96 protein-coding genes and 3 pseudogenes (2 of these 99 cut by a window edge) are annotated in these 112,954 nt (G+C 71.1%); 43 read left to right on the top strand and 56 right to left on the bottom strand.

From position 1 onward, the window contains the following. Both ACNYS0_RS22465 and ACNYS0_RS22460 read right to left on the bottom strand, forming a co-directional pair. On the bottom strand, nucleotides 1-223 hold the 5' portion of the coding sequence (locus ACNYS0_RS22465) for a chaplin (protein ID WP_422408164.1). 17 nt of this gene lie to the left of the window's left edge; the window shows 223 of its 240 coding nt (coding positions 1-223); it begins with the start codon at nucleotides 221-223; its stop codon lies off the left edge, out of view. A gap of 365 nt (nucleotides 224-588) precedes the next feature. Next, on the bottom strand, nucleotides 589-999 hold the full coding sequence (locus ACNYS0_RS22460) for a rodlin (protein ID WP_422408165.1): 411 nt from the start codon (nucleotides 997-999) through the stop codon (nucleotides 589-591). 281 nt (nucleotides 1,000-1,280) lie between these two features. Between ACNYS0_RS22460 and ACNYS0_RS22455 the strand changes: the two genes are divergently transcribed. After that, nucleotides 1,281-1,691, top strand: coding sequence for a rodlin (locus tag ACNYS0_RS22455; RefSeq protein WP_422408166.1), 411 nt, complete (start codon nucleotides 1,281-1,283; stop codon nucleotides 1,689-1,691). 262 nt (nucleotides 1,692-1,953) lie between these two features. Further along, entirely contained in the window at nucleotides 1,954-2,361 is a 408-nt protein-coding gene (locus tag ACNYS0_RS22450; RefSeq protein WP_422476250.1) for a rodlin, read from the top strand. A gap of 130 nt (nucleotides 2,362-2,491) precedes the next feature. On the opposite strand, the gene ACNYS0_RS22445 is transcribed toward ACNYS0_RS22450, so the two are convergent. The 5 genes from ACNYS0_RS22445 to ACNYS0_RS22425 form a co-directional block, all read right to left on the bottom strand. Beyond that, nucleotides 2,492-2,764 (bottom strand): hypothetical protein, encoded by a 273-nt coding sequence (locus ACNYS0_RS22445; protein WP_422476248.1) that lies wholly within the window; start codon nucleotides 2,762-2,764, stop codon nucleotides 2,492-2,494. 202 nt (nucleotides 2,765-2,966) lie between these two features. Beyond that, complete coding sequence (locus ACNYS0_RS22440; RefSeq protein ID WP_422476246.1) at nucleotides 2,967-6,392, bottom strand: ATP-binding protein; 3,426 nt, start codon at nucleotides 6,390-6,392, stop codon at nucleotides 2,967-2,969. 77 nt (nucleotides 6,393-6,469) lie between these two features. After that, nucleotides 6,470-9,367 carry an FG-GAP repeat domain-containing protein gene (locus tag ACNYS0_RS22435; RefSeq protein ID WP_422476244.1) on the bottom strand — a complete coding sequence of 966 codons (2,898 nt, stop codon included), beginning with the start codon at nucleotides 9,365-9,367 and terminating at the stop codon, nucleotides 6,470-6,472. After that, a complete protein-coding gene (locus ACNYS0_RS22430) occupies nucleotides 9,367-11,925 on the bottom strand; it encodes a S8 family serine peptidase (protein ID WP_422476242.1) in 2,559 nt (852 codons plus the stop codon). Before ACNYS0_RS22430 ends, ACNYS0_RS22435 begins: the two co-directional genes overlap by 1 nt. Before the next feature lie 86 nt (nucleotides 11,926-12,011). After that, a complete protein-coding gene (locus tag ACNYS0_RS22425; RefSeq protein ID WP_422476240.1) occupies nucleotides 12,012-13,049 on the bottom strand; it encodes a M23 family metallopeptidase in 1,038 nt (345 codons plus the stop codon). 417 nt (nucleotides 13,050-13,466) lie between these two features. Between ACNYS0_RS22425 and ACNYS0_RS22420 the strand changes: the two genes are divergently transcribed. The 6 genes from ACNYS0_RS22420 (at nucleotide 13,467) to ACNYS0_RS22395 (ending at nucleotide 20,208) form a co-directional block, all read left to right on the top strand. Beyond that, nucleotides 13,467-14,054 (top strand): TMEM165/GDT1 family protein, encoded by a 588-nt coding sequence (locus tag ACNYS0_RS22420; RefSeq protein WP_422476238.1) that lies wholly within the window; start codon nucleotides 13,467-13,469, stop codon nucleotides 14,052-14,054. Nucleotides 14,055-14,142: 88 nt separating this feature from the next. Then, nucleotides 14,143-14,745 carry a TetR/AcrR family transcriptional regulator gene (locus ACNYS0_RS22415; protein WP_422476236.1) on the top strand — a complete coding sequence of 201 codons (603 nt, stop codon included), beginning with the start codon at nucleotides 14,143-14,145 and terminating at the stop codon, nucleotides 14,743-14,745. Next, nucleotides 14,742-16,406, top strand: coding sequence for an FAD-binding dehydrogenase (locus tag ACNYS0_RS22410; RefSeq protein ID WP_422476234.1), 1,665 nt, complete (start codon nucleotides 14,742-14,744; stop codon nucleotides 16,404-16,406). Before ACNYS0_RS22415 ends, ACNYS0_RS22410 begins: the two co-directional genes overlap by 4 nt. Then, entirely contained in the window at nucleotides 16,403-17,203 is an 801-nt protein-coding gene (locus tag ACNYS0_RS22405) for an SDR family oxidoreductase (protein WP_422476232.1), read from the top strand. Before ACNYS0_RS22410 ends, ACNYS0_RS22405 begins: the two co-directional genes overlap by 4 nt. A gap of 317 nt (nucleotides 17,204-17,520) precedes the next feature. Next, nucleotides 17,521-19,332 carry a S9 family peptidase gene (locus ACNYS0_RS22400; protein ID WP_422476230.1) on the top strand — a complete coding sequence of 604 codons (1,812 nt, stop codon included), beginning with the start codon at nucleotides 17,521-17,523 and terminating at the stop codon, nucleotides 19,330-19,332. A 108-nt stretch (nucleotides 19,333-19,440) separates the two neighbouring features. Then, the gene (locus ACNYS0_RS22395; protein WP_422476228.1) at nucleotides 19,441-20,208 is read left to right on the top strand and encodes an SURF1 family protein; all 768 of its coding nucleotides are present in this window, start codon (nucleotides 19,441-19,443) and stop codon (nucleotides 20,206-20,208) included. Nucleotides 20,209-20,253: 45 nt separating this feature from the next. Here the strand turns inward: ACNYS0_RS22395 and ACNYS0_RS22390 are convergent, their stop codons facing one another. The 7 genes from ACNYS0_RS22390 to ACNYS0_RS22360 all read right to left on the bottom strand — a co-directional run bounded on the left by ACNYS0_RS22390 (nucleotide 20,254) and on the right by ACNYS0_RS22360 (nucleotide 26,710). Continuing rightward, complete coding sequence (locus ACNYS0_RS22390) at nucleotides 20,254-21,348, bottom strand: hypothetical protein (RefSeq protein ID WP_422476227.1); 1,095 nt, start codon at nucleotides 21,346-21,348, stop codon at nucleotides 20,254-20,256. Further along, entirely contained in the window at nucleotides 21,345-22,028 is a 684-nt protein-coding gene (locus ACNYS0_RS22385) for a SigE family RNA polymerase sigma factor (RefSeq protein ID WP_422476225.1), read from the bottom strand. The genes ACNYS0_RS22390 and ACNYS0_RS22385 overlap by 4 nt, the downstream gene beginning before the upstream one ends. A gap of 308 nt (nucleotides 22,029-22,336) precedes the next feature. After that, nucleotides 22,337-23,407: an aspartate-semialdehyde dehydrogenase gene (locus tag ACNYS0_RS22380; RefSeq protein ID WP_422476223.1), complete on the bottom strand. Its 1,071-nt coding sequence runs from the start codon at nucleotides 23,405-23,407 to the stop codon at nucleotides 22,337-22,339. Next, the gene (locus ACNYS0_RS22375) at nucleotides 23,407-24,693 is read right to left on the bottom strand and encodes an aspartate kinase (protein ID WP_385763233.1); all 1,287 of its coding nucleotides are present in this window, start codon (nucleotides 24,691-24,693) and stop codon (nucleotides 23,407-23,409) included. The genes ACNYS0_RS22380 and ACNYS0_RS22375 overlap by 1 nt, the downstream gene beginning before the upstream one ends. A 295-nt stretch (nucleotides 24,694-24,988) precedes the next feature. Further along, nucleotides 24,989-25,714 carry a DUF5063 domain-containing protein gene (locus ACNYS0_RS22370; RefSeq protein WP_422476221.1) on the bottom strand — a complete coding sequence of 242 codons (726 nt, stop codon included), beginning with the start codon at nucleotides 25,712-25,714 and terminating at the stop codon, nucleotides 24,989-24,991. Beyond that, nucleotides 25,707-26,306, bottom strand: a complete 600-nt coding sequence (recR, locus tag ACNYS0_RS22365) for a recombination mediator RecR (protein ID WP_306318459.1) — start codon at nucleotides 26,304-26,306, stop codon at nucleotides 25,707-25,709. Before recR ends, ACNYS0_RS22370 begins: the two co-directional genes overlap by 8 nt. 59 nt (nucleotides 26,307-26,365) lie before the next feature. Beyond that, a complete protein-coding gene (locus tag ACNYS0_RS22360) occupies nucleotides 26,366-26,710 on the bottom strand; it encodes a YbaB/EbfC family nucleoid-associated protein (protein WP_422482751.1) in 345 nt (114 codons plus the stop codon). Nucleotides 26,711-27,055: 345 nt separating this feature from the next. Here ACNYS0_RS22360 and ACNYS0_RS22355 point away from each other — a divergent pair, with 345 nt between their 5' ends. After that, a complete protein-coding gene (locus ACNYS0_RS22355) occupies nucleotides 27,056-27,820 on the top strand; it encodes an SLATT domain-containing protein (protein WP_422476219.1) in 765 nt (254 codons plus the stop codon). 112 nt (nucleotides 27,821-27,932) lie between these two features. Here ACNYS0_RS22355 and ACNYS0_RS22350 read toward each other — a convergent pair whose 3' ends face one another. The 3 genes from ACNYS0_RS22350 to ACNYS0_RS22340 all read right to left on the bottom strand — a co-directional run bounded on the left by ACNYS0_RS22350 (nucleotide 27,933) and on the right by ACNYS0_RS22340 (nucleotide 32,649). Beyond that, entirely contained in the window at nucleotides 27,933-28,583 is a 651-nt protein-coding gene (locus ACNYS0_RS22350; RefSeq protein WP_422476217.1) for a hypothetical protein, read from the bottom strand. A gap of 125 nt (nucleotides 28,584-28,708) precedes the next feature. Next, nucleotides 28,709-29,392 carry a GntR family transcriptional regulator gene (locus tag ACNYS0_RS22345; protein WP_422476215.1) on the bottom strand — a complete coding sequence of 228 codons (684 nt, stop codon included), beginning with the start codon at nucleotides 29,390-29,392 and terminating at the stop codon, nucleotides 28,709-28,711. A 1,901-nt stretch (nucleotides 29,393-31,293) separates the two neighbouring features. Continuing rightward, nucleotides 31,294-32,649: an aspartate aminotransferase family protein gene (locus tag ACNYS0_RS22340; RefSeq protein ID WP_422476213.1), complete on the bottom strand. Its 1,356-nt coding sequence runs from the start codon at nucleotides 32,647-32,649 to the stop codon at nucleotides 31,294-31,296. A 177-nt stretch (nucleotides 32,650-32,826) separates the two neighbouring features. On the opposite strand from ACNYS0_RS22340, the gene ACNYS0_RS22335 reads away from it, so the two are divergent. Genes ACNYS0_RS22335 through ACNYS0_RS22325 form a run of 3 tightly spaced genes read left to right on the top strand, consistent with a single transcriptional unit; the run spans nucleotide 32,827 to nucleotide 35,347 of the window. Continuing rightward, nucleotides 32,827-33,324, top strand: a complete 498-nt coding sequence (locus ACNYS0_RS22335) for a hypothetical protein (RefSeq protein WP_422476211.1) — start codon at nucleotides 32,827-32,829, stop codon at nucleotides 33,322-33,324. A 53-nt stretch (nucleotides 33,325-33,377) separates the two neighbouring features. Continuing rightward, nucleotides 33,378-34,076: a response regulator transcription factor gene (locus ACNYS0_RS22330; RefSeq protein ID WP_422476209.1), complete on the top strand. Its 699-nt coding sequence runs from the start codon at nucleotides 33,378-33,380 to the stop codon at nucleotides 34,074-34,076. After that, the gene (locus tag ACNYS0_RS22325) at nucleotides 34,076-35,347 is read left to right on the top strand and encodes a sensor histidine kinase (protein WP_422476207.1); all 1,272 of its coding nucleotides are present in this window, start codon (nucleotides 34,076-34,078) and stop codon (nucleotides 35,345-35,347) included. The genes ACNYS0_RS22330 and ACNYS0_RS22325 overlap by 1 nt, the downstream gene beginning before the upstream one ends. A gap of 47 nt (nucleotides 35,348-35,394) precedes the next feature. On the opposite strand, the gene ACNYS0_RS22320 is transcribed toward ACNYS0_RS22325, so the two are convergent. Continuing rightward, a complete protein-coding gene (locus ACNYS0_RS22320) occupies nucleotides 35,395-36,201 on the bottom strand; it encodes a polyphosphate polymerase domain-containing protein (RefSeq protein WP_422476205.1) in 807 nt (268 codons plus the stop codon). Beyond that, nucleotides 36,198-36,884 carry a DUF4956 domain-containing protein gene (locus tag ACNYS0_RS22315; protein WP_422476203.1) on the bottom strand — a complete coding sequence of 229 codons (687 nt, stop codon included), beginning with the start codon at nucleotides 36,882-36,884 and terminating at the stop codon, nucleotides 36,198-36,200. Before ACNYS0_RS22315 ends, ACNYS0_RS22320 begins: the two co-directional genes overlap by 4 nt. A 211-nt stretch (nucleotides 36,885-37,095) precedes the next feature. Between ACNYS0_RS22315 and ACNYS0_RS22310 the strand changes: the two genes are divergently transcribed. After that, on the top strand, nucleotides 37,096-38,832 hold the full coding sequence (locus tag ACNYS0_RS22310) for a protein kinase domain-containing protein (RefSeq protein ID WP_422482750.1): 1,737 nt from the start codon (nucleotides 37,096-37,098) through the stop codon (nucleotides 38,830-38,832). A 79-nt stretch (nucleotides 38,833-38,911) separates the two neighbouring features. Here ACNYS0_RS22310 and ACNYS0_RS22305 read toward each other — a convergent pair whose 3' ends face one another. After that, nucleotides 38,912-40,195, bottom strand: coding sequence for an adenylosuccinate synthase (locus ACNYS0_RS22305; RefSeq protein ID WP_326023879.1), 1,284 nt, complete (start codon nucleotides 40,193-40,195; stop codon nucleotides 38,912-38,914). A 172-nt stretch (nucleotides 40,196-40,367) separates the two neighbouring features. Here ACNYS0_RS22305 and ACNYS0_RS22300 point away from each other — a divergent pair, with 172 nt between their 5' ends. After that, nucleotides 40,368-41,228: a diacylglycerol kinase gene (locus tag ACNYS0_RS22300; RefSeq protein WP_422476201.1), complete on the top strand. Its 861-nt coding sequence runs from the start codon at nucleotides 40,368-40,370 to the stop codon at nucleotides 41,226-41,228. 117 nt (nucleotides 41,229-41,345) lie between these two features. On the opposite strand, the gene ACNYS0_RS22295 is transcribed toward ACNYS0_RS22300, so the two are convergent. Beyond that, entirely contained in the window at nucleotides 41,346-41,858 is a 513-nt protein-coding gene (locus ACNYS0_RS22295; RefSeq protein ID WP_422476199.1) for a GbsR/MarR family transcriptional regulator, read from the bottom strand. A 92-nt stretch (nucleotides 41,859-41,950) separates the two neighbouring features. Between ACNYS0_RS22295 and ACNYS0_RS22290 the strand changes: the two genes are divergently transcribed. Together ACNYS0_RS22290 and ACNYS0_RS22285 are read left to right on the top strand one after the other, a co-directional pair. After that, nucleotides 41,951-42,910, top strand: coding sequence for an ABC transporter ATP-binding protein (locus tag ACNYS0_RS22290; RefSeq protein ID WP_422476197.1), 960 nt, complete (start codon nucleotides 41,951-41,953; stop codon nucleotides 42,908-42,910). Then, nucleotides 42,907-44,547 carry an ABC transporter permease gene (locus ACNYS0_RS22285; RefSeq protein WP_422476195.1) on the top strand — a complete coding sequence of 547 codons (1,641 nt, stop codon included), beginning with the start codon at nucleotides 42,907-42,909 and terminating at the stop codon, nucleotides 44,545-44,547. Before ACNYS0_RS22290 ends, ACNYS0_RS22285 begins: the two co-directional genes overlap by 4 nt. Nucleotides 44,548-44,578: 31 nt before the next feature. Here the strand turns inward: ACNYS0_RS22285 and ACNYS0_RS22280 are convergent, their stop codons facing one another. From ACNYS0_RS22280 to ACNYS0_RS22265, 4 genes are all read right to left on the bottom strand, one after another. Beyond that, nucleotides 44,579-45,814 carry a cytochrome P450 gene (locus ACNYS0_RS22280; protein WP_422476193.1) on the bottom strand — a complete coding sequence of 412 codons (1,236 nt, stop codon included), beginning with the start codon at nucleotides 45,812-45,814 and terminating at the stop codon, nucleotides 44,579-44,581. Nucleotides 45,815-45,870: 56 nt separating this feature from the next. Continuing rightward, on the bottom strand, nucleotides 45,871-46,536 hold the full coding sequence (locus ACNYS0_RS22275) for a response regulator (protein WP_422476191.1): 666 nt from the start codon (nucleotides 46,534-46,536) through the stop codon (nucleotides 45,871-45,873). Next, nucleotides 46,533-47,867, bottom strand: coding sequence for a sensor histidine kinase (locus tag ACNYS0_RS22270; protein ID WP_422476189.1), 1,335 nt, complete (start codon nucleotides 47,865-47,867; stop codon nucleotides 46,533-46,535). Before ACNYS0_RS22270 ends, ACNYS0_RS22275 begins: the two co-directional genes overlap by 4 nt. 96 nt (nucleotides 47,868-47,963) lie before the next feature. After that, the gene (locus ACNYS0_RS22265; RefSeq protein ID WP_422476188.1) at nucleotides 47,964-48,881 is read right to left on the bottom strand and encodes an alpha/beta hydrolase; all 918 of its coding nucleotides are present in this window, start codon (nucleotides 48,879-48,881) and stop codon (nucleotides 47,964-47,966) included. A 158-nt stretch (nucleotides 48,882-49,039) separates the two neighbouring features. On the opposite strand from ACNYS0_RS22265, the gene ACNYS0_RS22260 reads away from it, so the two are divergent. After that, nucleotides 49,040-49,660, top strand: coding sequence for a TetR/AcrR family transcriptional regulator (locus tag ACNYS0_RS22260; RefSeq protein ID WP_422476186.1), 621 nt, complete (start codon nucleotides 49,040-49,042; stop codon nucleotides 49,658-49,660). Nucleotides 49,661-49,989: 329 nt separating this feature from the next. Here ACNYS0_RS22260 and kynU read toward each other — a convergent pair whose 3' ends face one another. The 3 genes and pseudogenes from kynU to ACNYS0_RS22245 all read right to left on the bottom strand — a co-directional run. After that, nucleotides 49,990-51,192, bottom strand: coding sequence for a kynureninase (gene kynU / locus ACNYS0_RS22255; protein ID WP_422476184.1), 1,203 nt, complete (start codon nucleotides 51,190-51,192; stop codon nucleotides 49,990-49,992). Then, entirely contained in the window at nucleotides 51,185-52,039 is an 855-nt protein-coding gene (locus tag ACNYS0_RS22250) for a tryptophan 2,3-dioxygenase family protein (RefSeq protein WP_422476182.1), read from the bottom strand. The genes kynU and ACNYS0_RS22250 overlap by 8 nt, the downstream gene beginning before the upstream one ends. A 167-nt stretch (nucleotides 52,040-52,206) precedes the next feature. Beyond that, nucleotides 52,207-52,362, bottom strand: a pseudogene (locus ACNYS0_RS22245) (DUF3151 family protein); the annotation flags it as partial. Between the two features lie 45 nt (nucleotides 52,363-52,407). Here ACNYS0_RS22245 and ACNYS0_RS22240 point away from each other — a divergent pair. The 3 genes from ACNYS0_RS22240 (at nucleotide 52,408) to ACNYS0_RS22230 (ending at nucleotide 54,345) form a co-directional block, all read left to right on the top strand. After that, nucleotides 52,408-52,626, top strand: a complete 219-nt coding sequence (locus ACNYS0_RS22240) for a hypothetical protein (protein WP_422482924.1) — start codon at nucleotides 52,408-52,410, stop codon at nucleotides 52,624-52,626. Nucleotides 52,627-53,047: 421 nt separating this feature from the next. Continuing rightward, entirely contained in the window at nucleotides 53,048-53,929 is an 882-nt protein-coding gene (locus ACNYS0_RS22235) for an MEDS domain-containing protein (protein ID WP_422476180.1), read from the top strand. Next, nucleotides 53,926-54,345, top strand: a complete 420-nt coding sequence (locus tag ACNYS0_RS22230; protein WP_422476178.1) for an ATP-binding protein — start codon at nucleotides 53,926-53,928, stop codon at nucleotides 54,343-54,345. Before ACNYS0_RS22235 ends, ACNYS0_RS22230 begins: the two co-directional genes overlap by 4 nt. Nucleotides 54,346-54,375: 30 nt before the next feature. Here ACNYS0_RS22230 and ACNYS0_RS22225 read toward each other — a convergent pair. Beyond that, nucleotides 54,376-54,524, bottom strand: a pseudogene (locus ACNYS0_RS22225) (NF041680 family putative transposase); the annotation flags it as partial. A 183-nt stretch (nucleotides 54,525-54,707) separates the two neighbouring features. Here ACNYS0_RS22225 and ACNYS0_RS22220 point away from each other — a divergent pair. From ACNYS0_RS22220 to ACNYS0_RS22205, 4 genes are all read left to right on the top strand, one after another. Further along, nucleotides 54,708-56,387: a sulfite oxidase gene (locus ACNYS0_RS22220; RefSeq protein ID WP_422476176.1), complete on the top strand. Its 1,680-nt coding sequence runs from the start codon at nucleotides 54,708-54,710 to the stop codon at nucleotides 56,385-56,387. 119 nt (nucleotides 56,388-56,506) lie between these two features. Next, nucleotides 56,507-57,091: a sigma-70 family RNA polymerase sigma factor gene (locus tag ACNYS0_RS22215; RefSeq protein WP_422476174.1), complete on the top strand. Its 585-nt coding sequence runs from the start codon at nucleotides 56,507-56,509 to the stop codon at nucleotides 57,089-57,091. Then, complete coding sequence (locus ACNYS0_RS22210; RefSeq protein ID WP_422476172.1) at nucleotides 57,088-57,837, top strand: anti-sigma factor; 750 nt, start codon at nucleotides 57,088-57,090, stop codon at nucleotides 57,835-57,837. The genes ACNYS0_RS22215 and ACNYS0_RS22210 overlap by 4 nt, the downstream gene beginning before the upstream one ends. Nucleotides 57,838-58,109: 272 nt before the next feature. Beyond that, complete coding sequence (locus ACNYS0_RS22205) at nucleotides 58,110-58,760, top strand: fasciclin domain-containing protein (RefSeq protein ID WP_422476156.1); 651 nt, start codon at nucleotides 58,110-58,112, stop codon at nucleotides 58,758-58,760. A 319-nt stretch (nucleotides 58,761-59,079) separates the two neighbouring features. Here ACNYS0_RS22205 and ACNYS0_RS22200 read toward each other — a convergent pair whose 3' ends face one another. Then, nucleotides 59,080-59,394, bottom strand: coding sequence for a hypothetical protein (locus ACNYS0_RS22200; RefSeq protein WP_422476170.1), 315 nt, complete (start codon nucleotides 59,392-59,394; stop codon nucleotides 59,080-59,082). A gap of 335 nt (nucleotides 59,395-59,729) precedes the next feature. Here ACNYS0_RS22200 and ACNYS0_RS22195 point away from each other — a divergent pair, with 335 nt between their 5' ends. The 4 genes from ACNYS0_RS22195 to ACNYS0_RS22180 all read left to right on the top strand — a co-directional run bounded on the left by ACNYS0_RS22195 (nucleotide 59,730) and on the right by ACNYS0_RS22180 (nucleotide 72,461). Further along, the gene (locus tag ACNYS0_RS22195) at nucleotides 59,730-70,187 is read left to right on the top strand and encodes an amino acid adenylation domain-containing protein (protein WP_422476168.1); all 10,458 of its coding nucleotides are present in this window, start codon (nucleotides 59,730-59,732) and stop codon (nucleotides 70,185-70,187) included. An 89-nt stretch (nucleotides 70,188-70,276) separates the two neighbouring features. Beyond that, complete coding sequence (locus ACNYS0_RS22190) at nucleotides 70,277-70,480, top strand: MbtH family protein (RefSeq protein ID WP_422476166.1); 204 nt, start codon at nucleotides 70,277-70,279, stop codon at nucleotides 70,478-70,480. A gap of 101 nt (nucleotides 70,481-70,581) precedes the next feature. Continuing rightward, nucleotides 70,582-71,643 carry an ATP-binding cassette domain-containing protein gene (locus tag ACNYS0_RS22185; RefSeq protein WP_422476164.1) on the top strand — a complete coding sequence of 354 codons (1,062 nt, stop codon included), beginning with the start codon at nucleotides 70,582-70,584 and terminating at the stop codon, nucleotides 71,641-71,643. Continuing rightward, nucleotides 71,631-72,461, top strand: a complete 831-nt coding sequence (locus ACNYS0_RS22180; protein ID WP_422476162.1) for an ABC transporter permease — start codon at nucleotides 71,631-71,633, stop codon at nucleotides 72,459-72,461. The genes ACNYS0_RS22185 and ACNYS0_RS22180 overlap by 13 nt, the downstream gene beginning before the upstream one ends. A gap of 93 nt (nucleotides 72,462-72,554) precedes the next feature. Here ACNYS0_RS22180 and ACNYS0_RS22175 read toward each other — a convergent pair whose 3' ends face one another. Together ACNYS0_RS22175 and ACNYS0_RS22170 are read right to left on the bottom strand one after the other, a co-directional pair. After that, nucleotides 72,555-73,034: an SRPBCC family protein gene (locus ACNYS0_RS22175; protein WP_422476160.1), complete on the bottom strand. Its 480-nt coding sequence runs from the start codon at nucleotides 73,032-73,034 to the stop codon at nucleotides 72,555-72,557. Nucleotides 73,035-74,050: 1,016 nt separating this feature from the next. Continuing rightward, nucleotides 74,051-74,341: a chaplin gene (locus ACNYS0_RS22170; RefSeq protein ID WP_422476158.1), complete on the bottom strand. Its 291-nt coding sequence runs from the start codon at nucleotides 74,339-74,341 to the stop codon at nucleotides 74,051-74,053. 801 nt (nucleotides 74,342-75,142) lie between these two features. On the opposite strand from ACNYS0_RS22170, the gene ACNYS0_RS22165 reads away from it, so the two are divergent. Continuing rightward, entirely contained in the window at nucleotides 75,143-75,793 is a 651-nt protein-coding gene (locus ACNYS0_RS22165) for a fasciclin domain-containing protein (RefSeq protein ID WP_422476156.1), read from the top strand. Nucleotides 75,794-76,317: 524 nt separating this feature from the next. Continuing rightward, on the top strand, nucleotides 76,318-76,476 hold the full coding sequence (locus ACNYS0_RS22160; RefSeq protein ID WP_422476154.1) for a hypothetical protein: 159 nt from the start codon (nucleotides 76,318-76,320) through the stop codon (nucleotides 76,474-76,476). 17 nt (nucleotides 76,477-76,493) lie between these two features. Here the strand turns inward: ACNYS0_RS22160 and ACNYS0_RS22155 are convergent, their stop codons facing one another. The 4 genes from ACNYS0_RS22155 to ACNYS0_RS22140 all read right to left on the bottom strand — a co-directional run bounded on the left by ACNYS0_RS22155 (nucleotide 76,494) and on the right by ACNYS0_RS22140 (nucleotide 81,479). Next, nucleotides 76,494-78,215, bottom strand: coding sequence for a relaxase/mobilization nuclease domain-containing protein (locus tag ACNYS0_RS22155; protein WP_422476152.1), 1,722 nt, complete (start codon nucleotides 78,213-78,215; stop codon nucleotides 76,494-76,496). Beyond that, a complete protein-coding gene (locus tag ACNYS0_RS22150; RefSeq protein WP_422476150.1) occupies nucleotides 78,212-78,877 on the bottom strand; it encodes a MobC domain-containing protein in 666 nt (221 codons plus the stop codon). Before ACNYS0_RS22150 ends, ACNYS0_RS22155 begins: the two co-directional genes overlap by 4 nt. A gap of 50 nt (nucleotides 78,878-78,927) precedes the next feature. Beyond that, nucleotides 78,928-79,701, bottom strand: a complete 774-nt coding sequence (locus tag ACNYS0_RS22145) for a DUF2637 domain-containing protein (RefSeq protein ID WP_422476148.1) — start codon at nucleotides 79,699-79,701, stop codon at nucleotides 78,928-78,930. A gap of 263 nt (nucleotides 79,702-79,964) precedes the next feature. Continuing rightward, entirely contained in the window at nucleotides 79,965-81,479 is a 1,515-nt protein-coding gene (locus tag ACNYS0_RS22140) for a DnaB-like helicase N-terminal domain-containing protein (protein ID WP_422476146.1), read from the bottom strand. A 242-nt stretch (nucleotides 81,480-81,721) separates the two neighbouring features. On the opposite strand from ACNYS0_RS22140, the gene ACNYS0_RS22135 reads away from it, so the two are divergent. Further along, nucleotides 81,722-82,273, top strand: coding sequence for a helix-turn-helix domain-containing protein (locus ACNYS0_RS22135; RefSeq protein ID WP_422476144.1), 552 nt, complete (start codon nucleotides 81,722-81,724; stop codon nucleotides 82,271-82,273). Nucleotides 82,274-82,705: 432 nt separating this feature from the next. Here ACNYS0_RS22135 and ACNYS0_RS22130 read toward each other — a convergent pair whose 3' ends face one another. Then, nucleotides 82,706-84,154, bottom strand: a complete 1,449-nt coding sequence (locus ACNYS0_RS22130) for a recombinase family protein (RefSeq protein WP_422476142.1) — start codon at nucleotides 84,152-84,154, stop codon at nucleotides 82,706-82,708. A 122-nt stretch (nucleotides 84,155-84,276) separates the two neighbouring features. On the opposite strand from ACNYS0_RS22130, the gene ACNYS0_RS22125 reads away from it, so the two are divergent. Further along, nucleotides 84,277-84,696, top strand: a complete 420-nt coding sequence (locus ACNYS0_RS22125) for a DUF3151 domain-containing protein (RefSeq protein ID WP_422476140.1) — start codon at nucleotides 84,277-84,279, stop codon at nucleotides 84,694-84,696. 108 nt (nucleotides 84,697-84,804) lie between these two features. On the opposite strand, the pseudogene ACNYS0_RS22120 reads toward ACNYS0_RS22125, so the two are convergent. From ACNYS0_RS22120 to ACNYS0_RS22090, 7 genes and pseudogenes are all read right to left on the bottom strand, one after another. Then, nucleotides 84,805-85,077, bottom strand: a pseudogene (locus ACNYS0_RS22120) (DUF3151 domain-containing protein); the annotation flags it as partial. Between the two features lie 116 nt (nucleotides 85,078-85,193). Next, entirely contained in the window at nucleotides 85,194-86,225 is a 1,032-nt protein-coding gene (gene fbaA, locus ACNYS0_RS22115) for a class II fructose-bisphosphate aldolase (RefSeq protein ID WP_422408201.1), read from the bottom strand. Between the two features lie 154 nt (nucleotides 86,226-86,379). Beyond that, nucleotides 86,380-86,940, bottom strand: coding sequence for an orotate phosphoribosyltransferase (gene pyrE / locus ACNYS0_RS22110; protein ID WP_422476138.1), 561 nt, complete (start codon nucleotides 86,938-86,940; stop codon nucleotides 86,380-86,382). A gap of 37 nt (nucleotides 86,941-86,977) precedes the next feature. After that, the gene (locus ACNYS0_RS22105) at nucleotides 86,978-87,772 is read right to left on the bottom strand and encodes an aldose epimerase family protein (protein ID WP_422476136.1); all 795 of its coding nucleotides are present in this window, start codon (nucleotides 87,770-87,772) and stop codon (nucleotides 86,978-86,980) included. A gap of 26 nt (nucleotides 87,773-87,798) precedes the next feature. Beyond that, nucleotides 87,799-88,731, bottom strand: coding sequence for an SRPBCC domain-containing protein (locus ACNYS0_RS22100; protein WP_422476134.1), 933 nt, complete (start codon nucleotides 88,729-88,731; stop codon nucleotides 87,799-87,801). Nucleotides 88,732-89,761: 1,030 nt separating this feature from the next. Continuing rightward, entirely contained in the window at nucleotides 89,762-91,285 is a 1,524-nt protein-coding gene (locus ACNYS0_RS22095; RefSeq protein WP_422476132.1) for a polyamine aminopropyltransferase, read from the bottom strand. 113 nt (nucleotides 91,286-91,398) lie between these two features. Continuing rightward, on the bottom strand, nucleotides 91,399-91,923 hold the full coding sequence (locus ACNYS0_RS22090; RefSeq protein ID WP_422476130.1) for a DUF2617 family protein: 525 nt from the start codon (nucleotides 91,921-91,923) through the stop codon (nucleotides 91,399-91,401). 756 nt (nucleotides 91,924-92,679) lie between these two features. Here ACNYS0_RS22090 and ACNYS0_RS22085 point away from each other — a divergent pair. The 3 genes from ACNYS0_RS22085 (at nucleotide 92,680) to ACNYS0_RS22075 (ending at nucleotide 95,925) form a co-directional block, all read left to right on the top strand. After that, nucleotides 92,680-93,873: a pyridoxal phosphate-dependent aminotransferase gene (locus tag ACNYS0_RS22085; protein ID WP_422476128.1), complete on the top strand. Its 1,194-nt coding sequence runs from the start codon at nucleotides 92,680-92,682 to the stop codon at nucleotides 93,871-93,873. 109 nt (nucleotides 93,874-93,982) lie between these two features. Then, nucleotides 93,983-94,555, top strand: coding sequence for a SigE family RNA polymerase sigma factor (locus tag ACNYS0_RS22080; RefSeq protein WP_422476126.1), 573 nt, complete (start codon nucleotides 93,983-93,985; stop codon nucleotides 94,553-94,555). Continuing rightward, nucleotides 94,552-95,925, top strand: coding sequence for an outer membrane protein assembly factor BamB family protein (locus tag ACNYS0_RS22075; RefSeq protein WP_422476124.1), 1,374 nt, complete (start codon nucleotides 94,552-94,554; stop codon nucleotides 95,923-95,925). Before ACNYS0_RS22080 ends, ACNYS0_RS22075 begins: the two co-directional genes overlap by 4 nt. An 80-nt stretch (nucleotides 95,926-96,005) precedes the next feature. On the opposite strand, the gene ACNYS0_RS22070 is transcribed toward ACNYS0_RS22075, so the two are convergent. The 3 genes from ACNYS0_RS22070 to clpB form a co-directional block, all read right to left on the bottom strand. Then, nucleotides 96,006-96,545, bottom strand: a complete 540-nt coding sequence (locus ACNYS0_RS22070; protein ID WP_422408208.1) for a YbjN domain-containing protein — start codon at nucleotides 96,543-96,545, stop codon at nucleotides 96,006-96,008. 128 nt (nucleotides 96,546-96,673) lie between these two features. After that, nucleotides 96,674-98,470, bottom strand: coding sequence for a recombinase family protein (locus ACNYS0_RS22065; RefSeq protein ID WP_422476122.1), 1,797 nt, complete (start codon nucleotides 98,468-98,470; stop codon nucleotides 96,674-96,676). 82 nt (nucleotides 98,471-98,552) lie between these two features. Continuing rightward, complete coding sequence (gene clpB / locus ACNYS0_RS22060) at nucleotides 98,553-101,150, bottom strand: ATP-dependent chaperone ClpB (protein ID WP_422476120.1); 2,598 nt, start codon at nucleotides 101,148-101,150, stop codon at nucleotides 98,553-98,555. 146 nt (nucleotides 101,151-101,296) lie between these two features. On the opposite strand from clpB, the gene ACNYS0_RS22055 reads away from it, so the two are divergent. Beyond that, on the top strand, nucleotides 101,297-101,719 hold the full coding sequence (locus ACNYS0_RS22055) for a pyridoxamine 5'-phosphate oxidase family protein (protein ID WP_422476118.1): 423 nt from the start codon (nucleotides 101,297-101,299) through the stop codon (nucleotides 101,717-101,719). A gap of 92 nt (nucleotides 101,720-101,811) precedes the next feature. On the opposite strand, the gene ACNYS0_RS22050 is transcribed toward ACNYS0_RS22055, so the two are convergent. Both ACNYS0_RS22050 and ACNYS0_RS22045 read right to left on the bottom strand, forming a co-directional pair. Continuing rightward, nucleotides 101,812-102,156: a hypothetical protein gene (locus ACNYS0_RS22050; protein ID WP_422476116.1), complete on the bottom strand. Its 345-nt coding sequence runs from the start codon at nucleotides 102,154-102,156 to the stop codon at nucleotides 101,812-101,814. Further along, on the bottom strand, nucleotides 102,153-102,281 hold the full coding sequence (locus ACNYS0_RS22045; RefSeq protein ID WP_422476114.1) for a hypothetical protein: 129 nt from the start codon (nucleotides 102,279-102,281) through the stop codon (nucleotides 102,153-102,155). Before ACNYS0_RS22045 ends, ACNYS0_RS22050 begins: the two co-directional genes overlap by 4 nt. Nucleotides 102,282-102,526: 245 nt before the next feature. Here ACNYS0_RS22045 and ACNYS0_RS22040 point away from each other — a divergent pair, with 245 nt between their 5' ends. Next, the gene (locus tag ACNYS0_RS22040; protein WP_422476112.1) at nucleotides 102,527-103,498 is read left to right on the top strand and encodes a helix-turn-helix transcriptional regulator; all 972 of its coding nucleotides are present in this window, start codon (nucleotides 102,527-102,529) and stop codon (nucleotides 103,496-103,498) included. Then, nucleotides 103,495-104,472 carry a helix-turn-helix transcriptional regulator gene (locus tag ACNYS0_RS22035; protein ID WP_422476110.1) on the top strand — a complete coding sequence of 326 codons (978 nt, stop codon included), beginning with the start codon at nucleotides 103,495-103,497 and terminating at the stop codon, nucleotides 104,470-104,472. The genes ACNYS0_RS22040 and ACNYS0_RS22035 overlap by 4 nt, the downstream gene beginning before the upstream one ends. Before the next feature lie 20 nt (nucleotides 104,473-104,492). On the opposite strand, the gene ACNYS0_RS22030 is transcribed toward ACNYS0_RS22035, so the two are convergent. The 3 genes from ACNYS0_RS22030 to ACNYS0_RS22020 all read right to left on the bottom strand — a co-directional run bounded on the left by ACNYS0_RS22030 (nucleotide 104,493) and on the right by ACNYS0_RS22020 (nucleotide 107,061). Further along, nucleotides 104,493-105,617: a sugar ABC transporter substrate-binding protein gene (locus ACNYS0_RS22030; protein WP_422476108.1), complete on the bottom strand. Its 1,125-nt coding sequence runs from the start codon at nucleotides 105,615-105,617 to the stop codon at nucleotides 104,493-104,495. A 201-nt stretch (nucleotides 105,618-105,818) separates the two neighbouring features. Then, nucleotides 105,819-106,238 carry a Uma2 family endonuclease gene (locus tag ACNYS0_RS22025; RefSeq protein ID WP_422476106.1) on the bottom strand — a complete coding sequence of 140 codons (420 nt, stop codon included), beginning with the start codon at nucleotides 106,236-106,238 and terminating at the stop codon, nucleotides 105,819-105,821. Between the two features lie 340 nt (nucleotides 106,239-106,578). Beyond that, entirely contained in the window at nucleotides 106,579-107,061 is a 483-nt protein-coding gene (locus ACNYS0_RS22020) for an ATP-binding protein (protein ID WP_422476104.1), read from the bottom strand. A gap of 167 nt (nucleotides 107,062-107,228) precedes the next feature. On the opposite strand from ACNYS0_RS22020, the gene ACNYS0_RS22015 reads away from it, so the two are divergent. Both ACNYS0_RS22015 and ACNYS0_RS22010 read left to right on the top strand, forming a co-directional pair. Continuing rightward, entirely contained in the window at nucleotides 107,229-108,077 is an 849-nt protein-coding gene (locus ACNYS0_RS22015) for a helix-turn-helix domain-containing protein (protein WP_422476102.1), read from the top strand. Continuing rightward, nucleotides 108,074-108,313 (top strand): DUF397 domain-containing protein, encoded by a 240-nt coding sequence (locus tag ACNYS0_RS22010; protein WP_422476100.1) that lies wholly within the window; start codon nucleotides 108,074-108,076, stop codon nucleotides 108,311-108,313. Before ACNYS0_RS22015 ends, ACNYS0_RS22010 begins: the two co-directional genes overlap by 4 nt. Here the strand turns inward: ACNYS0_RS22010 and ACNYS0_RS22005 are convergent. Beyond that, nucleotides 108,280-108,798, bottom strand: coding sequence for a GNAT family N-acetyltransferase (locus tag ACNYS0_RS22005; protein ID WP_422476098.1), 519 nt, complete (start codon nucleotides 108,796-108,798; stop codon nucleotides 108,280-108,282). The two genes, ACNYS0_RS22010 and ACNYS0_RS22005, sit on opposite strands and share 34 nt — an antisense overlap. A gap of 267 nt (nucleotides 108,799-109,065) precedes the next feature. Then, nucleotides 109,066-109,218 (bottom strand): hypothetical protein, encoded by a 153-nt coding sequence (locus ACNYS0_RS22000; RefSeq protein WP_422476096.1) that lies wholly within the window; start codon nucleotides 109,216-109,218, stop codon nucleotides 109,066-109,068. A gap of 75 nt (nucleotides 109,219-109,293) precedes the next feature. Here ACNYS0_RS22000 and ACNYS0_RS21995 point away from each other — a divergent pair, with 75 nt between their 5' ends. Next, on the top strand, nucleotides 109,294-109,539 hold the full coding sequence (locus ACNYS0_RS21995; protein WP_422476094.1) for a type II toxin-antitoxin system Phd/YefM family antitoxin: 246 nt from the start codon (nucleotides 109,294-109,296) through the stop codon (nucleotides 109,537-109,539). Then, nucleotides 109,536-109,985, top strand: coding sequence for a PIN domain-containing protein (locus ACNYS0_RS21990; RefSeq protein ID WP_422476092.1), 450 nt, complete (start codon nucleotides 109,536-109,538; stop codon nucleotides 109,983-109,985). The genes ACNYS0_RS21995 and ACNYS0_RS21990 overlap by 4 nt, the downstream gene beginning before the upstream one ends. 70 nt (nucleotides 109,986-110,055) lie before the next feature. Here ACNYS0_RS21990 and ACNYS0_RS21985 read toward each other — a convergent pair whose 3' ends face one another. Then, on the bottom strand, nucleotides 110,056-110,619 hold the full coding sequence (locus tag ACNYS0_RS21985; protein ID WP_422476090.1) for a hypothetical protein: 564 nt from the start codon (nucleotides 110,617-110,619) through the stop codon (nucleotides 110,056-110,058). Between the two features lie 149 nt (nucleotides 110,620-110,768). On the opposite strand from ACNYS0_RS21985, the gene ACNYS0_RS21980 reads away from it, so the two are divergent. After that, nucleotides 110,769-112,592: a DUF2207 domain-containing protein gene (locus ACNYS0_RS21980; RefSeq protein ID WP_422476088.1), complete on the top strand. Its 1,824-nt coding sequence runs from the start codon at nucleotides 110,769-110,771 to the stop codon at nucleotides 112,590-112,592. A 61-nt stretch (nucleotides 112,593-112,653) separates the two neighbouring features. Here ACNYS0_RS21980 and ACNYS0_RS21975 read toward each other — a convergent pair whose 3' ends face one another. Next, a protein-coding gene (locus ACNYS0_RS21975) for a hypothetical protein (protein WP_422476086.1) crosses the window boundary here: on the bottom strand, nucleotides 112,654-112,954 show its final stretch. Its footprint extends 569 nt past the window's final position; only the last 301 of its 870 coding nucleotides appear in the window; its start codon lies beyond the right edge, outside the window; it ends in the stop codon at nucleotides 112,654-112,656.

The raw sequence follows: 112,954 nt of genomic DNA, 5'->3' as shown, positions 1-112,954 counted from the left end.
TGTTGCCGAACGCCGGGTTCAGCAGGCCGATGACGTCGACGGTGTTGCCGCAGGCGTTGACCGGCACGTGCACGGGAACCTGCACGTTGTTGCCCGAGATCACGCCGGGGGAGTTGGTGGCAGCGCCCTGCGCGCCGGAGTCGGCGGCGGCGACGCCGGCCGAGCCGGCCAGGGCAGCGGCGGCCATTGCGGAAAAGACGACTGCCTTCGCGGTACGCGACATGAAGCATGCTCCTTGGGGGTCGTTCTGTTCGGCCAGCGCGGGTGCCTGGCACACGGTGCAACGGCACGGCCGCGCGCGGGGTTGCGGCTCCGAACGGGTGACTGGCCGCGCGGCGGCCCCAATGGGGTGACGTCGTGAGCGAACGGGTGAACCGGTTCTTCCGGGGTGCGGGGCCGGTGGTCCACTGGGGGCCGTCATGAGATCGGCCGCGCCGTCTTCCTGCCAGCCGTCGGCTCCACGCCGTTGGGAGGGCGGACCCCGCCCCGGGCGCCCCGTGACTCCTCCGGCCCGGCGCCCCATGACAGAGCTCGGGCCGCCGGCAGATGCGAACGCCGGCGGCCCGAGCCGTGTGTGCGGGAGGCTGATCAGCCGTTCTGCACACCGTTGCCGGCGAGGACCGGGATGTCCTCCAGGACGTGCGAGAGCGGCTCGTCACCCTTGGCCTGGGTGGAGTTCTCGGTGCACTGCTGGTTCTGCGGCGCCGACAGGACCGGGATGTCCTGGACGGAGACCGGCACGAGACCGACCAGCGAGCCGACATTGCCCTTGATGGGCAGGCCGACGCAGGGCTTGTTCAGGGAGCCCTGAACGAGACCGACCTGGGGGCTGAGGTCGCCCTTGGTCGCGGAGTTGCCGTACGTCTGCGACGCGCCGTTACCGCTCGTCGAGGTCGTGCCCTGGTCGTCGCCGATGGCGAGCGCCTGCGGAGCGGCTGCGGCGGAGACGCCGACGACGGAGACGGCGACCGCTGCGGCGGCCATGGCCTTCTTGAGCATGGTTCTGTTTCCTTTTTCTGACGGGCAACGGTTACTGCACTGAGCGCAACTCCGAAACACGGAAATGGTTCCGCATATACACCCGATCGGACAGGGATCGAAAACCACTCGATCACCCGTGCCCAGGCCACACAGTCCGCTCCGGCGAGATTTTCATTTCATCGAACCCGAGGCGTGGGCGGAATCGATCGGGACCCCGTCCGAGTGAACGTGAGCAACCGATGGCGGGCTACGGAGTTGATACAAGTGCTCCCAGACGGAAAAAGAAGGGGAATTTCCTCATGCTGAAGAAGGCCATGGCTGCCGCGGCGGCCACCGCTTCTCTCGTCGGTATCGCGGCCGCCGCCGCCCCGCAGGCCCTGGCCGTCGGCAACGACGGTGGCACCACGTCCGAGAGCGGCAACAACGCCTCGCAGACGTACGGCAACTCCGCCACGTACGGCAACATGAGCCCGCAGATGGCGCTGATCCAGGGCTCCCTGAACAAGCCCTGCATCGGTCTGCCGGCCAAGGCCAACGTCGGCTCGCTCGTCGGTGTCGTGCCGGTCTCCGTCCAGGACATCCCGATCCTGTCGGCCCCGCAGAACCAGCAGTGCACCGAGAACTCCACCCAGGCCAAGGGTGACGAGCCGCTCTCGCACGTCCTGGACGACATCCCGGTCCTCGCCGGTAACGGCGTCGGCAACAACTGAGGACCCGTTGCGTGAATCGGGCCGCCGCACCGGCGGCCCGACCCAATGTTCCGGCCCCGGCCTGAAATTCAGGTAGCTGTACGAGCCTTTTGATCCGCTGCGTCCGGATGTTCGGGAGGTCGCGCACAGTGCCGAATTTCCTGCGATTGGCTCGCGCGGGAATGGTCCGAACGGGTTTCGGCCCGCAACTGCCCGGAATGCAATCCAGTTGACCACACGTAGCTCCGTATCCGGAGCGCGCGTATCGAAAGGGAACCACCCCATGAAGAAGCTCTTCGCAGCCGCCACGATCGCTGCCTCCGTCGCCGGCCTGTCGGCCGTGGCCGCCCCGTCCGCGCTCGCCATCGGCGACGACCAGGGCACCACGTCCACCAGCGGCAACGGTTCGTCGCAGACGTACGGCAACTCCTCCACCGCCGGTGACATGAGCCCGCAGCTCGGTCTCGTCCAGGGCTCCCTCAACAAGCCCTGCATCGGCCTGCCGGCCAAGGCCAACGTCGGCTCGCTCGTCGGTGTCGTGCCGGTCTCCGTCCAGGACATCCCGATCCTGTCGGCCCCGCAGAACCAGCAGTGCACCGAGAACTCCACCCAGGCCAAGGGTGACGAGCCGCTCTCGCACATCCTGAGCGACATCCCGGTCCTCACCGGGAACGGCACCGGCAACCACTGAGCCGGCTGAGTGGCGGCCGCCGGGACGCGCGGCCGCCACTCTCCGTACGGGGATCCCGTACGCCAGGCACGACGAAGGCGGTGGACCTGTTCGGGTCCACCGCCTTCGTCGTGTCTTCCGGCGCTACCGGCTACTGGATCGCGGGGAGCAGGCCGGTGACCGGTGCGACGAGGTCGGTGGCCTGGTGCAGCTCGTTCAGCTTGTTGAGGTCGTTGAGCCCGGAGAGCTGCTCAGCGGTGCTGGGCAGCTGACCCTGCTGGTCCTCCGGGAGCGCCATCGTGGAGAGCGAGTCGATGGTGCCGGTGGGCGAGATGGGTTCCACGGCCTGGGCCGCGGGGGTGGCGGCCGCGGCGGCGCCGACGGCGAAGAGGACAGCGCTGAGGGCACGTCGAGTTGAGATCATGCCGGGTTAACGGTGGGTGGGGGGCGGCGGATACGGGGGTTGCGGGGCGCCCACCCGTGAGGGCCAATCGTTCGAGCGGGCGTCGGGGCTGCGGGGTCGTCGGTGCCTACGTCTCGGGGCTACGGGGTCGTCGGTGCCTACGTCTCGGGGCTACGGGGTCGTCGGTGCCTACGTCTCGGGGCTCCGCCCCGGACCCCGCTGCTCAATCGCCGCAGGGGCTTGATTTTCCGGGCTCGGCCGCGCGCGCGGAGTCGCCGGAGCTTGAATCTCCCGGACCAGCCGCACGCGCGGAGTCGACAGGGCTTGAAGGGTTCGAGAGTGGGCGGAGCTGGTTCGCCATGCGGAGGGCCGCCGGGTACGGGAGGGAACGCGCCAGGTCGGTGGCGTGGGACAGGGCCCGTTCGGCCTCCTCGGGTGAGGCCAGGTGGGACAGGGCCGCCGCGTGGGCCAAGTGGGCCTCCACCTCGGCCAGGCGTTCGCCGGTCCGTTCGGCTCGGGTGGCCTCGGCTGTCGCGAGTTCCAGGGCGAGGCGGGGGCGGCCCGCGTCGAGCTGGGCCCAGGCGGTCAGGGACGGCGCGGCGTCGGGGCAGTCGGCGAGGGCGCGCAGGGCCGCTTCGGGGTCGCCGGTGCGCAGGGCGAGTTCGGCGCGGGCGGTGCCGACCTCGTGGCGGGCCTGGCGGTCGCCCAGGTGGTCGGCGGCGGGGGCGGCGCGGTCGAGGAGGTCCGCGGCCGCCGACGTGTCCCCGGTGCGCAGCCGGACCAGCGCCAGCGTCGCGAGCGCGTACGGCAGGCACCAGGCGCCGTCGCCCTCCGCGAGCGTCACGGATGCCTCGGCGAGGGCGGTGGCCTCGTCGAACTGCTCAAGGAGGAGGTGGAGTTCCGCCAGGTTCAGGCGTTCGAAGGAGGCCGCTGTGGGGTTGCCCGAGCGGTCGGCGAGGTCGAGGGCGCGTTCGCCGCTCGTGACCGCCTCGCGCAGCCGGCCGTGGCGGCGCGCGTTCTCCCGCAGTGTGGACAGGACCGTGCCGAGCAGCGTCGGGTCGCCGTACGCCTCGGCCGGGGCGAGCGCCCGGTCGCCGGCCTCGCGGGCCTCGGTGAGCCGGCCCGAGAGCCCGAGGCTGGTGGCCTGGAGGGCGTAGGAGCGGGCGAGGAGGCCCTGGCCGCGGGCTCCGGGGACCCGGCGCGCGGCGTCCAGGGCCCGGCGGGCGGCCGCGTGCCCGTCGTCGTACTCGCCCCTGACGCTGTGCAGCATGGCGCGCGACAGGTGGTGCACGGCGAGGGGCTCGGGGGCGGTGTCCGGGGCGGCCGGGTGGGCGCGGAGCGCGTCGGCGGCGGCGTCGAGGGCGCCGGTGCGGACGAGGGACTCGGCGAGGCGGGCCGCCGTGAGCACCGCGTCGTCGTGCGCGCCGCGCCGGACGAACTCGGCGAGGGCCTGCCGCAGCGCTTCGGCCGCCTCCTCGAAGTGGCCCATCCTGGCCAGCACTTGGCTGTGGGCGAGGCGGGCGCGGGCCGCGTCGACGTCGAGGCGGGCGACGAGGTCGCGGTAGTAGCGGTCGGCGGTGTCGTTGGCGTAGAGGGCGGCGGCGCGTTCGGCGGCGCGGCGCAGGTACTCGGCGGCGCGCGGGTCGTCGGCGCGGGCGAAGTGCGAGGCGAGGGCGTCGACCGCGTCGGGGCGGCGGGCGAGGACGGCCTGCGCGAACGCGCCGTGCAGCTGCCTGCGGCGGACCGCGGTCAGCCGCTCGTAGCAGGTGAGGCGGACCAGCGGGTGGCGGAAGGCGAGCCCTGGTTCGGGCCGCCCGGCGACCACGACCTGCCGCTCCTCCACCAGCGCGGCGCCGATGGCCCGTTCGACCCCGTCGGCTGCCGCGGCCCCGGTCACCGGCGGGTGCAGGCCGTGTCCGGCGACGTCGAGGAGTTCGGACAGGGCCGCCTCTCCCCCGGCCACGGACAGCGCCTCGACCAGGCGGCGCGCGTCGGGGTCGAGCCGTACGAGCCGGTCCGCCACCAGCTCCCGCACGCCCTGGGGCGCCCCCGCACCGGCCGGGCCCTCGGCCAGGTCGCGGGCGAGTTCGAGGGCGAACAGCGGGTTGCCGAGGGAGAGTTCCCAGACCCGGTGCTCCTGCCCGGGGCGGGGCGCCGCGTCGCGCGCCACGGCGAGGCACGCCTCCCGGTCCAGGAGGCCCAGCTCCTCGCGTACGGCGAGCCGTTGGCGCACCAGGAAGCTGAGGACGGAGCGCCGCGCATCGCCTTCCGGCAGCTCCTCCTCGCGGTACGTCACGAGGAACCGCAGCCGGATCCCCCGGTCCGCGGCCCGCCGGGCCAGATGGCTCATGAGCTGGTACGAACCGGTGTCGGCCGCGTGCAGGTCGTCGAGGACCACGAGCACCGGGCGGGCGGCGGCCAGATCGCCGAGCAGGGCTGCGCCCGCCCGGAACAGCCGGTCCCGCTCCTCCTCGGGGCTGCGCTCCCCCGGCGTGCGCACCTGACCCAACGACGGCAGGAACGCGGCGAGTTCGGGGTACTCGGCGCCGATCCGCGCGCGTTGTGCCGCGTCGTGCTCGGCCAGCCACCCGTCGAGGGCCTCGGCGAACGCGCCGTACGGCGGGTACCCCTCCGCGTCCTGGCCGCCGCCCCACAGGACGGCCGTGCCGGACGCCGCGGCCCGCCGGGCCACCTCGCCCACCAGGCGTGTCTTGCCGACGCCGGCCTCGCCGGTGAGCAGCGTGACCGGCGGTCCCTCGGCGGCGAGGAGCCGGTCGAGCACCGCGTCGCGGCCGTGCAGCGGGGTGGCGGGCGCGGCCCGCAGCAGCGCTGGCAACGTTGTCGTCACGGGAACCGGGGCGGGCGCCGCCGCGAGGGCCGCCCGGTGCAGCCGCTCCGTCTCGGGCCCCGGACGGACGCCGAGTTCCGCGTCGAGCGCCTCGCGGCACACGTGGTACTGGTGCAGGGCGCGCCGCCGCAGGCCCTGGCGCAGGGAGGCGTCCATGAGGACGCGGTGGGCCAGCTCCTCCGCGGGGCTGGTGGCGAGGACCTGTTCCGCCGCGGCGGCCGCGTCCGCCGCCGAGCCTGCCGCCAGGTGCGCCTCGGCGAGGCCGAGCAGCAGCCGCTCCTTCAGCAGGGCGAGCCGTTCGCGGCGCTCCTCGGCCCAGGGCGCGTACCGGTCCTCGGGGAGCAGCTCGCCGGTGAACAGGGCGAGGGCGGCCGCCAGTTCGGGCGCTCCGCCCTCGGTGAGCGCCGCCCGCGCCGCCGTCTCCGCCGCGTCGGCGTCGATCCGCACGGTCGCCGGGTCGAGGAGGAGCATCCCGCCGTCGGACATGAGGTACGAGGACGCGGCGCGCGGGGCGAGTTCGGGTTCCAGGGCGTGCCGGGCGGCGTGCAGCGCGACGCGCAGGCTGCCCGCGGCGGACTGCGGATCGGCGTCGGGCCAGCAGATGTCCATGGCCTGTTCGCGGTGGAGGCGGTGTCCTGGGGTGACGGCGAGCAGCTTCACCAGGGTCCTGGCGCCGGGCCGCGGCCAGCGTTCGGCCGGCTCGGGGCCGGCGTCACGAGTCGCCCGGAAGCCGTCGAAAAGGTGCAGGCGCAGCAGCGGGGCGCCGGAGTCGGGGGCGTCGTCCGTGCGTGCTGCATCCATCAGGGCGACAGCGTAGCCGAGCACGCCGCCGACCCCCTGGGCGTGCGCCCAGGGGGTCGGCGGCCGTGCGGTTCAGGTCAGGACAGCTTGAACGTCGACATCTGGTGGATGCCGTCGTCCAGGGAGAGGACGCCGCCGCCCAGTTGCTCCGCCATCCGGTTGGTGCCGAAGCGGTCGAAGTTGAGTGAGACCATTTCGTCGGTGCCGTCGCCGTCGAGGTCGGCGGCGAGGTAGTTGCGGCCGCCCATCAGGGTGGCGCCGCCGATGCCGGACTGGAAGATCCCGCCGTTGGTCAGCTGCGACGGGTCGTACGCGGCGAGCCCGGACTCGGTGCCTCCCGCGAACAGCTCCCGGCCGCCGGGGCCGTTGATGAACCCGGCCATCCGCAGCGGGGCCGCGACCGAGGCGTACGTGTCTTCCTTGCCGTCGCCCGGGAAGCCGAACATCACGCCGAAGCTCATGTGGTAGAGCACGTTGTTCTGGTCGTCGGTGAAGTAGTTGCCGTGCGACCACGGGCTGCCGCCGAGGATCTGGCGGATCAGCTCACCGGTGCACCCGTCCCGGATCTCGGTCACCACGCGCGGCGAGGCGGTGGAGAGGTCGCCGTCCACCGTCGGGTCGGCCTTGACGATCCAGGTGTAGACGACCGCGTGACCGTCCGCGTACGGGATCTTCGGCGAGGCGAAGACGCCGTTGACCAGGACCGCGCCGTGCAGCTTGCCGTCGGCCGCCTGGCTCGGGGCCTTCGGGTCGGCGGTCCATTTCACGGCGCCCTTGCCGTCGAGGGCGACACCGTTGACGACCGCGTCGGAGGCCTGGATCGCGTTCGGGCTGGAGTACTGCGTGTACACCTGCCCGCCGGAGACCACCGTGTCGGAGAAGATTACGTCTCCCGCGCTCGACGGCGCGGAGTACGACCACAGTTGAGTGCCGCTCGCGTCGTACACGCGCAGTGCGTCGGTCGGGACGAGGATCTCGGCCTTGCCGTCGTCGTCGACGTCGGCGACGGTGACCGAGCGGACGTACGCGCCCTTGCCGTCGATCGTGGAGAGGACCTTGCCGGTCTTCCCGTCGAGCACGGCGGTGGCGCTGTCGGCGGCCACGGCGACATCGGGGGTGCCGTCGCCGTTCACGTCACCGGTCGCGATGTTGTGCACCTCGCCGGGGACGGTGGCCTGCCACAGCTTCTTCGGGGCGCCGTTGACCAGCGACGTACCCGAGTACGCCCACACGCCGTGCGAGGAGCCGCCGACGACGACGTCCTTCTTGCCGTCGCCGTCGAAGTCGGCGGCCTTGCCGGTGTACAGGTCGCCCTGAAGCGGCGTCAGGCTCTTCTGGCTGCCGTTGCCGAGGCTGAACTCGTGGATGTTCTGTTGCTGGTCGACGGTGCGCACGTAGTCGCCGCCGCCCGCGGAGTACATCTGCTGGTAGAAGGGCGATGAGTCGTAGCCGTTCTGACGCCACTTGACCTTGCCGCCGCTGGTGAAAGCGGTCAGCGAGCCGTAGCGCAGGCCGCCCGGGTTGAGCGAGGTGTCCTGGGCCCGGTCGTCGTTCGCGGTGGCGTACAGCGCGCCGCCCTTGGCGGCGAGGGTCCAGGCGCTGGCACCGTTGTGGCTGTTGTCGGCGGAACGCTTGGTGGTGTACGCCCACTTGACCGTCGAGCCGTCCGAGCCGTCGAGGACCCGGATCGTGCTGGAGGTCACGAAGTACGAGGCGTTGTACGCCGACTCGCTGACCGCGATCTCGGCTCCGCCGCCCGACGCCGCGTCACCGACCATCAGCGCGGTGGGCAGGACGTTGGCGCGGGTGTCGAGCGTGGTCCGCTTGCCGTCGGCCAGGTCGTACGAGGCGAGCTGGTACTCGATGGCGTCGGAGGTGTCCGCCTGCTCCAGGGCGACGACCCGGTTGCGGGAAGCGTCCAGGCGCAGCTGACGACCGTACAGGGCGCTGTCCGTCTCCCACTTCACCGAGCCGTCGGCCGTGTCGAGGACGACGGTACGGCCGCGCGCGGCGTTCGTGTCGGTCTTGCGCAGGTCCCAGACCCCGGCGACCTTGCCGTCACCGACGGCCTCAAGGGCGCCCCAGTTCACACCGGCCGTCGACTTGGTGTCGTACGTCCACGTCGACGACGGGGTGAGCTTGCCGTCGGCGGAGGAGAACCGGATGCCGGTGAGGGTGGCCGTCTCCGTCGCGGGCGCGTACCCGTTCAGGCGGGGCGAGTTGGCGATGAGCAGCGTGCCGTCGACGACCTTGACGTTGGTGGCGAACGAATACAGCTTCGACCACACCATTTTGCCGGTCTTGCCGTCGAGGACCGACACGAAGGTGCCGCCCTTCAACGACGAGTCGGGCGTGGTGATCGCCCGGGGGTCGCCGAGGCCGACGGACGCGGAGAACACGATGTCCTTCGTGCCGTCACCGGTCAGGTCGGCGGTGTCGAAACCCTGGTCCGAGTACGGCGAGGACGGGGAGACCGCGTTGTAGCCCATCACGATGCGCGCCGGGTACGGCTCGACGCGCCAGACCTGGGCCGGCTTGGCCTGCCAGTCCGTGTAGAGCGAGGCGTTGGTGCGGGCCCAGGCGGTGGAGCCGTCGGCCTTGTGCAGCTGGACGTTGCCCAGGCTGTGCACGGTGAAGTAGCTGCCGTCGGAGCCGGCCGGGACGGTGGCGGCGGTGCCGCGCGCGCCTTCCAGCGTGGACTTGTTGGTGAAGGTGACCTTGGTGGACGGGTCGACGGTGGCGTCGGTGGTCGAGCCGTCGCCGGAGCCGTCGTCCTTCGCCGCGTACTCGTTGTCGTCCCCGTAGACGTCGACGTTGACGTGGTCGGCGAGGGTCTTGGCCTCGCTCGCGCTCAGCGTCGTCGACCCGGTCGAGGAGTCGGCGGCCGGCGCGGGCGGCGCCGCCGTCAGCGTCAGACCCGCCGCGACGAGGGTGGAGGCGAGCGTCAGCGCCCGCCGTGAGGTGTGGGCTCTCATCACTTGGCTCCCTGCGCGATGCGGATCGCCGAACCGTTCGTCACAACGGCCTGGTCGTAGGAGTACTGGAGGGCGTCGTCGCCGGCCTGGTTCTCGATGCCGACGGTGGCCGAGGCACCCTTGCCCGTGACGGACTGGTACTGGAACGTGATCGCGCCGGTGGCCTCGTCGAAGACGGCCTCGAAGGTGGCGCGGTCAGTGGTCCCGGCGAACAGGACGTTGTTCCAGACGACCGCGAACCTGCGGCTGCCGGTCTCGCCCGTGGTGGCCGTCTGCACGGTCGACTTCTTGTCGAGGGTCAGGTCGTCCCACAGGGGGGCGACGATGCCGTTCGGCTGGGTCTCCGTCGGCAGCGCCTCGTTCTCGTAGTCGCCGATGCGCGAGGAGAGGAAGTTGACCAGGCCGTCGGTGGTGACCGCGGCGCTGGTGTACTTCACGCCGTAGAACGAGACCGGGAACGGCAGCGGGACCGTCTTGGCGTCCTCGTCACCGCTCAGGGCGACCTTGCTGGAGCCGGGGATCCAGGAGTACGCCGCCGGGGCGCAGGAGTTGCCCGAAGCATCGGCCCGTGCCGGGAGCCGGACGGTGCGGGTCACGTCGCCGTCAACCTTCAGCTCGGCCGTGTACTCGCCGTTGCAGAGCAGGGGCGCGGCGGGCGTCACCTTCAGCGGGTACGTGCCCTCGGCGACCTTCGGCAGCGTGAACGTGCCGTCGGAGGCGGAGGTGACGGAGTCGACCGGGGTGCCGGGGACCGCGACGGTCGCCTTGGCCAGCGGCTTGCCGGTGACGTCGAGGACGGTGCCGGTGACGGCGTGCCGCGGGAGGTGGGTGAGCGCGATGTCCTGGGTCAGCGGGGTGTCGGCAATCACCTCGACACCGGAGACCGTCTTGGCCGCGTAGCCGTACTGGTTGATCGTGAAGTCGTACGTGCCCGGGGCCAGCGTCATCTTGTACGTGCCCTGGGGCCCGGTGGTCACCACGTGGTCGCCGTCGGCGCCGGTGGCCTTGACGTTGAAGCCGGCGAGGGGTGCGCCGGTGTCCTTGTCGGTGATCTTGCCGGTGACGTTGACGGCGGTGTGCGGCGCCTTGTCGATGGAGGAGAGGATGTCGAGCTTGCCCTCGCCCCAGACGTTGTTCATGGCGGCGGTGCCGCCGCAGTGGGTGTCGTCGACGTCGAGCGCGCCCTCGCCGAGGAGCTTGCGGGTCTCGTCGATGTTGCCGACCAGCGAGGGGGCCGCCGACCACAGCAGGGCCACGGCGCCCGCGAGGTGCGGGGTCGCCATCGACGTACCGTCCATGGCCGCGTACTTCGAGCCCGGGTACGTCGACGTGATGTTCTTGCCCGGCGCCGCGATGTTCGGCTTGGCGGAGCCGTCGACCGGCGAGGGGCCGAAGCCGGAGAAGTCCGTGATCTTGCCGGCCGCGTCGTAGGCGCCGACCGTGTACGTCGAGACCTGCGCGCCCGGCGGGTGGGCCGTCGAACAGGTCACGCCGTCACCGTCGTTGCCCGCCGCGAACGCCTCGAAGATGCCCGCGGAGTTCCAGGCGTCGATGATGTCCTCGTAGAAGGGGACGGTGGCCTGCTTCTGGCCCCAGGAGTTGTTGACGATGTTCGGGGCGAGGTCCGGGCGCGGGTTCTGCCCGTTGTGGTCGGTCGGCGCGAGGATCCACTGGCCGGCGGCGAGCAGGTTCTCTTCCGAGCACTCGTCGGTCTCGCAGCCCTTGGCGGCTATCCACTTCGCGTTCGGCGCGACACCGATGCCGTTCTTGGCGACCATCGTGCCCATGGTGTGGGTGCCGTGGCCCTGGTTGTCGCACGGGGTGCCGTCGGAGGGGCAGTTGCCCGACGGGTCGTAGAAGTTGTAGTCGTTCGTGAAGGTGCCGTTGCCGTTGTTGCCGCGGTAGTTGGCCACCAGATCCGGGTGGTCGTACTGCACACCGGTGTCGACGTTGGCGATGACGATGCCCTCGCCGCGGTCCTTGTACCGGTCCCAGACCTGGTCGGCCTTGATGTCGGAGACGCCCCACTCGGGGGTGTCCGTGCCGTCGGCGGACGACGCGACGCCGGAACGGGTCCTGGTGACCTCGGCGCCCGGCGTCCTGCTGTCGTCGATCTTGAACTTCCGCGACTTGACGAGTTCCTTGACGTCGGAGCGCCCGGCCAGCCTGTTCACCAGGTCCTCGTCGCCGGTGACCTGGACGGCGTTGGTGATCCAGTAGTCCTTGTGCCCGACCTTCTCCTTGTCGAGGAAGGCGGTCAGCGGCTTCTGGCTCTCGGCAGCCGTGGACTTCAGCGCCTTGTACGCGGCCTCGGCGGCCTTCGCGTGCGTGCGCTGCTTCTTGGCGGCCAACAGGTCGGCCTTGTCCTTGAGGACGACGAAGAAGGTGGCGTCGCCGCCCTGGGAGACGGCCTTCTCCAGAGCGGAGTCGACGGTGGCCGACGTGGGGGCGGGGTCGGCGACGGCGGGTATCGCGCCGGCCAACAGGGCGGCGGCCGCGGTCAGCGACGCCGCCGCCCAGGCGGTTCGTCTGCGCCTCGGCGGTCGGGGCAGGGGCATCGGGCACTCCTCGGGGAGGGTACGGGGTGCCCGAAACCTAGGAAGCGGCCGTTACTGCGCCATTACAGCCCCGGCGACCCGGCCCGTCACAGGTTCAGCCCCCGCGCCCGCAGCCACGGCAGCGGGTCGATGCCCGAGCCGAACCGCGGCGTGACGCGCACCTCGAAGTGCAGATGCGGGCCGCTGACGTTGCCGGTCGCGCCGGAGAGGCCGAGCGGCTCGCCCGCTTCGAGGCGGGAGCCGGCCTTGACGCCGATCCGGGACAGGTGGGCGTACTGCGTGTAGTAGCCGTCGGCGTGCCGCAGGACCACCTGGTTGCCGAAGCCGTCGCCGCAGCCCGTGAAGACGACGGTGCCCGCGCCGACCGCCCGCACCGGCGTCCCGGTGGGCACGGCGAAGTCCTGGCCGGTGTGCGTGTGCGACCACAGGCGGCCGCCCGAGCCGAAGCCCGCCGACAGCGGGGCGGGGCTCACCGGCTTCACCCAGGTCCGGCCCTTGCCCGCCCGGTCGTGCGCGCCGATGTCACCGCGCCCGCACGCCCCGCCTCCGGTCGGCATCGGCGGCCCGGCCGCGAGGGCCCTGGCCCGCGCCTGCCGCACCTCCGCCTCGGCCCGCTCCAGCTTCGCCTCGATGTCGTCGCGGGCGGCCGACCGGCGCTTCTCCTGCGCCCTGAGCCCCTTCACGATGCGGGCGGACTCGGCGCGCCGGTCGGCGACCCGGTTCCTGGACTCGGTGACGCGGTCGGTGAGCTGCCGGGCGGCGCGGTCGCCGCGGCCCGCGCGGACGCCGGCGTCGAGGGCCCGCTGCGGGGAGGACGAGGTGAGCAGCGGAAGCACCGTGCCGAGGCCCGAGGCGCCCTGGTACTCGCTGCGTGCCTGGCGCCCGAGGGTGGCCCTGAGCGCGTCGAGCCTGCGCTGCTCGGCGGCCTGCCTTCTGGTCGCCTCGGCGAGCCGGCGCTCGCCCTTGCGCGCGGCGGCCCGCGCCTTCTCGTGCGCGGCGACGGCCTTCGACGCCTCCTGTATGAGGTGCTCGGCGCGGACCGAGAGGCGTCCGAGGCCGGGGCCGTCGTCCGCGGACGACCGGCCGGTGCCGGAGACGAGGAGCGCGGCGACCGCCGCGGCCACGCATGCTGCCGTCCCCGTACGCCGTGTTCCGTTCCGTCGCACACATCGCATCGACCGAATGTCGCAAAAAGTACAAGCCGGACGGCCGTACGTCGCCGTGTCGCCCGCCCCGGGTCCATCGGACGTACTACACGCGACGATCGTCACAGGGCGGCCCGGGATCGACCACGTGTACCCTTGACGTGCAAGCGAAGGGGAGTAGCCCCGCGAACCGGTCGTCGACACACTGGAACCCCCGGGTTCCCGGTGGCCGGGCTCGGACCGCCTCGGCGGGACGGGTGGGCGAGACCTTCGACCAGGCAGAACACAGCACACGTACGCGACCGTGCCTACGTGTGTCCGCTGCCGGGTCGAGTGGTCCTCCCTACGCAGCGGGACGGGGACCGCGCCGGTCCGGCCCGCACAGAAAGCATCCCCATGGATCTCGATCCCCTGGCGATCGTCACCGCCTTCGGGCTGATCTTCCTCGCCGAACTCCCGGACAAGACCATGTTCGCCTCCCTGGCCATGGGCACCCGGATGAAGCCCCTGTACGTCTGGTTCGGCACGTCCGCCGCGTTCCTCGTGCACGTGGCCATCGCCGTCGGCGCGGGCTCGCTGCTCGGCCTCCTGCCCGGCTGGATCGTGAAGGTCGTCTCCGGCCTGATGTTCCTCTTCGGCGCGTTCATGCTCCTCAAGGGCGGCGACGACGAGGACGACGAGGACTCGGCGGGCCCCAAGACGGTCACCGGTTTCTGGCCGGTCTTCGGCACGGCGTTCATGGCCGTCTTCATCAGCGAGTGGGGCGACCTCACGCAGATCACCACCGCCAACCTGGCCGCCACGAACGGCACCTGGTCGACCGCGATCGGCTCGTGGGCGGCCCTGATGTCCGTGTCCGCGCTCGCCCTGGTCGCCGGGCGCTTCATCGCCAAGCGGGTGCCGCTCAAGACCGTTCAGCGGGTGGGCGGTTTCTGCATGCTCGCGCTGGCCATCTGGTCGTTCGTCGAGGTGTTCACCGGCTGACGCACGGCCCGCGCGCCGGCCTCCGCGGACCCCTTGTGGATACACGAACGTATCGAATACGTTCGCGTATCCAACCGGGGAGGCGAGGATGCCCGTCACCAAGCGGCGTGCGCGGACGCGGCAGCGGCTGCTCGACGCCGCGCTCGACGTGTTCGCCGAGGAGGGCTTCGGGCGCTCCACGGTCGAACAGGTCTGTGAGCGCGCGGGGTTCACCCGCGGCGCTTTCTACTCGAATTTCTCCTCGCTCGACGAGCTGTTTCTCGCCTTGTGGGAGGAGCGGTCCGCGCGGATGCTCGATGATGTGCGGGCTGCCCTCGCCGGTGTCGACCCGGATGATCCCGAGGCCGCCGTGCGGTCCGCGATCGACGCCACCCCCGTCGACGACGCCTGGTTCCGGATCACCGCCGAGTTCACCGCGCACGCGCTGCGCAATCCGGGCCTGCGCCGGGTGATGGCCGCCCGCGAGGAGGCCATCCGCGACGCGATCCTGCCGGTGTTCGTGACCGCGCTCGGCCGGCTCGGCCGCCGGGTCACCGACGAACGGGCCCTGGGCGACGCCCTGGTGGCCGTGCACGACGGAACCACCGTGCAGGTTCTGCTTCAGCCGGACGACGCGGCCGTACGGGCCCGTCGCGAGGCCCTCTTCATGAACGTACTGGACGCCTACAGCACACCGTTGGAGAGCGCATGAGTGACACCACCGCCGATGTCATCGTCGTGGGGGCCGGCCTCGCCGGACTCGTCGCGACGTACGAGCTCACTCGCGCGGGCAAGCGAGTCGTGCTGGTCGACCAGGAGAACGAGGCGAACCTCGGGGGCCAGGCGTTCTGGTCGCTCGGCGGACTCTTCCTCGTCGACAGCCCCGAGCAGCGGCGCATGGGGATCAAGGACTCCTACGAGCTGGCCCTCGCCGACTGGCTCGGCTCCGCGGGCTTCGACCGCGAGGACGAGGACCACTGGCCGCGCAAGTGGGCCGAGGCCTATGTGCGGTTCGCCGCCGAGGAGAAGCGGGACTATCTGGCCGGGCTCGGGCTGAAGGTCACCCCGAACGTCGGGTGGGCCGAGCGCGGGTCCGGAACGGCCACCGGGCACGGGAACTCCGTGCCGCGCTTCCACATCACGTGGGGGACGGGGCCCGAGGTCGTGCGCGTCTTCCGCGAGCCGGTGCTCGCGGCCGCCGAGCGCGGGCTCGTCGACTTCAAGTACCGGCACCAGGTCGACGAGTTGATCGTGGAGGACGGCGCCGCCGTCGGCGTGCGCGGCTCGCTGCTCGAACCCTCCGACGCGGCGCGCGGTGTCGCCTCGTCCCGTGAGACCGTCGGCGACTTCGAACTGCGCGCCAAGGCCGTCGTCGTGACCTCGGGCGGCATCGGCGCCAACCACGAACTGGTCAGGAAGAACTGGCCCGTCGAGCGCATGGGCACCGCCCCCGAGTCCATGGTCACCGGCGTCCCCGCGTACGTCGACGGGCGCATGCTGGAGATCACCGAGGGCGCCGGCGCCTCGCTCGTGAACCGCGACCGCATGTGGCACTACACCGAGGGCCTGAAGAACTGGGACCCGATCTGGCCGGGACACGGCATCCGGATCATCCCCGGCCCGTCCTCGCTGTGGCTGGACGCGGAGGGCAAGCGGCTGCCCGCGCCGCTCTTCCCCGGTCACGACACCCTCGCCACGCTCAAGCACATCACCGGGAGCGGCCACGACCACACGTGGTTCATCCTGACCCGCGCCATCGTGGAGAAGGAGTTCGCGCTCTCCGGATCCGAGCAGAACCCCGACATCACAGGCAAGGACCTGAAGCTGGTCCTCCAGCGCGTGAAGAAGGGCGCGCCCGGACCGATCCAGGCGTTCCTCGACAAGGGCGAGGACTTCGTCGTCCGGCGGAACCTGAAGGACCTCGTCGCCGGGATGAACGAGCTGACGCCGTCGACTCCCGTCTCCTACGAGCAGGTCGAGCGCGAGATCGTCGCGCGGGACCGGGAGGTCGCCAACGGGTACTCCAAGGACCTCCAGATGATGGCGATCCGCAACGCCCGCTCGTACCTCTTCGACCGCCTCACCCGCGTCGCCAAGCCGCACCGCCTCCTCGACCCGGCGCAGGGCCCGCTGATCGCCGTACGCCTGCACGTCCTCACGCGCAAGACGCTCGGCGGTCTGGAGACGAACCTCGACTCGCAGGTCGTGCGGCCCGACAAGTCCGTCTTCGAAGGGCTGTACGCGGCCGGGGAGGTCGCCGGATTCGGCGGCGGCGGCGTGCACGGGTACAACGCGCTGGAGGGGACCTTCCTCGGCGGCTGCATCTTCTCCGGACGCGCCGCCGGGCGCGCGCTCGCGCGGAGCCTCGCATGAGTACGCGGGGCACGGCCCTGGTGACGGGGGCCTCTTCGGGCATCGGGGCGGCGGTCGCGGCGGCGCTGCTCAAGCGCGGCTACAAGGTGTACGGGACCAGCCGGGACCCCCGGAAGGTCGCCTCACCGGTGCCGGGCGTGGAGTATCTGCCGCTCGACCTCTCCGACGAGGAGAGCATCGAGACCCTCGCGCGCTCGGTCGGCGAGGTCGACGTGCTCGTCAACAACGCCGGGGAATCGCAGAGCGGCCCGTTCGAGGAGCTGCCGATGGACGCGGTGCGGCGGCTCTTCCAGCTCAACGTGTTCGGGGCGGTGCGGCTGAGCCAGCTGCTGCTGCCGGGGATGCGGGAGCGGCGGCGCGGCCGGGTGGTGATGGTCGGCTCGATGCTGGCCAGCTTCCCGCTCGCCTACCGGTCCTCCTACGTCGCCTCGAAGGCCGCGATCAAGGGCTTCGCGAGCGCGGCGCGGCGCGAGTACGCCCCGTTCGGCGTCGGCATCACGACGGTCGAGCCGGGCTCCATCGCCACCGGCATCAGCGAGCGGCGCACCCAGTACGTGGCGAAGGACTCGCCCTTCCGTGCCGCCTACGACACGATGCTCGCCGCCCTCAACTCCAATGAGGCGCACGGGATCTCGGCCGAGAAGGTCGCCGCGAAGATCGTCACCGCGATCGAGGCGGGGCGGCCGCGGCCGCTGTACGCGGTGGGCAGCAACGCGCCCCTCGTGTTCGCGCTGCGCCGGGCGCTGCCCCGCGCGGCGGCCGAACGGATGGTGGCCAGGAGGCACGGGCTGAAGTAGGGGCAGGAGATTTCCGGCGGCCGGAGCCCTCGGGCACGGCCGCCGAAACCACTCGCACAGATATGCGCGAAGGCTGTTCCGGGCCGGGGCACTCAGGCGTACATTCGCTTCACCGTCGGCGCACGCACGGTCGCGCGGATGAATTGCGTCGGTGCTCTTCATCCCACGCCCGAGCGCTGTCGAAGACGGCGTGCAGGCGCGACACAGCGGGAGCACCTGCGAAGGCCGGCCCGGCCGCTCCCCTCGGAACGCACCATTCCGGCCGGGCCGCGTCCGCTCCCCCGCGGATTGCCGGTGGGGGCAGGCACTATGGGGGCATGACTGAGAGCAACGCCGTGCCCGCCACCGATTCCATGCCCGACTGGGAGAAGCGGTTCCGGGCACCGCGCGTCTCCCTGCCCGACTGGGCGGAGGACGCGCCGGACCGCTCCCTGTTCGTGTCGAACGCCACGGGGACGTACGAGCTGTACGCCTGGGACCGGGCCACGGGCGAGCAGCGCCGCGCGACGAACCGGGCGAACGGGACGACGGACGGCGTGCTCACGCCCGACGGCGCGTGGATCTGGTGGTTCGACGACACGGACGGGGACGAGTTCGGGACCTGGCTGCGCCAGCCCTTCGCGGGCGGCGAGGACGTCGAGGCGGTCCCCGGCCTCGCGCCTTCCTACTCGGCGGGCCTGGCCCTCGGCCGCGACGGGCACACGGCCGTGATCGGCTGCTCCACCGACGAGGACGGCACGACGATCCACGTGGTGCGCCCCGGCGCCGACTCCCCCGCCGAGATCTACCGGCACCGCGAGTCCGCGGGCGTCGGCGACCTGTCGCACGACGGGACGCTGATCGCGATCGAGCACACGGAGCACGGCGACGCGATGCACGGAGCGCTCCGCGTGCTCCGGCTCGACGGTTCGACGGTCGCGGAGCTCGACGACTCCAAGGGCGGCACCGAGGACCTCGGCCTCGAAGTGCTCGGCTTCGCGCCCGTGGCCGGTGACACCCGGCTGCTCGTCGGGCACCAGCGGCGCGGCCGCTGGGAGCCGATGGTCTGGGACGTCGCCACCGGCGAGGAGACCGACCTGGCGCTCGACCTGCCGGGCGACGTGTCGGCGGAGTGGTACCCGGACGGCTCGGCGCTCCTCGTCGTGCACGAATTCGAGGCCCGCGGCGAGCTGTGGCGCTACGAGTTCGCGACGGGCGCGCTGACGAAGGTCGACACCCCGGTCGGCTCGGTCTCCGGCGCCTCCGCGCGGCCCGACGGCAGCGTCGAATACCTGTGGTCGTCGGCCGCCGAGCCGTCGGTCGTGCGCTCCACCACGGGAGAGGTCGTCCTCGACCCGCCCGGCATGAAGGCCCCGGCCTCCGTCCCCGTCGAGGACGTGTGGGTGGAGGGCCCCGGGGGCCGCATCCACGCCCTCGTGCAGAAGCCGGCGGGCGCGAGCGGCCCGCTGCCCACCGTCTTCGAGATCCACGGCGGGCCGACCTGGCACGACTCCGACGCGTTCGCGGCGGGCCCGGCGGCCTGGGTCGACCACGGGTACGCGGTGGTCCGGGTCAACTACCGGGGCTCGACCGGGTACGGCCGTGAGTGGACGGACGCGCTCAAGCACCGCGTCGGCCTGATCGAGCTGGAGGACATCGCGGCCGTCCGCGAGTGGGCCGTCTCCTCCGGGCTCGCCGACCCGGAGCGCCTCGTCCTCGCGGGCGGCTCCTGGGGCGGCTATCTGACGCTGCTCGGCGTCGGCACGCAGCCGGGCGCGTGGGCCGTGGGGCTCGCCGCGGTGCCGGTCGCCGACTACGTGACGGCGTACGAGGACGAGATGGAGGCGCTCAAGGCCCTGGACCGCACGCTGTTCGGCGGTTCGCCGGAAGAGGTGCCCGAGCGGTACCGGGTGTCGTCCCCGCTCACGTACGTGGACGACGTGAAGGCGCCGGTCTACATCTCGGCGGGGGTCAACGACCCGCGGTGCCCGCTCCAGCAGATCCTCAACTACGTGGACCGGCTCGCGGCACGCGACGCGACCCACGAGGTCTACCGGTACGACGCGGGGCACGGCTCGCTCGTCGTCGAGGAGCGCATCAAGCAGGTCGCGCTCGAACTGGACTTCGCGAAGCGCCACTTGCCGAGCTGAGGCTTACGGGCCCCTGGCCGGTCGCAGCGGCCGACCTGCTTGTCCGGCCGGGGGTCCGGGGGTTGCCCCCGGGAAGGGACAGCATTTCGGACCCCGTACCGTGGGGGTGTGTACCGGTTCCTCCTGACCCCGCGCTGGTGGGGGATCAACATCTTCGTCCTGCTCGCGATCCCCGTGTGCATCTTCATGGGCTCGTGGCAGCTCAGTCGTTTCGAGGGCCGGGTACAGGACCACGAGTCCGCGGCCAAGCAGTCGCAGGTCAACGAGAAGTCGGCGCCGCAGCCGCTCGACTCGCTGCTGCCCGTGGACCAGAAGACCTCCGGGAAGCGGGCCACGGCGACCGGCCACTACGGCAAGCAGCTCCTGGTGCCCCAGCGGGACCTCGGCGAGCGCAGCGGCTTCTACGTCGTGACGCTGCTCAAGGTCGAGGGCACCGGGAAGGCGCTGCCGGTGGTGCGCGGCTGGGTGCCGGGCAAGGCGTCCGCCGCGAAGGCGCCCGCGGCGCCGAAGGGGGAGGTCACGGTCGTCGGGGCGCTCCAGGCCTCGGAGTCGCCGACCTCCAGCGGGGTGACCACCGCGGGTGGGCTGCCCGCCGGGCAGGTCGGCGTGATCAGCGCGGCGTCCCTGGTGAACCTCGTCCCGTACGACGTGTACGACGGGTGGGTCACGCTCGACAAGGCGGACTCCGGGATGACGGCGGTTCCGGCCACGGCGCCGGAGGGCAGCGGGCTCGACCTCAAGGCGTTCCAGAACCTCGGGTACACGGGTGAGTGGTTCGTGTTCGCGGGGTTCGTGGTCTTCATGTGGTTCCGCCTGGTCCGCCGCGAGGCGGAGGCCCTCCGGGACGCGGAACTGGGTATCGCCGAACCGGCGTGACGCCTCGGGGCTCTGCCCCGAGAGCGGCGGATTGCTCACGGTGAACTAGGACGCCGGCAGCAGACCCGTCCGGTAGACCGTGCCCTCGCAGGCGTTCGAGATGGTGGTCGCCGCGGTCGGGGCGCCGGGTTCCGCCGTGTGGGACACCGCGACGCTGCCTTCCGCACCCCCGTCGGAGCCGAGCTGCGTCGTCGTCTGCGTCTCCGTGCCGGTCGTGGCGTCGCCCCCGTTCGACGCGTCGCCGGTCGGCGTCGGCGAGGGGGACGGGTCGCCGCCACCACTGCCCCCGCTGCTCCCACCGGTCGCGGAGCAGGACGCGGACGGCACCCACGCGAACCGCACCTCGTACGCCTTGCCCGGTTCGAGGATCACCTGGCTCGGCTCGGTCGACGGGTCGGGCAGCCCGGAGCCGTCGCCCGGGGTGTGGTCGACGACGCTGACCTTGGCCGGGTCGGCCGCGCCCTGCGCGACGGTGACCACGGAGCCGGCGCTGTCCACCGTGCAGTTGGAGCCCGAGACGTTCGAGACGCGGAACGAGCCGTAGACCTTGCCGGCCCCGTCGGGCGCGCTGACGCTGGCCTGCGGATTGCCCAGCTCGCTCGCCTCACAGGTGGGCGAGGTCGCGGCCGCGGTGGAGGCCGGGTCGGCGCCCGCGGTGGCGCCGCCCGAGGCCTTGCGGCCGTCGCCCTTCTTGTCCTTCTTGGCGCCCTTGCCCTTGTCCTTGGCGTGCGAGGGCTTGCCGGTGTCGCCGTGGCCCGCGCCGCCGGACGCCGTGCCCGAGGTCGCCCCGCCGCGCGTGGCGTCGCTGCTGTTGCCCGCGATGGACGGCCGGTCGCCCGAGGAGTCGGTGCTCGTCACATGCAGCACCGCGGGCACCGCCATCGCCGCGAACACGCCCACGGCGATCGCGCCCACGGCGGCCTGCCGCTTGCGCGCGCGGCGGGCGGGGACGGCCCGGTGCAGCTCGTCGAGCGCCTGCTCCGAGGGCTCGAGGTCCACGACGGCCTGCCGCATCATCCGGCGGACCGCGAGCTCGTCGTCACCGAGCCCTTCGGTGTCGGCGGAGTCCGGGGAGTGCCGGTCTGCCTCACTCACTTCGTCGGCCGCCCGGCCCGGGCCGCCGTCGAGATGGTGGTTCATGCTGGCTCCTCCATGGCGACGCGCAGCGCCGCGATGCCCCTCGATCCGTACGCCTTGACCGAGCCGAGCGATATCCCGAGGGACTCGGCCACCTGCGCCTCCGTCATGTCCGCGAAGTATCGCAGGACGAGGACCTCGCGCTGGCGTCGCTGCAACCCGCGCAGCGCCTTCTTCAGGGCGTCCCGCTCCAGGAGGTCGTACGCACCCTCCTCCGCGCTCGCCATGTCCGGCATCGGCTTGGTGAGCAGCTTCAGGCCGAGGATGCGGCGGCGCAGCGTGGACCGCGACAGGTTGACGACGGTCTGCCGCAGATACGCGAGCGTCTTCTGCGGGTCCCGGACGCGCTTGCGCGCCGAGTGCACGCGGATGAACGCCTCCTGCACGACGTCCTCGCAGGAGGCGGTGTCGTCGAGAAGCAGCGCCGCGAGCCCCAGCAAGGAGCGGTAATGGGCGCGATAGGTCTCGGTGAGATGGTCGACGGAGGTACCGGCCTGCGTCATCGACTCGTCAGCACCCTGTGCTGGAACGCGCGCCGGGCGCGCCGCGGGCATGGGGGCGATCACCGGCATGCCGCCGGCTGCCCGGACACGCCGGGTTCCAAGGGGTGCGAGGGGCACCAGGGGCGGTTGCAGAGCCGCGCCTGTCGCCCGTACCGCTGTGAAGTCCAGTACTTCTGCCACGCCTGTTGGACAAGCTTCCCCCCGTCAAGGTTGTACGCGTCAGGCGCCCCATTTGCGACGGACCTCGTCATCCCCACCGATGACGCCGCCTCGATTGCCGACATGCGCACCACACTCTTCCCTTATGCCCCGTATGCCCGATGCCGGTCGACGCCTCAGGGGGGCGACCGCAAAGACGCTCCCCGCCCTGCGCGCGGTTGCAGGACGGGGAGGGAAAACGCCTTACACAAAACTCACACAGAATCTTATGGGCGGACACACGAATAGGAAGAGGCTGCCCGCATCACGGGCACCGAAAGAGCCGCAGCTCACATCGCGGCGAGCTCGGCCGCCACCAGCTCGGCGATCTGCGCGGTGTTCAAAGCCGCACCTTTGCGCAGATTGTCCCCGCAGACGAAGAGTTCGAGCCCGGTCGGATCGTCGAGCGAACGCCGCACGCGGCCCACCCACGTCGGATCGGTGCCCACCGCGTCGGCCGGCGTGGGGAATTCACCGGCGGCCGGATTGTCGAAGAGCACGACGCCCGGCGCGGTCGCGATGATCTCGCGCGCCCGGTCGACGGTGACCTCGCTCTGGAAGCGGGCGTGCACGGTGAGGGAGTGCGTGGTGACGACGGGCACCTGCACACAGGTGACCGCGACCTTCAGGTCCGGCAGGCCGAGGATCTTGCGGGACTCGTCCCGCACCTTCATCTCCTCCGACGACCAGCCGTCCTCGCACAGCGTGCCCGACCAGGGCACGACATTGAGCGCCACGGGCTCGGGGAAAGGACCCGTCCGGTCGCCGACGGCACGGCGCAGGTCACCCGGGGTGGTCCCGAGTTCGGAACCGGACACGAGGGAGAGCTGCGCGCGCAGCGTCTCGACCCCGGCGCGGCCCGCCCCGCTCACCGCCTGATAGCTGGACGCGACCAGCTCGCGCAGACCGAACTCGGCGTGCAGCGCCCCGATCGCCACGATCATCGAAAGCGTCGTGCAGTTCGGGTTCGCGATGATGCCGCGCGGCCGCACGCGCGCGGCGTGCGGATTCACCTCGGGGACGACGAGCGGTACGTCCGGGTCCATCCGGAAGGCGGGCGAGTTGTCCACCACCACGACGCCCTTGGCGGCGGCGATGGGTGCCCACTGCGCGGCCACGGCGTCGGGTACGTCGAACATCGCGACGTCGACCCCGTCGAAGACGGACTCCGTCAGCGCGACGACCTCGACCTCCTCGCCGCGCAGGGTGAGCTTGCGCCCCGCCGAGCGCTCGGAGGCCACGAGCCGGATCTCGCCCCAGATGTCCGCGTGCTGCGAAAGGATCTGAAGCAGAACGGCGCCGACGCTCCCGGTCGCTCCCACGACCGCGAGCGTCGGACGCCGCACGGGTGCCTCGGCCATCAGCGGCCGGTGCCTCCGTAGACCACGGCCTCGTCGGAGTCCGAGTCGAGCCCGAAGGCGGAGTGCACGGCGCGCACGGCCTCGTTCACGTCGTCCTCGCGCGTGACGACCGAGATACGGATCTCGGAGGTCGAGATCAGCTCGATGTTCACGCCCGCGTCGGTGAGCGCCTCGAAGAAGCCGGCCGTGACGCCCGGGTTCGTCTTCATGCCGGCGCCGACGAGGGAGATCTTGGCGATCTGGTCGTCGTAGCGCAGCGAGTCGAAGCCGACGCTCGCCTTCTGCTTCTCCAGGGCGTCGATGGCCTTGCGGCCCTCGGTCTTGGGAAGCGTGAAGGAGATGTCGGTCAGGCCCGTGGAGGCCGCCGACACGTTCTGCACGATCATGTCGAGGTTGATCTGGGCGTCCGCGACGGCCCGGAAGATCTTCGCGGCCTCGCCCGGCTTGTCCGGTACCCCGACGACGGTGATCTTCGCCTCGGAGGTGTCGTGCGCGACACCGGAGATGATGGCCTGCTCCACGCCCTTTTCCCCTTGCTGGTTCTTCTCGATCGGCTCGTTGCTGACCCACGTGCCCTTCAGCCCACTGAAGCTGGAGCGGACGTGGATCGGGATGTTGTACCGACGGGCGTACTCCACGCAGCGGTGGAGCAGCACCTTCGACCCGGAGCTGGCGAGCTCCAGCATGTCCTCGAAGGAGATCCAGTCGATCTTCCGCGCCTTCTTCACGACGCGCGGGTCGGCGGTGAACACGCCGTCGACGTCCGTGTAGATCTCGCAGACCTCGGCGTCGAGCGCGGCGGCGAGGGCGACAGCGGTGGTGTCGGACCCACCACGACCCAGGGTCGTGATGTTCTTGCCCTCCTGGCTGACGCCCTGGAACCCGGCGACGATGGCGATGTTGCCCTCGTCGATCGAGGTCCGGATGCGCCCCGGAGTGACGTCGATGATCCGTGCTTTGTTGTGGACCGAGTCGGTGATGACACCGGCCTGACTGCCCGTGAACGACTGGGCCTCGTGGCCCAGGTTTTTGATCGCCATCGCCAGCAAGGCCATGGAGATCCGCTCTCCGGCGGTCAGCAGCATGTCGAATTCGCGCCCGGCAGGAATCGGAGATACCTGTCCGGCGAGATCGATCAACTCATCCGTCGTGTCACCCATCGCGGACACCACAACGACAACCTTGTTGCCGTTCTTCTTGGCGTCGACGATCCTCTTGGCGACCCGCTTGATGCCCTCGGCATCTGCAACGGAGGAGCCTCCGTACTTCTGCACGACAAGGCCCACGTGCGCTCCTCGCTCAGTCCGTCTGTCACCGCATGTACGTATGCGCACTGCGGTCGGCTCAGTTTAACGAGCGGCCGAAATCCGCCCCGGCCGTATCACTCCGTGAGATGTCCCGCCCACGACTTGATCACCAGGTTTCCGTTTGCCGATCTCCGGCCGCTCCGGACAGTCGCATGCCCGTCCCTTGCCGGGGTAACCGGGAACGTGGGGCGGGTCACATCGTTGCTGCGGTCGGCCGGGGTCGGCGTGCGCAGTTCCCCGCGCCCCTGTCGGGGCGCTGGTCACTGCGCCATCGCTACTTCACCGGGCGCAGGCCCAAGGGGCCCGCGATCTCCTCGGCCATGACCTGGCCCGCCTCCTCCTCCAGCGTGCCCTCGGCCGCCGAGAGGTCCTCGTCCGTGTCCAGGCCGTCGAGGTCCTCGAGCGGCTGGTTGAGGCGGACATGGGCCACCAGGGACTGAAGGGCGCGGAGCGTGGCCGAGGCCGTCGACCCCCAGTTGGAGAAGTACGAGAACTGCCACCACCACAGCGCCTCGGTGATCCGGCCCGCGCGGTAGTGCGCCATGCCGTGCCGCAGATCGGAGACGACGTCCGCCAGGTCGTCCGAGATCCGCGCGGCGACCGGCGCCTTGCGCGGCTCGTACGGGTCGAAGACCTCGGAGTACACGTCGACCGGGTCGAGCATCACGGCGAGCCGCTCGCGCAGGTCGTCCATGTCCGGCTCGGCGCCCAGGTCCGGCTCGTAGCGCTCGTCGGGGAGGATGTCCTCGTGCGCGCCCAACCGGCCGCCCGCGAGCAGCAGTTGAGAGACCTCGAGCAGCAGGAAGGGCACCGCCGAGTCCGGCTCGTCGCCCTTGGCGATCTCCGTCACGGCCACGATGAACGACTCGACCTGGTCCGAGATCTGGACGGCGAAGTCGTCGGGGTCCTGGGTGGTCGAGTGCAGCGCGACCGCGTCCGGCGTCGACGGCTGCTGGGCCGCCGGCGCCTTCACCGGCGACTTCTGTGGCGTCTTAGACATCTAGGAGTCTTCTCCCCTCGAAGGCGCGGCCGAGGGTCACCTCGTCCGCGTACTCCAGGTCGCCCCCGACGGGGAGGCCGCTGGCCAGGCGGGTGACCTTCAGGCCCATGGGCTTGATCATGCGGGCGAGGTACGTCGCTGTGGCCTCGCCCTCGAGGTTCGGGTCGGTGGCGAGGATGAGCTCGGTGACCGTGCCGTCCGCGAGGCGGGCGAGCAGCTCCCGTATCCGCAGATCGTCGGGTCCCACGCCCTCGATCGGGCTGATCGCGCCGCCGAGCACGTGGTACCGCCCGCGGAACTCACGGGTGCGCTCGATCGCGACGACGTCCTTCGGCTCCTCCACGACACAGATCACGGAACCGTCCCGCCGCTGGTCGCGGCAGATGTTGCACAGCTCCTCCTGCGCGACGTTGCCGCACGTCGCACAGAAGCGGACCTTCGCCTTGACCTCCATCAGCGCCTGCGCGAGCCGCCGTACGTCGGTGGGCTCCGCCTGAAGCACGTGGAAAGCGATCCGCTGCGCGCTCTTGGGACCGACGCCGGGCAGCCTGCCCAACTCGTCGATGAGGTCCTGGACCACGCCTTCGTACACGGATTGCCTTCCTGCTGCTTACGGTTGTCGCTTGGTACGTACGGTAGTTGGCGGCGGGGTCAGAAGGGGAGACCCGGAATGCCGCCACCGCCGCCGAGTCCCTGGGCGAGCGGGCCGAGCTTCTGCTGCTGGAGCGTCTGAGCGTTCTCGTTCGCCGCCGCGACCGCCGCGACCACCAGGTCGGCGAGGGTCTCGGTGTCCTCCGGGTCGACCGCCTTCGGGTCGATCACGAGATTGCGCAGCTCACCGCCCCCGGTCACCGTCGCCTTGACGAGACCGCCGCCCGCCTGGCCCTCGACCTCCGTCTGCGCCAGCTCCTCCTGAGCCTGCGCGAGGTCCTGCTGCATCTTCTGGGCCTGCTGGAGCAGCTGCTGCATATTGGGCTGGCCACCACCGGGGATCACGATCAGCTCCTGTTCCGGTCCGCTTCCGGTCCGTTGCACGTCGTCAGGACGGGGCGTATGTCTGCGGTTGTCCGCCGGTGCCCCTGGATCCGAGCCTACGTGGTCGGGGGGCCGCCCGCCCCGGTGACCTGAAGCCTCCCGGGGCATGCGGGGCCTCATTTCCGGTCTGCACTCTTTCGAGTGAGATGGGTTGCTTTCTATACCTGATGCGGGACCACTTCCGGGCGGAGATCCGGTGAAAACTGGGGTTCAGCCACCCATTGGGCGGTAGGAAGATGCTGCACATCAGGCCCTCACGACCCGTGCGGAGCCTGGCCCAGCCGTGATCTGTCGAGGGAGTTCCGGGTGAGTCAGCCGGAGATGCAGCCCGAAGGTGCACCCCAGGAGGGGGCGGGCGCCGGCGAGGACGGCGACGGGGGCGGCCTCGGCAAGAAGATTCCCCGGCAGGGCGATCTCACCGGCCGCGCGCTCCCGCTCGGCGACTGGAGCGAACCGGCCGAGCGGCTCGACGAGCTGTACCGCTGGGTCGAGAAGGGCGCCCTGGACACGGCGGACTGGTACCTCTCCGACCGGGTGTGGAAGCGGCGGGGCGCGCGGGCGCTGCGCACCGGCACGGTCCTCGGCGCGGTCTGCGGCGGAGTGCTGCCGCTGCTCGACCTGACGGGCGTCCTCGCCGGCGCGGCCCCCTGGGGCTATCTGTCGCTGCTGCTCGCGGTGGCGTGCATCGGGTGCGACCGGTACTTCGGTCTGACGTCCGGCTGGATACGGGACGTGGCCACGGCGCAGGCCGTGCAGCGGCGCCTTCAGGTCCTTCAGTTCGACTGGGCCTCGGAGAACGTACGGGAGGTCCTCGGGCCCACCGAGGGGACGGCCAGCGAGGCGGCCGAGCGGTGCCTCGGGGTGCTGCGGCGGTTCTCGGACGACGTGACGGAGCTGGTGCGGGCCGAGACGGCGGACTGGATGGTGGAGTTCAAGTCCGGCCCGGCCCCGCTGACCATGCAGGCGTCCGTCCCGGCGGCCCGCCCGGCGGACCAGCCGAGCAGCCGCTTTCCGCTGCCGCCGGGGACCCGCCCGAACATGCCACGCCAGCGCCCGCCGGAGCCGCGGTAGCCCCTGGTTCCGGGTTGCGCGGCACCGGTATTTCAAGCCCCTGCGGCGATTGAGCAGCGGGGTCCGGGGCGGAGCCCCGAGGCGTAGGGACGGTCGACCGCAACAGGTCCGGTCAGCTGAAGATGAGCATGGAGCTCTGGGCCAGACTCCGGGTAGCCGCCTGGTGCAGGCCCAGCCACACATGCCGCTCCCGGGCGAACGGATTGTCGTCCAGGGGCACGGCCGCGGCCGGCTCCTCAAGAGACGTCGGCGCAACAGGCGGAGCCGGCGGCTGCGGCGGATTCCCCGGATCGATACCAATCGCGGGCGCCACGAACTCCAGCTCCCGCAGCAACGCGTGCGAGGAGCCCAACGGGCCGCCCCCCGCCAGGAGTTCCTCGTTGGACAGCGGTTCGGCGAAGTCCACGGGGACGTACGCGCCCGCGTGGTCGTAATGCCAGACCAGATGGGAACTCTGGGCCGTCGACTCGAACATCTCCAGCAACTGCTCGTAGTCACCGCCCAGTTCGTCGACCGGCGTCACGGCGAGGCCACAGATCTGCAGGAGGTACGCCCGGCGCAGGAAGTGCAGCGCGTCGTAGTCGAAGCCCGCGATCGGGGCCACGTCCCCGGACAGGCCCGGCATGTACGCGTGGACCGGCACCGGTGGCAGTCCTGCCTCGTTCAACGCTTTGTCGTAGAGCGCGAGTTCCTCGGCGAACGGATTGTCGGGGCTGTGGCACAGCACGTCGACCAGGGGGACGAGCCACAGGTCACAGGCCAAGGGGGCTCCTCAGTGCTCCGGAGTGCTCCGGCGCGGTGGACGGTATCGGCGTCGTCATCAGGGTAGTGGGACGCGGCGCAGGGTTGACCTGTCTTGCGCCTACCCGTTCTCGTCGAAGTACCCGCTCACGCGCCGGTCAGAGCCTCGATCAAGGAGAGCGAGTCGTCGTTGTAGGAGTCGATGAGCGCCTGCGCGGCCTCGGGATCGCGGTTCACGAGCGCGTCGACCAGTTCGCAGTGGCCCGCCCACAGCCGGCCCCTCAGATCGCCCGCGGCGCGCAGGTGCGGGACGGCGCACATCCAGGACTGGACGCGCAGGCGGTGGAAGAAGTCGGAGAGGTACGGATTGCCGAAGAGGGCGGAGAGCTCTCGCCAGAAACGCAGGTCGTAGCCGATGAGGACGTTCAGGTCGCCGCCCCGGGCGGCACGGGCCGCCTCCTCGCCGCGGCGGCGGACGCCGGAGAGGTCGTCGGCGGTCTGCGGGGCGCGGGACGGGTCGGCGGAGAGGCCGCGGAAGATTCCGTCCGCGACGAGGCTGCGGGCCTCGATCATCGCCCGGTAGTCCGGGAGCGAGTACTCGTGGACGCGGAAGCCGCGGTGCTGCGCGGAGTCGAGGAGGCCCTGGGCGGACAGGTCGACGAGGGCCTCGCGGACGGGGGTGGCCGACACCCCGTAGCCCTCGGCGATCTCCTTGACGGTGAATTCCTGGCCGGGGCTGAGGCGTCCCGCCAGGATCTCGTCGCGCAGCGCGTCCGCGATCTGCTGGCGCAGGGTGGAGCGGGTGACGGCGGGGCCGTCTGGAGCGGGCACGGGTCGGGTCCCCCGGTTCGGCTGGCGTGGGCGGTCTGGTCGGGCGGTCAGGTGTGGCGGTCTGGTGTGGCTGGTCAGGTTACGCCTGCGGGTTGGCGGGTCGGGCGGGGGCGGGTCGGCGTCACCGGTGACGGTGGCGCGGGGCCGGGGTTCTGGGGGCTGTGCCGGGGCGGGGGTTGTCGTGACGGTTGCGCGGGGCCGGGGCTCCGGGGCCTGTACCGGGGCGGGGGTCGCCGTGACGGTGACGCGGAGCCGGGGCTCCGGGGCCTGTACCGGGGCGGGGGTCGCCGTGACGGTGACGCGGAGCCGGGGCTCCGGGGCCTGTACCGGGGCAGGGGCCGCCGTGACGGTCGCGCGGGGCCGGGGCTCCACAGGGCCTGTACCGGGGCCGGGCCCGCCATTACCGGTACGCCGCACCGGGATTTCGGGGCTTCTCCGAGGGCGACGCCTGCCGCCACGGGTTCGCGGCGCCGTGCCTTCTCCGGCTGCGCCGGCCCGCTCAACTCCCACCCGCCCGCCCCCTCCGGGGGCTCCGGCCCCGACCGGGGCAGTGCCTATTGCGCCGCACCGGGGTTCCTGAACCGTGCCGGGGGCGGCGCCTGCCGTCTTCCATACGCGGCTCCGGGGTTCCGGGGGCTCGCCGAGGCCGACGCCCGTAGTGATGGTTGCGCGGCAGCGGGGCTCTGGAGCCTTGCCGGGTCCACGCCTACCGGCAACGGTTCGCGGCACCGGGGATCCGAGGTGATGCCGGGGTCGGCGCCTGTGGTGCCGGTTCGCGGCGCCGTGCCGCCTCCGGCTGCGCCGTCCCGCGCTCATCTCCCACCCACCCGCCCCCTCCGGGGGCTCCAGCCCCGGAGGGGGCGGGTGAGCCCGGGAGGGGCGAGTGAGCCCGGAAGGGGCGAGTAAGCCTGGGAGGAGCGGGCGAGCCCGAGAGGAGCAGGTGAGCCCGGAAGGGGCGGGCGGGCCCGGAGAAGGCGAGTAAGCCCGGAGAGGGCGGGTGAGCCCGGAGAAGGCGAGTAAGCCCGGGAGGGGCGGGCGAGCCCGCAAGGAGCGAGTAAGCCCGGAAGGGGCGGGCGAGCCCGAAAGAGGCGAGTAAGCCCGCGAGGAACGAGTAAGCCCGGAAGTCCGGAGGCCCGGTGGGCGTGATCCCGGAAGGGTGCCACGACGTAGGCCCGTGGATGCCGCTTGCGGCCGTGCTCGGCGGCGGGTTGCCTGCCCGGAGCAGAGCGGGACGGGGCCCGCGGGCTGTAGATCTGGCCCGCTCGCGGAAGAGAGGCACGAGCGCGGGGCCCGGAGGCGGCAGGCCGCAGGCCCGCACGCCGCAAGCCCGCACGCCGCACGCCACACGTCCGCACGCCACAGGCCGCAGGCCGCGGGTTGAGGGTTGAGGGCGCAGGCCACAGCCCACAGACCGAGGGGTGAGGGGTGAGAGCGCAGGCCACAGCCCTCAGGCAGAGGGGTGAGGGCGCAGCCCACAGCCCACAGCCCACAGCCCACAGCCCACAGCCCACAGCCGGAGGGTTGAGGGCGCAGCCCTCACGGTTCAAGCCCGGTGCGGGTGGCAGGAGCCAGGGCCCGGGGGCTCCTGACCGGAGCCCCCGGAGGGGGCGGGCGGGTGGGAGAGGGGCGGGGGAACGGGCCGGGCCTCGGGCGGCCGGGCCTCGGGCGGCCGGGCCTCCGGGCGGCCAGCCCCGGTCACACCCGCCCCACCCCGACGCCCGGTCGAGCCCCAGGGCCCGGCCCCGACCACCTGGCCAAACCCCGGCCCACGGCACCAGACCGCCGGCCCAACCCCGGCCACCGGCCGTCGGCCACCGACCCCCGGTCACCCGGCCCCCGGTCGGCCCCCGACCCCCGGTCACCCGCCCCCGGTCGGCCCCCGGCCCCCGGTCACCCGGATGTCACGCCACGTGGGCGTCCGCTGCCGCCAGCGCAGCGTCCAGCGCGGAGAGGCCCTCCTTGGCCTCGGCCTCCGTGATGTTGAGGGCCGGGACCACGTGGGTGCGGTTCATGTTGATGAAGGGCCAGAGACCGGCCCCCTTGGCGGCGGCGCCGAACGCGGCCATCGGGGCGTTCGCCTCACCGGCCGCGTTGTACGGGACCAGCGGCTCGCGCGTGGAGCGGTCACGTACGAGCTCCAGGGCCCAGAACATGCCGACGCCGCGCACCTCGCCCACGGACGGGTGCCGCTCGGCGAGGTCGCGGAGGGCCGGCTCGATGACCTCGGAGCCGAGCTTCGCCGCGTGCTCGACGATGCCCTCCTCCTCCATCACGTTGATGGTGGCGACGGCGGCGGCGCAGGCCAGCGGGTGGCCGGAGTAGGTCAGGCCGCCGGGGTACGGGCGCTTCGCGAACGTCTCGGCGATGGCGGAGGAGATCGCGACGCCGCCCAGCGGGACGTAACCGGAGTTCACGCCCTTCGCGAAGGTCATGAGGTCCGGCGTCACGTCGTACAGGTCGGCGGCGAACCACTTGCCCGTACGGCCGAAGCCCGCCATGACCTCGTCGAGGATGAACACGATGCCGTAGCGGTCGCAGAGTTCGCGGACGCCCGCGAGGTAGCCCTTCGGCGGGAGCATGATGCCGGCCGTGCCCGGGATCGTCTCCAGGATGATCGCGGCGATCGTCGACGGGCCCTCGAACTGGATCGTGGATTCGAGGTGCTCAAGCGCGCGCTCGCACTCCTGCTCCTCCGTCTCCGCGTAGAAGCGGGAGCGGTACAGGAACGGGGCCCAGAAACGGGCCACGCCCGCGGTGCCGGTGTCGTTGGCCCAGCGGCGCGGGTCACCCGTGACGTTGATGGCCTGCTGGGTGCCGCCGTGGTACGAGCGGTACGCGGAGAGCACCTTCGGGCGGCCCGTGTGCAGGCGGGCCATCCGCAGGGCGTGCTCGACGGCGTCGGCGCCCGCGTTGGTGAAGAAGATCTTGTCGAGGTCGCCGGGGGTGCGCTCGGCGATGAGGCGTGCGGCCTCGGAGCGCGACTCGATGGCGAAGGCGGGGGCGAAGGTCGTCATCTTCCCGGCCTGCTCCTGGATCGCCGCGACGACCTTCGGGTGCTGGTACCCGATGTTCGTGTAGACGAGGCCGGAGGTGAAGTCGAGGTAGCGGTTTCCTTCGTAGTCCCAGAAGTAGGAGCCTTCGGCGCCGGCGACGGCCAGCGGGTCGATCAGCTCCTGTGCCGACCAGGAGTGGAAGACGTGCTTGCGGTCCGCGGCCTTCACGGCGGCGCCGACCTGGGGATTCGGCTGAGGGGTCATGGGGCCGAGGGTAAATGCGCGATGCACCGGCACACCATCGGCGTCCTGTCTGTGGGACGCCGCCGAACCCGACAGTCTGTCGCCCCGCCCCGGCCCGCCCCTGTCGCGCCCGTTCCCGGGCACCTCCTGAGCTGCTTTTAGCGTGGCGTTAGGAAACCGTCGGGCAGGCTTGTCCGCATGACCAAGCCGAACGCGCGCCGCTGGCGCAATGTCGCCGTGACCGCGGCCTGGGTCGCCGTGGGCACGACAGCGGGCGCGCTCGGCGCCTGGCAGCTCGCCGGCTCCGACGCGAACGCGGAGACCGGCTCGCACGGCCATCCCCTCGACGACGCCGCGGTTCACCGCGCCCTGGCCTCCGCGCAGGCGTCGACGCCCCGCGCCGACACCTCGTCCGCCGCCCCGGCCCCCGCCGACCAGCGCCGCACGATCCGGTTCACCGGCGGCTCGGCGACCGTCGAGTGCGGGACGGACGGCAGCGTGTACCTGGTGGCGTGGAGCCCGGCCGACGGCTACGAGATCGACGACGACGTCGTACGTGGTCCTGGGCGGGTGGCCCGCCTGGAGGCGGAACCCTCCGACGACGACAGCCCGGACCGGCACTACGAGATCCGGTGTTCGGCCGCCTCGGGCACGCCCCGGGCCGTACTGGTCCCCGACGACGATGACGACGACTGACGTCGGCAGGACCCCGCCGGGGCCCGCGGGCGCCCCACACATACGGTGATCAAATGCCACATCTCCTGGTCGTCGAAGATGATCCCGCCCTGCGGAACGCCCTGGTCCGTGCCCTGCGCGACCGGGGGCACGCCGTCGCCACCGCGGCCACCGGCATGGCCGGTCTCGATGCCGCCGTCACCGACCGGCCCGATCTGGTCGTCCTCGATCTGGGCCTGCCCGATGTGGACGGCGCCCGAATACTCCGGATGCTGCGCGCGGTGAGCGACGTACCGGTGATCGTGGCGACGGCCCGCGACGAGGAGGGCGAGATGGTCGCGGTGCTCGGGGACGGGGCCGACGACTACATCGTGAAACCGTTCGGCGCGGCCCAGTTGGACGCCCGGATCAAGGCGGTGCTGCGCCGTCTCGGGCTGCCCGCCGACGCCGACGAGCCGCTCACGGTCGGCGGCCTCGTGATCACGCCCGCGTCCCGCGAGGTCACGCTCGACGGGCGGCCGCTCGACCTGACGCCGCGCGAGTTCGACCTGCTCGCCCATCTCGCCCAGCGACCGGGACAGGTCGTCTCGCGCCGCGAGCTGCTCGCCGAGGTGTGGCAGCAGCCGCTGGGCGGCGCCGACAAGACCGTCGACGTCCATCTGTCCTGGCTGAGACGGAAGTTGGGCGAGTCGGCCCAGTCGCCGCGCTATCTCCACACCGTACGCACGGTGGGTGTGAAGCTGATGGCCCCCGACGACCGGGCGGCGTCGTAGTGCGCCGCACCCTGCTGCTGCTCACCGCGGCCACCACCGCCCTTGTCCTGACGGCGCTGCTCGTTCCGCTGACCCTGCTCACCCGCAGCCACGCCGCGGACCGTACGACCGCGGAGGCCACCGCCCGCGCCCAGTGGGTGGCCGCCGCGATGGGCCCCACGCTGCACAGTCCGGACGAGCGGGCCGGTGCCGAACAGGCCGTGGAGAGCGTCAACTCCGGGGACCAGCCGGACACTTCGCTGATCTTCGCCGACGGCAAGGTGATCGGCGCCCCGGCCGCCGTCACCGACGCGGTGCGCCTCGCGCGGGCGGGCCGCGCCTTCACGTACGAGCCGCCGAGCGGAGGCCGTCAGGTCTTCGTGCCGGTGCAGGGCGCGCAGGGCGGCACGGCCGTCGTCCGGGTGAGCCTGACCAGCCGGCAGCTGTACGACGGGATGCTCTCGTCGTGGCTGACGCTGGCCGGCATCGGGCTCGGCCTCGTGCTCATCGGGCTGCTGCTCGCGGACCGGCTCGGGGCGCGGCTCGTCGGGGCGACGCGGGCGCTGGCCGGGACGGCGGACCGGCTCGCGGGCGGCGATCTGACCGCCCGCGCCGAGCCCCAGGGGCCGCCGGAGCTGCGCTCGGTGGCCGCCGAGCTGAACCATCTCGCGGCCCGCATCGACGAACTGCTCACCGCCGAGCGGGAGAACGCGGCCGACCTCGCGCACCGGCTGCGCACGCCCGTCGCGGCGCTGCGCCTGGACGCGGAGGGGCTGCGGGACGCGGAGGAGGCGGAGCGGATCGCGGCGGGGGTCGCGGCGCTCGAACTGGGCGTGGACGACGTCATCCGCAAGGCGCGCAAGCCGCTGCGCGGGGTGGCGGGGGCGGACCTCGCGGCGGTCGCCCGGGAACGCGCGGACTTCTGGGAGCCGCTCGCCACGGACCAGGGGCGGGACCTGGAGGTGTCGGTGCCCCGGGCCGCGGTGGCGGTGCCCGTGCCGGAGGACGAGCTGGTCGCGGCGCTCGACGCGCTGATCGGGAACGTTCTGGACCACACGCCGCAGGGGGTCGGCTTCCGGATCTCCGTCCGCACGGAGGGCTCCGCCGTGGAGCTGGTCGTCGCGGACGACGGGCCCGGCATCCCGGCGGAGGCCGAGACCCGTGGCGCCAGCGGGGGCGGCTCCACGGGCCTCGGCCTCTCCATCGTCCGCCGCACGGCCGAGGAGACCGGGGGGACGGTCTCCTTCGGCTCGGGGGAGAGCGGAGCGGTGGTCACGCTTCGGTGGGGTTGACCTGCACCGGCGTTGCGGTCTCGGGGCTCCGCCCCGGACCCCGCTGCTCAATCGCCGCAGAGGCTTGAGTGGGGGAACGCCTCCCGGGTCGCCCGGGCCCAGCGGTTGATGCCCAACTCGGGTCGCAGTGCGGCGAATCCGCCGCAGTACTTCGTGAACTCGGCCGTGCGCACGCCGAAGCGATGGAGCACCCGGTCCGCCTCGGTCAGCTGACCGCGCGTCTTCGTCTCGACGAGGACCAGCCCCCCGTCCGACCGAACCGTCCGCCCGTCGGCGAGATCCCGCACCACGAGCCCCGCGTCGCACGTGATCCGCTGCCCGTCGGCGACGAACGTGGCGCGCTGGTAGTCCGTGACCAGCGAGGGTTCGAGCCCCTCGGGCGCCTCGATGCCGTACGCCCCGCCGAGCACACCGGCGAGGAAGCCCTGTTGCGCGGCGTCGAGCGGCCGCTCCTCGCCCTCCAGGCGGCGGCGGTGCTTGACGGTCTCGCCCCGCCCGTTCTTGAGCTTGATCTCGAACTGCCGCTCCCCCGTGTCCTGGTAGAGCCGCTCGCGGATCTTGTAGCGGAGCCGGCGCCCCTGCCGGTGGTCGTGATAGGTGCGCAGGTCGGCGGTGTCGTAATAGGTGGATCTGTAGGAGAACCAGCGGCGGCCGTTCACGGACAGCGAGCGGAACGGGCCCTCGGGGCGCCGCGGGTCGGTCAGCAGCGCCGCGAAGTCCTCGAAGACCTCCACCGGCACCAGATAGCTGTTGTCGTAGCGGGCCAACAGCTCTGCCCTGTTGTTCAGTTCATCGAGCGACAACGGCTTGGCGGCAAGTGCGGCGCGCCCGATGGCGCGTACGGCGGGGATCACACGGTCTCCTGGTGATAGGCGGCTGCGGTCTTCGTCGTACTGCGAGGCTCATGACGGTCATGAGCACCCCTGTGGGTACGAGAGGTACGTATGGGCGCCTCCGATCGTTCCCGGGCATCCGGCTGCCGGAATCGAACTTCCACGACCATCAGGTCGCGTACGTAGTCGATCTCCTGCACGGTCCAACCATGGGGCCGTCCCACGCGCCTCGCCAGTTCGGCCCGCAGCGCGTCCTCGTCGACGTACACGGCGTCGAGGGTGACGACGGCCCGGCGGTCACGGGCGTACAGGCGCGGGTGGTCGGCCACGTAGACGACCGCGAGGAGCAGCGCGGCGAGCGCGGCGGTGACGCCGAGGCCGAGTGCGCGCAGCCCGCACAGCAGCCCGAGGACCAGCGTCACGAAGTAGTACGCGACTTCCTGGTGCCGCAGCGCGTCCGAGCGCAGCCGCACGATGGACAGCACTCCGAACAGGCCGAACCCGAGGGCGAGTCCGCCGCCCTTGCCGACCTCGCCGAGCGCGGCGACGACCGCGAACAGGGCGACGTTCAGCGCGAGATACGCGGGCACGAGCTCGCGCCTGCGATGCCGCGGATAGAAGATGCCGAAGGTCAGCAGGGTCACGGCGAGCAGATCGAGGCCGAGATGGGCGCCGAGCTCCGCCGCCGGTGGGAGGTTGTCCATGCCCCTGACGCTACGAACGGCCGGGTTAACGCCGCGCTTGGTGACGGTTAACGATCGGCGCCGCGGTGTCCGCGCCGACGTTCGCCGGCGTTCGTCAACGTACGTCGACGAACGGAACCGCTCGGCCCGCGGGGGGCCTCTCTGTCGTATGTCCGCATTATTCTCAGTTCGTTGCACACATACCGGGGGAGGGTGGCGCGACATGGAGGGTATGCAGAGCATCGGCGCGTACCGACTGCTCGGCCGGCTCGGCGCGGGCGGCATGGGTGAGGTGTATCTGGCGCGCTCGGAGCGCGGTCGTACGGTCGCGGTGAAGGTGATCCGCGAAGAGCTCGCGGAGCAGGAGGAGTTCAGGAACCGGTTCCGGCAGGAAGTGGCGGCCGCGCGGCGGGTCGGCGGCGCGTGGACGGCTCCGGTGCTCGACGCGGACACGGACGCGGAGCTCCCCTGGGTGGCGACCGGGTACGTGGCGGGGCCCAGCCTCCAGCAGGTCGTCTCGCACGACTACGGCGCGCTGCCCGAGCGTTCGGTGCGCATCCTCGCGGGCGGCCTCGCGCACGCGCTCAAGGACATCCACGCGGCGGGCATCGTGCACCGCGACCTGAAGCCGTCGAACGTGCTGATCACCATCGACGGCCCGCGCGTGATCGACTTCGGCATAGCGCGCGCCCTGGAGACCGTGACCGACGGCGGGCTGACCCGCACCGGAGCGCTCGTCGGCTCGCCCGGATTCATGGCGCCCGAGCAGGTGCGCGGCGACCGGATCACTCCGGCGTGCGACGTGTTCTGTCTCGGGTCCGTGCTCGCCTTCGCGGCCTCGGGGCGGCTGCCGTTCCGTACGACCGACAGCGGGGTGCACGCCCTGATGTACCGCATCGCGGAGGAGCCGCCGGAGCTGACGGACCTTCCGGAGGGCCTCCAGGATCTCGTCCGCGACTGTCTGCACAAGCGGCCCGGCGACCGTCCCACGCTCGACGAGATACTTGAGCGGACCGGCGTGGACGACGCGCTGGGCGACGGCGGCCGCACCCGTGACCCGTGGCTGCCGGGCGCGCTGGTCGCCCAACTCGCCCGGCACGCCGTGAAGTTGCTCGACACGGAGAACCCGGAGAGCACGGCCGGGACTCCGGCGCCCGCTCCCGAACCGGCCGCGCCCCCACCGCCGGGCACGCCCGGCGGGGCCTCGCTGAACCATCTGCCGACGGTGGTCTCCCACGAAGCACCCGCGACCCCGCCGCCCGCGCCCGCGCCGCAGTACGGCCACCCGCACCCCGCTCAGCCCCAGCCCCGGCCCCAAGCGCCCGCCAACGGCCATCCGCCCGGCGGCTGGGGCCGGACCCCGCCGTACGGCCCGCCGCCTCCCGAGCCGCCGCACCGCAATCGCTCCACTCCGGCGCTCATCGTGGTCGCGCTGGTCGTGGCGCTCGGTGCGGGCGGCTCGGTGTACGCGCTGATGAACGGCGAGGACAAGCCGTCCGGCCGGGCCGACGACCAGGTCTCCCCCACGTCCGCCACCTCGGCCCCGGCCTCCCCGGACCCGAGCCCCGCGACCCGGGAGACGAGCTCCCAGGAGGAGTCCCCGCAGTCCGCCGCGGGCGACATACCGACCACGTTCCTCGGCACGTGGGAGGGCGCGATCGACAACGCAGGCGGCCACCACCCGCGCAGCATCACGCTCCAGCAGGGCGCCTCCGGCGACACGGTCTTCTCCCTGACGGCGGACGGCTACCAGAAGAACGGCGAGCCCTACCACTGCGTCTTCCGGGGCCGGCTGGAGTCGGCGACGTCCTCCACGGTCCGCATCGGCCCCACCGATCCGACCACGGCCCAGCCGGCCTCCGCCTGCACCCCGGGCGAATCCAGCACGCTCACCCTCACGGCGACCGGCGAGCTCGAGCGCGCGATGTCGGGCGGCGAGGCGCCGGTGACGTACGACAGGTCGGGGTGAGGGTCACCGGGCCGGCGCCCCGCGAACGGCGACGCCCCGGCCCGCCGAAGCGGACCGGGGCGCACAAGCCGGTGAGGGCTTACAGGAACGAGTTGACCTGGATCGTCTCGTCGCGGCCCGGGCCGACGCCGATCGCCGAGATCGGGGCGCCGGACATCTCCTCCAGCGCCTTCACGTAGTCCTGCGCGTTCTTCGGGAGGTCCGCGAAGGTCTTGGCCTTCGTGATGTCCTCCGACCAGCCCGGCAGGTACTCGTAGACCGGCTTCGCGTGGTGGAAGTCGGTCTGGGAGTACGGGAGCTCCTCGACGCGCTTGCCGTCGATCTCGTACGCGACGCAGACCGGGATCTGCTCCCAGCCGGTGAGCACGTCGAGCTTCGTCAGGAAGAAGTCGGTGAGGCCGTTGACGCGCGTCGCGTAACGGGCGATCACCGCGTCGAACCAGCCGCAGCGACGGTCGCGGCCGGTGGTGACACCGCGCTCGCCACCGATGCGGCGCAGGTCCTCGCCGTCCTGGTCGAACAGCTCGGTCGGGAACGGGCCCGCGCCGACCCGCGTCGTGTAGGCCTTGAGGATGCCGATGACGCGGCTGATCTTCGTCGGGCCGACGCCCGCACCCGTGCAGGCGCCGCCCGCGGTCGGGTTCGAGGAGGTGACGAAGGGGTACGTGCCGTGGTCGATGTCCAGGAGCGTGCCCTGGCCGCCCTCGAACAGCACGACCTTGTCCTCGTCGAGCGCGTCGTTGATCACCAGGGTGGTGTCGGCGACGTAGCCCTTGATCTTGTCGGCGTAGCCGAGCAGCTCCTCGACGACCTGCTGCGCCTCGATGGCGCGGCGGTTGTAGAGCTTCGTCAGGAGCTGGTTCTTGACCTCGAGCGCCGCTTCGACCTTCTGGGTGAGGATCGACTCGTCGTAGAGGTCCTGGACGCGGATGCCGACGCGGTTGATCTTGTCCGCGTACGTCGGGCCGATGCCGCGGCCCGTGGTGCCGATCTTCCGCTTCCCGAGGAAGCGTTCCGTCACCTTGTCCACCGTCACGTTGTAGGGCGTGATGATGTGCGCGTTACCGCTGAGCAGGAGCTTCGACGTGTCGACGCCGCGCTCGTTCAGACCGCTCAGCTCGGAGAGCAGGACCGACGGGTCGACGACGACACCGTTTCCAATGACCGGCGTGCACTCCGGCGAGAGGATTCCGGAAGGGAGGAGATGCAGCGCGTACTTCTGGTCGCCTACGACAACCGTGTGGCCGGCGTTGTTGCCGCCCTGGTAGCGCACTACATAGTCCACGGATCCACCGAGCAGGTCGGTGGCCTTTCCCTTGCCTTCGTCACCCCACTGAGCACCGAGCAGCACAAGTGCGGGCACAGGCGTACACCCCTTCCGGGCGGGGCATGTCCAAGGTCAGGGGCTGTGGCCGCGGCTTTGCGGCGTGCCTTCGTGAGCCTTGGGGTGCCCCGGAATAGACGAAGCCCCTGGCGCAATAGCGCAAGGGGCTCTTGCACAAAGATGCTACCCGAGGAAGCGAGGCAAGGCCGAGGTGGCGGCTTTGGACCATCCATCTGACCGTACGGACGGCGCGAGCGAGGGGCTGTCGCGGCAGCTCCTGGTGATCGTCGATCCGCTCGCGATGCGCGCCGACGGGGAGTCCGTGCGCATCGCGAAGGACGTGTTGTGCGCGGGTTCGACGGCGAAGGTGTGTCTGCCGGAAGGCCCCGCGGAATTCGCGAAAGCGCTGGCCAAACGGGGTGCGCGGCGCCCCGTCGTGGTCGGCGACGACCGGGCGCTGCTGCGCGCGGTGTCCCTGCTGCACCGGGAGCGGGAGCTGGCGGACGCGGTGTTCTCGATGGTGCCGGTGGGGGCGGCGGTGTCGCTCTCCCGTTCGCTCGGGGTGCCCGGGGGCACGGTCGAGGCCGCGCGGGCCGCCCTGGACGGGGCGCCGCGGCGGCTCGATCTGCTGGTGGACGACAGCGACGGGGTGGTGCTCGGCGGTCTGTGCATCCCGCCGATCGCCGATCCGGCGGGCTCGGGGCAGGGGGGTGGCAGGCCCTGGTGGCGGACGTGCGGCTCGCTGGTCCGGAATCTCGCGGCGCGTTCGCCGCGCGGCGCCGATGCGGGCGAGGCGCACCCCGCGCGGCTGCGGATCGAGGCGGACGGGGCGACGCTCGTCGACCTCGACCAGCCGGTGCGGGGCGTCTCGGTGACGCCCTGTGCGGGGGACGGGTTCGCGCGGGTGGAGGTGCGCAGGGCCGCGGAGGCGCCCGTCTCGGTGCGGGCGCGTACGGTCACGGTGACCGGGGCGGATTTCCGGTACCGGGCGGATCGGGTGACGATCGGGGGGCCGGTGCGCAGGCGGACGTGGTCGGTGCGGGCCGGGGCGTGGTCGCTCGCGCTTCCGTAGCGGGATTGTTGACCGGCACCGTGGCTGAGGTCTCGGGGCTCTGCCCCGGACCCCGCTGCTCAATCGCCGCAGGGGCTTGAATGCCGCGACTCAAGCACCCAGCGCTCTTGAATGCGGTCAGTTGTCCGAGAAGCCCAGGGTCTTGCGGTGGGCGCGCCAGCGTTCCAGGAGGCCCTCGAACTCGACCTGGACGAATTCGAAGAAGGCCAGGGTCTCGCCGATGCGGCGGCCCGCGGGGGTGTCCGCGCCGAGGCTGTCGACGCCCTCGCGCAGCGCGTCCTCCCAGCGCGTCAGGATGCTGTCGCGGTTGGCCAGCGCCTCGTACCACTGGTTGCTGTGCACCCGGAAGAGGTCGCGCCGCGTCCCGGGATCGCGCTCGCGCGTGACCATGTGCTGCTGGGTCAGATAGCGCACCGCCCCGGACACCGCGGCCGGGCTGACCTGGAGCTGCTTGCCCAGTTCTGCGGAGGTGAGGGCGCCGGAGTCGGAGGCGAGCAGGGCCGAGAAGATGCGGGCCGGCATCCGGGTCATGCCGGCCTCGACGAGCTGGGCGGCGAAACGCTCGACGAACCGGGAGCGGGCCTCGTCGGCCGCCCGCGCCTGCGTCCCGTCCATGCCCTGCGTACCCATGTCCCGATCCTCTCCCCTTGCCCGGCCTGCGACGCCAGTTTATACGTTTCCTTAACTTCACAAGTTTGTGAAGTGCGCGTAGCTTCAGAAACATGACGAAGGCAATCACGGTCTCCGGACTGCACAAGTCGTTCGGCAGGACCCACGCGCTGGACGGCCTCGACCTGGATGTCGAGGCCGGAGAAGTGCACGGTTTCCTCGGCCCGAACGGAGCGGGGAAGTCCACCGCCATCCGCGTCCTGCTCGGTCTGCTGCGCGCGGATTCCGGCGCCGTGCAGCTGCTCGGCCGCGACCCCTGGGCCGACGCCGTGGAGCTGCACCGCAAGGTCGCGTACGTACCCGGTGACGTGACGCTGTGGCGCAATCTCAGCGGGGGCGAGGTCATCGACCTCTACGGACGCCTTCGCGGCGGGCTCGACAAGAAGCGCAAGGCCGAGCTCATCGAGCGCTTCGAACTCGACCCGACCAAGAAGGGCCGCACCTACTCCAAGGGCAACCGGCAGAAGGTGGCCCTGGTCGCCGCGTTCGCCGCCGTCGACATCGATGTGCTGATCCTCGACGAGCCGACCTCCGGGCTCGACCCGCTGATGGAGGACGTCTTCCAGTCCTACGTCGAGGAGGCCGCGCGCGAGCACGGGCGCACGGTGCTGCTGTCCTCGCACATCCTCAGCGAGGTCGAGGAGCTCTGCGACCGGGTCAGCATCATCCGCAAGGGCGTGACCGTGGAGAGCGGTTCGCTGGCCGAGCTGCGGCATCTGACCCGCACCAGCGTCACCGCCGAACTCGCGGGTGAGCCGGGCGGGTTGGGCGAGCTTCCCGGGGTGCACGACCTCGACGTCCAGGGCTATGGGGACTCCCCTGCTCGAGCTGGTTCGAGAGCTTGGGGAAGCGTCAAGCTTCAGGTGGACACCGACAAGCTCGACGCCGTGCTCCGCTCGCTCGCCGGGTCCGGTGTGCGCTCGCTGACCAGCACCCCGCCCACCCTGGAAGAGCTGTTCATGCGGCACTACCAGGAGGACGTCCGTACCCCCGAGGCGGCGGTGGCGCGATGACCATCCTCGTGAACGACGGCCCCCGCGGCGGAGCCGCTGATGGACACGGCGCCTCCCGGTCCGGCGGCGCACGGCACCTCGCCGGCACCGGGACGCTGCTCAGGCTCGCGCTGCGGCGCGACCGCGTGATGATGCCCGTATGGATCGCCATCACCACCGTGATGGTCGTGTCGATGCCGAACACGCTGAAGGGCGTCTGGCCCACGGCCGCCGAGCGGGCCGACATCGCGGCCTCCATGAACACCAACGGCTCGATGCGCGCCATGTACGGGCCCGTGTTCGGGGACTCGCTCGGCGCGCTCACGGCCTGGCGCGGGGGCACGTTCGCCGCGGTCTTCGCCGCGATCATGAGCCTGCTCATCGTCGTGCGGCACACCCGGGACGAGGAGGAGAGCGGGCGGCAGGAGCTGGTGTCGTCGGCGATGGTGGGGCGGCGCGCGCCGCTGACCGCCGCACTGCTCACGGCCCTCGTGGCCAACGCCGTGCTCGCGCTGCTGATCGCGGGCGGCCTCGCCTCCCAGGGCGGCGCGGGGGCCCTGGCCCTCGGGCTCGCGATCGGCGGCTGCGGGACGGTGTTCGCGACGATGGCGGCGATCGTCGCCCAGTTCACGGAGAGCGCGCGGCTCGCGCGGGGTGCCACCTCGGCGGTGCTCGGTGTCGCCTTCGTGCTGCGCGCGGCGGGCGACTCCGGCACCAACGACGGCTCGTCCCCGCTGACCTGGATCTCGCCGATCGGCTGGGTCGAGAACACCCGCGCGTTCGCCGACGAGCGGTGGTGGGTGCTCGGTCTCTTCCTCGCGGCCGTCCTGATCCAGGGCGCGGTCGGCTACGAACTGGCCGGGCGGCGCGACATCGGCATGAGCTTCCTGCCGTCCCGGCCGGGCCCCGCGGACGGGCGCCTCGGCACGGCGGGCGCGCTGGCCTGGCGGCTCCAGCGGGGCAGCGTCATCGGCTGGTCGCTCGGGTTCCTCGCGGCCGGTGTCGTCTTCGGCGGAATGACCGAGGGGGCGGCCGACCTCGTCGGCGACAGCGAGAACACCGTGGAGATCATCGAGCGGATGGGCGGCCACTCCGGCATCACCGACGCCTTCCTCGCCACGATGGTCGGCATGCTCGGGATGGTCGCCGCGCTCTACATCGTGCAGGCGGTGCTCCGGCTCAGCGGCGAGGAGACCTCGCAGCGCGCCGAACCGGTCCTCGCGAACGCGGTGGGCCGGATCGCCTGGGCCGGTGGCCACCTGGTGATCGCCTTCGCGGGCGCCGCGCTGATCATGCTGCTCGGCGGGGTGGGGCTCGCGGCCGGCTACGGCAAGGAGTTCGGGCCCGTCATCGGCGCCTGCCTGGTCCAGCTCGCCGCGATCTGGACGCTCGGCGGGGTGGCCGTGCTGCTGTACGGGCTGCTGCCGAGGGCGGCCGTCGCCGCGTGGGCGGCGGCGGGTGCGGCGCTCCTCATCGGCTGGATCGGCCCTGCGCTGAAGCTGCCGCAGGCGGTCATGGACGTCTCGCCGTTCGGGCATCTGCCGAAGCTGCCGGGCGGGGAGATGTCGTGGGGCCCGGTGGTCGTGGAGGCGGTGCTCGCGGCCGTGTTCGTCGCCGTGGGCCTGGTCGGGCTGCGCAGGCGGGACATGTCCAGCTGAGCGCCGGCCGGGGCGCTGCCGCCCCGCCTCCTCACAGCTCGACGCGCAGACCCGCCAGGCCCCGGATGACGAAGTTCGGCTTGCGCTCCGGCTCGGCCGCGAGCCGCAGCGTCGGCGCCTGCGTCAGCAACGCCCGCATGGACGCGGCGAGTTCGATGCGGGCGAGCGGGGCGCCGATGCAGTAGTGGATGCCCGCCGAGAAGGAGATGTGCGGGTTGTCCCGACGGGTCAGGTCCAGGCGGGCCGGGTCGGTGAACACGGCCGGATCGTGATTGGCCGAGCCGAACAGCAGGGCCACCTCCGAACCGGCCGGGATCGTGGTGCCCGCCACCTCGATCTCGTCGAGCACCCAGCGTTCGAAGAGCTGGAGCGGGGTGTCGTAGCGCATCAGCTCCTCGATCGCGGTGGGGACCAGCGAGTGGTCCGCGCGCAGGGCCGCCAGCTGCTCGGGGTGCCGGAACAGGGCCCACCAGCCGTTCACGGTCGCGTTGACCGTGGCCTCGTGTCCCGCGTTGAGGAGCAGGACGCAGGTGGAGATCATCTCCTGCTCGGTGAGGCGGGCGGGTGCGGACCCCGTGCCGTCCTCGTCGTCGTGGGCGGCGATGAGCCCCGAGATCAGGTCGTCGGCGGGGCGCACCCGGCGCCGCGCGATCAACTCCCGCAGATACTCGGTGAATTCGAGGGACGCGGCGACCGCCGCCCGCGCCGTCTCCTGCGAAGGGTTCAGCTCGTACATCCCGCAGATCGCCGCCGACCACGGCCGCAGCGGCGCCCGGTCGGACTCGGGGATGCCGAGCATCTCGGCGATGACGGCCACGGGCAGCGGTTCGGCGACGGCCGTGAGCAGATCGCCGCCGCCTTCGGCGACGAGCCCGGCGACGAGTTCGCCCGCCAACTTCTCTACATATGGCTGGAGTTGGCGCACCGTTCCGGGCGTGAACGCCTTCGACACCAGGCGGCGGATGCGCGTGTGGTCCGGGGGCTCCAGGTCGAGCATGCCGTGGTCGTTGAGGGTGTGGAACGGCTCGTGCTCGGGCGGCGGGGCCGTCCGCCCGAAGTCTTCGTGGGCGTAGCGGTGTTGGTAGGTGCGGCCCAGGCGGCGGTCGCGCAGGAGCGCCGAGACGTCGGCGTGGTGCGGGATCAGGTACTGGTTCGAGGGCTCGAACCAGTGCACCCGGCCGGCCTCGCGCAGGGCCGCGTAGGCGGGGTACGGGTCGGCGACGAAGGCCGGGGACCAGGGGTCGAACGATTCCACGGGCGCGTCCATGCACGGACGCTAGCCCCGCTCACCCCGGCGTGACCAGACGTGCCACCCCGGCCGTCTCACCCCGGCGTGACCAGACGCGCCTCGTACGCGAACACCGCCGCCTGCGTCCGGTCGCGCAGGCCCAGCTTCACCAGGACCCGGCTCACATGCGTCTTGATCGTCGACTCGGCGACCACGAGCCGCTCCGCGATCTCGATGTTCGACAGGCCCTGCGCGATCAGGACGAGCACCTCCGTCTCGCGCTCGGTCAGCTCCCCGTACGCGCCCGGTTGCCGCCCCGCCGGGACCGGCGAGGTCTCGGACAGCTTGGCGAACTCGGTGAGCAGGCGGCGGGTCACGGTCGGCGCGAGGAGGGCCTCGCCGCCCGCCACCACCCGTACGCCGTCGGCGAGTTCGCGCGCGGAGGCGTCCTTGAGGAGGAAGCCGGAGGCCCCGGCCCGCAGCGCCTGGTACACGTACTCGTCCAGGTCGAAGGTGGTCAGGACGAGCACCTTCGTGCCCGCGTCCGCCGCGACGATCTCGCGGGTCGCCTCGATGCCGTTCAGCTCCGGCATCCGGATGTCCATCAGGACGACGTCGGGGCGCAGTTCGCGGACCTTGGCGATGGCCTCCACGCCGTTGACGGCCTCGCCGACGACCTCGAAGTCCGGCATCGCGTTCAGCAGCACGGAGAAGCCCTCGCGGACCATCATCTGGTCGTCGGCGACCAGGACCCGGATCACGCCTCGCCCTCCGTCCCGGTGGCCGAGGCGCGGGCGACGGGGAGGAAGACCGCCACCTCGTACCCGCCGTCGGCCGTCCCCTCCGCCGTCATCTCGCCGTCCAGCATCGACACCCGCTCGCGCATCCCGGTGAGGCCGTGTCCGGCGCCGGGGCTCGGCTTGACCAGACCAGTGGACGGGCCGTTGACGATCCGCAGGCCGAGGCCCCCGAGGACGTACGACACCTCGACGGCGGCCTGCGAGCCCGGGGCGTGCCGCAGCGCGTTGCTCAGCGCCTCCTGCACGATCCGGTACGCCGACAGCTCGACGCCCTGCGGGAGTTCACGGACCGCGCCCGTCACCGTCCGTGTCACGGGCAGGCCCGCCTCCCGCACGTTCTCCAGGAGCCTGTCGAGGTCGGCGAGCGTGGGCTGCGGGGCGTCGGGCGCCTCGTAGTCCTCGGCGCGTACGACACCGAGGACCCGGCGCAGTTCGGTGAGCGCCGCCACCGCGTTCTCCCGGATCGTGACGAAGGCCTGCTCCAGCTCGGGCGGCGGGTTCTCGACGCGGTAGGGGGCGGCCTCGGCCTGGATGGCGACGACCGACATGTGGTGCGCCACCACATCGTGCAGCTCACGTGCGATGTTCGTGCGCTCCTCCAGGAGCGTGCGCCGGTCCCGCTCGACCGCGGTGACCGTGCGCTCCTGGACGACCTCGCGGCGCGCGTTCCGGTTGACCTGGACGAGCGCGACGATGCCGACCCCGATGCCGGAGAGCACCGTCATGGGGACGGCGATGCCGCCGTTCAGGCCGCCGAAGACCGCCGCGGAGACCAGCGAGTACAGCGTAGACAGGGCCCACACCCACGCCGCCGTACGCGGCCGGGTGCGCGCAGCGACCACCATCATCACGACCGTGTGGCCCAGGATGCTGCCGCCCGACCACGGGTAGAGGTCGTCGCTCGTCGCCCACACCAGGATCGGGGCGGCCCCCAGCGAGAGCCAGAAGGCGAGGACCGGGCGGAGCAGGGTGAGCGCCACCGGGACCGACGCCATCAGCCCGGCGACGAGGGCGAAGAAGCCGTCGTCGAGGGCGCCGTAGCTCGCCATGCCCGTGATCAGCGTGAGCCCGGCGAGGCCGAGGACGACGGCGTGCGGCAGGAGCCCCAGGTGCCGGCGGAAACGCTCCGGGAACTGCCGGGCCCACGGCCCGTCCGTGCCCGCCCGCGGCATCGGCCGGTACGCGAGCACCCCCCGGAACAGGTCCTCGCGCAGCCCCCGCAGCGCCGCCTTGGCGAGATTTATCTCAGGGCTGTGCTCGCGCGGGCCCTGGACGATGGTCGTGTCGGTCATGGCATTCACGGTAGGTCGCGGGGCGGCGCCCCGCGTCCGCACGGAGGAGGGTTCGGCGGGGTCCGTCGCAAGGACTATGCGCCCGCCCCCGGAGGGTCACCAGGCCAGTTGCGCGATCTCCTCCGCGACCACCGCGCAGGCGTCCGCGGCCGGGTCGATCACCGGGAAGTGGCCGACCTCCTCCAGGAACGTGACCCCCACGACCTCGCCCGCCTTCGCCGCCGCGTCCGCGTACGCCTCGGCCAGCTCGAACGGCACGGTCGTGTCCGTACGGCCCTGCACCACGGTCGTCGCGACACCGGTCGGCAGCAGCTCCACGGGGTCCGCGTACGGCCGTCGCTCGTCGAACAACTCCCGCATACCACCGAGGAGTTGGATGCACGCTCCGCCGCAGACACCCAGCTCCTCGGCGAGCACGAAGCCCACGAGCGGGGCGATGGCGACGACGCCGCGCAGCGCCGCCGAGTTCGGGGTGCGCCACGGCGCGCCCTCCGGCAGCACGTGCCTGGCCCCCGCCCACAGCGCGAGCTGGCCGCCCGCCGAGTGACCGGTGACGACGGTGCGGCGCGGGTCGGCCGACGGCAGGTGCTCGGCGGCGAGCGCGGGCATCGCGTCGAGCGCGGTCGCCACGTCGTCGAAGGTCTCCGGCCAGCGCCCGGCGACGGGGCCCTCGACACCTTGATGCGGCAGCGCTGTTCCCTGTGGGGGGATGCCCCCCACACTCCCGGACCCCCGCCGGTACTCGACGTTGGCCACGGCGAACCCGCGCCTCGCGAGGAAGTCGCAGAACGGGGTCATGTACTGCCGGTCGTACGGCGCCCGCCACGCGCCGCCGTGCAGGACCACGACGAGCGGGGCCGCCGTCGAACCGTCCCTAGGGGCGTAGAAGTCGACGACCTGATCCGGGTGATCGCCGTACGCGGCGCTGACGTCCGGCGGCACGGCCGGGTGCGAGAAGGCCGACGCCTCCTCCGCCTCCGCGCGGGCGGCGCCGGACTTGTCGGGGTCTGGCATGCTCCAACCTCTCGACATCGTGCGGAACTTGACCAAATACGAACGAACCAGCAGGCAGCCGATGCGTCGCGGTATGCGGACGCTACCAGGCCCGTGACGTGCGTCAACACGTACAGTGACCGCACAAACGGTTCCTTCGTGCCGTTACCCTGGCGGGCATGACCGGTAACCCGACCGAAGCGCACGAACCCGGCACGCTCCGTCCCGGCGGGCGCACGGCCCGTGTCCGCGCCGCGGTGCTCGAGGCGGCGGGCGACATCCTGGCGGAACACGGCTTCGACCGGCTCGACCTGGGCGACATCGCGCGGCGCGCGGACGTCGGCAAGACGACCGTGTACCGGCGCTGGGGCACGCCCACGGGCCTCGTCGCCGACCTCCTCGACCAGATGGCCCAGGAGTCGCTCCCCCGCACCGAGACGGGCACGCTGCACGGCGACCTGACCGCCAACGCCCGCCTCGTGCAACGCACCTTGGCGGACCCCCGGCAGGGCCCCCTGTTCCGCTCGGTGATCGCCGCGGCCGCCTGTGACCCGCGCACGGCCTCGGCCCTCGCCCACTTCTACGAGGTCCGGGTGGCGGAGTGGGCCCCCTGCGTGGAACAAGCGGTGACCCGCGGCGAACTGCCCCCCGGCACGAATCCGCCGGAGGTCGTCCGAGCGGTGTCCGCTCCGCTGTACTACCGGCTGCTGACCTCGGGCACCGCCCCCACGGAGGCGGACGCGGAGCGCGCGGTGGCGGCGGTCGTGGCGGCGGGGGTGGCGGGGGTCTATGCGGGGTGAGCCGTAGGTCAGGCCGCTTGCCCGGTCACCTCCCACCCACCCGCCCCCTCCGGGGCTCAAGCCCCGGTGCCGCGCAACGGGACGACCGGCGCCGCCCCCGACGAAGCGGCCGGGGGCCGGACGACCGGAGCCCCCGGAGGGGGCGGGCGGTGGGAGACGAGCGGGCACCGGCACAGCCCGCGGGACACCGGTGCCGCGCAACCGGCACCGCGGGCGCCAACCCCCGCACCGACGCCCCCGCAGCGGCCGCGGACCCGGTCGGCCGCGGCCGCGACGACGACCGCCGTGCCCCGGCCACCCGCACCCCCGTCCGCCAAAGACGGCTGACGCTAAGAGAGTTCCCGCGCCAGGACCGACGCCGCCCGCTCCACATCCGCGAAGGACAGATACAGCGGCGTGAACCCGAACCGCAGCACGTCCGGGGCCCGGAAGTCACCCACGACCCCGGCCCCGATCAGCCGCCCCATCACGTCCCCCGCATCCGCGCACCGCAACGCCACCTGGCTCCCCCGCTCCCCGTGCCCGACCGGCGTCACGACCTCGACCCGGCCCCCGGGAACGTACGCCTCGACGCACTCCAGGAAGAAGTCCGTAAGCGCGAGGGACTTGGCCCGCACCGCGTCGACCGAGACGTCGGGCCGCGCCCAGACCTCCAGCGCCGCCTCCAACGCCAGCATGGACAGGATGTCCGGCGTCCCGACCCGCCCCCGTACGACCCCGTCCGCGGCCTCGTACTCGGACCGCATCCCGAACGGCTCGGCGTGCGAGTTCCACCCCGGCAGCGGCGAGTCGAAGGCCGCCTGGTGGTCCCTGCGCACGTACAGGTACGCGGGCGACCCCGGCCCCCCGTTCAGGAACTTGTACGTGCAGCCGACGGCGAGATCGACCCCGTGCTCGTCGAGCCCGACCGGCAGCGCGCCCGCGCTGTGGCACAGGTCCCACACCGAGACCGCCCCCGCCGCACGGATCGCCGCCGTAAGCCCCGGCAGATCGTGCAGCCGGCCACTGCGGTAGTCGACGTGGTTCAGCAGCACCGCCGCCGTGCGCGACGACAGCGCGCCCGGCACCTCCCCCGGCTCCACCGCCCGCACCGAACAGCCCGTCATCCGGGCCGCGGAGGCGGCGATGTACCCGTCCGTCGGGAACGTCGCCGCGTCGACGAGGATCTCGTCGCGCCCGGCCCCGGGACCGCCCGCGAGCCGTACCGCGCCCACAAGTGCCTTGAAAACATTGACACTCGTGGAGTCCCCGACCACGACCTGCCCCGCGCCCGCGCCCACGAGCGGAGCGATCACGTCGCCGATCCGCTCCGGCGCCGTCCACCACCCCGACTCGCTCCAGGACCGGATCCGCAGCTCGCCCCATTGCCGCCGCACGACGTCCTCGACCCGTCCCGGAACGTTCGCGGGCAGCGCGCCCAGCGAGTTCCCGTCCAGGTAGACGCCCTCGCCGTCGAGGACGAACTCGCCCCGTACACCGGCGAGTTGATCGGCGGCGTCCAGTTCCTTCGCCCGCTCGTGCAGATCAGACATGGGACCTCGCCGTCCACAGCTCGGGGAACACGTTCTTCCGCGCCCGCTTCTCCAGCCACGCCACACCGGCGGAGCCACCCGTGCCCGCCTTCGCGCCCATCGCGCGCCGCGTGGCCACCAGATGGTCGTTGCGCCAGCGCCACACCAGCTCGGCGACGTCCGTCAACGCCTCGCCCAGACGCGCGAGTTCGTCGTTCTCGTCGCCCGCGTACAGGCGCGTCCACACCGCCTCGACCTCCGGCGACGGCTCGTACTTCTGCGACACGTCGCGGTCGAGGACGGCGCGCGGCACCGGATGGCCGTGCCGGGCCAGCAGCCGCAGCACCTCGTCGTACAGGCTCGGCTCGTGCAGCGCCTTCTCCAGCTCGGCGTGCACCCGGGGCGCGCCGCGGTGCGGCACCAGCATCGACGCCGACTTCTCGCCGAGCAGGAACTCCATGCGCCGGTACATCGCCGACTGGAAGCCGCTGCCCTCGCCGAGCGCGGACCGGTACGAGTTGAACTGGGCCGGGGTGAGCTGGCCGAGCGGCCGCCACGAGGCGTTGAGCGCCTCCAGTTCCCTGACGGACCGTTTCAGCGCCGCGACCGCCGTCGGCACGTCGTCCGTGCCGAGCGCGCGGGCGGCCGTCTCCCACTCGTGCACGATGACCGTGAACCACAGCTCCATCACCTGGGTGGTGACCAGGAAGACCATCTCGCCGGGGTCGTCCGAGCGCAGGTGCTGGAGGTGGGTGAGGACGTCGGCCTGGACGTAGTCCTCGTAGGGCGTGGTGCCCGCGAAGTCGAGATGCGGTGCGTCGGGCGTTTCTCCGCCCTGATCCGCGTGGTGATCCGCGTCGTGGGACATCGCTGTCTCCTGTTTTGTACTCCGGGTAGCGGTCCGCCCTGCCGTTACCGACACGGGGCCCCGGTCCCCGACTGCATCCTCCGCAATCGTCCCCGCAAACGGCAAGGCCCGCCTGGTCACAATGGACCGGCGGGCCTCACCGCACGACGAAAGCTCAGGTCAGCAGCTCAGGTCAGCGTCTGCGCGGCCGACTCCGAGGAGTCCTTCAGGAACTGCGTGCAGCGCTCGTACTCCGCCTGCTCACCGATCTCGCCCGCGGCCCGCGCGAGGGCGTGCAGCGCGCGCAGGAAGCCGCGGTTGGGCTCGTGCTCCCAGGAGATTGGCGGAACTTGTACCCCTGATGCGGGTTGCCCTGGGAGGGTCGGAGCATGACCGAGCAGGAATGGCTGGACAGCGTGGCAGCTCAGTTGCCGGAGCGGGATCTGGAGTGGGTGCTGGACCTCGCCCGGATCTGCTCGACGCAATGGACGGCGGACAAGGCCCCGACAGGCGAGACGGTCGCTGCGCTTGGCGGCTGCTCGGTCTCACCAGACGATACGGAATCGGCAGTGCACCAGGGCACGTCCGCCGCGGCCGACGGCATCTGAAGTCACGGTCTGGCACTCGGCCCACTTCCCGACACTCCTGTGGAGCCCACACCCAAATGCAACGGATTGAAAGTGTCCGCGATCTTGTGCTGGGTGGTCGCGGGCGCTGATTCATTGTCCGGAAACACAGGGCTTCCTGGTAGCGACCAGTGATGACTACCCACCGAAGGACGACGAGGAAGAGAGGCAACTGCTCAGGCTGACGACGTCGATGTGGGCTGACCGTCCCGCACAGGGCACGTCAATGAAGCCGTCTGGGGCAGGCCGCTACGGGACTGTATGTGGCACCACCTGGCCGCCCGGAGGGCGCAACCGGTCATTGTCCGCCCCGTTCAGGGCAATCGGTTCGTTGCCCGACAGGTGTCACTAACGTCGATCCCTCAAGCCGCACCCCGACTGCACGAGATAGAAGAGGGATGCAATGCCCCCGCCGATGCACACGCAAGTTCTCGGCCTCCCCGTGGAGCGGATGCGGCTGGGCGACCACGCGTTCGCCAGCTACGAAGACGACGAGGCGCGCTGGGACATCCTCATCGCCTTCGCGCACCACGGGTTGGTCCGCGGTGAGAAAGTCGTCATGCTCGCCGACCCCGATGTCCCGCGCGACGAAGTGTACGAGCGGATGCACACGCACAGCCCGGTAACCGAAGCAGCCCGCGCGCGTGGGCAGTTGGAGTTCAGCAGCATGCGCGAGCTGATCCTCCCCGACACCCGGTTCACGGCCGAACGACAGGTCGGCAGACTGTGGGAGGAGACCGATCGCGCCTGCGCGCAAGGCTATGCGGGCCTCAGGTCGGTCATCGACATGGCCTGGGTGCAAGACCTGGGCCCTGCCGTTGAAGACGTCATGCACCGTGAGACCCACGCCGACGCGCTGTTCACCGACCACCGCTACGCCGAGATCTGCACCTACGACCGTCGGCGCTTCACCCCCGAGGTTGTCGAGGCCATGCGGGCCGGTCACCCGGTCGCGTTGCTGGAAAGTCTCGGCGCGCTGGAGGCCGCGCATACGGTCAACGGGCTGCGGCTGGCCGGTGATGCCGACGTGGCCACCCGCACGCAGATGCAGACCGAAGTACGTACCGCGCTTGCGCACAGCCAAACGGCCCCCCGCTTCCTGCTGGACCTCACCCACCTGTGCTTCCTGGGGGTGGACAGTGCGGCGCTGCTGCTGCGCCTGGTAGCGGCGGACAGAGGCTGCGGGCGGGTGGAAATCCGTTGCAGGCACACGCAGGCGAAGGTGCTCCGCCTGCTCGGCGCCGACACGCTCGACCGGCTACTCCTGTGCGAGGTGCCGGCATGACGACCAATCACGTGGCCGTGTCGCTCCAAGCGCCCCTGCTCGAAGCTCGCTTCACCGCCGTCGACCTGCCCACATTGCGCTTTCGCGTAGCAGAGTGCGCCGAACGCAGTGGGCTGTGTGAGTCCCGCCGGCACGACTTCGTCCTCGCCGTCCACGAAGTGCTGGCCAATGCGGTCGAACATGGCGGTGGGGAAGGCCACCTGGTGACCTACAACGGCGACGGGATGCTGCGCTGCCGTATCACCGACAAGGGGCCCGGCTTCACCGCGGACAGTATCCCGTCCGAGCTGCCGGAGATCGAGGCAGGCGAAGGTGGCCGGGGTCTGTGGCTAACCCGGCACCTGACCGACCGACTCGACATCGAACTCGGCGATGTGGGAGCCATCGTCACCGTCGCGCTCACCCTGACAACCTGATCCCAGAGGCGAGGGAACCCAGTCCGAGCGAGCCTGCGCGGTGCCGTAGCGGTCGGTGACCTGCACCATCTCGGCGTCGGGCTCGCTCCAGGTATCGGGCCTGGCGAAGCGGAACTCCTTGCCGTGCTTCGGCGGCCGACCGCTCTGGGGGAGGCCGCAGCGTACTCCTTCAGTATGGGCGCCGTGACCGCGGCGGTGTTCGGCCAGCAGCGTCCCATCGACCGGCGAGGTCACCGGCCCGTTCTGGTCTCCGTCTGCGGTGAACCCGTTGCGTCTGCTTGCTGTTGCTGCGGGACAGCGCTCCATGCCCCCAATGGCGTGAACGGACCAATCCGGACGCGCCACCAGAACGGATTCCGGTCATGGACGACGACGCACGACACGAGCCGCTGCGCGGCATCAAACGCTTGTCGCTGGGTGCGCTCAGCGGGCTGCTCGCAGGATATGCGGCCATTGCCGTGGCGGAACTGGTTTCGGCGGCTGTCCGCCCTGAGTCCGGTCCTGTCATCGCGGTCGGTGGTGCGGCGATCGACCGTACCCCGCCCGCGGTGAAGGACTGGGCGATCCGGCAGTTCGGCACCAACGACAAGCTCGTTCTCCAGCTCGGAATTCTCGCCGTGCTGACCGCGCTGGCACTTGTTCTGGGGATGCTGGCCACGCGGTGGCGGCTGATCGGCTCGCTCGGTGTCCTCGCCTTCGGTGTGGTCGGCGCGCTCGCCGCAACCGGCCGGCCCGACTCGAGCGGCGTCAGCGACGCACTGCCTTCCGTCGTAGGTGCCGTGGCTGGTGCCTGCTTGCTGTACTGGCTGATCGGAAGGCTGGGGCGCACCGGTCGGACAGCGCACGGGCCGAGGACAACGAATACGGGTGGCACCGGCGCCGTCGAAGGGGACGCCCGCACAGACGGCGGCGCGACGTCCGCCCACCCCGAGGACGGCCTGGGCGATTCCGGGTGGGACCGGCGTGGCTTCATCCTCGCGGCCACCGCGGCGGCTGCTGCCTCCACCGGCGCCGGCCTAGCCGGGCGCGCGCTCAACGGTTCCCAGGGTCAGAGCGCTGTCGCCTCTCGCAAGGACGTCGTGCTTCCCGCCCCGTCCTCGAAGGCGGCTCCCGTGCCGAAGGGCGCGGCGCTGCGGATCAAGGACATCAGCCCGTTCATGACGTCCAATGGCGACTTCTACCGTGTCGACACCGCCCTCGTGGTGCCCAAGGTCGACGCCACCTCCTGGCGGCTGCGCATCCACGGCAAGGGGGTCGCCCGCGAACGGACTCTGTCCTTCGACGACTTGCTCAAGATGCCGCTCATCGAGCGAAACATCACCCTGACCTGTGTCTCCAACGAGGTCGGAGGGCCCTACGTCGGCAACGCCCGCTGGATCGGCGTCCGCCTGGCCGACCTGCTCCGGGAGTGCGGGGTGCAGCCACCGTCCAAGGGTGGTCCCGCCGACCAGTTGGTGGCCCGCTCGGTGGACGGCATGACCATCGGCAGCCCGGTCGACGACGTCATGGACGGCCGCGACGCCATGCTCGCCGTCGGCATGAACGGCCAGCCGCTGCCCTTCGAGCACGGCTTCCCCGTCCGCATGCTCGTCCCCGGCCTCTACGGCTACGTCTCCGCCTGCAAATGGATCCAGGACATCGAACTGACCACGTTCGACGCCTACGACCCCTACTGGGTCAAGCGGGACTGGGCCCAGCGCGCACCCATCAAGACCCAGTCCCGCATCGACACCCCCAAGCCCTTCGCCCGCCCCAAGTCCGGTGCCGTCATGGTGGGCGGGGTCGCCTGGGCTCAGCACCGCGGCATCGACAAGGTCGAAGTACGGGTCGACGACGGGCCGTGGGAGGAGGCCCGCCTCGCCGCCGAGGACACCCGCGACACCTGGCGCCAGTGGTCCTATGCCTGGGACGCCCCCAAGGGCGGCCACACCCTGACGGTCCGGGCGACCGACCGTACGGGCGAGACGCAGACCGAAAAGCGCGCCCCTACCATCCCCGACGGCGCCTCCGGCTGGCATTCAGTTGTCGTCACAGTCGATTAGAGCCGGACGCAAGGGAACGCACACGGGCGGACCCCGGCCTTCGCCGTCGTCACGGCTATGAGTTACTGGGGGCTTCGACCCCATCAAGCCGCTGCCCAGCGGTAGCCGGAAGGCCGCACATGACGGAAACCATCGACGTCGGAGAAAACCCAGCGAGCAAACCTGACCTCGAAAAACTCATGGCGGCAGTAGGGCAGGGCGACCGAGAAGCCTTCGCCGCTCTGTACGACGACGTAGCTGGGCCCGTGTTCGGCACCGTGCGCAGGGTCCTGCGCGATCACGCGCAGTCCGAGGAGGTGGCCCAGGAAGTCCTCGTCGAGGTGTGGCGCACCGCTGTCGGCTACCGCCCGGAGCGCGGCACGGTCATCAATTGGATTCTCACTCTGGCCCACCGACGCGCCATCGACCGCGTCCGCTCCGTGGAGTCGGCGGCCGCCCGCGACCACAAGGACGCGCTCCTGGCACGCACGCCGGAGTTCGACGAGGTCAGCGAGCAGGTGGAGGCCCGCTTCGAACGGGAGCAGCTGCGGCGTTGTCTGCAGTCGCTCAGCGAGATCCAGCGTCAGTCCGTGACGCTGGCCTACTACGAGGGCCTCACCTACAAGGAAGTCGCCAGCACACTGTCCACGCCATTGGGCACGATCAAGACGCGGCTGCGGGACGGACTCATCCGGCTTCGCGACTGCTTGGGGGTGACCGCATGACCGCCACGTCCGACCTGCACACGCTCACCGGCGCGTACGCGCTGGACGCGCTGGAGGACGATGAACGCCGGGTGTTCGAGAAGCACCTGGCCCAGTGTGATTCCTGCGCCCAAGAGGTGCGCGAGCTCTCCGCGACGGCGGGACGGCTGGGGCTCGCCGCTTCACTGCCGGCGCCGCCTCGCCTGAAAGCTCAGGTCATGAGGCAGATCACCGAGGTTCGGCAGGACCCGCCGGACACCCCGGCGGCTGTGCTGTCCCGTCATGTCCGGCGCGGGCACGCCCTACGCTGGGCGCTCGCTGTCTGCATTGCCGGCGTTGCCGCGCTCGGCGGCACAACGCTGTGGCAGCACCAGCAAGCCGACCAGGCCCGCCAGGAAGCGCGAGCCACGCAGGACCGGTCCGAGCGGATAGCCCGGGTGCTCACCGCACCGGATGCCAAGGTGGCCTCGGTGGCCGTCGGGGGCGGCGCGCGCGGCTCGGTGGTCGTCTCGCACGACAGCGACAAGGCCGTCTTCATCGCCTCGGGTATGGCCGCTCCCCCTAAGGGCAAGGTGTACCAGCTGTGGTTCGCCGACGGTGACCACATGCGCCCGGCCGGCCTGATGAACCCCTCTCGCCCCGATCAGAGCGTCCTGATGTCCGGTGCCGTCGGCGACGCCTCGGGCATGGGCGTCACTCTCGAACCGGCCGGGGGCTCGAAGCAGCCCAGCACGGCGCCGGTGGCCCTGCTGTCCCTCCCGGCCTGAACCGGCACGACCGCGCAAGGACGCGAGACCGCGCCGGAACGTGTCGGGGGTGTGGCCGGTGTCGATGGAGTGGACGGTGGCATTCGAGGTGCCGCGCTCCAGCGTCTGGCGGCCGGCGTCGGCCTGCACGTGATCGCGGCGACCGCGTGCAGGCTGTGGTCGCATGCGAGGTCACTCTTTTTGGGAGGCGACCAATCCGCGGCACGGGGCGCACCGGATTCCCGGTGATGAGGGCGAATGGCCCTCACGGTTCTGATCGTTGAGGAATTGCCATGCAGACTCGCGTCCGTCGTGTCGCCGTTGCCGTTGCTGCCGCCGCCATGCTGCCCGTGGCCCTGACCGCCTGCTCCAACAGCGACTCCAAGGACAAGGCCTCCGACAGTTCCTCCTCGGCCTCCTCGAAGAAGTCGGACACGGCCAGCCCGTCCAGCAACACCGCCGACATGGACAAGCCGTTCGGCTCGGCCTGCTCCTCCGTGCCCAAGGACGGCGCAGGCTCCTTCGACGGCATGGCCAAGGACCCCGTCGCCACCGCCGCCTCCAACAACCCGGCCCTGTCCACCCTCGTCACCGCCGTGAAGAAGGCCGGCCTGGTCGACACCCTCAACAACGCAAAGAACATCACCGTGTTCGCCCCCACCAACGACGCCTTCGCCAAGATCCCCAAGGCCGACCTGAACAAGGTCCTCGCCGACAAGGCCCAGCTCACCAAGATCCTCACCAACCACGTCGTCGGCCAGAAGCTCGCCCCCAAGGACCTCGAGAACGGCTCCTTCGACACCCTGGCCAAGACGAAGCTCACCACCGCCGGCTCCGGCGAGAACTACAAGGTCAACGACACCGCCAACGTCGTCTGCGGCAACGTCAAGACCGCCAACGCCAACGTCTACATCATCGACTCCGTCCTCATGCCCAAGAGCTGAACGCCTCCCCCCGGGCCGGTCCACGCGCCCGGCCTGAACCAGAGCCTGCGACACGATGCTGCGGCCCTGTGCGGCAGTGAGGGTTCCTCACTGCCGCACAGGGCCGCGGCGTCTCAGGCGGCCACCGTGGAAGAACAGCAGGGCAGACACCGCGCCTCCGCGCGGCGCAGTCGATACGCCGGGCACACCCGTAGAACGACTCCTGTCACCGCCAGAGGCGCACGTTGTTGCCCGCGTGCGGGTGGCACCTGAGCAGCCCCAAAGACCCTCGCGACACGTGAGGGTGACGAGCGGGTCGAAGTCGGCCCGCCCCGCCGGTTCAGGGCCTCAGTTCACAGGTGGAGAGCAGGCAGAGATTGCCGCCCTGCACCAGGCCGATGCCGCCTTCGGTGTCCTCGTCGGAGCCGGTCGAACATGTCGAGAGCAGACACAGGTTGAAGCCCTGTGTGCCCCGATAACCGCCTGCCGTTGTCGCCGCATGCCGAGCGGGCGCTTCCTGCCTGGACCGAGCGCTCTCTGCCTTTCCTGACGCGCCGGAAGCCGATGCGACGGTGGCGCCGGTGAGGCACAAGGCCACCGCGCTGCCTGCGACGGCTATGCCGCGAAGCGACTTGGCCCATCCTGGACGGTGCATCTGAAGGTGCTCCTCTGTGCTCGGGTTTGGCGGCGTGTGAACCGCTCACCATGCCTGACCCCATTGATCCGTAGCCCTCCCCCCGCACGGATGGGTCCGCCGATCCCACAGACCAACAGAGGCTCGGAATACCGCTGCCGCCGGCACGAAAGGGACGGACTACGCACCGGTAACAAAGGGTGCCCTGTGTCACACACCAATCCGTAGCCCCATGCGTCGCGGATTAACCACGAAAGACGGTGCAGTGAAGGGTTCGCATCTGCACCGATCGAGGTGAGATCAGGAGGGGTGGTCGACGGTGTCGACACGCATCGCTTTGGTACTGGAGCGGGCACATGACTGAGAAGAACACCGTCGGGCTGCCGCTCACCGCAGCGCAGGAGTCCTTGTGGTTCGCGCATCAGCTGCGCCCTTTGGGGGCCGACTTCACGATTGCCGAATACGTCGACATCGAGGGGGAGTTGGACCTCGCCACACTGCGCCGATCCGTCGCCCTCGCGACGCAGGAGATCGAAGCGCTGCGCGCGACCGTGGTCGACGACCCGAGCGGTACGACGGGGCTTCAGCGGGCCCGTCCTGACATCACCAATGGCGTCTCCTTCGTCGACCTGTCCGCGAATGCGGACGGCGAAACAGACGCACACCGGGCCATGCGAGAGAACCTGTCCATACCCATCGATGTCGCGCGGGGGCCGGTGACCGCCTTCACGCTGTACCGGCTCTCGGCGTCACGCCACCTGCTGTACATGCGCACGCACCACCTCGTGCTGGACGGGTACGGCGCGGCAGTGGCACTGGGGCGGATCGCCGAGACGTACGGCCTCCTCGCCGCCGGAGACGACGTCCCGTTCACACCGCTGCCGCTCGAACCGCTGGTGTCAGAGGCGCGGCAGTACACCCTGTCGCCCCAATACGCCGAGGACGCGGCCTACTGGCGTGGCCAGTTGGACGGCACTCCCTCCGCCGAGCGGCTCACGGAGCACACGGTGTCCCCGGCCTCGAAGGTGCTGCGGCACTCGGTCTCGCTGGACCGGGCACGGTGGCAGCGGCTGCGGGACGGAGCACGACGCGGGCGGGTGGCCTGGCCCGCGCTGTTCGTGGCCGGCACGGCCGCCTATACGCACCGGATACGCGGCGCGCAGGACCTGTTGCTCGGCATGCCGGTGACCGGCCGCCGGAGCCGGACCGCCCGGCAGACGCCGGGCATGATGTCGCAGGTCCTTCCGCTGCGGCTGCGCCTGGACGCCACGGACTCCGCCCGGGACCTGCTGCGGCAGGTGACGACGGCGATGCGGGGCGCGCTGCGGCACCAGCAGTTCCCGGCTGAAGAACTGCGCCGGGAGCGCGGCCTGGTGCGCGGCGAACCTCTGGTGGGGCCGTCGGTGAACGTGCTGGCCTTCGACGAGAACCTGCATTTCGGATCGGCGAGCGGCACTCTGCACAATCTCTCGCTCGGCCCCGTCGAGGACCTCACCCTGGCCGTGCACCCGGTCCCGGGCGGCGCCGGCGCCCGCGTCGACATCCTGGCCGATGCGGCGCTCTACGACGAGGCGTCCGCCGCTGGGCACTTGGAACGCATCCTGCGGCTGACCGAGGGACTCGTCACGGACCTGGACCGGCCACTCAGCGCGCTGGAGCTCACCGATGCGCGGGAGCGGGAGCGGATGCTGTCCCTGGGACGGGGCCCGGTGAACTCCCGGCCGGGCGGGGGCGGTTCCTCCACGCTTGCCGAGGGCGGCGATCCGACGCTGCCCGAGGTGCTGTCGCGGCTGGCGCGGGAGATACCCGACGCGCCGGCTGTCGACGACGGCACACGGAGCCTGACGTTCGCCGAGCTGGACCGGGCGGTCGACTCGGCAGCCACGGCGCTGCAGGCCGACGGCGCCGGCGCGGGCACGACGGTCGCCGTCGCACTGCCCCGCTCGGTCGACACTGTCGTCGCCCCGCTCGCCGTGTTGCGCAGCGGTGCGGTCTACCTGCCGGTGGACGTCGCGTATCCGGCCGAGCGCATCACCCATCTGCTGGCCGATGCCGCCCCGGTGATCCTGCTCTGCGAGCCCGACGGCCCGGTCGCCGGCATGGCCCCTGTCGGCACGGCCGTACGAAGCCTGCCGCAGTTCCGCAACACCGTCTCCGGCTCGCCACTCGCCGCGCCGCGTGCCGACGATGCCGCGTACCTCATCTACACGTCCGGATCCACGGGCCGCCCGAAGGGCGTGCTGGTCGAGCACCGGTCGATCAGCAATCTGCTCGCCCATCACCGGCAGGAGTCGCACGCGAGCGCGGAACTCGCCGGGGGACGGCGCATGCGTGTCGCGCTCACCGCCGCCACCTCGTTCGACGCCTCCTGGGACCCACTGCTTTGGATGCTGGCCGGCCATCAGCTGCACATCGTGGACGACACCACGCGTCGCGACCCGGAGGCCCTGGTCGACTTCCTGCACACCGAGCGCATCGACGTCATCGAGACCACCCCCAGCTTCCTGCAACAGCTACTGGCCGCGGGCCTCACTGCCGCCGCAGACGACGCGGCCGACGCGGCAGCGCACCGACCCAAGGTGATCGCTCTGGGCGGCGAGCCCGTCAACGACGAGCTGTGGCAACGGCTCTCCGCGGACAAGAACCTGCTCGCGTACAACTTCTACGGACCGACGGAGACGACGGTCGACGCCGTCACCACCCGGATCGGCGGTGCGGAGCCGGTCATCGGCCGCCCGGTCCGCGGCGCCCGCGCCTATGTGCTGGACGCGGCCCTGCACCTGCTGCCGTGCGGTGTGACCGGCGAGCTGTACCTGGCGGGCGAAGGGGTGGCTCGCGGCTACACCGGGCAGTCCGGGCTGACCGCCGACCGGTTCCTGGCGGACCCCTTCGGGGAACCGGGGGCGCGCATGTACCGCACCGGCGATCTGGTGCGGTGGCACGGGAACGGCTCACTGGAATTCGTCGGCCGCAGCGACGACCAGATCAAGGTGCGAGGGCACCGGGTGGAGATCGGCGAGATCGAGTCGGCGCTCACCGCGCTGCCGGGGATCGCCCAGGCGGCGGTCACGGTGCGCGGTGACGGGCCGGGTGGAGAGATCCTGGCCGCCTATCTCGTACCGACTCCGGACGCAGCGGGCAGCGAGATGCGCTCCGACCAGCGCCCGGCCCGCGACGCCCTGGCAGCGTCACTGCCCGCACACATGGTGCCCGCGGCGTACGCGGCCACCGACCGGCTGCCGCTGACGCCGAACGGGAAGCTGGACTCGGCCGCTCTGCCCCCGGCCACGGCTGTTTCCGCGGGCCCCACGGTGCAGCCGCGTACTGCCACCGAGGAAGCGGTCTGCGCGGTGATGGCCGACCTGCTCGTGCTGACAGAAGTCGGGCGGGAGGACGACTTCTTCGCGCTCGGCGGCCACTCCCTGCTGGCCACCCGACTGTTGGCCGGCCTGGCCGAACGGACTGGCGTCCGGCTGCCGGTGCGCGCGCTCTTCGGGGCGCCGACCGTCGCCGGCCTGGCCGGATTCGTCGACGCCGAACGGCGCTCCCACCGTGCGGAAGCCGGCGACGGCCCGACTGTCGGGGAGCGTCCCGCGCGGCTGCCGCTCTCGGCGGGCCAGCACCGCCTGTGGCTGCTGGAACAGATGGGCGAGGGCGGTCAGCGCTACCACATACCCGTCGCCGTCCGGCTCGACGGCGACCTCGACGTTCCTGCTCTTCAGGCGGCCTTCTCCGACCTCCTGGCGCGGCACGAGAGTCTGCGGACGGTCTACCGGGAGGACACAGCAGGACCGCACCAGGTCGTGCTGCCGGCCGATGACTGCGGCGTCGAGCTGCACACCGCCCCCGTGCAGCCGAACGGTCGCCCCGGGACCTTTCCGGCGCCCGACTTTGATCTCGCTCAACGGCCGCCTTGGCAGGCCCTGTTGGTCCCGACCGCCGCGCGCAACGGCGACGGCACGGGCTCGTACCTGCTGCTGCTGACGCTCCATCACATCGTGACTGACGGATGGTCGATGGGGCCGCTGGTCCGTGATCTGTGCACGGCGTACCGGGCCCGCGTCGAGGGGCATGGACCGCAGTGGACACCACTGCCCGCGCAGTACGCGGACTGGGCGTTGCGCCAGCACACCTTGCTCGGCGACCGGGACGATGCCGAATCGCTCAGCGCGCGACAGCTGACGGACTGGCGGACGGTACTGGACGGGGCGACGCCTGAGCTTCCCCTGCCGTACGACCGGCCCCGTCCGGAACATGCCACGTTCCGCGGCGGCCGCGTGCCGCTGCGACTGGACGCGGTCGAGCACCGCGCCCTGGTCGCGCTTGCGCGGGAGGCTGGGGTCAGCCCGTTCATGGTCCTGCACGCTGTGCTCGCCACGCTGCTGCAACGCCTGGGCGGCGGGGACGACATCGTCGTCGGCACCCCGGTGGCGGGACGTGACGAGGAGGAGTTCCACGATGTCGTGGGGTTCTTCGTCAACACCCTGGTGCTGCGCGTGGGCACCGGCGGCGATCCGGGTTTCCGGGAGCTGCTGGGCCGGGTGCGGGAGGCGGATCTGAGCGCCTACAGTCGGCAGGATCTGCCGTTCGAGCAACTGGTGGAGGCACTGGCTCCGCCGCGCTCACTCGCGCGACACCCGCTCTTCCAGGTGATGCTCGCCCTGAACAACACCCACACACCCCACCTCGACCTGCCCGGTGTCCGGGCCGAGGTCCTGGGTTCCGGAGGCGAAACGGCGAAGTTCGACCTGACCTGGGACTTCACCGAGCTGCACGGCGCGGACGGACAGCCGACGGGAGTGACCGGCGAAGTGGAGTACAGCGCCGAACTGTTCGACGAGAGCACCGTGCGTCGCTTCGCCGACCACTTCGTCCGGCTGCTGCGGTCGGCGCTCGCCTCGCCCCGCACGCGGCTGAGCGCTCTGGAGATGCTCACGAAGGAACAGGTGCATGCGGCCCTTGACGCGGGAACGCGTGACGACTGCGCGGACCGGGGTCAGGAACTGGTGCACAGCGTCTGTGACGTCCTGGAGACGCAGGCGGCGGTCACCCCGGGCCGCACCGCGGTGAACGACGGTCACCTGTCCATCTCTTTTGGGGAGTTGGCGACGGATCTGTACGACGTCGCTCGGCGTCTGGTGGGCGCCGGCGTCAGCCCCGGCGACCGGGTAGCGGTAGCCGTGCCCCGGTCCACACGGCAGATCGCCGCCGTCTTCGGTGTGCTGCGCGCCGGCGCGGTGTACGTGCCGCTCGACCCATCGCATCCGGCGGAACGCAACGCACAGATCCTGGAGTCCGCACGGCCGGTGGTGCTGCTGACCGAACGGTCCTGCGCCGCGGCCCTGCCCGCATCCCGCACACCCGCGCTCTACCTGGAGGACGCGCCCGGCACGGGCCTTGCTGAAACCCTGCCACCGGACGGCCCCCGGGGAGCAGACCCGGCCTACGTGCTCTACACCTCGGGCTCCACCGGTCGGCCCAAGGGCGTCGTCGTGGAGCACCGTGCACTTGCCAACCTGCTGCGGCATCACGGCCGCCAGCTGATCGAGCCCGCCGAACAGGCCAACAACGGGCGCCCGTTGCGCGTGGCCCTGACGGCCGCAGCGACCTTCGACGCCTCCTGGGACCCGCTGCTGTGGATGACCGCCGGGCACGAACTGCACCTGGTGGACGACCGGAGCCGTCGTGATCCGGAGGCGCTGGTGCACCTGCTGCACGAGCGGCGGATCGACGTGATCGAGACGACGCCGTCCTTCCTCGAACAGCTGCGGGGGTGCGGCCTGTTCGCGCCCGGCAGGCCCTGGCCACGTGTCGTGGCTCTGGGCGGCGAACCGGTGCACGACAAGCTCTGGCGGGAACTGGCCGAGCTGTCCGGCGTGACCGTGTGGAACCTCTACGGGCCGACCGAGACGACCGTGGACAGTGTTGCCGTCCGGGTGACTCCCGGTTCGGGGCCGGCCATCGGCCACGCGGTCACGGGCATGAGGGCCCGGGTCCTCGACTCGCGGCTGGGCCCCACGCCGCCGGGCGTCATGGGCGAGCTGTATCTGGCCGGGGCCGGGGTGGCCCGCGGTTACGACGGAGCGACGGGGGCGACCGCCGACCGGTTCCTCGCCGACCCCTACGGTGCCCCGGGAAGCCGCATGTACCGGACCGGCGACCTCGTGCGCAGGCGGCCGGACCACTCCCTGTCGTTCGTGGGTCGCACGGACTCCCAGGTGAAGGTGCGCGGATTCCGCGTCGAGACCGGCGAGGTGGAGGCCGCACTCACCGCTCACCCGGCTGTGCGGCAGGCCGTGGTGACCGTCCGCGACGCCGCCGGCGGCGGCAGGCTGGTCGCCTGGGCCGTACCGGAGACCGGTACCGAGCCCACGGCCGCCGGACTTCGATCGTTCCTCGGAGACCGGCTCCCGGCGTACATGACTCCCTCGCACCTCGCGCTGGTGCCGGACATCCCGCTCACCGTGCACGGCAAGACGGACTTTGCCGCCCTCCCCGACCCGGGGGCGGCCGTGCAGGAACGGGGTGAGCGGCCACGCACCCCGCAGGAGGAGATCCTGTGCGCGCTGTTCGCCGAGTGCCTCGGCACCGACTCCGTCGGTCGCGACGCGGACTTCTTCGCGCTCGGCGGCCACTCGCTGCTGGCCACCCGGATCGTCAACCGCGTACGGAGTGCGTTCGGTGTCGAGATCCCCGTCCGCGCCCTGTTCGAGGACCCCACCCCGGCCGGACTGGCCCGCCGCCTCGCCGGTGCCGCGCACGGCCGTCCCTCACTCCAGTCCCGAACCGACCGGCCGGCGGACCTGCCGCTGTCCTTCGCGCAGCACCGGCTCTGGTTCCTCAACCGGATGCGCTCCGACGACGCCTCCTACAACCTGCCGATGGCGGTCTCGCTGCGGGGACGGCTGGACGTGTCCGCGCTGCGCGACGCGCTCGGCGACGTGGTGGCCCGGCACGAGAGCCTGCGCACGGTCTTCCGCGACACGGCCGGCCGGCCCGGCACCCCGGCCCAGCGCATCCTGTCCCCCGGCGAGGCCCGCCCGACGCTCACCGTCACGCCCAGCACCCAGGACGGGGCCGCGCAGTTGCTGCGCACAGCGGCCCGCGAGGGGTTCGACCTCGCCCGTGACCTGCCGTTGCGCGCCGAGCTGCTGCAAACCGGCGTCGAGGAGCACGTCCTGCTGCTCACGGTGCATCACATCGCGGCCGACGGATGGTCCATGGGCCCGCTGGCGCAAGATCTGGCGGCCGCGTACGCAGCACGGGCCACCGGCCGCACCCCCGACTGGACGCCGCTGCCGGTGCAGTACGCCGACTACGCTCTCTGGCAGCGCGACCTACTGGGCGGTCCCGACGATCCCGACAGCGTGCACGCACGCCAACTGGCCTACTGGCGAGACGCGTTGGCCGGGGCTCCGACCGAGCTGGCGCTGCCCGCCGACCGGCCGCGCCCGGACGTCGGCTCCGGACGCGGCGGCAGCGTCGCACTACCGCTCACCGACGGCGATGGCCGCCGACTGGCGGAGCTGGCCCGGCGCGAGGGAGCCAGCACCTTCATGGCGCTGCACGCGGTGCTCACCGCTCTGCTGGACCGGTACGGCGCGGGAGAGGACATCGTCGTCGGCAGCCCGGTCGCCGGCCGCACCGACGAGGCACTCGCCGGACTGGTGGGCTTCTTCGTCAACACGCTGACCCTGCGGGTCCGCACCGACGGCGACCCGGACTTCCGCGCCCTGCTCGACCGCGCCCGCGAGACCGACCTCGCCGCCTACGCCCACCAGGACCTGCCGTTCGAGTCACTGGTGGAGCACCTGGCGCCTCCGCGGTCACTCTCCCGGCATCCGTTGTTCCAGGTGATGCTCTCCCTCAACAACGCCGGTCGCCCCGCGCTCGACCTGCCCGGCCTGCACGCCGCGGTGCAAGGCGTGGACACGGCCGCCGCCAAGTTCGACCTGTCGTTCAACTTCTCCGAACAGAGCGGGGGCCAAGAGCTCACGGGCGAGCTGGAGTTCGCCCGCGACCTCTTCGACACCGCGACCGCACAGCACCTGGCCGACTCCTTCGTCACGCTGCTCCGGCTCGCCGTTGCGGATCCGGACGCCCCGTTGTCCCGGCACGATCCGCTCGGCCGGGAACAGCGCGCCGAGCTGCTCGCCCTCGGGAGCGGGCCGCAGACCGCCCCGCGGCACCCGACGGTGATCGCGGGTTTCGAGGCCACCGCGGCGGCGGCACGCAGCAGCGACATCGCGGTGCGCTGCGGGGCGCAGGTTCTCTCCTTCGCCGAACTGTCGCAGGACAGTGCCCGCTTGGCGCATCTGTTGCGGGCACACGGAGTGGGTCCGGACCGCACCGTCGCGGTACTGCTGCCACGCTCCACCGGATCGCTGACCGCGCTGCTCGGTGTGCTGACCGCGGGCGGTGTCTACGCGCCGCTCGACGACGCCCTGCCACCGGCGCGGGTGGCCGCCGTACTGAGTGATGCCCAGCCCGCCGTGGTGCTGGCCGCCACGGCGACCGCCGACCGCATACCCGACGGTCCCTGGCAGGTCATTGTGCTGGACTCCGCCGACACCCTCGCGGCACTGGCCGGGCTCGACGGCGAACCGCCACGGGACCTTGCTGCCGGGCCCCGGGACGTGGCCTACGTACTGCACACCTCCGGCTCCACCGGGCGCCCCAAGGGCGTCGTCGTGGAACACCGGTCGTTGGCCCAGTTGTGGGAGCACCACCGGCAGACGCTGTTCGCACAAACAGCAACCGGCGGACGCAGGATGCGGGTGGCACTGACCGCCTCCCTGTCCTTCGACGCCTCCTGGGACCCCGTTCTGTGGATGCTCGACGGGCACGAACTCCTGATCGTCGACAACGACACCCGCCGCGACCCGGCGGCCCTCGTCCGGGCCGTGCGCGAGGACCGTATCGACGTACTGGAGACCACCCCGAGCCACGCGGCGGCCCTGCTGGACGCCGGGCTGTGCGAGCCGGGGGCGCCCGGCCACCGGCCCGCCGTCCTGGCGCTCGGTGGCGAGGCGGTGCCGCCGGGCCTGTGGCAGCGGCTGCGCGCCGTGCCCGGCCTCACCGTGTGGAACCTGTACGGCCCCACCGAGGCCACCGTGGACACCCTGTGTGCACCTCTGCACCACACCGATTGGCCCGTACTCGGCGACCCGGTGTCCGGGACCCGCTGCTACGTCCTCGACCGGCATCTGCGGCCCGCCGCGCCGAACGCGACCGGCGAGCTGTACCTCGCGGGCACAAGCCTGGCCCGCGGCTACCTCGGCCGGCCCGCCGAGACCTCCGCCCGCTTCGTGCCGGACCCGTTCGGTCCGCCGGGCAATCGGATGTACCGCACCGGGGATCTCGTACGGCGGTCGGCGGACGGCCGACTGGAGTTCCGCGGCCGGGCCGACGGTCAGCTGAAGGTGCGCGGTTTCCGCGTGGAACCCGGTGAGATCGTCGCCGTGCTGGAGCGGCAGCCCGGCATCGGGCGGGCCGCCGTGGTGCTGCGCTCCGTCGGCGCTCAAGACGCCCACAGTACGCAGCAGTTGGTCGCCTATGTGGTGCCCGACAGCGGTAGGACCGCGACGGGCGGACCCGCCGAGCCGGACCGTGACGCCCTGCGCACGGCCGTCGCGGCCGAACTGCCCGGCTACATGGTTCCCGGCGCGTTCGTCGGCCTCGACGCACTGCCGCTCACCGCGAGCGGCAAGCTCGACGCCGCCGCACTACCGGATCCGCGCGACGAGCACCTGGCCCGCGGGACGGGCAGGGGCCCGGCCGGCCCGCGCGAGGACCTGCTGTGCGCCCTGTTCGCGGAGGTCCTGGGCACCGAACAGTGCTGGGCCGACGACGACTTCTTCGCGCTCGGCGGCCATTCACTGCTGGCGGCGCGTCTGCTGGCACATGTACGCGACGCCACCGGGACGGACCTGGGGATCAGGGCGCTGTTCGAGACGCCGACCCCGGCCGGCCTCGCGGCCGCGCTGGCGGCACGCGAGGCGGAGTCGGGCGACCCCCGACCGGGCGCGGACCTCGCCTCCCTGCTGCCGCTGCGCGTCGGCGGCAGTCTGCCGCCGCTGTTCTGCGTACACCCGGCGGGCGGCCTGGCGTGGTCGTACGCGGGGCTGCTCCAGCACGTCGCCGACCGGCCGGTGTACGGGCTCCAGACACCCAATCTGGATGGCACCCGGTCGTTCCCGCAGAGCATCGAGGAAATGGCGGCCCACTACATCGCGCAGCTGCGCACAGTGCAGCCGCACGGCCCCTATCGGCTGCTCGGCTGGTCCTTCGGCGGCAACGTCGTCCAAGAGGTCGCCGTCCAACTCCAGCACGCGGGCGAGGAGGTGGCGCTTCTGACTGTGCTGGACTCCTTCCCCGTGCCACCCGCCGACGGCCTGGAGGACGCCGGACGCGACGTCGTCTTCCGCGCCCTGCTGACCGCCCTCGGCCTCGACCTGTCCGCCTGGGACGCCGACGCCCCACTGGACGCAGCCGCCGTACGCGACGCTCTGCGGGAGACAGGCAGCCCGCTCGGCGCGCTGGAACCGGAGACCATCGAGACCATGGTCGGCAACTTCGCCGCCCAGGCCCGGCTGATGCGCGACTACGTCCCGAGCATCTTCCACGGCGACGTGCTCTTCTTCCGCGCCACGGAAGAAGCCCCCGCGAGCGGCCTCGTCCCCGCCCTGTGGGACCCGTACGTCGACGGCACCGTCCAGGTGCACGACGTGCCGTGCGGCCACGCCCAGATGCTCCGTCCCGATTCCCGGGCCCTCATCGGCCCCGTCCTCGACATGGCCCTCCGGGCCACCTGAGCCCGCTTCGACCGGACAGCCCCTGCTCGGCCAAATGCGCCCGAAAACAGTTCAGTTCACCGAACACGACCCGAGAGAGTGACCGCATCATGACCAACCCCTTCGACGACCCCGCCGTCCAGCACCGTGTCCTGGTGAACGACGAGGGCCAGCACTCCCTGTGGCCCGAGTTCGCCGACGTGCCCGCAGGCTGGCAGCCCGTCCACGGGCCCACCACCCGCGAGGCATGCATCGCCTACGTCGACACCCACTGGACGGACCTCACTCCGCGCAGCGCGCTGGCCTCCCGATGAGCACATCAGGAGCGAATCTGCTCGGCACCCTCAGATCGCCCCTCCCTCAACAGGAGCACGTCGGGCGGCACGTGGCGCCTGCGGGTGAGCAGGACGCGATCGTGGCTGAGGGCCTCACCCGGAGCTTCGGCAACCGCCAGGCACTCGCCGGCATCGACCTGCGGGTCCCGGCGGGCACCGTGCTCGGCCTGCTCGGCCCCAACGGCGCGGGCAAGACCACCATCGTGCGCATCCTCACCACACTGCTGCGTCCGGACGGCGGCCGCGCCACGGTAGCCGGACACGACGTCCGCAACGCGCCGGAGGCTGTGCGCGAACGCATCGGCCTGTCAGGGCAGTACGCCGCCGTCGACGAACGGCTGACCGCACGCGAAAACCTCTACCTCGTCGCGCGGCTGTACGGCATGAACCGCAAGGCAGCCCGGCAGCGTGCCGGTGACCTGCTCGACCGGTTCGCGCTCACCGAGTCCGCCGACCGGCCGAGCGGCAGCTTCTCCGGCGGCATGCGCCGCCGCCTCGACCTGGCCGGTGCCCTCACCACGCGGCCCGCCGTCGTCTTCCTCGACGAGCCCACGACGGGCCTCGACCCACGCGGCCGGGCCGACACCTGGCGGGCCGTGCAGGACCTGGTGGCCGACGGCACCACTGTCCTGCTCACCACCCAGTACTTGGAAGAGGCCGACCAGCTCGCCGACTCCATAGCCGTCATCGACCACGGCCACGTCATCGCCCGCGGCACAGCGACCGAACTGAAGGAGAAGGTCGGCGGAGAACGCATCACGCTCCGCCCGGCCGTGTCGGAGACCATGGCGGCGATCGCTGGAGTGCTGGCAGGACTGGGCCCGTACCAGCCGGAGGTGGACCGGCGTGCCGGACACGTCTCCGTCGCCACCGACCACGGCGCCCCGGCTCTGCGGCGCGCCCTTGCCGCGCTGGAGGAGGCGCAGCTCACCGTGCACGACGTTTCCCTCGCACCGCCCACCCTCGACGACGTGTTCCTGGCACTGACCGGCAGAGCCCGGCATCCCGACACCTCCAGCGCGCAGCAGGACACGGAAGGACCAGAACTGTCCACGGGTCACGGCCGGAAGCCCGGCGACGAGAGTCCCGCCGCCCGACGGCGCAACGGACGCAAGAAGGGAGCCCACGCATGGCGACAGTGAGCCTGACCGCCCAGAAGCCGGCCGGCCCGTTTCGCACCGTGCGTGACGGGCTGCTGATCGCCGAGCGCAACCTCCTCAACCTGCGCCGTACCCCGGGAGCGGTCATCGCCGCGCTCGTCCAGCCCCTGATGTTCGTGCTGCTGCTCGCCTACGTCTTCGGAGGCAGCCTCGGCGGTGCGGAGTACCGCACGTTCCTGATGGGCGGCATCTTCGCGCAGGCCGTCACCTTCAACGCGTCCTTCACAGCCATCGGTCTCGCCGCGGACATGGACAAAGGCATGGTCGACCGCTTCCGCGCACTGCCCATGCCGCGCGGTTCCGTGATCCTTGGCCGCACTCTGTCCGACCTCACCATGAGCGTCGTCACGCTCGTGGTGACCTCATTGTGCGGGCTCCTGGTCGGCTGGCGCGTCGAGGGCTCGGCACTGGACGCCATGGCGGCGTACGGGCTGATTCTGCTCTTCGCCTTCGCCATGTCCTGGGTCGGAGCCACGATCGGACTCATGGCTCGCAGCGTCGAGGTCGCCCAGAGCGCCGGGCTGATCTGGCTCTTTCCCGTCACCTTCATCTCTGGCGCCTTCGTCTCCGTCACCACGATGCCCGGCCCGCTCCGCACGATCGCCGAGTGGAACCCGGTCTCCGCGACCGCCACCGCCGCCCGGTCGCTCTTCGGCAACGAGGCCCCGGCAGCGGTCGTCCCACCGCACTCCTGGCCGGTGCAACACGCCAGTGGTTACGCGCTGCTGTGTTCGTGCGCAATCGTCGCCGTCTTCATGCCCCTGGCCGTCAGCCGATACCGGCGCATCGCACGAGGCTGATCCCAGCCGTGGGACGGAGGGCACTCTGGTGTGGCCCGTGGTGAACGCATTCCGGGCCGCACCCCAAGTCCTGAAGAGAACCGACAGCCGCCGTCACAGGGCGAACGACCCGTTTTCGACCGTACGAGCAAGGATTCCGAGTGTGGCGCGCAGCCCCGCCTCCGGAATGACCGGGAAGACGCCCGCCTCGCGGTACTTGTCGTCGATCTGGCTCCAGTCGTAGTAGGAAGTGACGAGGGTGCCCGTCTCGTTGGGTTCGAGTCGGTACCCGTAGAGATGACGGATGGGAGGCTGGATGGTGCCCGAGATGGTCCACTCCAGGACAACGTCGCGTTCATAGCGCGTGATGATCACTGTTACGTCATAGCGGCCCATGGGCAGATCCCCCAGAGCCTCCCGGTCCATGTGGACAACGAACTCGTCTCCCGCCTTCTCCACGGGAGCACCCTCCGCAGACTGCAGCATTCCAGAACTGTCGATGCTCACGTGGCCCTGCGGCGAACGCAGCACGTCGAAGATCGCGGAGGCGGGCGCGGCAATGTGACGCGTGACTTCAAACCGGTCTGTTGTCATGCATGCACCCTGACACGCCTGTACCGATCCTCCGCTGCGAATATTCGCTCATCGCGCACTATGAAGCGGGCAGTCCCCTCGACAGAGGCCCGCCCGCTGGTTGCATCAGGATGGGTCAGAGGCCGATTCCTAGGCCCAGGCCGAGTCCGAGCCCGATACCTCCACCGTAGTAGTAGCCGTGGTCCCAGTAGCCACCGTGATGGTGCCACCCAGGTCCGTCGTCGGCGGGGAGGGTCTGGGCCGCCTGGGTGGTCGTGGATTGCGCAGGGGTCGCAGCCTGTGCAGCGCCAGCCAGGGGAAGAGCAGCGGCGCAAGTGAGGGCGGCGATGGCCGCCCCTCGGGCGAGTGTGATGCGCATGAGGAACTCCTTTGTCCTACGGCAACAACACTTTCAACGATAGAACGGTCCGGGCCTCGACGCGCGTTGGATCATGACGCGTCGCCGCCGCCATCGATCGCGAGCACCCCAACTGTCAGACCCGAGTTCGGGTCCGCTGCCGCTCAGGCTGCAACACCAGCACACTCTCAGCCGCGACCTGACGGCACATCAAACAAATAGGGGGCAGAACTCTGACACCTCATCAGAACACGCCTCGCTCATGGTCTGCGAAGGGGAGCCACTCACGCTGGACGGCTTACTGACGGGTGACTGGGCCTTGTTCAGAAACCGCGGATGCACCGATTTGCCGACGGTCAGGTCGTCACGCGACGCAACGAGGCCGGCCTCCTCCACAGCCATCGAAGCGAGCAAGTCCATGAACTCACTTCGCTGATCATTCGACAGGTGAGACACCAGAGCGGCGACGCTCTCCAGGACCTTCAACGCGCTATCCGGACCCCTCTACCCGTCCCCGCCCCCTCAAGAACCAGAGGACGTCGACCAGCACATCTGCCAGAGCGCAGACGATCGCCTTTCCCTCAGGCAACGGCGGTGCCGCGACCGGGTGCCGCCTCCCCCAAAAGGCAGCACCCGGCCTCACCAGCTCTCGCCCCGGCAAGTGCGCCAGGACGCGGAACTACTTCGACATGTCCCAGTCACCCATGTCGCCGTGGTGGCCCCAGCCACCGGAGGCATTGGCACAGGTGTTGCCGAACGCCGGGTTGAGCGCGCCGATCACGCTGACGGTATTCCCGCAGACGTTCACCGGAACATGCACCGGCACCTGGACGAGGTTGCCCGACAGCACACCGGGCGAGCCCACCGCGGCGCCCTGCGCCCCGCTGTCGGCCGAGGCGGCGCTCGCACCGGCGAGAACCGCACCGCCCACAGCCACCAGAACCGCCGCGCTCCTGAACACACGAGACATGAAACTCTCCCTGCTGCTCGAACAGCATCACCCTCAGCGGGCGACACAAGGAACTGCTCGCTCCTCACGAGCAATCCGCTACGTCCCGCGGCGCGGATTGGCCGATTCGTCCGGTTTCACTCGTTCGGGTCGGCTGCGCCGGCTCACGGCAAGCTGTCCGTCGCTCCGCCGCCGCTCGGGCGGACCTGGGGCACGTTCCGGATGGTGGCCAACACGGCGACACGCAGCCGAGGCGGCGGCGTCGTCTCGGACGCACCTCCGCCGCCACCGGCCTTCTCGTGCTCCGGCGGCCCGCATCCGGTGGGCCCGACGCCCGCCTCGCCCGTCGGCCGCAACAGCTTCGCGGTGTACCTCCGTAAGGGCCACCATCCTGCCGACCGGAACGGATCTCGTTGCTTCACCGCACTCCCCCAACATCTGGACGAAGCACTCTCCTTGACGGCGAGGGCTGCTCGCGGCACTTGCCGCTGTCGGCAGTAATCCGGTGGCCTCTCGTGCACGGCTTGGTCGGGCCCACCGGTTCTCGCGTCATGACTCGGATGCCCCCTGCGTGGCCGCGCCCCGAGAAGCCCCGACTGTCCCTCATCCGAAGGTACGGGCGTACGCCTTGATGCCGGGGGTGAGACGGGCTCCGGAACACACAGTGGTTGATCGGGCCCGAGCCACTTCCCTCCAGCAGAACCCCGTGCCGCACGCGAGGTCACTCTTTTTGGGAGGCGACCAATCCGCGGCACGGGGCGCACCGGATTCCCGGTGATGAGGGCGAATGGCCCTCACGGTTCTGATCGTTGAGGAATTGCCATGCAGACTCGCGTCCGTCGTGTCGCCGTTGCCGTTGCTGCCGCCGCCATGCTGCCCGTGGCCCTGACCGCCTGCTCCAACAGCGACTCCAAGGACAAGGCCTCCGACAGTTCCTCCTCGGCCTCCTCGAAGAAGTCGGACACGGCCAGCCCGTCCAGCAACACCGCCGACATGGACAAGCCGTTCGGCTCGGCCTGCTCCTCCGTGCCCAAGGACGGCGCAGGCTCCTTCGACGGCATGGCCAAGGACCCCGTCGCCACCGCCGCCTCCAACAACCCGGCCCTGTCCACCCTCGTCACCGCCGTGAAGAAGGCCGGCCTGGTCGACACCCTCAACAACGCAAAGAACATCACCGTGTTCGCCCCCACCAACGACGCCTTCGCCAAGATCCCCAAGGCCGACCTGAACAAGGTCCTCGCCGACAAGGCCCAGCTCACCAAGATCCTCACCAACCACGTCGTCGGCCAGAAGCTCGCCCCCAAGGACCTCGAGAACGGCTCCTTCGACACCCTGGCCAAGACGAAGCTCACCACCGCCGGCTCCGGCGAGAACTACAAGGTCAACGACACCGCCAACGTCGTCTGCGGCAACGTCAAGACCGCCAACGCCAACGTCTACATCATCGACTCCGTCCTCATGCCCAAGAGCTGACCCCCAGGGCACGACCGCCCGCCGCACCTGAAGCAGAGGACCGCACCGCCCCCTCTGCGACAGCTGCGGCGGGGGCGGGCCAGGCGACTCGATCTTCCACGCGCCTTCCGGCTCCGCCTTCCCATCTGAGCCCGCAGGAAGCACCGCGCACGCCACAGCACCGACTGTGCGCACTTTTCCTGGCCGGACCGTGCACGCTTTCGCACACATCCGACTCGGAGAGTTCGCCACGGTCGCTGCCGTCGCCGACGAACTGAGCGCCGAGCGCGCGCCCGGCGCGGCGAAATCTACTTTCGCGCCTGGGCCGACCACCTGCTCGGCCTCACCGCGCTCAGACGGACCGAGCAGGCCGCGGCCCACGTTCGCACCTACCTGAACGGCAGGCTCCGTCTCCACGACAGCTTCGGCACCGCCATGACCCTCGATGCACCCGCCCCGCGGCCACCGCCTCCGGGCATGCCGAGCACGCCCGCCGCCTCAGCGGCGTCGCCGAACAAATCTGGCACGCTCTCGACGCGCCTCAGATGGGTATCCCGGAGCTCGTCACCGCACGTTTGGCATGCCAGGACCAGGCCCGCCACCTCATCGGAGACGACGCCTACGAGCCCCCCTTCCACACCAGCCACGACACCGACCCCGACGCCGCCATCGCCAACACCCTCCACCGTTGCCCCATCGCATGACCGCTGACCGGCGCTGATCAGCGGCGCCGCGGCTGGCGGGCGGGCTCGGTCCCAGGTGTACGGAACAGTGGTGTCGCCGTAGGGCCTGTTGTACCGGGGCTCCTTGGAGAGCTGTGGGTCCGGGCGGCGCGGGCTCGTGAGCTGGGCGCGGGGCGGGCAGCAAGCCGTTCGATACGCCAGGTCAAGACTCGGGCGGGAGAATCCGCGTCGTCCAGCGCACGCTGGTCGGCCGCGTAGCGCAGAAGTTGTGCAGGGTCGTGTCCGGCGCCTTCGGCTTGCGCGAGCGCAGTGGTGAGGGCGTCCAATGCGGGATCGTCGATGACCTGCTGTGCGTGCGCGGGGACGGCCTGCCAGAGGTAGGCACGGTGGCTGTCGGCCACAGTCCGCGGCGGACGTTGGTGAGCAAGCACGGCCAGCGGGGCCGGAGCTGTCTCCTCGTAGAGGGCTTGGAGGCCGGTGAGGGTGTGGTGTGCGGCTGCCACTTGCTGGTTGTGGTGGTGGTGCTGGTGCCAGCGGATGGAGGCGATCACTGCGAGGATCGCGGCGTCCAGGAACATGCCCAGGGTCGCGCCGTCGGCAGGCGCGGGTTCACGCAGGATGGCCCGGACGGTGCTGCGCAGGGCGCGGGCATGATAGTGGTCGGCCTGTGTGCGGGAGCGGACCGCGCGCTCGAAGGCCGTAGAAGCGTCGCGTAGTTGAGCCCGTCGGTGGGCCGGCGCGGTGAGGGAAGCAGCAGTGAGGGCTTCGCCCAGGGCGTTGATGTGGGCCTGGGCTGCCTCCTCGTCCGTGTTGCCTTCGGCGAGGTGGTGTGGAAGGCGTTCAAGGGCAGCGGTGGCCTGGTGCCATGAGTTGGATCGACGCTCGACGGACGGGGTGGTGGACTGCGGGGTGAGACTGTCCAGACTGTTCTTGACCTTCGGGAAGGACAGGTCCGGGGCGAGTTCGGAGCCGGAGAACCAGACCGGCTCGTCGGCCTGGTTGGTGTCGCCGGTGAGGGCGACCGTGTAGCCGCGGACGTCCCCCGAGGGGAAGTACTTGACGTCGACCTGGATGCCGTCGGTATGGGTGAGCAGGTGCAGGAACTCCTCGCTGCTGCGGGAGACGGCCACGGCGTTGCGAACGGTCTTCCGCAACTGTTCGCGTGGGGTCTTCGCATGTCCGTTGCGGCGGGCCTTCTCCTGCTCGGCGCGGGTGGGTCGCCTGGCGGCGGTGCGGTCTCCGCGTACGACCTGGAAGAGGCCGTACTCCTTCTCGATGGCAGCGAGTTCGCGGTCTGCGGTGAGGTAGTCGTTCCAGTGGCGGGCGGGGCGCAGGTCTGCGCGGACGGTGGTGGCGGCGATGTGGATGTGGTCGGGGGCGTGGCGGACGGCGATCCAACGGCAGCCGTCCGGATCGCCGTTCGGTGCGATGCCGGTGGTGGCGACGACGCGGTGGGCGATGTCGGCCCACTCGTCGTCGGTGAGGTGGCGGTCGGCCCGGGCGGCGCGGATCGAGCAGTGCCACACGTGGCGTTCGGGGGCGCGGCCGTGGCGGCGAGCCTGGTTCACGCGCAGGTCGAGGTCCGCCACGAGCTGCTTGCGGACCATGTCGGGGTCCTGGGTGGTGCGGCCCGGGTCGGGGGCGAAGCCGTCCCAGGAGGCGACCAGGTGCGGGTCGGTGTGGTCGGTGGCCTTCTTGGTGTCGAAGAGGTAGCGGATGAGGCCCCCGGTGCTCTTGCCACTGCTGATCTTCGCGATCACCGGGGCGCGGCCCTCTCGGTCTTCCTGCCCACCGCGACGGCCGGGTTGGCGGCCGCCGCGATGTCGGTGACCGTGCTGCCGACCGAGGTGAGGGTGCGCTCGACCTGGGCCAGCAGGGCAGTGTCGCCGGGGCGAGGCGTGCCGCCGGAGTTGAGCTTCTTGGCGATCTGGTTGGCGTTGCGGCCGATCGCGGCGACCTGTTCGCGCAGGGCCGCCAGCTCGTCGATGTAGTCGTCGAGCTGGGTGCGCTGTGCCGGCAGGGCGAGGTCGCCGTGCAGGTGGGCCATGACGACGGCGCCGACGTAGTGCGCGCCGGCGATGTTCAGGGAGCGGGCCTTGGCGAGGATGGCGGTTTTCTCGGTGCTGCTGTAGCGGACGTCGACGCGGTCGGTGCGTTGCACGGGCTCGCGGTGTCGGCGGCGGGCGACGCGGTGGAGTGCGGCTTCGTCAGCGGCACGGGACGGCACGCGCTGCGCTTCTCCTGTGGCTCCGTGGTCGGGTGCCCCCTGGCGCTCGACCGCCGCTTCCGCCACCCCTGGGGCGGAGGCTTGCCCGTTGGACCGGCCCTTGGACGGTCCAACGGGATACCTTGCTCCGTCGTTGGGGTTGGTGGTCGTCTCCTGCTGGGCGGTGTGCGGTTCAGGGCGCGGGACGTTGTGCATGGGCTGGTTCTCCGGGGGTGCGGGGCCGTGGTCGGAGGAGGGGTCGGGCGTCAGGCAGCGTCTGCGTCGTACTGCGGCCGGTCGGCTGCGGCGTCAAGTTCCTTCTGGACGAGGCCCTTCAGTTGGTCCGCCTCGATCCGCCCGATCGTCAGGTTCCGCTCGCGGAAAGTGGCTTCGATGTGGCGGCGCGAGGCACGACCTTGGCGGCCAAGGGGTGCGGAGCGGGCGAGGGCGAGCCGCTCGGGGGAGACATCGGAGGGCAGGTGCTCGTGCGGTGTGGTGGCGGCGCTGTAGACCGTCGCCACATCGGTGGCGTCCGAAGCCACGTCGCCAGGGGTGGGCTCGTACGACGCCACCTCGTCGCGGGCTGTGGGATGACGTCGGATGACGATGTAGAGGTGGACGGCACCGGCCAGCGCGAGCGGGGCGATGGCAGACAGTCCGCCGACGGTGACGTTGTCGAGCCGCAGGCCGCCGCTGTGCCGGCTTTGCTCGTTGAGGCGGACGGCATGCAGGGCGTTGGCCCAGATGCTGGTCATGGTCGCGGCACCGACGAGGGCCCACACGTACGCCCGTGAGTGAGTCGGAGCGGTGCGGAGCATGAGCAGGGCGCCGACGCCGATGGCGATGAACCCGTCGATCACGAGGGGGAATGCGTAGGTGAGGAGCCCGCGGATGTGGGTGGCGACGGCCATCTGCCGCAGGGCGTCGTAGGAGAGGGCGAAGGCGAACGCAGCGAGCAGGGCGATGCCGGTGCGAATGGCTGCGGTGCCTGCTGTCGGGCTGAGGCTTTGGGCGGTGGTGGGGGTGGTGCGGAGGGGCAAGGTTCGGTCTCCGGAGGGTGCTGTGCGGGGTGGTGGTTCGGGGCGTTCACGCGGGGTCACGCGAGGGGGCGTACACGCGGGCCCCCTTCTAAAGGGGGCCCCGCCCGTGAACGCCTGTGTGCGTGTACGGCGTGCACGGTTCCGTGATCGTTTGACCTGCGGTTTTGCCGTGTCCGTGTACGCCGCGAGCGGTTCACGGCGCCGGTTTAGCGTGAGGGGCGCGTGTACGGTCACGTGAACGCTCTGCAGGGGTTGTGGACGGTTCAGCCGACGGCGGTGAGGTGGCGGGCGGAGGCGTAGTACCTGGCTTGCTGCCCGCCTCCGGTTCCTCCGGCGATGCCGTCGGCGCGGGTGGCCAGGCCGGTGTCGACGAGGCGGGTCAGGTGGCGCCTGGCCTTCTCCACGTCCGCACGCTCTGGCTCGCTGCCGCCGGTGAGGATGGCGGCGAGCTCGCGGACGGTCATCCCGCCGGCGGCGTTGCGCAGCAGGACTGCGGGGTCCCGGCTGGGGTCGACGGTGGTGGTGCCGCGCTTGTGGTCGTGGGTGACGTCCAGCGGGCCGACCTCACCGGTGGGGGTTTTCAGGTGGTGCAGGGTGACGGCGGGGTCGCCGGCCCGGCCGGTGACGAAGAGGACGCTGCCCGCGCCGGCGGTGAGCCAGGTGGAGCCGTAGACCTGGTCGAGGGCGGGGCGTTGGCCGCGTGGGGCGTCGGCGGTGGCCTTGCGCTGGTGGTGCAGTTCCAGGATCTCCACGCCGCTGCGCAGGGCGCGCATGCGGGCGTTGTGGAAGGCGACGGCGAGGCTGTCGTCGACCATGGTGCTGACCGCGTCCTTGAGGCTGTCGATCACGATGGTGTCGGCCTGGTGGGCGGCGGCGAGGTCGGCGAGGAGATCGGGCTCCTTGTCGAGGGTGGCGGGCAGCGGGCCCTGCCAGACGACGAGTCCGTCTTGCAGGATCGTCTCGTCGGTGTCGAAGACGCGCCGCGCCATGGCCTTGGCGATCTGCTTGGGCCGGTCCATGGCCAGGTACAGGACCCGCCTGCTGGGGGCGACCGGCAGCTCCAGGACGGTCTCCTGCAGGCCGAGCCGGGCGAAGATCACCTGGTGGGCCAGGGTGGTCTTCCCGACCCCGGGAGCGCCGACGATCATCAGGCTCTCGCCGGTTGCCCAGACAGTCTGTTCCCGGGTGCCCCAAAGGGGCTCGGCGTCCGCTCCGGTCTCCGTGACGAAGGACCATCCGTCCTTGGCGAAGCGGTTGAGGCGTCCCTGCCCGGAGGCCAGCGCCCGCTCGCGTTCGGCGCGCATCTCCGTCTCGACCTCGCTGCGGATCGCCTCGGGGTCGGCGCCCGGCTCCTGGGCGCGCTGGAGGGTACGCACGGCGGAGCTGCGGAGGCGCCGCAGGTCGGCCTTAGCCCGGATTATCTCCGCGTGGTGCCCCGCGCTGGTGGTGGCGTAGAGGGCGTCGGCGAGCTGGTGAAGGTAGCTGCGGTCGCCGACGCGCCGCAGGTCGCCCTGCTGCTGGAGCCGCTCGCTCAGCACGATCGGGTCGGTCGGCCTGTCCTCGCGGTGCTGGGCGAGGAGCGCGCGCCAGATGGTCTCGTGCGCGGGCCAGTGGAAGGCGTCGTCGCCCAGGACGGGGCGGACCGTGTCGATGACGGTGGCGTCGTGCATGCAGGCGCCGAGGACCGCGCGTTCGGCGTCCACGTTGGCGGGAGGCTCCTGTGCCTCCACGGGCGGCAGTGGTGGCAGGGTGGTGCGGTTCGGTTCGGGATCGGCCATACTGGGCTGTAGCTCCTCTGCTCGCGGGCCATATGGGACGGCAATCCCGGCCTCGCGTGTTGATCGCTAGGGATGGCGGTTGAGAGGTTTGCGCCTGAGCCCCCGGCATCGCCGGGGGCTTTTTCGTGCCCTGGCCCCCTGTGAGCGCAGGGGGTGTGGGGCTATCAGCATGCCACACGAATTGCAGATCGCAGTACTGCTCTGCGCGTCGCAGAATTGCTGGTACTATTGGGTCCCTGCGGATGGCAGAGACCCCCTACGAACGGAAGGAGGCGGTCGTGGCCGATGAAGATCCGCCAGAAGGAGTGCTGCTCAGCGGCGAGGGCAACGTCGCGGTGCGCATCAAGCTGGAACGCGAAGCACGCGGCTGGAGCACCAACGCCCTGTCCGACCGCCTGAACGAGGCCGGCTTCGACATGAACCCGTCCGCGGTCTGGCGCATCGAGAACGGCAAACGCCGCATCAACCTCGACGAGGCCATCGGCTTCGCCGACGTCTTCGGCCTCGACCTGCGCAACCTCGTCGGCCCCCCGCAGCTCGCGGCCCAGGCCCGCGCCATGGAACTCATCGACGAGGTCGTCGACGCCTTCCGCGCCACACAGCGCGCCAACGCGACCCTCACCGAGGCGCGCGACGCCCTCGACGCCTACCTCACCGAGCACCCCGACATCAGGGAGGAAGCCGACGTCGCAGTCTCCAATGCCATCGCAACCGAAGCCTCCAAGCACCTGCTGAAGGCGTACGCACCGCCACCCGGCGAACACGACACTGCCGCACCCGACGACGAGGCGTAGGCCCCAGACTCCACGACCGCACCGAGCCCGCAAACACTCGGCACGGTCAGCTCAACCACATCCCTAGCCATCAACCGGTGGGTCGGTGTTGCCGCACTCCCGCCGGGCCCCGAAGAGGATTCGCCCTTGCGTCACACCCTCCCCACCGCACCTCGGCCTCCGCACGAACGCCGCCATCTCCCTCGCCCTGCCCCACCGTCGCTCGCTCAACTACGCAGCGGCCACAGCGGGAACGGTGAGGGAGGTCCGGCCCTTTGACCGAGGACGAGTGGCTTCGCCGTGTAGAGGCCCAGCTCCCCGCCCGTGACGAGGAGTGGGTCGATGACCTGCTCCGGATCTTCGGCATAGAACGAGCGTGAACGAACGGAAGCCGGGCCCCTGCCTCATTCGAGCCGACAGGGCCCGGCTTTCGTTCGTCACCACGCGTTGCCGTTACCTGAGTACCGGTTCGATGTCCGCCGGGTCGAAGACCGGCCCGTTGGACGCCGGTTTGATGACAACCGCACGGAAGACCTTGAGCACGGCTGCCCGCTGCTGCTCGATCGTCAGGTCCTCCCACCGCTCCCGTACGTCGACGGGACCGGCCGCAAAAGTCGCCACCTCGGCCCGGTGGAGAGCACGCTCCCTCTGGAGTTCCGCCATCTGCTTCTCAAGGTCATCGGTGAGAGCGACGTAGCGGGCAGCGGACATCCGCTTCTCCTGCCATGCCTGCTTGAACTCCGCCATATCCCTTTCCAAGGAGGCCAGTTCCTCCTCCTTGGTCCACTCCGGCGCACGCGTCCGGACATCCGTCAGCGCCTTGTCCGAGCTGATGAACACGGCGTTCCTGATGAGACGGTCGACCGGCTCGCCCGTCCTGGCCACTCCCCCGCATCCCCCGTCGTTCTTTCCGGGGCACGCGTACCTGAACTGCGACGACGTCTTCGACTTCCGGTACGACGGGAAGGCCCGCATCTTCGTGCCGCATCGACCGCACCGGGCGATGCCGGAGAGCAGGTACTTGGTGGCGTAATCGCGTACGACCCGTCCCTCCGACTCCTGCCGGACCTTGTCCACAAGGAGATGCCACTCGTCCGGGGTGACGACCGGCTCCCAGTCTCCGGCCACGGGCTCACCGTGCTCGTCGAGGAACAGCTCTCCCTGGTGCATGCGGTAGCCGCAGATCCGGGGGTTCATCAGCATGCGCTTGATCTTGGAGTCGTCGAAGAAGCCACCGCTGTGCGACCTGATTCCGGCATCCCGCCACTCGCGCGCGATCGTCGCCCAGCGGATGCCGCCCAGGAAGTCCCTCACCGCCTTGCGGAGGTTCTCGGCTTCTTCCGGCACTACCGTCCTGCGGTCCTCACGGTTCCATCCGTACGGCGCTCGGCCGCCCGGCAGCTTTCCCTGTGTGGCAAGTTCGAGGTGCTTGCGCTTCGTACGTCGCGAGGTGTCCGCCGAGGACTTGTTGGCGATGGTGACCTTGATCCGCGCGATGAACCGGCCGTTCTCCGTGGACAGGTCGATGTCCGACGCCGACACGGAGTCGAAGACGAGATGACGCTTGCGGCGCTCGGCGTCCTCGTACTCATCGATCCATGCTTCGAGTTCGCGCGGCTGCCGTGTGAAGCGGTCGATGTCCCAGACCACGACGCCGTCGATCCGTCCGGCCTTGAGATCCTCCAGCATCTGCCGGAACTCCGGGCGCACGGTCTTCCGCTTGTAGGCGGACAGGTCGTTGTCCTCGTAGATCTTGGCGACCTCCCACCCCCGCGCGGCACAGTGCAGTCGGCAGTCCTCTTCCTGCCGCACGACGCCCAGGCCCTCGGCCTCGTCGTCCTTGCTGATGCGGGTGTAGATGCCCACCTGGATGCCACCGGAGGGCCCCCGTCGTTCTGCCATGCGCGGGATCGTCGCACACCGCGAACGAATACATCAACCGCCCTTCTCGCCACTATTCGCTCCCTGGCCGAGCTTCGCTGCGCCCATCCCGAACACCAGGCAGCAAGTGGCAGACTGGCGGCATGACGACGCACAAGAACCTGCTGGGTGGACCGGACCCGACGTACCTTCCGGAGAACGAAGAGGCGTACCGCCTCCTGGGCGAGGAGTCCCAGTCGCCGGCCGATGTCGCGGCCAAGTACCCGACCTTCTCGCTCGCCTGGGCCATGCTCGCCGACGACGCCTTCGAGGCGGGGCGTGTGGTCGAGTCGTACGCGTACGCGCGCACCGGTTACCACCGAGGGCTCGACTCCCTGCGCCGGGCGGGATGGAAGGGGCACGGCCCCATCCCTTGGGACCACCAGGCAAATCGCGGGTTCCTGCGCTGCCTCGCCGCTCTCGCCCGCGCCGCCGGCGCGATCGAGGAGAAGGACGAGACCGAGCGGTGCTGGCAGTTCCTTCAGGACAGCAGCGAAGAGGCGTACGCGACGCTGAAGCGCTGACCGGAGCGGCAGTAGCCGCTGCAGTCGTAGCAGTCTTAGCAGCACAAAAAATGCCGCCGCTTCTTACGAAGCGGCGGCACCGAGTGCACGATGACATCTTCCGCCACTCTCCCACGGCACCGGGCCGTGGCCCTTCCAGCCGGCACGGCGCAGCGAGTCGAGGCCGCGGTGGTAGCCGGTGCGGGCGTAGGCGTACGACTCGACGACGCTGCCGCGCTCGAAGGCGTCGTCGGCGAGCTGCGCCCAGGCGAGCGAGGAGGTCGGGTACTTCGCGGCGACGTCCGCGGGGGCCGTGCCGGTCGCGAGCAGCTCGCGCGGCTCCGGGTCGTCCGGGAGCTCGGTCGGGGGCGGGCCGCCGAGGAGGTTCTCGTGAAGGTTCATGGGGTCAAGTGTGCCGCGCCTTCCCCGTTGCCCGTCGAGCGCCCCGGCGACGAGCGGTGACATGCCGCGGGCCCGGCTCCCCCGAGGGGGAACCGGGCCCGTGCACGCGATGCGCCCTACTTGATGCGCGTACCCGTCGAGCGCAGGTTCTCGCAGGCCTGGACGATGCGGGCGGTCATGCTCGCCTCGGCCTTCTTGCCCCACACGCGGGGGTCGTACGTCTTCTTGTTGCCGACCTCGCCGTCGACCTTCAGGACGCCGTCGTAGTTCTCGAACATGTGGCCCGCGATCGGGCGGGTGAAGGCGTACTGGGTGTCGGTGTCGAGGTTCATCTTCACGACGCCGTTCTCCAGCGCGGTCGTGATCTCCTCGACCGTGGAGCCGGAGCCGCCGTGGAAGACGAAGTCGAACGGCTTGGAGCCGGCCGGCTGGCCGTACTTCGCGGCGACGCCCTCGTTCAGCTCCTTGAGGAGGTCGGGGCGGAGCACGACGTTGCCCGGCTTGTAGACGCCGTGCACGTTGCCGAAGGACGCGGCCAGCAGGTAGCGGCCCTTCTCGCCCAGGCCCAGGGCCTCGGCGGTGCGCAGCGCGTCGTCGACCGTGGTGTAGAGGTTGTCGTTGATCTCGTGCGAGACGCCGTCCTCCTCGCCACCGGTCGGCGTGATCTCGATCTCGAGGATGATGTTCGCGGCCTTGGCCTTGGCGAGCAGCTCCTGCGCGATCTCCAGGTTGTCGGAGAGCGTCTCCGCCGAGCCGTCCCACATGTGCGACTGGAACAGCGGCAGGCCGCCGGCCTCGACGCGCTTCTGCGAGATCGCGAGCAGCGGGCGCACGTAGCCGTCCAGCTTGCCCTTGGGGCAGTGGTCGGTGTGCAGCGCGATCTTGTTGTCGTAGCGCGCGGCGGCGACGTGCGCGAACTCGGCCAGCGCCTCGGCGCCCACGACCATGTCCTTGACGCCCTGGCCCGAGAGGTACTCGGCGCCGCCGGTGGAGATCTGGATGATGCCGTCGGACTCGGCCTCGGCGAAGCCCTGGAGCGCGGCGTTCAGGGTCTGCGTCGACGAGACGTTGATGGCCGGGTAGGCGAACTTCCCCGCCTTGGCCCGGTCGAGCATCTCGTTGTACTGGTCCGGGGTTGCGATGGCCATCTGCCGTCTCCTCAGAAAAGCGCGGGTTGCGGGTGTGGGTTGTCGTGGCTCTCAGCGGCTCCGGCTGACCCTCACCAAGCGTCAGGGGGTGACATCGTCGTCGACCCCATCTTTCCAGACTCGTGCGAATGCTCCAGCCCGGCGGCCGAAGGGGTCAGTCCAGGCCGAGCTCGTCCTTCGAGAAGGCGAAGAGGTACGGGACCCCGGCGCCCTCGGTGATCTTCTCCGCGGCGCCGGTGGCCCGGTCCACGATGGTCACGACGGCGACGACCTCGGCCCCGGCCTCGCGCACCGCCTGCACGGCCTCCAGCGGGGAGCCACCGGTCGTGGACGTGTCCTCGACGACGACCACGCGACGGCCCTTGATCTCCGGGCCCTCCACGCGCTTCTGCATGCCGTGCGCCTTGGCGGCCTTGCGGACGACGAACGCGTCGAGGCGCTCGCCGCGCGCGGCCGACGCGTGCAGCATCGCGCCCGCGACCGGGTCGGCGCCCATGGTGAGGCCGCCGACCGCGTCGAACTCAAGGCCGTGCTGACGGGTCAGGTCGAGCAGCACCTGGCCGACCAGCGGGGCGGCCTCGCCGTCGAGGGTGACGCGGCGCAGGTCGACGTAGTAGTCGGCCTCGATGCCGGAGGAGAGCGTCACCTTGCCGTGCACCACGGCCTTGTTCTTGATCTGCGTCAGCAGCGCGTCGCGCACGTCGTTCGTCGTCATGCCTACGAGCTTAAGGGGCCCGGTCGGGGGCCCGGTTTCAGAGGTGGCGCCAGGTCCAGGTGGTGCTCGCCTCCAGCGGCTCGACCGGGGTGACCAGGCGCGGCGCCGTGTTCAGCCCGTTCGGCGGGCCGGTCTGCGGTTCGACGCAGACGGCCGCCTCCTGCTCGTCGTAGACGACGACCCACTGCTCGGGGCTCTTCACCTGGACCTGAAGGGCCCCCGGCCAGTTCAGCGTGACATCGACCCCCTCGGGCATCCCGAAGCAGTCGTCCCACGGCCCGGGGGTGGCCTCGATGCGCTTGCCGGTCGGCAGGTGGTCCGCGCCGCGCTCCTCCTGCCAGGCCGGGTCGAAGGCGATCTGCACGCTGCTGCCGCCGTCGGTGATCGTCCGGTTGAACCAGGGGTGCCAGCCGATCTGCGCCGGGAACGAGTCGCCGTACGTCTCGATCCCCATCGACAGCGTCAGCGAGTCCTCGGTGAGCGAGACGAGCTGCGTGACGCGTCCGCTGTACGGCCACGGGTCGGTGAGGTCGTACGTGAAGGCGGCCTCGGTGCGGGTCTCGCGCGCGGTCGTCCACTCGGAGTTCCGGCCGAAGCCGTGGATGGCGTGCGGCGGGGAGTTCAGCGGCATCTGGTGGACGTGGCCGCCGTTGCGGAACTGGCCCTCCCTGATGCGCCCGCACCACGGCACCATCGGGAAGCACCCGTACTTCTCGCCCTGCCGCAGCAGCTCGGTGCCGGAGATCTTCAGGCTGCTGATACGGCAGCCGTTGCCCGGCGCCACGGTCACTTCCGCGTCGCCCGCGGTCAGCGTCGTTTCCTGTGTCGTCACGGCTCCTGAGCCTATGCGGCGGACGGCTACCGGCGCCTGCGCAGGGCTCGGCCGACGACGATCGCGGAGGCGAGCGCGACGGCGGCCGCGGGGGCGGCCCAGCGCAGCGTGGCGCTGGTCGTGACGCCCTCGGGGGCGGGAACGGGGGCGTACCGGCCGCGCGGCGGCGCGTGGTCGACCTCCTCCGCGCTGCGGCCGATCATGGTGCGCCGGGCGTGCGCGGCGACCGGCTCCGCCGGGAGCTCGGTCTCGGATCCGGCGGCGGGGTCGAGGGACGGCGGCGGAATCTCGGTGTCGAAGACGGAGGAGTGGTCGTGGGTCTCGTGGTCGACGTCGGCAGGGTCGCCGACCGGGCTGCTCCCCGATCCCCCGACGGTGTCATCGACGGGCCCCGCGGCCGCGCCGACATCCTCACCGCTCTCGCCGTCCTCGCCGTCCTGGGTGTCGTGGGCGTCGTGGGCGTCGTGGGTGTCGTGGGTGTCCTCGACATCCTGAGCGTCCTGGGCGTCCTGGGCGTCCTCATCGGGGTCCGAGCCGGGCTCCTGGCCGGTCGCTCCCAGGTTCTCCGCGAAACGGTTCAGCAGGCGGTGGGCCGCCGATTCCACGGCCTCGCGCGGCAGCTCCGCGACGCGGCCGTCGCCGGATCCCGTGCCGGAGAAGGTGACCGAGGAGCCGCCCGCCACCGCGGCGACCCGGGCGGTCAGGGCGAACTTCACGCCGCCCGCGCCGCGGGCCTCGCTGCCGTCACCCGTCACGGCGAACGACCCGTCCGCCGACTGCGTCACGGAGACGCTGCCGCGGTACGTGATGGTGTGCCCGCCGATACGCACCTTCAGACGGCCTCCGCCACCGGCGGCATCGCCCTGGTACCCGGGCAGGGCCCGGTCGACGCGTTGGGAATCGCAGAGCACCGCCCGCAGTGACTCCGCCGGAACCGGAACGAACACCTCATGCTCCATGCCGCCGAGCCTAGCGACCCCATCGCTCACGTGTACCCCCTTCGCGCCCCACCTTTCGACTTTCCGACTCCCGCCACCACTCCTGTGCTACCGCGCTCCGCGCCCACCCCCGCCCTGCCACGGCCCACCGAGGCGGGGCGCCGACTTCGATGCCGGGGGGGGCGAGCACCGCGGCGCGCCTGCCTCGACGCCCGGGGGAGGGCGAGCACTGCGGCCCGCCTACCTCGGCGCCGGGGGAGCCGAGCACCGCGGCCCGCCTACCTCGACGCCCGGGGGGGGCGAGCACCACGGCCCGCCTACCTCGACGCCCGGGGGGGCGAGCACTGCGGCCCGCTGTCTCGACGCACGGGGGCGAGCACCGCAGCGCGCCTGCCCCGACACCCGAGGGGGGGGCGAGCGCCGCGGCCCGCCTACCTCGACGCCGGGGGAGCCGAGCGCCGCCACCCGCCTGCCTCGACGCTCGGGTGCCGAGCACCGCCACCCGCCTGCCTCGACGCACGGGGGCCGAGCACCGCCACCCGCCTGCCCCGACACCCGAGGGAGGCCGAGCACCGCCCCCGCCTGCCCCGTACACCCGAGGGGGGACCGAACACCGCAGCGCGCCTATCGACGCCGGGGGGGCGAGCACCGCCCCACGGTCGACTCGCCCCCGGGGGGCCGAAGCCCCCGGAGGGGGCGGGCGGGTGGGAGACGGCCGGAGTCCGGCGCAGCCCGAAAACCACGACGCCGCGCACCAGACACCACAGGCGCCGCACACCGGGCACAACCCCGAGGGGCCGAAGCCCCCGAAGGGGGCGGGCGGGTGGGAGACGAGCAAGGCCCGGCGCAGCCGAAAACCACGGCGCCGCGCGCCAGGCGCCACAGGCGCCGCACACCGGGCACAACCCCGGGGGGCCGAAGCCCCCGAAGGGGGCGGGCGGGTGGGAGATGAGCAAGGCCCGGCGCAGCCGAAGACCACGACGCCGCGAGTCAGCACTACAGGCTCCGCCCCCCGGCACCGCCCCCGCGCAACAACACCCCCGCCCAGACGTCAGTCGGAAAAGCGGGGATGCACCAACGTCGACGGTGCGAACCCGGCCCCCGTCCGAACCACCCGCTCACCCGCCGGAGGCCCTGGTGGGGCCCACCCCGCCAGCACAAACCCCACATCCCCCTCGCCGCGATACGCCACCACCCGCAACCCCGCGGAGCGCACCGTCGCGGCCGCCGTCCCCAGCGGCCCCGCCCCACCCCCCACCCGCGCCACCACTCGCCCCCGGTCCGCGAGCACCCGCCCCACCAACCCGTAGAACTCCTGCGAGTACAGCTTCGTGCTCGCCGTGCTGCCGGGATCGGGCAGATCGCACACCACCACGTCGTACGGCACCGCCCGCGGCGCGCTCCGCAGCCACGCGAACACGTCCCCCGTCACCACCCGCACCCGCGGATCCCTGAGCGCCCGCCCGTTCAGCTCGCTCAGCCCCGGATCGGTCCGGGCGAGGCGCACCACCTCCGGGTCGGGGTCGACGACGTCGACGCGCCGCACCCCCCGCGCGCGCAGCGCCTCGCGCGCGGCGAGCCCGTCGCCCCCGCCGAGGATCAGGACCCGCGCACGCGGCCCGCCGTGCAGCGCGGGGCCGACGAACTGCCGGTAGGGACGGCCCCGTTCCTGCCCGTCCACCCGCAGCCGCCCGTCGAGGAAGAGCGACGCGGGGCGCCGCCCGCCGCCCGTGAGCACGACCTCCTGCACCCCGCTCTGCACGGCGACCCGCACATCCGCCCCGAACAGGGCGTGCCGCGCCGCCCGCTCGAAGTCGTCGACGAGCACCCACGACGTGGCGAGCACCCCGAGCACCGTCACGTTCGCGACGATCAGCAGCCAGCGGGCCCGTCGGCTCAGGTCCCGCCGGAACAGCCCGAGGACGAGCACCGCCCCCGCCACCGCGTTGACCGCCCCGGTGAGCAGCGCCCCGGTCAACTGCCCGAGCAGCGGCAGCAGCAGGAAGGGAAACGCCAGGCCTCCCACCAGCGCCCCCACATAGTCCGCCGCGAAGAGATCGGCGACCGCCCCGCTCGCGTCCTGCCGCCGGATCCGCTGGATCAGCACCATGAGCAGCGGCACTTCCGCCCCGATCAGCACCCCGATGGCCAGCGAGAACCCGACGAGCAGCCAGCGCGGCCCGTCCGCCCACGCCCCGCCCCAGTCCCCGGTCCACGCGAACACCGCGTACAGCACCATGGCGCTGGAGCCGCCGACGAGCGCGAGCAGCGCCTCGATCATCCCGAAGCCGACCGCGGCACGCAGCCGCAGCCGCTTGGCGGCGAGCGAACCGAGGCCCATCGCGAACACCATGACGGAGAGCACGACGGAGGCCTGGGTGACCGAGTCGCCCATCAAGTACGAGGCAAGCGCCACCAGTTCGAGCTCGTAGACCAGACCGCAGGCCGCACAGACGAAGACTCCCACCAGGACGAGGAAGCGGGCGGTGCCCGGCTTCACCGGGAGCGGGGCCCGGCCCGGACCGCCCAAGGGCCTGGGGCCCGAGGTCGTCACGGGCGGGTGCGGTTCGATCACCCTGGAACGCTACGTCACCGCATGACTCCGTCCAGTCACCCACACGTGTGGAACCGACGTACCGCAGGCATACCCGCGACCCCCGCCTCCGCCGCGAGCCCGGCTCGCGGCGACTACAGCGCGGCGGCCACCGGCATCCGCGCGCCCACCCGCGTACGGGTGGCGACCAACTGGCCGTCCTGCGGATAGGCGTGCCAGGTGCGCCAGTGCACCTGCCCCTCGTGCCGCTGGGCGAGCATCGCGGTGAAGGCGTGCGGGCTGCCGGGGAAGACACCGGCAAGCCCGTTCGGGTGGTCGGCGACGAGGGCCAGCAACTCCTGTGCGCGGCCCGCAAATTGACCCGCCGTCAAATGCTCGACGCGGGCCGCGAACTCGTACTCCCAGTCGCCGAGTCGCTTCGCGACCCCCAGCGGGAGCGGCGTGCTGCTGCCGGGGATGCACGCCACGGTCTCCGAACAGGTGCCGCGCTCCTCCTCGAGCAGCACCTGGTGAGAGGCGCCGAGCAGCCTCAGCTGAAGCCTGACATCGTCGATGTCCAGGTCGAGCGTGGCGAGCGCGGGCAAGGGCTCCCGTCCGAGGGCCCAGGCCAGATCGGCCGCACTCGTATCGGTATAGGCGGTGTTCAGGGTCGTGAGCATGGGTCGGCTCCGCTAGCACGCAAAGGGAGGTGGGGCCGGCTGGATCAAAGGGGCCGGCTCGTGCCCACGAGAACGCGATAACTACGTAGTACGAGGGCTGCGTTGACGGTTAAAGGGAATCATGGGGGGCGACGCCACCACAGCGTTTTTACCCAACTTCGGAGGGTTTCCATCCCCCCGAGGGCAGCACAGCTCAATTGTTCAACTTCCACGAGCATCTTTCGCGCCCGGCGCACAACCTGCGAGGGCACAACCGGACAAGCGTGCGGCCCACGCGGACCGACTGCCCCGTGTCAGTCGCCTCCGCGCGGGCCGCACGCCCGTTCAAGGTGCGTCAGCTTCCGCCGCCCCCGCACCCGCCGCCACCACCGCACGACGAGCCGCCCCCGCCACAGGAGGAACCGCCCCCGCACGAGTGACCGTGATGCCCGCCGCCGGAGTCACCGGACGACGAACACCCGTAGGAACCGCCGCCGCTCGCGGCACCGCCACCGGCCCACCAGCTGCTCCGGCCGGCCCGGTTCTTCTTCAATGAGGTACTGGATGAACGGCCGCTGCCGCCCGCCTTGGCCGTTCCGAGCACGATGGCGACAACCAGCACAACGAAGACCACGATGAAGAACGTCTCCATCACCGGCCCTCCTCTCTCTTCCCCCGTACCCCCCGAGGGGCCGCCCCGTGCGGGCGTGACAGGGAAATGCCCCTGCCCGCGCCGGGCCAAGCAGGAGTTGAGCAAGTCCAGAGGTTCGGCGCAGGATGGCCGCCATGACCTCCAGCGCACGCCCCCTCCTCAACCGCCGCCTCGCCGAGTTCGGGACCACGATCTTCGCCGAGATGTCCGCGCTCGCCGTCAAGACCGGCGCCATCAACCTCGGCCAGGGCTTCCCCGACACCGACGGCCCCGAGCAGGTGCGCGAGGCCGCCGTACGGGCGCTGCGCGAAGGGCACGGCAACCAGTACCCGCCCGGCCCCGGCATCCCCGAACTGCGCACCGCCATCGCCGCCCACCAGCAGCGCCGCTACGGCATGGAGCTCGACCCCGACCGCGAGGTCCTGGTCACCGCCGGCGCCACGGAGGCCATCGCCGCCTCCCTCCTCGCCCTCGTCGAACCCGGCGACGAGGTGATCGCCTTCGAGCCCTACTACGACTCGTACGCCGCGAGCATCGCCCTCGCAGGCGGCACCCGCGTCCCGGTCACCCTCCGCCCCCACGAAGGCTCCTTCCGCCTCGACCTCGACGAACTCCGCGACGCGATCACCCCCCGCACCCGCCTCCTCCTCATCAACACCCCGCACAACCCCACCGGCACCGTCCTCAGCCGCGCCGAACTGACCGCCATCGCCGAGCTCGCCGTCGAACGCGACCTCCTCGTCGTCACCGACGAGGTCTACGAACACCTCACCTACGGCGACGCCGAACACATCCCGCTCGCCACGCTCCCCGGCATGCGCGAACGCACGGTCACCATCGGCAGCGCCGGCAAGACGTTCTCGTTCACCGGCTGGAAGGTCGGCTGGGTCACCTCGACCCCCGAACTCGTCACGGCGGTCCGCTCCGCGAAGCAGTTCCTCACCTACGTCTCCGCGGGCCCCTTCCAGTACGCGGTCGCCGAGGCCCTCGCCCTCCCCGACACCTACTTCTCCGACTTCCGCGCCACCATGACGGCCAAGCGCGAACTCCTCGCCACCGGCCTCGAGGACGCCGGCTTCACCGTCTTCCGCCCCCAGGGCACCTACTTCATCACCACCGACATCCGCCCCCTCGGCTTCGACGACGGCTTCGCCTTCTGCCGCGCCCTCCCCGAACGCTGCGGCGTCGTCGCCGTCCCCAACGCCGTCTTCTACGACGACCGCACGGCCGGCGCCCCCTTCGTCCGCTTCGCCTTCTGCAAGCAGGACGAGGTACTGAGCGAGGCGGCGGCACGGCTCGCCAAGGTGCGCACCCGGTAGCGGAGTTCCTGCGGCAGTTCCCGGCGGCCCATTGAAGAAGGCCGCCGCGACAGGCATAGATGTCCCGTGCTCCGCGCGTCCTTGTGGGCGTCAGAGAACGGGAGGGCCAATGGACCCGCAGGATCAGCTCAGATTCCGGGACTTCGTCGACGCCAGGTGGAGCACCCTGCTCCGCCTGGCGAACCTGCTCACCGGCGGCGACCGGCACGAGGCCGAAGACCTCGTCCAGACCGCGCTGCTGAAGACGCTGGGGCGCTGGCAGCACATCGACGACCCCGAGGGTTACGTCCGCAAGGTGATGTACCGGCACCAGGTCAGCCGCTGGCGACTGCGCCGACCGCACCGCGAGCCGACGTTCGACGCGTCACGCACGGTGTGGCGCGAGGAGGGCACCGCGGACGGCAGCGCCGACGCCGACCTGCGGATCACCATGGCAGGCGCCCTGGCCCGGCTCACCCCGCGCCAGCGCACCATGCTCGTCCTGCGCTACTTCGAGGACCTCTCCGAGAGCGAGGTGGCGGCCACCCTCGGCTGCTCGGTCGGCACCGTACGCAGCACCACCCACCGCTCCCTGGCCCGACTGCGCACACTCGCGCCGGAACTCGACGCCCGGCCACCGGCCGCCGCCACCGATCCCGACCGCCCCGCGAACGGCACGGCGCCGAAGGGAGCCCACGCATGAACGCCGACCAGCTCGACCGCACCCTCCGGGACGTCCTGCACGCGTGGACCCCCGACACCACCACCGCCGCCCCCACGGACCTCGCCGACCGTCTCGTACGCCGCCGCAGGCGCCGCACCACCCTGCGCGTCACCGGCGCCGCCCTCGGCCTCACCGCCGTCGCCTTCGGCACCGTCCTCGTCACCGGCACGGGCGGCCGCAACCACGCGTCGCCCACCCACGTCAGCCGCGAGGGCACACTGCGCTGGCAGACCACACTGCCCGGCAGGACCACATGGGACGCCTGCGCCACGGGCCCCGGCGCCGTGTACTGCCGGGGCGCCGGTTACGACGGCATCGGCATCGACACCCGTACGGGCAAGGTCGTGTGGCAGCGCAAGGCCGCGCGCCCCGACGGCGGCGGCACCCCGGCGGGCTCGGTCACCGGCGTCCGCGACGGCATCCTCTACTCCTACGCCGACCACGCCCCGGGCACACCGAACCCCGGCACCGACCTCGTCGCCATCGACCTCGACAGCCGCAAGGTGCTCTGGAAGCACAAGCTCGCCGACGACAGCCGCGACGCGGACTCCGCGGTGCTCTTCGACGGCGGCATCCTCGCCAACACCCCCACGTTCAAGAGCGCGGCGGCCCTCGACCCCAGGACCGGCCGCACCCTGTGGACGCACAAGTGGAAGCAGGCCGACTGCACCGCCGCCGCGATCGGCGGCGTACCGCACCTGATGTGCTCACCGGACAGCGAGAAGGCACCGCAGCGCAGCACCGTCGTCCGCCTCGACCCGTCCACCGGCCGCCCGCACACCGCCGCGACGCTCAAGGGCATGACGAGCTATATCGGCAAGGACGGCGACACCGTGCTCCTCGCGGGCCTGGCCGGAAAGCAGAAGTACTTCGGCGAGCCCGGCCCCATCACTCTGACCCGCGTCGACACCGGCACCGAGAAGGTGACGCGGCACCGCGCCGACGGGCCGCGCGGCGGCGTGATCGCGGACGGCGTCATGCTCGTGGTCCGCAAGGACGGCACGGCCCTCGCATGGTCGGCCGCCGACGGGAAACAACGGTGGGCGACCCCGACCGGCCTCCGGCTCCGCAAGGACCCCACCGGCCCCGACACGTACGAACTGGCCTCCGCCGCCGCCGTGCACCTCACCGACCGGGTCGCCTACTTCCTCGACCCGACCGGGAACATGGTCGGCCTCGACCTCGACGACGGAGCGGTGCGCTGGCGCGGCAAGGTGGACCTGCCCGAGCGACCGGTACAAGGCGGCGTCGCCCCCGAGCTGATGACCGAGGGCCGCCACGGCCTCATCGGCCAGGTCGACGGCGAACTGTTCCGCATCGACCCGAAGCCGACGGCCCACGGATCGTAGGCGGCCGGTCCGAACGACGAAGAGCCCGGCCCCTCTCGGGACCGGGCTCTTCGTCGTTCGTGGCGCAGGGGCTCACCGACTCACTCGGAGTCGTTGCCGTCCTCCGGCTTCTCCGCGGAGTCGACCTCGGCCTCAAGGCCGAGCTGCTCCACCAGCCAGCGGTCGAACTCGATCGCGGCGCGGACCCAGCTGACCGTCGACGACACGAAGTGCTCGAGCGAGACCCCGGTGCCGATCAGCATCTGCGCCTCGCCGATGAGGCGGACGGTGCCGTCGTCGTGGGTGTGGCTGTAGACCTTCGGCCACAGGGTGCGGCGGTTCCAGTCGTCGATCGACTCGAGCAGCTGCGGCTTGATCTCGATGCCGTGCGGCCGGTCGTAGAACGTCCGCACCGAGAAGACCTGCTGGTCACCCTCGCCGCGGAACATGAAGTACGTACGGAACTCCTCCCACGGCGCCGCGAGGTCACCCTCCTCGTCGGTGACGTACTTGAGCTCCATCTGCTCCAGAAGCTGCTTGACCAGTTCCTGGTCGGGAACCACGGGACCGGCCGGTCCCGCGCCTTCCTGCGGCTCGGGCTGTCCCCCGAAGTTGGGAATCGAGGACGGGTCGATAGACAAGATTCCTGCTCCTGACACTGTGGTTTCGGCCCATCGTACGGACCGTCCCTTGCGGCCAAGGGTGCCCGGTGCGATGCCTTGGCGGTGCCAGCCTTGCATCTTTGGGCCGATTCTGAAATGTGCGCCGGTTACGCGCCCGGCGACTCCCGCGCGACGTCCCCGTCCGCCCTCCGGAACGGCCACAGCTCCGCGCTCAGCCCCCGCTCCACCCGCAGGCCCGTGAGAAAGGCACGCGTGCCCGCCTCGGGCTCTTCGGCGAAACGGGGCGGGGCGCTGTCGCGCTCTCCCGAGGGCAGGAGATGGTCCGGCAGGTGGCCGAAGAGCTCCTGGCCGGCCCGCTGCCCCCGCACGAAGTACGTGACTCCGGCTTCCCTGAGCAGTTCGGCGCGGTTCGCCCACCCGTCGAGCCGCTGCCACCGCTGCCCGTACGTCTCGCCGCAGGCCTCTTCGATCCAGCGCGGCCGGATCACAGGCTCCTGCTCCAGAACCGCCAAGGTTCTCGACGTCTCGTCCAGCTTCCGGGTCAGCGCCGCGACGGCGGCCGGACTTTCCGCGGTCGCGACCGCTGCGGCCAGGTTGTCGATCGCCTTCCGCAGTTCGGTGATCGTGGCCGATCTGTCGCGCCCCGGCACCAGCGTGCGCTTCATGATGTCCCGGCCGCCCAGTCGGTTCAGGAAGTCCTGTTCCACGCGTTCGTGCAACGCTGCCACCCGCCAGGACGCCGGCAGTTCGCATCGCGGGCCGTCCGCCGTGGTCCTGCAGTTGTAGTACTCAAGGGCGGAGGCGCCGCCGCCCTTCAACCTGTTGCGCTGCGTCCGCACATGCATGGGTGCACCGCAGAAGCAGCGGACGACGCCGGCCAGTGGAGTCCTCGACTGCCGTCCGGCCGCCACCGCCGCCGCCGTTGCCGCCGTTGCCGCCGACATGACGGCACTGTGCTCGGTCGTGAGAGCACGCTGAAGCGCAGTGAACTCCTCTTGAGTGAGGAGCGGATCGGCCCACCGCACCACCGATCCGTCCGCTCCGACGACAGGCCGGGACCGATGCATCATGACCCCCATGAGCGCCTCTGAACGAAGCATGTTGCGCAGCGGCGTGACGGCCCAGAACCCTCCGGTCTCGGGCCTGTGCTCGTGCTCCGGGCGCTCGGCGTTCTGCACGCGACGCTGGTGGTCGCGGGCCGTGGGTACCCCGCGCGCGTTCCAGTCCTGGACGATGGCGTACACCGTGGACGAACCGCTGACGAGGCGTTCGACCGCCTCGCGTACAAACGGTGCTGTCACCGGGTCCGGGACAAGGTGCTTACGGCGTTCGCCCTTGAACTCGAAGGCGACGGCGCGGTATCCGTACGGCCAGATCCCGCCGTTCCACAGTTTGTTGTCACGAAAGTAGGCGGTACGGCCGAGCTGCTTCTCCTGTACGGCGCGCCGGTACTTGGCGGCCTGGGCCGCCTTGATACCGGCCACCATCCGGCCGTCCTCGGTGGTGATGTCGAACGAGGGGTCGTCGAGCACGACGACGCTCTTGCCGTTCTTCAGCACCCAATCGACGAACTGCCACCAGTGCATGTCGTCCCGCGTGATGCGGTCCTGGCTCGTGACCATGAGCGCGTCCCACTCGTGGACCAGGGGTGCGCGCAACCATTTGCCGAGGCTTGCCCTCTGGTCCAGGTTGACCGCCCCGGACACGGTCGAGTCGACGACCCGGCCCACTTCTTCGTACGCCCCGGCGCACAGGGCCACGCTGAGCTCCTCGTCCTGGCGGAGAAGGGCGGACGACGATTCGGTGTCGCGGCTGATGCGTTGGACTGCGAGAACACGGCGCACGGCGGACTCCCCCTTGGAGTGCAGCGGATCTCGCGACCATGCGGGAATCCGCATCGACGTGTAGTCGAACATCACGTCTTTCGCCCGTACGAGCGACATCGGAGCCTCCGTGGACACGACTTCGCGCGGCCCCCTCCCCGGTGGGGGTGGGAGCCGCGCGAAAGCCGTCAGGGTCGGTCCGTTACAGCGTCTTCCCCGTCGCCGGCCCCACGATCACCCCGTCGCCGAACGAATCGACGCGGACCGTGTCGCCGTCCTTGACCTCGCCGGAGAGGATCTCCTTCGCGAGGCGGTCGCCGATGGCGGTCTGGATCAGGCGGCGCAGGGGGCGGGCGCCGTAGGCGGGGTCGTTGCCCTCGTCGGCGAGCCAGGCCAGGGCCTCGTCGGAGACGTCCAGGGTGAGGCGGCGGTCGGCGAGGCGCTTGGCGAGGCGGTTCAGCTGGAGCTTCGCGATGCGCTGGAGCTCGTCCTTGTCCAGGGCCGAGAAGACGACCAGGTCGTCGAGGCGGTTGAGGAATTCGGGCTTGAAGGAGGCCCGGACCACTTCGAGGACCTGCTGCTTCTTCTCCTCCGCCGAGGTGAGGGGCTCGACCAGGTACTGGCTGCCCAGGTTCGACGTCAGGACGAGGATCGTGTTGCGGAAGTCGACCGTGCGGCCCTGGCCGTCGGTGAGGCGGCCGTCGTCGAGGACCTGGAGGAGGATGTCGAAGACCTCGGGGTGGGCCTTCTCCACTTCGTCGAGCAGGACCACGGAGTACGGGCGGCGGCGGACCGATTCCGTGAGCTGGCCGCCCTCCTCGTAGCCGACGTAGCCGGGCGGGGCGCCGACCAGGCGGGCGACGCTGTGCTTCTCGCTGTACTCCGACATGTCGATGCGGATCATGGCCCGCTCGTCGTCGAAGAGGAAGTCCGCCAGGGCCTTGGCCAGTTCTGTCTTGCCCACGCCCGTGGGGCCCAGGAAGAGGAAGGAGCCGGTGGGACGGTCCGGGTCGGCGATGCCCGCGCGGGTGCGGCGGACCGCGTCGGAGACCGCGCGGACCGCTTCGGTCTGGCCGATGAGGCGCTTGCCGAGCTCCTCCTCCATGCGCAGGAGCTTCTGCGTCTCGCCCTCCAGGAGGCGGCCCGCCGGGATGCCGGTCCAGGAGGCGACCACGTCGGCGATGTCGTCGGGGCCGACCTCCTCCTTGACCATCGTGTCCTTCGAAGCCTCTTCCTCCGCCTCGGACGCTTCCTCCAGGTCGCGTTCGAGCGTGGGGATCTCGCCGTAGAGGAGCTTGGACGCGGTGTCGAAGTCGCCGTCGCGCTGCGCGCGTTCGGCCTGGCCGCGCAGTTCGTCGAGCTTCTCCTTCAGTTCACCGACGCGGTTGAGGGACTGCTTCTCCTTCTCCCAGCGTGCGGTGAGCCCGCGCAGCTCCTCCTCCTTGTCGGCGAGGTCGCGGCGCAGCTTGTCGAGGCGGTCGCGGGAGGCCGGGTCGGTCTCCTTGGCGAGGGCCATCTCCTCCATCTTCAACCGGTCGACCGAGCGCTGGAGTTCGTCGATCTCGACCGGGGACGAGTCGATCTCCATGCGCAGCCGGGACGCGGCCTCGTCGACGAGGTCGATGGCCTTGTCGGGCAGGAAGCGGGAGGTGATGTAGCGGTCGGAGAGGGTGGAGGCGGCGACCAGGGCGCTGTCGTTGATCTGCACCTTGTGGTGCGCCTCGTAGCGGCCCTTCAGGCCGCGGAGGATCGCGATGGAGTCCTCGACGGAGGGCTCGGCGACGAGGACCTGCTGGAAGCGGCGCTCCAGGGCCGGGTCCTTCTCGATGCGCTCGCGGTACTCGTCGAGGGTGGTCGCGCCGACCATGCGGAGTTCGCCGCGGGCGAGCATCGGCTTGAGCATATTGCCGGCGTCCATGGCGGAGTCGCCGCCGGCGCCCGCGCCGACGACGGTGTGCAGCTCGTCGATGAAGGTGATGATCTGGCCGTCGCTCTCCTTGATCTCGGAGAGGACGGTCTTGAGGCGCTCCTCGAACTCGCCGCGGTACTTGGCGCCCGCGACCATCGCGCCGAGGTCGAGCGAGACGAGCCGCTTGTCCTTGAGGGACTCGGGTACGTCGCCCTTGACGATGCGCTGGGCGAGTCCTTCGACGACGGCGGTCTTGCCGACGCCGGGTTCGCCGATGAGCACCGGGTTGTTCTTGGTGCGCCGGGACAGCACCTGGACGACGCGGCGGATCTCCTGGTCGCGTCCGATGACCGGGTCGAGCTTGCCCTCGCGGGCGGCTGCCGTGAAGTCCGTGCCGAACTTCTCCAGCGCCTTGTAGGACCCTTCGGGGTCGGGTGTGGTCACCCGGCGCCCTCCCCTGTTCTTGGTGAATGCCTCGGCCAGCTTCTTCGCACTGGCCCCGTTCCGTGTGAGCACGTCGGCGGCGGCGCCGCCCTTGGCCGCGATGCCGATGAGCAGGTGTTCCGTGGAGAGGTACTCGTCGCCGAGCTCCTTGGCGCGCTCGGAGGCGTCGGCGATGACGGCGAGCAGTTCGCGGTTGGGCTGGGGCGGCGCGACGGTGGATCCGGTGACGCTGGGCTGGGAGGCCAGGGCCCGCTCGGCGTCCGCGCGTACCTGTGCCTGGTCGGCGTCGACCGCGGCGAGGAGGTCGGTGATGTTCTCGTTGTCCTGGCCCTCGAGCAGGGCCAGGAGGAGGTGGACCGGGGTCAGATCCGGGTGGCCCCCGGACACGGCCCGGCTGCTTGCCGCGTTGATCGCGTCGCGGCTCCGGTTCGTCAGCTCGGCGTCCACGTGCCTGTTCTCCTCCACGTTCCAGGGAAACTAACTCTGACTCTTCCAACGTGCACAAAGTTGAGTCTATTCCACTCAAGGCGGGTCGCGACAGCGCCCCTGGCCTCCGGGACGGGTTCCCCATTCCCTGGGATAGGTTCCCGTTCATGGCCAAGCGCATCGACCTCGACGCCCCCGGTTCCGCGTTTCTCGACTTCTGGCGGGAGCGTCACCTGTGCACGCTCACGACGCTGCGCGCGAACGGCACGCCGCACGTGGTGCCGGTCGGGGTGACGTACGACGCCGGGACGCGCATCGCCCGGGTCATCACGGGCAAGGGCACCCGGAAGGCGGCGCACGTCGTCGAGGGCTCGGGACGGGTCGCGGTGTGCCAGGTCGACGGCCGGTGGTGGGCGACGCTGGAGGGCGCGGCGACGGTGCGCACGGAGCCGGCGGAGGTCGCGGACGCGGAGCGACGGTACGCGGAGCGCTACAGGTCGCCGCGGCCGAATCCGGACCGGGTGGTCATCGAGATCGCGGTGGACCGGGCGACGGCGAACCTTCCGAAGGACCCCCGGGAAGGTGCGTAGAACGACCGCAGCGGCGTCACCGTGTCAGGTTCACGGTGACGCCGCTGCAGGGGGGAAGCACCTGCGCGATCTACAACGACGGGGGTATCGCGTCAGGCACTGCGGGGGGTGGCTGTGGAGCGTGGGTGGGACTGCGAGGTCTCGGGTCCGGCCTCGCCGACCAGTTCATGGTCCCGCTGGTCGAGGTTGACGAAGATCATTCCGTATCGGACGACCGTACGTACCGGCTGTGGGGCTCCGCGCGGTCGGCGCAGACACCGGTAGGCCCTGATGTCGTCGCCCTCCCGGACCACGATGATGGGCTCTCCGAAGAGGGTGACCATGAGGGAGTCACCGTCGCTCGGAATCGCGGTCACGAGGTCGATGGTGTGCCAACCGGAGCGGTAGGCGATCGCCATCTCCCGGCGTAACGACCGGTCGTCGGGCGGGGTGATCATGCGCCTGCGTCCGTGGGCGCGGAGTTCCAGATCGCATCGGCGGGAAGTGCCTGGACGGTCGTGGGCGCCACGTTCCAGATCGCGTCCGCCTGGGCCGCGGGTGCGGTGTTCCAGATGGCGTCCATCGGCCCGATCGCGCCGAGGACCAGCCCGGCGGAAAAAGCGCCGGCAACAACGGCGCGAAGTATTCCCTTACGCATAGCGGGTCTCGTCCTCACTTTCATGGATTCTCTCCCCCGGCTCTCCACGACGATGGCTCATTCGGCCACGCAAACACCACAGGGTCGATGCATCATGTTCCTGCACGTTCAGGACCCTGGGGGGTGGAGCTATGCCCAATACCAGCTCAAATCAGGCACATCCACACGCCATGACCGAGCTGTGCGACGCCGGGAGGCACTTGTACGCGACGGCCCTGCGCTCGGGACGCATCGCGCGCAGCGAAATCTCCTCGGCTCCCTGCCTGCTGGACTTCGCTCTCCTGCATCCCGATCCTGATGACTCCGCCTGGCTCCGGCCGGTTCCGCCGACAGCGGCGCTCTCGCAACGACTGCACCCGCTCGAACGCGAGATACAGGAAAGAAGGGCTCTCGCGATCGAACTCACCGATGCCTTCGAGCCATTCCTGGCCATCAGCGCCCAGCGGCAACCGACCACCCACTCCATCACGGTGCTCGAGGGCAAGGAGCGGATCAACACCGCCATCGAAGCGGCCCTCGCCGAGTGCAAGACCGAGATGCTCACCGTCCAGCCCGGAGGGGGCCGGGACGAGCACACGCTCACCAAGGCCCTCCAGATGGGCAGGGAGATCACCGATCGCGGCATCACGATGCGCACGCTCTACCAGCACACGGCGCGGCACAGTCACGGCACCCTCGCCTACGCGGAAGCCCTGGCCCAGGGAAACGTCGACATACGCACCCTTGAGGAGCTCATCGAGCGGCTGATCATCGTCGACCGCTCGGTCGCGTTCATTCCCGCGCGCGAAGACCGGCAGGCCGCCCTTGAGCTGCGCCACCCGGGTCTGGTCGAATACCTGGCCAATGTCTTCGAGCAGCTCTGGCAGCGCGGGGTCCCCCTGCTCGACGAAACCCCCTACGGGCCACCGACCGACGGCATCACGGGCGTCCAGCGCTCCATAGCCAGACTCCTCGTCGAAGGCCACGTCGACGAGGCGATAGCCCGCAGGCTCGGTATGAACGTACGCACCTGTCGCGCCCACATAGCCAAACTCGCGGCCGCCCTCGGCAGCGGAAGCCGGGCCCAACTCGGCTATCTCATCGCGCAGTCCGGAATGCTCGAAACAGGCACCCCCGCAGCGAGCAGAGGGAGCGAGTCATGACCCTCAGGGCTCATTCGCACGACGTCGGCGAGGTGTGCGAGCCAGGCATGCGGCTCTACACCCGCGCCCTGCGCGAAGGCCGCGTACCGCGCACGGACTCCGAGCCGGTTCCCTGCCTCGAAGCGCACGCACTTCTCCGCCCGGACACCGGGGACCCCGGGTGGCTGCGACCGGTCCCGCCCGCGATCGCGCTGCCCCGGCTGCTGCGGGCCGTCGAGGAGAACATCGCCCTGCGCCGCAGTCAGGAGGCGAAGCTGGCCGAGACCTTCGCCCCGCTGATGGCCCTGGACGCGGAGCGGGCGGCCGTCCCGGACGCCCCCATGATCACCGTCCTGCTCGGCTTCCAGCGCATCAACGACGCGATCGGCGAGGCCATGTCCACCTCGTCGACCGAACTGCTCACCATCCAGCCGGGCGGCCACCGCCCGCCTCCCCTGCTCGCCTCGGCCCTGCCCAAGGAGCAGCAACTGCTGTCCCGTGGCTGCCGGATGCGCACGCTCTACCAGCACACGTCACGCCACTCGCAGGCCGTGCTCGCCCACTTCGAGCAGCTGGCCGGTGACGTGCAGGTCCGCACCCTCGACGAAGTGACCGAGCGCCTCATCATGCTGGACCGCACCGTCGCCTTCATCCCCGCGAACCAGGACCGCACGGTGGCCCTGGAGCTGCGGCATCCGGCGCTGATCGCCTACCTGGCGACCACGTTCGAGCGTCTGTGGCGGCTGGCCACGCCGATGTTCCCGCAGACGGCGGTCGAGGAGCCGGCCTCGAACGGCGTCACGACGCGCCAGCGCACCATCGCGACGCTGCTCATCGAGGGCCACACGGACGCGGTGATCGCGGAGCGGCTCGGCATGAACATCCGCACGGTCCGCGTGCACATCGCGAAGCTCGCGGCGACGCTGGGCAGCGAGAGCAGGGCGCAACTGGGCTACCTGATCGGCCGCTCGGGCATCCTGGAGGACGCCGAATAGCCGGTCACGCCGTACGGGGGCTACTTCAACCCGGCCTCCGCGCACGCCTGTTCGTACTTCGGCGTGCAGATCTGCGCGACCGTGAAGATCTTGTCCTTGACGACGGTGCTCTTGATGTTGTCCTTGGTGAGCGCGACGACGCTGACGCTCGCCGTCTTGATCTGCTTGTCGGTGGGGCTGTCGGTGCGGTCCATCGCCAGCGCCTCGAACTCGATGGCGCGGCCCTGCGAGACCCGCACCGCCATCTCGGCGGCGGTCTGCGCCTCGTCCGGGTACGGCTTGTAGACGCTCATGTGCTGCTCGCCGGTGAGGATCCGCTGCACGGCGGCGAGTTCGGCGTCCTGCCCGGTGATCGGCGGCATCTTGCGGACACCGACCTCCTTCAGGGCCTCGATCACCCCGCCGGCCATCCCGTCGTTGGCGACGTACACGCCCGCGATGCTGTCGACGCCGAGCGCGTTGATGGCCTGCTCCATGTTGGCCTTGGCGTTGGACGGCTTCCAGCCCGCGGTGTCGTACGACTTCGCGACGGTCACGGCGTTGCCGAGTTCCGCGCGGGCGGCCGTCTTGAACTGCGCGGCGTTGGGGTCGCTGGGCGAGCCGTTGATCATCACGACCTTGTCGCGCTTGGTGGCCTTGGCCCCGCCGAGGGCGGAGATCAGCGCCTTGCCCTGGGTCTGGCCGACGAGCTCGTTGTCGAAGCCGACGTAGGCGTCGACGGGGCCCTGGGCGAGCCGGTCGTAGGCGATGACGTGGATCCCCTCGTCCTTCGCCCTGCGCACGGCCGGGGCGATGTCCTTGGCGTCCACGGCGTCGACGACGATCGTGTCGACCCTCGCGGCGATCATCTCCTGCAACTGCTTGCGCTGGAGGGCCGCGTCCTGCTTGGCGTTGGCGTAGACCAGCTCGCCCTTGCCGTGCGTCAGCTTCGCCACCTGACGCTCGAAGATGGGGTGGTCGAACTTCTCGTAGCGGGCGGTCTCCTTCTCCGGGAGCAGCAGACCGATCTTGACGTCGTCCCCCTTGCTGGCGGACGCGCTCGGCTCGCTGTCGTCGCCCGGCAGCACGCCGCCACAGGCCGAGAGCGAGGCGACCAGGACGGATGCGGCGCCGGCCATGGCGGCGCAACGCATACGCGTGTTCATGTGCGGATACCTCCCTGACGTGGCCGCGACGGTGCGGCCGAGGTGGCTCGAAAGCCAACTCGCCCGCCCACTGACCGTCAAGAGGTGAAGCCACAACGCAACGAAACCGGGTCCTTTACTTCTTCACATGAAGCCGATGACGGCGAATACCGGACACCTTCGCAAAGCACACAGGAACTCCACAGGGGCGGTCTGCGGAGGTCAGGCGCGGCGCGCGCCCGTGATGCCCTCGTCGACGACGAAGCCCTTGGCAGGGCCTTCGGGGACCGTGACCGGTGTGCCGTACGGGGCACGATGGGCCACGGCCCAGTCCGCTCGGCCGGCGCGGGGATCCGACAGAACGGTGACGGTGCCGCCGTCGTCGTAGTCGTCGATGAGTACGTAGACGGGGATTTCCGCACGGGCGTACTCGCGGCACTTACGGACGCGGTCCCGGTCCTGGTTGTGCTTCCCCGGAGAGACGACCTCCACGACGAGCGAGGCCGCCTTGGCCTTGACGCCCAGCCCGTCCTCGTCCGCGTATGGTTCCAGGTCCTCCGGCCCGACGAAGACATCGGGGATCCATGACTTGAGCCGATGGACGACATTGGTGTCCTGGTACGCGGCGTGGTCACCACCCACCAGACATCTGTCCAGGGCGCGTCGCGCGCGTGTGGGCCGGGTACACATGGGGCACAAGCGATCCGGTCAGCGCGGCGTGGTGCGGCAACCGGGGCAGCAGGCGGTGGGCGATGAGGGCCGCCGGGCGGTGGACCGGTTCGCCCTCCGGCAGGTCGAGGATGAGGGCGTGGCGCACGGCGGAGGGGATGAGGTCCCGTTCCAGCCAGGCGACGACGCCCGGGGCGAGGCGTTCGATGTCGTGGGTGGAGAGGGTGAGGCGGGCGTCGCTGCGGTGGAGGGCGGCGAGGAGGTCGGTGGCGGTGCGGAGGAGGGCGGGGGATTGCCGTCCCGGCGGGGGCCGTCACATGTTTGGGGTTGTTGTTGTGGTGCCGCTGGGCGTGAGCGTAGAGGGCTCAAGGGGCACCGGTGGCCGTACGAGATCGAGCTCGGCCCAGACCGTCTTCCGGGGAGCGGGACCTTCGCTGACGCCCCAGCGGTGGGCGAGTGCGTCTACGAGGAGCAGGCCACGGCCGGATTCTCCGTCTGGAGCGACGACTTGCGGGACGCGATCCGCCCTGGTGTCCGTGACCTCGATGCGCAGGATGGCCCCGGCGACGTAGAGAACGAGGCGGAAGTCGCGGCCGGGCAGGCGGCCGTGGGTGACGGCGTTCGCGGCGAGTTCCGCGACGACGTGCGCTGCCGCGTCGAGGTCGAAGCCGACCTCCCAGGCGCGGAGTTGCTCCGTGGCGAGGAGGCGTGCGAGGCGCGCCGCGCGTGGTGTGGGTGACAGCTGCACGCTGAAGTGGTGTGTGGTGCGGGGAAGTTCGGCGATTTCACGGTTCACGTCACTCAGCGTGTCCGCGCCTGCCTACGCTGACCAGCGACTCGGCCGCTACGTACGGTGACTGTCCAGCGTTTGTCCAGAGCTGTACAGGCTGTCCAGGGCGCTGTGCGGGCACGGGTGTTGACGGTACGTGTGCGGGGAGTTCGGCGGACTGGAGGTGCGTGCGGATGACTGGGACGACGGACGGTGACGGGTGGGAGATCGAGCCGGGGGATGAGCAGGGTGCGGCGGTGATTGCCATGGTGGGGCGACAGCTGCGCGCGCGTAGGGAGGCGGCGGGGCTGAAGGTGTCCGAGCTCGGGGCGGCCATGGGCTATGGCGAAGGCATCGTTTACAAGGTCGAGGCCGGGAAGCGGATCCCCCGGCCGGAATTCCTCGACAAGGCGGACGAGGCGTTGGACGCCGGCGGGCTCATCAAGGCGATGAAGTCGGACGTGGCGGAGGTTCGGTATCCGAAGAGATTGCGGGACCTGGCGCGTATGGAAGCCAGGGCGGTCGACGTGCAGTGGTATGGCGCCCATGACATCCACGGCCTGTTGCAGACCGAGGGATACATGCGGGCGCTGTTCGAGATGCGGCAGCCCGCGTACACGCCGGGCGAGGTCGACCGGGTGACGGCCGCACGGCTGGCACGTCAATCGATCTTCGCGAGGGAACCAGCTCCCGCGCTGAGCTTCGTACTGGAAGAAGCCGTTCTGCGGCGGCCTCTCGGAGGCAGAATGGTGTTGCGTGAGCAGCTCGAACACTTGCTGGAGGTCGGGCAGTTGCGCAACGTCGCACTCCAGGTCATGCCTATCGACCGAGAGGAACATGCTGGGGTGGACGGCAGCATCACGATGCTGGGGTTCGGGGACGGCACCGCCGTGGGGCGTTCACCGGGCGTCGCTTCGGGGCGTCCCGTCGACGACCCCAAACAGCTCCGGATCCTCGAACTGCGGTATGGCATGATCCGGGCCCAAGCCCTCCCCCCGAGAGAGTCGCGGGCCTTCACCGAGCAACTGCTGGGAGAGACATGAACCGCACGTTCTCCACCGGAGATGGCGCCGAACTGGACTGGCGCAAGAGCAGCTACAGCAGCAACGGCAGCGAGGGCGACTGCGTCGAGGTCGCCCACGCCACCGGCACCGGAACGGGCACCGTCCATCTCCGCGATTCCAAGAACGTCACCGGCCCCCACCTCACCGTGAGCGGCGCGGCCTGGGGCCGGTTTCTCGGGGGTCAGCCCTGGAACTCGGTCAGGTCGATCGCGTAGAGGCGCAGCCCACCCGCGTCGTGCGTGAGCGTCATCCCCAGCTTGTGGACAACTTTCGCCGAGGAGGCGTCGGTCTCCGAGGTGACAGCGACGACGCGGTCGATGCCGCGGTCCTGGAGTGCGAATTCGAGGCTCGCCTGCGCCGCCTCCGAGGCGTAGCCCTGGCCCCAGAACTGACGCGCGAGCCGCCACTGGATACCGATGTGGTCCGCCACCTGCGGCGGGGCATCGGGAACGTACAGGCCGACGGCGCCCGCCAGCTCGCCGGAACCGAGGAGTTCCACGGCGAAGAGCCCGAAGCCCTCGTCGTCCCACTCATCCTCCCAGCGCTCGATGTCCTCGGCGGTCTCGTCGAGGGAGCGGGGCGCGCCGTCGCCGATGTGGCGCATTACGGTGGGGTCGGCCTGGATCTCGGCGAGCGGGGCGAGGTCGTCGTCGGGGTTCCAGCGGCGCAGGAGGAGGCGGGGGGTGCGGATCTCGGTCATGGGACCCATCCTGCCTGTACGCACGCGGTACGTGCGCGGGCCGGGGCGCGGTGCCCCGTCAGTCCTCACCCTGGCCGCCCGAACCTCTTCTTCTTGGCAGGCCGCTCAGGCTCCTTGGCCTCCAGCTCGTACTCCAGCTCTGCGATCGAGACCCGCATGACAGCTGTCCACGAGGTGGGGAAGGTGCAGCTTTCCGGCCATCCCCTGTGAGTGAACTCCACGAGCCAGTCCCTGTCCGAGGTCCGGAACACCCGCCGACCGCATTCCTCATCGATGGCTGAAAGGGTCGGGGAACGGTGTCACGGGGTCGGGCCTGAGACGCTCGACCCGTTCTCGGCGGTCGGCTTCCTCCGCGCGGACATGCCAGAAGGTCAGCCCGCCGGTCAGGAGCATCGTCAGCACGAGCGCGACCGTCAGCATCACGTTATGGACCACGGCCCCTCGGGGCAGCGCACCGAGCCGTGAAGCGAGGCACCAGGTAGTACGCTGTAATACATGGAAGCCACGGCCCGCGAGCTCAACCAACGGTCCTCGGCGCTGCTCGACCAAGTCGAGCGCGGCGAGGAGATCACGGTGACGCGCAACGGCCGCGCCGTCGCCCGCATAGTGCCGATCGACCACACCGACATCCCGCCGCATCCGACGACCCCCATAGGGGCCATCGACCTGCCGGAGATCGACCTGGGCGAGCCCATGACCAACGAGGACATGGACGAGATCCTGCGAGGCATGGGGCAATGACGATCCCCTTCGTCATCGCGGACACCAACGCACTCATCCGACTGCTCGCCCCTCGCGAGAAGGGCCACGCCGAGCACAGAAACGCCTTCGCGCAGATGGCCCACCTCGTCGTCTCCCCGCTCGTCCTCGCAGAGCTGGACCACATCGTCACCGTCCGCTCCGGGCCCGCCCCCGCTCTGGCGGCGGCACGGTTCATCGAGACGCAGCGCACCTTGAACCGCTTCACCGTCCCGGACCTCGCCCCTCACCTGTCGACCGCCATCGCCGTGGCCGAGGGATACACCGACGCACGCGGAGGCAGCGGCATCGGCCTGACAGACGCGATGAACGTCGCTCTCGCCAAGGCGTACGGCACCGATGCCCTGTTCACCACCGACAGGGATTTCCGCATGATGCGCCCGCTGACCGGGCACGGAGCGTTCCGGCTTCTGCCCGAAGACCTCTAGAGGCAACGCACTGCCGTCGCCCCGGACCTGCTCGCTCTCCGTCGCGCCACAGCAGCACGTTCCCAATTCCTCACTTCCTCGGACTCGACGGCACACTGATGGACCACGGCCCGTCGGACCGGGCGTGGATGAGGCAGGGCCCCGGTAGCGGCACCTCTCCCTGCCACGGACCCACGTAGTTGGCGAGTTCGTCGAGGAAGCCGTGGCCGTCGACCGTGAAGGTGTCCACGAGGAAGTAGCCGCCGTCGTCGGCCCGTGGATCGCCCTCGTGGCGGAGGGTCGCGATCGCCGGGCCGCCCTCGTAGCGGAGGACCTCGGATGCCGGGCAGCGCACCGAGCCGGTGAAGGGGAGTGCGGCGGTGACCGAAACGGCGTCGATCTGCCAGGGTCCGTCCGCCTGTACGCGGAGTGCGTGCACCGGACGGTCCGTGTCGGCGTTCACGAGCGCGCGACAGGTGAACGGGCCGTCGGTGTAGACGAGTTGACTGTCGGAGCGCAGCTCCGCGTCGAGCGCGTCCACGACGAAGTGGCCATGGCCGTTGTGGGTGATGGCGATGATGGCCGGGTACGTGCCGGTGGTCAGCGGCACGGTCGCGTGCCCGTAGCCATGGCCGCCGATGCCGGGTCGCTTCATCCGCTCCTCCTGTCTGACACCACCCCACCTCACCGCCAACTGGCCAAAAAATGAACCACTTTGATCGCATCGAGACATTCCAGTGCGGTTCCTTCTCTCCGAACCCGCACTAGGCTCCCTCCCGCACTTGCGACGGCTGGAGGGGTGTCTTGAGCGGCGCAGGCAAGAGCGAGGGGAAGGGCGCGGGGAAGAGCACGGGTGGCGGCGGAGCCCGGCGGCACCGGATCCGGGGGCTCGCCTGGGTGGTGTTCACCGCGCTGGCGCTCGGGTGCGTCACCTGGTTCGCCGGGGCCGCCGGCAACAGTGAGCGGGTCACCCGGATGTGGGTGGGCGCCCGGGTCGCCGAGAACGGCAGCGCCCGCGTCACCGAGGTGATCGACTACGACTTCGGGCACCCCGTGGAGGGCCGGCACGGCATCTTCCGCGACATCCCCGGCCTGACCTGGGACGTCGACGAGGACGACGTCAGCGTCACCATGGACGGCGGCCACGTCCCGTACGACGTCACGTACGGCGAGACGACGGACCAGAGCATCCGGGTCGGCGACCCCGACGCGACGGTCAGCGGGCAGCACCGCTACCGGATCACGTACCCGCTCCCCGACGTCGTCAAGAAGGGGAAGCTCGCCTGGGACGCGGTCGGCACGGGCTGGCAGCTCGATCTGCGGAACGTCGAGATCCACGTCACCGCCCCGTACGGCCTCGAACGGACCCGGTGCGTGCAGGGCAAGCGCGGATCCACGATGCCGTGCGCGAGCACCGCCCGGCCGGAAGCGGGGCGGCTCGACGCCTCGTTCGGGAAGGTCGGGGCCGGGCGCGGAGTCACCTTGTACGCGTCCGCCGGCGCGCGGGGCGACGCCTCGGGCCGGGCAGCACGCCCCGTACCGCCCGCGCACGCGAAGCCCGACGCCGAGGCGTCCGGCAACCCGCTGTGGACCGGACTGGTGGTGGCAGGTGCCGCGTTGGCCTGCGGCCTGCTGACCATGGGAGCGCTGCGCCTCCTGGGCCGTGACCGGCGACCCGCCGCCGACGCGGAGCAACCGCCCCCGGGGACACCGCCCGAGGGGCTCACCCCCGCCCAGGGCGGCATCCTGCTCACCGAACACGTGGAACCGCGCCACCAGGTGGCGTGGCTGCTCGGCGCCGCGCTCGACAGGCACATCGCCATCAGGGGATCCGGGCAGTACCCCACCGTGCGCCGCACCCCCGACCTCGCGCGCAAGGCCCCGGACGCGGACACCACGGCCGTGCTCGACGACATGTTCGCGGGCCGCGGCACGTTCGTCCTGGGGACGCGCGACTCGCTGTTCCGGTCGGCGTGGCTGTCCCTCGGTTCCCGTCTCGCCGCATGGCAGCGGACCAGCGACCTGTGGGAGCCGGCCGGTGAACGGCGCGCACGCGTGGCACGGCGGGCCGGTGTCGGTGCGTTCGTCGCGGGCCTCGCCGCCGCCCTCACCGGAAGCGTTCTCAACAGCCAGGTGAACGCGGCGGGTTGGCCGGTCGCGCTCGCGGGCGCGGCGGTCGTGGGCATCGGCATCACCCTGTGCCTGTGCTCCTGGGAGCTGAAGTCCCGTACGGCCCGGGGAGCGGCCCTGCGGCTCCAGGTGGAGTCCCTGCGGCGGTGGCTCGCCGCCGGATCCCCCACGCCGCCCCGGCCGGGCGACGAACCGGCCGACGACGAGGCCCGGACGGAACTGCTCACCGCGTGGGCCGTGGCGCTCGGCGAGGAGGAACGCTGGGAGCGTGCGGTGGCCGCGTCCACGGCCTACGACTCTCGCACCACCGCCCACCGCTCGACCACCCTCTCCCGCCTCGGCCCCCAAATCGCCCTGGGCCTCATCGCCGCCGCCGCGATCTCCGCCACGGCGCCGCCCTCCAGCGGATCGAGCGGGAGCGGCGGCTCGGGCGGCGGGAGTTCCGGCGGCGGAGGGGTCGGCGGCGGGACGGGCGGGGGCGGCGGAGGGTCGTGGTGACCGGGGGTGCGGGGCTCCTGCGGCGGCCGCACCGCAGCGCCCGCAGCCCCGCCCGTACTCGCTAGAACGCGGCGACGGCAACCACGAAGAAGACCACCGGATACAGCACGGTCAGCACACAGACGGGCAGGCCGAGCAGCAGGAACACGAGGAAGAGCAGCGCGCGGGCGACGAGACCCCGCCGGGCGTTCACGCGGTCCTCGTCGAGCGGGTCGTAGGTCACTTCGATCCGGTCGGGGTCCCGGGCGACGATCCTGCCCCCGCCGCGATACTCGCGCTTCGCTCCCCCGACTTCCCGGAACACGTACACCTTGGTCGACGTGAGATCGCCGCTGCTGTCGCGGGACTCGGCGGTCCGGTCG

The organism is Streptomyces anthophorae (genome assembly GCF_049310305.1).
GTDB lineage: Bacteria > Actinomycetota > Actinomycetes > Streptomycetales > Streptomycetaceae > Streptomyces.
Note: the sequence above shows the minus strand (reverse complement) of the source record. Positions and strands in the feature narration are given on the sequence as shown.

Bases quoted from the DNA above. Each gene is read 5' to 3' on its own strand.
- ACNYS0_RS22460 (WP_422408165.1), bottom strand. From the start codon at position 999: ATGCTCAAGAAGGCCATGGCCGCCGCAGCGGTCGCCGTCTCCGTCGTC.
- ACNYS0_RS22455 (WP_422408166.1), top strand. From the start codon at position 1,281: ATGCTGAAGAAGGCCATGGCTGCCGCGGCGGCCACCGCTTCTCTCGTC.
- ACNYS0_RS22450 (WP_422476250.1), top strand. From the start codon at position 1,954: ATGAAGAAGCTCTTCGCAGCCGCCACGATCGCTGCCTCCGTCGCCGGC.
- ACNYS0_RS22445 (WP_422476248.1), bottom strand. From the start codon at position 2,764: ATGATCTCAACTCGACGTGCCCTCAGCGCTGTCCTCTTCGCCGTCGGC.
- ACNYS0_RS22440 (WP_422476246.1), bottom strand. From the start codon at position 6,392: ATGGATGCAGCACGCACGGACGACGCCCCCGACTCCGGCGCCCCGCTG.
- ACNYS0_RS22435 (WP_422476244.1), bottom strand. From the start codon at position 9,367: ATGAGAGCCCACACCTCACGGCGGGCGCTGACGCTCGCCTCCACCCTC.
- ACNYS0_RS22430 (WP_422476242.1), bottom strand. From the start codon at position 11,925: ATGCCCCTGCCCCGACCGCCGAGGCGCAGACGAACCGCCTGGGCGGCG.
- ACNYS0_RS22420 (WP_422476238.1), top strand. From the start codon at position 13,467: ATGGATCTCGATCCCCTGGCGATCGTCACCGCCTTCGGGCTGATCTTC.
- ACNYS0_RS22415 (WP_422476236.1), top strand. From the start codon at position 14,143: ATGCCCGTCACCAAGCGGCGTGCGCGGACGCGGCAGCGGCTGCTCGAC.
- ACNYS0_RS22410 (WP_422476234.1), top strand. From the start codon at position 14,742: ATGAGTGACACCACCGCCGATGTCATCGTCGTGGGGGCCGGCCTCGCC.
- ACNYS0_RS22405 (WP_422476232.1), top strand. From the start codon at position 16,403: ATGAGTACGCGGGGCACGGCCCTGGTGACGGGGGCCTCTTCGGGCATC.
- ACNYS0_RS22400 (WP_422476230.1), top strand. From the start codon at position 17,521: ATGACTGAGAGCAACGCCGTGCCCGCCACCGATTCCATGCCCGACTGG.
- ACNYS0_RS22390 (WP_422476227.1), bottom strand. From the start codon at position 21,348: ATGAACCACCATCTCGACGGCGGCCCGGGCCGGGCGGCCGACGAAGTG.
- ACNYS0_RS22380 (WP_422476223.1), bottom strand. From the start codon at position 23,407: ATGGCCGAGGCACCCGTGCGGCGTCCGACGCTCGCGGTCGTGGGAGCG.
- ACNYS0_RS22370 (WP_422476221.1), bottom strand. From the start codon at position 25,714: ATGTCTAAGACGCCACAGAAGTCGCCGGTGAAGGCGCCGGCGGCCCAG.
- ACNYS0_RS22340 (WP_422476213.1), bottom strand. From the start codon at position 32,649: ATGACCCCTCAGCCGAATCCCCAGGTCGGCGCCGCCGTGAAGGCCGCG.
- ACNYS0_RS22335 (WP_422476211.1), top strand. From the start codon at position 32,827: ATGACCAAGCCGAACGCGCGCCGCTGGCGCAATGTCGCCGTGACCGCG.
- ACNYS0_RS22330 (WP_422476209.1), top strand. From the start codon at position 33,378: ATGCCACATCTCCTGGTCGTCGAAGATGATCCCGCCCTGCGGAACGCC.
- ACNYS0_RS22315 (WP_422476203.1), bottom strand. From the start codon at position 36,884: ATGGACAACCTCCCACCGGCGGCGGAGCTCGGCGCCCATCTCGGCCTC.
- ACNYS0_RS22310 (WP_422482750.1), top strand. From the start codon at position 37,096: ATGCAGAGCATCGGCGCGTACCGACTGCTCGGCCGGCTCGGCGCGGGC.
- ACNYS0_RS22295 (WP_422476199.1), bottom strand. From the start codon at position 41,858: ATGGGTACGCAGGGCATGGACGGGACGCAGGCGCGGGCGGCCGACGAG.
- ACNYS0_RS22290 (WP_422476197.1), top strand. From the start codon at position 41,951: ATGACGAAGGCAATCACGGTCTCCGGACTGCACAAGTCGTTCGGCAGG.
- ACNYS0_RS22285 (WP_422476195.1), top strand. From the start codon at position 42,907: ATGACCATCCTCGTGAACGACGGCCCCCGCGGCGGAGCCGCTGATGGA.
- ACNYS0_RS22280 (WP_422476193.1), bottom strand. From the start codon at position 45,814: ATGGACGCGCCCGTGGAATCGTTCGACCCCTGGTCCCCGGCCTTCGTC.
- ACNYS0_RS22270 (WP_422476189.1), bottom strand. From the start codon at position 47,867: ATGACCGACACGACCATCGTCCAGGGCCCGCGCGAGCACAGCCCTGAG.
- ACNYS0_RS22265 (WP_422476188.1), bottom strand. From the start codon at position 48,881: ATGCCAGACCCCGACAAGTCCGGCGCCGCCCGCGCGGAGGCGGAGGAG.
- ACNYS0_RS22260 (WP_422476186.1), top strand. From the start codon at position 49,040: ATGACCGGTAACCCGACCGAAGCGCACGAACCCGGCACGCTCCGTCCC.
- kynU (WP_422476184.1), bottom strand. From the start codon at position 51,192: ATGTCTGATCTGCACGAGCGGGCGAAGGAACTGGACGCCGCCGATCAA.
- ACNYS0_RS22250 (WP_422476182.1), bottom strand. From the start codon at position 52,039: ATGTCCCACGACGCGGATCACCACGCGGATCAGGGCGGAGAAACGCCC.
- ACNYS0_RS22240 (WP_422482924.1), top strand. From the start codon at position 52,408: ATGACCGAGCAGGAATGGCTGGACAGCGTGGCAGCTCAGTTGCCGGAG.
- ACNYS0_RS22235 (WP_422476180.1), top strand. From the start codon at position 53,048: ATGCCCCCGCCGATGCACACGCAAGTTCTCGGCCTCCCCGTGGAGCGG.
- ACNYS0_RS22230 (WP_422476178.1), top strand. From the start codon at position 53,926: ATGACGACCAATCACGTGGCCGTGTCGCTCCAAGCGCCCCTGCTCGAA.
- ACNYS0_RS22220 (WP_422476176.1), top strand. From the start codon at position 54,708: ATGGACGACGACGCACGACACGAGCCGCTGCGCGGCATCAAACGCTTG.
- ACNYS0_RS22215 (WP_422476174.1), top strand. From the start codon at position 56,507: ATGACGGAAACCATCGACGTCGGAGAAAACCCAGCGAGCAAACCTGAC.
- ACNYS0_RS22210 (WP_422476172.1), top strand. From the start codon at position 57,088: ATGACCGCCACGTCCGACCTGCACACGCTCACCGGCGCGTACGCGCTG.
- ACNYS0_RS22205 (WP_422476156.1), top strand. From the start codon at position 58,110: ATGCAGACTCGCGTCCGTCGTGTCGCCGTTGCCGTTGCTGCCGCCGCC.
- ACNYS0_RS22200 (WP_422476170.1), bottom strand. From the start codon at position 59,394: ATGCACCGTCCAGGATGGGCCAAGTCGCTTCGCGGCATAGCCGTCGCA.
- ACNYS0_RS22195 (WP_422476168.1), top strand. From the start codon at position 59,730: ATGACTGAGAAGAACACCGTCGGGCTGCCGCTCACCGCAGCGCAGGAG.
- ACNYS0_RS22190 (WP_422476166.1), top strand. From the start codon at position 70,277: ATGACCAACCCCTTCGACGACCCCGCCGTCCAGCACCGTGTCCTGGTG.
- ACNYS0_RS22180 (WP_422476162.1), top strand. From the start codon at position 71,631: ATGGCGACAGTGAGCCTGACCGCCCAGAAGCCGGCCGGCCCGTTTCGC.
- ACNYS0_RS22175 (WP_422476160.1), bottom strand. From the start codon at position 73,034: ATGACAACAGACCGGTTTGAAGTCACGCGTCACATTGCCGCGCCCGCC.
- ACNYS0_RS22170 (WP_422476158.1), bottom strand. From the start codon at position 74,341: ATGTCTCGTGTGTTCAGGAGCGCGGCGGTTCTGGTGGCTGTGGGCGGT.
- ACNYS0_RS22165 (WP_422476156.1), top strand. From the start codon at position 75,143: ATGCAGACTCGCGTCCGTCGTGTCGCCGTTGCCGTTGCTGCCGCCGCC.
- ACNYS0_RS22160 (WP_422476154.1), top strand. From the start codon at position 76,318: ATGGGTATCCCGGAGCTCGTCACCGCACGTTTGGCATGCCAGGACCAG.
- ACNYS0_RS22150 (WP_422476150.1), bottom strand. From the start codon at position 78,877: ATGCACAACGTCCCGCGCCCTGAACCGCACACCGCCCAGCAGGAGACG.
- ACNYS0_RS22140 (WP_422476146.1), bottom strand. From the start codon at position 81,479: ATGGCCGATCCCGAACCGAACCGCACCACCCTGCCACCACTGCCGCCC.
- ACNYS0_RS22135 (WP_422476144.1), top strand. From the start codon at position 81,722: ATGGCAGAGACCCCCTACGAACGGAAGGAGGCGGTCGTGGCCGATGAA.
- ACNYS0_RS22130 (WP_422476142.1), bottom strand. From the start codon at position 84,154: ATGGCAGAACGACGGGGGCCCTCCGGTGGCATCCAGGTGGGCATCTAC.
- ACNYS0_RS22125 (WP_422476140.1), top strand. From the start codon at position 84,277: ATGACGACGCACAAGAACCTGCTGGGTGGACCGGACCCGACGTACCTT.
- fbaA (WP_422408201.1), bottom strand. From the start codon at position 86,225: ATGGCCATCGCAACCCCGGACCAGTACAACGAGATGCTCGACCGGGCC.
- pyrE (WP_422476138.1), bottom strand. From the start codon at position 86,940: ATGACGACGAACGACGTGCGCGACGCGCTGCTGACGCAGATCAAGAAC.
- ACNYS0_RS22100 (WP_422476134.1), bottom strand. From the start codon at position 88,731: ATGGAGCATGAGGTGTTCGTTCCGGTTCCGGCGGAGTCACTGCGGGCG.
- ACNYS0_RS22090 (WP_422476130.1), bottom strand. From the start codon at position 91,923: ATGCTCACGACCCTGAACACCGCCTATACCGATACGAGTGCGGCCGAT.
- ACNYS0_RS22085 (WP_422476128.1), top strand. From the start codon at position 92,680: ATGGCCGCCATGACCTCCAGCGCACGCCCCCTCCTCAACCGCCGCCTC.
- ACNYS0_RS22080 (WP_422476126.1), top strand. From the start codon at position 93,983: ATGGACCCGCAGGATCAGCTCAGATTCCGGGACTTCGTCGACGCCAGG.
- ACNYS0_RS22075 (WP_422476124.1), top strand. From the start codon at position 94,552: ATGAACGCCGACCAGCTCGACCGCACCCTCCGGGACGTCCTGCACGCG.
- ACNYS0_RS22065 (WP_422476122.1), bottom strand. From the start codon at position 98,470: ATGTCGCTCGTACGGGCGAAAGACGTGATGTTCGACTACACGTCGATG.
- ACNYS0_RS22055 (WP_422476118.1), top strand. From the start codon at position 101,297: ATGGCCAAGCGCATCGACCTCGACGCCCCCGGTTCCGCGTTTCTCGAC.
- ACNYS0_RS22050 (WP_422476116.1), bottom strand. From the start codon at position 102,156: ATGATCACCCCGCCCGACGACCGGTCGTTACGCCGGGAGATGGCGATC.
- ACNYS0_RS22045 (WP_422476114.1), bottom strand. From the start codon at position 102,281: ATGGACGCCATCTGGAACACCGCACCCGCGGCCCAGGCGGACGCGATC.
- ACNYS0_RS22040 (WP_422476112.1), top strand. From the start codon at position 102,527: ATGACCGAGCTGTGCGACGCCGGGAGGCACTTGTACGCGACGGCCCTG.
- ACNYS0_RS22035 (WP_422476110.1), top strand. From the start codon at position 103,495: ATGACCCTCAGGGCTCATTCGCACGACGTCGGCGAGGTGTGCGAGCCA.
- ACNYS0_RS22030 (WP_422476108.1), bottom strand. From the start codon at position 105,617: ATGAACACGCGTATGCGTTGCGCCGCCATGGCCGGCGCCGCATCCGTC.
- ACNYS0_RS22015 (WP_422476102.1), top strand. From the start codon at position 107,229: ATGACTGGGACGACGGACGGTGACGGGTGGGAGATCGAGCCGGGGGAT.
- ACNYS0_RS22010 (WP_422476100.1), top strand. From the start codon at position 108,074: ATGAACCGCACGTTCTCCACCGGAGATGGCGCCGAACTGGACTGGCGC.
- ACNYS0_RS22005 (WP_422476098.1), bottom strand. From the start codon at position 108,798: ATGACCGAGATCCGCACCCCCCGCCTCCTCCTGCGCCGCTGGAACCCC.
- ACNYS0_RS22000 (WP_422476096.1), bottom strand. From the start codon at position 109,218: ATGCTGACGGTCGCGCTCGTGCTGACGATGCTCCTGACCGGCGGGCTG.
- ACNYS0_RS21995 (WP_422476094.1), top strand. From the start codon at position 109,294: ATGGAAGCCACGGCCCGCGAGCTCAACCAACGGTCCTCGGCGCTGCTC.
- ACNYS0_RS21990 (WP_422476092.1), top strand. From the start codon at position 109,536: ATGACGATCCCCTTCGTCATCGCGGACACCAACGCACTCATCCGACTG.
- ACNYS0_RS21985 (WP_422476090.1), bottom strand. From the start codon at position 110,619: ATGAAGCGACCCGGCATCGGCGGCCATGGCTACGGGCACGCGACCGTG.